Origin of the sequence: Gottfriedia endophytica (assembly GCF_017814275.1) — a bacterium.
Taxonomy (GTDB): Bacteria; Bacillota; Bacilli; order Bacillales; family Bacillaceae_G; genus Gottfriedia; species Gottfriedia endophytica.
The window spans coordinates 346,029-461,371 of the sequence record NZ_JAGIYQ010000002.1 but is presented as its reverse complement, the minus strand read 5'-3'; the positions used below and the strand labels follow the sequence as shown (position 1 = coordinate 461,371).

Sequence of the window (115,343 nt, the reverse complement as noted above, 5' to 3'; positions counted from 1 at the left end):
TAAGTCTGGAGAAATAAGACCAGCAGAAGGAGAAACTTCGGAGGTTTTATTTACTCATATTAATTATGAAAATATCAATCAATTGATAACAAGACCCCATTTTAGAAGTAGAGTACTTGATGCGGTGAGTCCAAATTATTTACCATTCGAAGCGTTTAAGGTTAGACCTTATGAATTGATTAGAAGATATGAAGTGAAAAAAGAATTTAGTTAATATATTTCAATCATCTATGGGAAAACGATAAAAGTGTTTGATTCAATGATTCCTGCATAATGTGATTGTAGAATATACTTTTTCTGTTTTATAATTTGGCACTTTTCTAAAAGATTGTTAGATAAAAAAACAACAATGTAAATGAAAACAGCCTATTATTTTTTATTAAATGATTTAAGAAGGTAGTGTGAAGAATATGAAATTTGCCAATCTTGGAATTCGTTTTCTTTTAGAATTGTGTATTTTGTTTTCTGTTGGATACTGGGGATATCTTTTTCCAAAAAAAATAATTTTTAAACTTGGACTATGCATAGGTGCACCTTTGTTCATTGCAATTATATGGGGGACATTTTTAGCACCGAAAGCCAGTGTTCGATTACCTGGACCAATCTATTTACTTTTAGAAATTATCGTTTTTGGCATTGCAACATTAGCGATATATGTAACTGGACATCCAGTTTTAGCGGCATTATTTGCAATTATTTCAGTCATTAACCGCATCTTGTTATTCGTATTTGATTAGATAGTACAGTTTTTTTAGTTCTTAATGATGGGGGAGTTTCGTGAAAATACAAAACAAAATGCCTGAGTATAGTGAAAGTATGCATTTAGAGTTGATTAAAAATGGTTGGGTTCCAATGAAAGAACCAAAAACGGTGTTAAGTGCTATTTTATTGTCTATACCTTTTATGATAATCAATGGTCTTATTTCTATTTTGGTCATAAATATTTTTTCCAATCTATCGTTAAAGGAATTTGGTTTTACATCGAATACTATATCAATAAATTTAAATCTAGTAGATATTTTGTTAGTTGTATTACTTTTAATCGTTCATGAATTACTTCATTTGATTTTTATACCCAATTTCATAAAATCAGAAAAAACAATTCTTGGACTTACTTGGTTTGGTGGATTTGTAGTAACGGAAGAAAAGATCGAAAAATCAAGATTTATATGGATAACAATAGCACCATTCATCATCATTTCGGTTATTTTACCACTAGTATTAAGTTATTGTGGGCTACTAACTACAACATTGAAATTTTTGATACTACTAAACTCAATGGCTTCATGTGTAGATATGCTAAATCTACTTCTAATCATTAAACAAGTTCCTCAAGATGGGACGTTAAAAAGTAATGGACAAAAGACTTATTGGAATTATAAACAATCGGATTTCAATTTTTAAGCTATTTTTTTGGGATCTGCTGTCCGGATATTACTCTATTTCGAAGGGGGAAATTTGTGGAACTGTTCTATAAGCTATCATATCATCGTATGATTGATCATTATCTTCCAAAACTAATTCAAACAGTAGATATGCTAACGATACAAAATTTATGGCAAGAAGAAAAAGGGATAAATTCAATTGGTGGTATCATATTGCATATTTGTGAGCATATAAAAAGAAATACAGAGAGGTACGCTAATCCAAACATAAAGTATAACGAAGGAATTGAAGGATATTTCCCTAGTCTAGATATTGAACCAAATATACTAAGTTTAAAGGTACAAGAAGTTTTTAATAATTGGAAAAAAGAGTTTGAAAAAGTTATAACTGAAAATAATAATATTGAAATTGATGCATATAATCTCTTTCACTTAGTTGAGCATACTGGATATCATTTGGGACAAATTGTCGATCGAACAAAAAGAATTACAAAAAAACCATTTAATTTTTGCCAAAACGGTTTGAATGAAAAAAATCTAAGGACAATGATTGAAAACAGCTTATAATTCCTTGATAGAAAAAATCTATTGAACGAAAGAAGACCGACTAAAAAGATAGTCGGCCATTTTTTTTTATTTCTATTAAGTTAACTTTTGGAATATAGCATTCATTTGATGTGCGGTTTGAATGCTAGTAACACTTGCAATTCTATTTAAAAGTTGGCCCCTTTGAAAATCATCATATATATTGATATTTTGTCCTCTTAAAAGTGCTGTAATTTTAGTTGCTTGGTCTAAGGAAAGTGTAACTTGATACTGGTGACTAAAATTTAAAAGTTCTTGCGGTGTAATATTGTTTACTTTTTTATTCACCATCATTTGAATAAGATTCATACCCAACCTCCTAAAAGTCTTCTCGCTTACTACACTTTATGAATGGCTACTAGTCCCTATGTTAATAAAGTGAAACTTCCATAAGTGGCATCTTAAAAAAGGGACAAAGCAATAACTGCTTTGTCCCTTTAATTTCTTAAAATTAATGAATGGCTTTTTTCTTAAATTTTCCACCTTTTACGTCTGCAATATTCCCGATTGCAACAAATGCGTGGTCATCTATATCTTCTACGATTGCCTTTAATTTTGCTTCTTCTAATCGAGAAATAACCGTAAAGACAACATTTTTAGGATCGCCATTAAAACCACCTTCACCATGAAGGTATGTAACACCGCGACCTAGACGATCATTAAGAGCATCTCCAATCTCTTTGTCATGATCACTAATAATCCATACAGATTTTGTATCTTGGAATCCTTCAATTGTTAAATCGATTGTTTTAAATGCAATGTAGTAAGCAATTAGAGAATACATTGCTTTATCCCAGCCGAATACAAATCCTGCACTACCTAAAATAAACACGTTAAAAGTCATAACCACTTCACCAACAGAAAATGGTGTTTTCTTGTTCAGTAAGATCGCAATGATTTCCGTTCCATCTAATGAACCGCCGTATCGTATGACAAGTCCAACTCCAATTCCTACTCCCATACCTCCGAATATTGCAGCTAATAATGGGTCAGTTGTAACAGGTTTAATATTTGAGAATAAAGAAGTAAAGACTGACATTAGAGAAATTCCCAATAAAGTTGAAAAAGCAAATGTTTTCCCAATTTGTTTATAACCAACAAGTACAAAGGGTAAATTTAAAACAAAAAGAAAAATTCCAAGCTCAACCGAAGTAAGGTGCGAGAGGATTAATGATATGCCCACAATACCACCATCAATGATATCAGTAGGAATGAAGAATGCTTTTAAGCAGATAGCCATGAGAGCAGATCCAGCAGTGATAAATAGCCCTCGTTTAATGAGTTTAAAAGTAGTAAGTTTTCTGTGTTTTGTTTTGTTCAAAGAACCACCTCTTTAATTAATATTATATAATAAGCATAACATGAAAATAGTCTCAACTCTAACGAAATACTTCGATTATTTGTGTTTCAATATTAATTCAGAGATTTAAAAGTAGCGTGATTTTGAAACAAATGATATTACTTTACCCGGAATATTTACAAATAAAACATTTTCTTTTATACTAATTTTTTAAGTTAAATCGTAATTATTCCTATATAAATCTAGGATGTAAAGGGAGAATAGTGAGTTCATCATGGTAGGCGATATTCCTTAACATTTTTCAAAAGGTAATTCTCAATTATACTATTGTTATTAGCTTTATTATGGAAAAAGTGAAAACAACATAAAGGTTGTGGGGACATGAAACTAAATGAAGCAATGGAATTGTTAAAAGAAAAAGGATTTAAAAATACACCTAAGCGTTATGAAATGCTTGAATACATCTTTAAACAAAATAAATATGTGACAGCTAGAGATATCCAACAAGCTTTAACTGAAAAATATAAAGGCTTAAGTTTCGATACCATCTATCGAAATTTAACTACGTTCCTTGATGTTGAAGTAATTGAAATGACGGAATTAGATGGTGAAAAACGATTTCGTTCAAAATGCTCTTCGACTGAGCACCATCATCATCATTTCATCTGTTTGGATTGTGGAAATACGAAAAGTATTAAAGCTTGTCCAATGGAAAATATTCCTGAAGATTTACAAGGATATAAAGTACAAAATCATAAGTTTGAAATTTATGGACTTTGTCCAAATTGTATCAATGAAGATAGTAAAATCTAAAAATATCTTTTTTCTAAATAAAATAGATTATATGATAAAAGTGGGTACTTGTTGCTCACTTTTTTATTTTTTTCTAGTTCCTTAAGTTTTCCGAGTTATTAATTTGTTGGGGAGGGTGTTCGATTGGATGTTTTACATTATTTAAAACACATTGAATTAAATGTGGGGGAAATAGGTCCTTCAGTAGAACTATTAAAAGAAATACATAAAAAGCATTTGCTCAAAGTTCCATTTGAAAATTTAGATATCATTACTGGTCGTAAGCTAAGTATGAATCCAGAAGATATTTATAAGAAGATTATTTTGGAAAAAAGAGGCGGTATTTGTTACGAGACAAACACACTTATGTATTCTATTTTGCAAATGATTGGATTTAATGTAAAAAGAGTTTCTGCTTGTTTTTGGAATGCCGAACAATCAAAATGGAATCCGGATTTTTCTCATTTAGCACTAATTATATCGATTGATGAAAATGATTACTTATTTGATGTTGGAATTGGTGGAGGATTTATAGAGCCTTTACTATTGAAAGATGGTTTTGCCTATTCTGATGTAAATGGATCGTATCAAGTTGTAAATTCTGAAGAAAATGAATTTCTTCTTCGTCATCTTGTAGAAAGTGAATGGACAGACTTCTTAAAAATAAATACCTATGAAAGAGACCAAAATGAATTTTCTGAGCAATGTGCTTATTTTCAAACGAGTAAAGAAACGATCTTCACCCAGAAAAGAATAGTAAGTAAAACGACTCTAAATGGAAAAGTAACGTTAACAGATAAATCGTTAAAATTGACGGAAAATTCGAATGTTTCAATAACCGAAATAATAGACGAGGAAGAATGGACAGAAGTTTTACAAAAAACATTTGGTATAAGCATAGATAATATGGCTATTTTCAAATAAGTGTAGTCTATAAAAAAATGAGTTGCCTCAATCCTGAGAGACAACTCATTTTTTTATTATTTACTTGCATTCATTTCTGCAAGTTTTTCTTCTGCAATTTTATCAATTTCTTTCTTTAATTCTTCTACCATAGTTTCCTCAGGTACTTTACGAACAATTTCACCGTGACGGAATAATAAACCTTCACCGCGAGCACCCGCAATTCCGATATCAGCTTCACGAGCTTCACCAGGACCATTTACAGCACAACCTAGTACAGCGACTTTAATTGGTACTTTAAGTGTTGAGATGTATTCCTCAATATCGTTTGCGATGCTAATTAAATCAATTTCAATACGGCCACATGTAGGGCATGAAATTAATGTTGCAGCGTTAGAAGAAAGTCCAAATGATTTTAAAAGTTCTCTTGCTACTTTAACTTCTTCAACTGGATCTGCACTTAATGAAATACGCATTGTATTTCCAATACCTTTACTGATTATTGCTCCAAGACCTGCAGCGCTTTTAACAGTTCCTGCAAATAATGTACCAGACTCAGTAATACCTAAATGTAATGGATATTTAAATGCTTTTGAAGCTTTTTCATATGCTTCAATTGCAAGGTTAACATCTGATGCTTTCATTGAAACAATGATGTCATGGAAATCTAAGTCTTCTAGAATTTTAATATGGTGTAAGGCGCTTTCTACCATTCCATCGGCAGTAGGATAACCGTATTTTTCTAAAATTCTTTTTTCAAGTGATCCTGCATTTACTCCAATGCGAATAGGAATACCTTTTGCTTTAGCTGCATTAACTACAGCTTCGACTTTTTCTTTTCGACCAATATTTCCAGGGTTAATACGTATTTTATCGACTCCGCCTTCAATAGCTTTTAATGCAAGTTTATAATCAAAGTGAATATCAGCTACAAGTGGAATGTTAATTTGTCTTTTAATATCAGCGATTGCATTAGCTGCTCTTTCGTCAGGAACCGCTACACGCACGATTTGGCATCCAGCTTCTTCTAAACGTTTTATTTCTGCAACTGTAGCTTCAACGTCATGCGTTTTAGTTGTTGTCATACTTTGGATTGAAATTTCATTTGCTCCACCAATAGTAACATTACCAACTTTAACAGGACGTGTTTGACTTCTATGTGTTATCTCATTCACGAGAAATTCGCTCCTTCAATTGAGTCTTAATACTCATTGGTTTTCTATACTATTACAATATCATATTTTCCATATGCTTACACATTTTATCAATCGAAAGTTTATTTTGACAAGAATAAATACTCATAAATCTAAGGTTACTGTTCATAAATCGGAAATTTATAACTTTTTCCGATACGGATGGATGAGGCAGCTTGTCCATTATTTAAAAGGCTAAAGTCTTTTGTAATTTCAGAAATTGGTTTTTGAATATGTGGATTTAATTGTTCTACAATACCAAGTACTGTATCACCGCTTTTAACTTGAATTTCTTCACTGGCAGGTAGATTTTTAGAAGTAGTAGTAATTGTTTGTTTTGATTGAAGTAAACTGTGGTTAGGAATTGTTCCGACTCTTAAGTCAAAAAAAATACTATAACAAAACAATAATATCAGCAGTAAATAAACAATTTTTTTCATTCATCTACCTCCTTTGTAAAAATGTATGCTTGTCCTCATGAAATATACTCTTTGAAATAAATAATTTTTTATGGTGTTAGCAGTTAGTTGGAGTGATCAATTCTTTTTAGAAAGGGATTTTTTCATAAAATTTGTTTCTATTTAAAGAAGGCGATAAGTTGATTTCCGCTCCAGGATACTCGCTTTCCTTGGGGCGGGCGGTGAGCCTCCTCGTCGCTATCGCTCCTGCGGGGTCTCACCTGTCCCGCTTATCCCACAGGAGTCTCGCACCTTCCGCTCCAATCAACTTTATAACCAGTTTCTAAAACAAAATCTTTATTTAAGAACCTTTAGAAAAAATGAAGAGGAAAAGAAGAAAAATTATAAGAAAAAAGGTGTATAAAAAATTACACCTTTTTAGACTTTGAAATAGATTGAATGCTTAAATAATAGTAAACAATTGATATGAGAAGAAACAAAAGTGTTGAATAAGGAATTGTGATATTTAAAAGCCCAATTAAAAGAAACAGTAGAGTAGGTAATGTCATACTGTATGTAAAAATGGTAAATCGGTGCTTGAATGATAAATTCAGTTGTTTCGAGAATTGAAACATACTAGAAAATGAAGCAAATATTGTAGTTAATATAAATAGAAACGTACTTGAACCTAAATAGTACATGATAATTAATAAAGAGAATAAATAAGGTAATCCATTATTCGTTTTATCTGTAATACCTAATGTTTCTTTAAAGCTTTGGACTTGTGAAGTAATTCCATTTATCAAATGAAGAAAACTTGGTATGGAAAATAATAAAGCTAAAATAAACAAATAGAAAATTGTTTTACCAATCTTTTGAAACCTAAAACGAGCAATTTTATTTGGATCATATAAGCTATATCCTAATTGTTTGATAAAATTCATTTTTACAATCCTTTCAAAACCATTCAATGTATAAATGTTGAGTATGTTACGAATATTATAACATCTAAATAGAGAACCCCACTAGAGACTATATTTTAAAAGGAGTCAAAGCACTAATAAATTTTTTGAAAAAAATTGCCGAAACGTGTTGACACTTATTTAAATTGATGATAAATTTAATATTGTCTTAAGGGACACAAGCTATCGAAGTTAAAGGTTATCGAGTAGCCAACATGATATATTCCGCAGTAAAGCGTAAACATCCTGAATCACTTCGATGTAGCTTTGCGAGGAGACAGAATAATCTCCTTAGAATATCCAACTGCGACGAGCAGCGCAGCAAACGCATTTAATATGTAATCAACATATTAAATCACATTATTATAAGTATTCCGCAGTAGCTCAGTGGTAGAGCACTCGGCTGTTAACCGAGTGGTCGTAGGTTCGAATCCTACCTGCGGAGCCATTTAAATTAATATTTTGGCGGTGTAGCTCAGCTGGCTAGAGCGTACGGTTCATACCCGTGAGGTCGTGGGTTCGACTCCCTCCGCCGCTACCAAAATTTTATATGGAGTAATACCCAAGTCTGGCTGAAGGGATCGGTCTTGAAAACCGACAGGGGTGTAACAGCCCGCGGGGGTTCGAATCCCTCTTACTCCTCCATACATAAATTACAACTCTCATCATTAGGTGAGAGTTTTTTGTATTTTTGATTTTTTTGTCAAAAAAATATTTGAAGTTTTGAGCTAAATAATTTGAAAAATATGGCTAGAAATGATAGTTTATTGATGAAAGTAAATTTATTTTTTGGGAGGATTTCTAACATGGCTAAATTTGAATTACCGCAATTACCATACGCATATGATGCATTAGAACCACATTTTGACAAAGAAACGATGAATATTCACCATACTCGTCACCACAATACATATGTAACGAACTTAAATGCTGCTTTAGAAGGTAAAGAAGTAGCTGCAACAACAATCGAAGAGTTAATTTCAAACTTAGACGCACTACCAGAAGGAATTCGTACAGCTGTACGTAACAATGGTGGAGGTCATGCAAACCACAGCTTATTCTGGACTTTATTAACTCCAGAAGGAACTGGTACTCCAACAGGTGAAGTTGCTAAAGCAATTGATGCTAAGTTTGGTAGCTTTGATGCATTTAAAGAAGCGTTTACTCAAGCTGCTTTAACTCGTTTTGGTTCAGGTTGGGCTTGGTTAGTTGTAAATAACGGCGAAGTAGAAGTAACAAGCACACCAAACCAAGATTCTCCATTAATGGAAGGTAAAACTCCTATCTTAGGTTTAGATGTTTGGGAACATGCTTACTACTTAAACTTCCAAAACAAACGTCCTGACTACGTTGGTGCATTCTGGAACGTAGTAAACTGGGAAAAAGTAGAAGAATTATACAAAGCTGCAAAATAATTCTTATTCATAAAAAAGAAGCATTGCTAAGAATTTCTTAGTAATGCTTCTTTTTTTATTAGGTTGTGATCATATGCATTGTCTATCTTTGCAACTAGTCAGCCGAACTAGACAGATAGAAAAGCATAATCAAACTGCCTATCCTCAACAGTTAGAAATTTCAGCTGGGATTTTATTTTCACTTTCCAATAATTCATTTACCTTTATCCTTACTTAATTAAAGTCTTTCTTTTAGTTTGTTACTAAAATGTTTTATAACTTTAAAGACAGAAATTGATTGGAACGGAAGAATGAAGGGCTCTTATGGGAAATGCGGGATGGCTGAGACCCCGCAGGAGCGTATGCGACGAGGAGGCTCAGCTCACGCCCCGCGGAAAGCGAGCATTCCTACGTTCCAATCAATTTAACACATACTAAAATTAGCTCTAACGTCTTTCTGAGTTAATTAGGTTAATTCCGCTTTTGTTAGTATAATCAGTAGTATTTTAGAGAAACTACTCCTTAGGAAAAAGGAGAGTTTTGCTTATGAAGTGGAAGTACATAATTGGTGAAATTGATCTAAATCGTGACTTGTTATTATTACTGAGTATCGGAACGTTGTATTCATTAGCAACTGCTTTAGCTAATACATTTGTGAATGTTTATTTATGGAAACAATCTCATGATTATATTCCAATTGCTTTATATCAAATATCGATTTCGGTTTTACAAGCAATTACTTTTATTTTCGTGGGGAAGTTGGCTAAACGAATCGATCGAGTAATTATTTTAAGAGCTGGAGTTACTTTGCTTGCTCTTTTTTATATCAGTGTATTATTTTTCAAAACAGAAACACTTTTATTAACAATATTAATTGGTATGATCTTAGGAATGGGAAACGGGTGTTATTGGCTTTCCTTTAATTTGTTAAATTTCGAAGTAACTGAACCTGAAACAAGACAATTTTTTAATGGCTTTATGGGATTACTAAGCTCGTTTTCAGGGATGATTGGGCCAATTATTGCTGGCTATATTATTTCAAAAATGATTGATAACAAAGGTTATCATGTTATCTTTTTTGTAGCGATGTTACTTTTTATTTGTTCGGTCGTATTAAGTTTTTTTCTTTCTAAGCGTGAATTGGATAGTGAATATAATCTTATTAGAGTATTTAAAGAGCGACTAAATAACAATAACTGGAAACGGATTACATATGCTAACTTTTTCCAAGGCACTCGTGATGGGATCTTTTTATTTGTTATTTCCATTTATATTTATTTGTCAACGGGGAGCGAGCTAGCTTTAGGGAAATATGGATTGATTACCTCTTTAATTAGTTTTGTGACATATTATATTGTTACAAGACTAATCAAGCCTTCATTTCGTAAACATGCTATTTTTTTAGGGGGGTTACTACTTTATTTAGCTGTATTTTTTATCGTTTTTAAGGTGAATTTTTATTTACTAGTACTTTATGGAATCACCATTTCAATTGCCTATCCGATTATTCTAGTTCCTTATCTTTCTCTTACATTTGACATAATTGGTAAGTCATATAAGGCTAGAGAATATAGGGTGGAGTACATTGTTGTTCGTGAAGTATTTCTAAATTCTGGACGTATTTTCTCCGTATTAACTTTTTTAATTTGTATTCAGTTTATTACTCCGAAAATATTGATCCCAATATTAATGAGTATTTTTGGAGCTGGACATTTTTTAGTCTTTTTTATGCTTAAGAATATGAAAATTGAATAAGAACTAAGTTTAATTTTTTTGTTTTAGCATGTTTTTTGTAGCAAACAAACCGTCTTTTTATTACAATAGAGTTTGGTTGTAAATGTAAATAAAAGAGAAGGAGACACAATGAAAAAAAGTAAAAAAAATAAGATAGCACTTCCGGGCAGACTAAATGCACTTTTCTTTATTGTGTTCGTATTGTTTTCCTTATTAATTTTAAAACAAGGTGTAGTTCAAATCGTAAAAGGTGAAGACTATCAAAATGAATTACAGCATTCTGAAAACACGATTGTTGATACACCGGTTCCTCGCGGGAGAATACTTGACCGTTATGGAAATGTTATCGTTGATAATACGCCTGTAAGGACAATTACTTACACAAGAAGAAAAGGGATTTCGACAGATGAAATGTTGCAAATGGCTACGAAGCTTACTGCTTACATAACAATGCCTGTTGATAAATTAACTGAGAGAGATCGAAAAGATTTCTGGCTTCTAAAAAACAAAGATGCAGCTAAGAAATTAGTTTCTAAAAATGAGAATGATAAACTCTTAAAAGATTATAAAAATGATAGCAATGGATATAACACAGCGTATTATAATCTTCAATTAGAAAGAGTAACACCAGAAAACTTGAAAACATTAACACCACGAGATTTACAAGTATTGGCAATTTATAAGCAAATGAGTTCCGGATATTCTATGATGCCTCAAACAATTAAAGGTGATGGAGTAACGGAAGCTGAGTTTGCAAGAGTAAGTGAGCATTTAGATGTGTTACCGGGTGTAGATGTTACGACAAATTGGGAACGTCATTATCCGTACGGTGACACATTAAGAACAATCTTAGGGAATATTACATCTGAAAAAGAAGGTCTCCCAGCAGATAAACTAAGTTATTATTTAGCAAGAGGTTACGGCCGAAATGATCGAGTTGGAAAAAGTAATTTAGAGTATCAATATGAAGATGTATTAAGAGGTACGAAAGGTAAAGTACAAAATATTGTTGATAAAAATGGAAATGTCATTGATCAGAAAGTTATTTCGCAAGGACAACCAGGTAGCGATTTAGTTCTTTCAATTGACATTCAATTACAACAAAAAGTTGAACAAATTGTAACAGATGAATTGTTAAAAGCAAAACAATCACCAACAGGAACTTTTCTTGATCGAGCATTTGCTGTAATGGTAGATCCTAACACTGGCGAAGTTCTTGCGATGACTGGTAAGCAATTGGTCAAAGACCCAAAAACTGGAAAAACGGTAGTTAGAGACTATGCGAATGGGACGTTTACGTCATCTTATGAAGTAGGTTCAGCTGTAAAAGGTGCAACTCTTTTAACAGCATTTCAAAACGGGGCAATTCAGCCAGGACAACAATTTTATGATACGCCACTTAAAATTAAAGATACACCCCAAAAAAAATCTTGGAAAAATTTAGGATGGGTAAATGATTCAGACGCATTAAAGTTTTCTTCTAACGTATACATGTGGCGTACTGCGATTGCTCTTGGACATGGAAATTATGTACCAAATCAGCCTTTAAATATTGATAAACAAGCATTTACAACTTTCCGTAATAGCTATAGTCAATTTGGTTTAGGAGTACCTACCGGAATTGATTTACCAAACGAAGCAACAGGATATAGAGGTACGACTACTCAACCTGGTAACTTACTTGACTTAGCTATTGGTCAGTTTGATACGTATACACCGCTTCAATTAACCCAATATATATCAACAATTGCTAACGGTGGTTATAGAATGCAACCTCGAATTGTAAAAGAAATTCGTGAGCCAAGTGATGATATGAATCAAGGGAATGTTCAAAATGATATACAACCTAAAGTATTAAATCGAATTGATATGAAAGACAGTTACATTAACAGGGTAAAACAAGGGTTCATCAGGGTTTATAATGAACCAGGTGGTACTGCATATTCATATTTTACAGGTGAAAAAAATTATAAACTAGCTGGTAAAACTGGTACTGCACAGACATTTTATGATGGACCTGATGCCAAAAAATATAATATTAATAGTCGAAGTGCATATAATCTGACTCTTGTTGGTTATGCACCTTATGATGCCCCACAAGTATCCTTTTCTGTAGTTGTACCGTGGTTAAAAAGTGATAAAGCTCACGTAAATAGTTTTATTGGTAAACAAATGATAGATGCATATTTTGAATTACAAAAAGAGCGAATGGCAAAAGGCGAAATACAAAAATAATTAATTAAAAATGGTAATTACAAGTCTTTAATGGCCTGTAATTACCATTTTTTTATTTGGCTATGTTTGATAGTTTTTTTCTAAATAATTTGTTTTATTTGGGGATCTTTTCTAAAATACTGTTGCATTTGAGATTTGGAACTTTAAAGACAGAAGTTGATTACAGCGGAAGGTGCGAGACTCCTGTGGGAATAGCGGGACAGAGAACAGGAAACAGGGGCAGGGAATAGGGAACAAGGAAAAGGCAGTAACCGTAACACCCACGGTAAGGGAGCAACCTGGAGTTGTAATCAACTAACGCATTCTAAAATAGCAACATTGTATGTGAAAAACAGTCTTTTTTTAAGAAATTGTTTAAAGTTTTTTGTGAATATCAACAATGTTTATTTAAGAGTGCTAATTATTAAAAAATTCATTCGATATTTACATTAACTTTACATATAGTTAAAACGCTTTTAATAGTAAGCGAGTAGTATTAAAAATGTAAAAAGAAACTTCAAAAAATTAATAGTATAACAATTAACAGTTTGACAAAGAATTTCAATAAGGATCGTTGTGTGACCTTTTGGATGAAAGGGGATATTAAGATGACCACAGTTTCAGTAAAAGAAAGACCAAGTACAAAAGAAAATAGAGAAGAAGAAATGAATAAAAAATCAATTGTCTATGATACGCAAAATTTAAATTTATGGTACGGGCAAGATAAAGCTTTAAAGGATATTAATTTAAGTATTTATGAAAATGAAGTGACTGCAATTATTGGTCCAAGTGGATGCGGAAAATCTACTTACTTAAAAACATTGAATCGTATGGTTGAATTAGTTCCAATCGTTCGTACTGAAGGTAAGATTTTATATCGAGAACAAAATATTTTTGATAAAGGGTATGCAGTAGAGGAATTAAGAACTCGAGTAGGGATGGTATTCCAAAAAGCAAATGTATTTCCAAAATCTATTTGGGAAAATGTTGCTTATGGCCCTAAAATCCATGGGATTAAAGATAAAAAAGTACTTAATGAAATTGTTGAAAAAAGCTTGCGCGGAGCAGCTATTTGGGATGAGGTAAAGGATCGTCTTCATGAAAATGCATTTGGACTTTCTGGTGGACAGCAGCAACGACTATGTATTGCACGTTGTTTAGCAATCGAACCAGATGTCATCTTAATGGATGAGCCAACATCAGCATTGGATCCTATTTCAACATTAAAGGTAGAAGAGTTAATTCATGAAATGAAAAAAGATTTTAGTATTATTATTGTTACTCACAACATGCAGCAGGCTGCTCGTGTTTCAGATAGAACGGCATTTTTCTTAAGTGGTGAAGTTGTTGAATATACTGAAACAACGAAACTATTTTCTACACCAAAAGATAAGCGTACAGAAGATTATATTACTGGTCGATTTGGTTGATCGGATAAAGCGGGGTAGGATGAATAATGAGACCACAATTTGAAGCAGATTTGCAAACATTACAGAAAATGATTTTAGAATTAGGAGAAAAAACGAAAAGTGCTGTTCTAAAAAGCATGGAAGCATTCAATACCGAAAATATTGAGTTAGCTCTAGAAGTTATTGAAGAAGACCAACGCATTAATAAGCTTGAAGAAGAAATAGATGAACTAATTGTAGTAATCATAACTCGTCAGCAACCAGTTGCTGTTGATTTAAGACGTAATTTAACTGCACTTAAAATTGCGCATGATTTAGAACGTGTTGCAGATTACGCAGTAAATATTGCAAAATCATTTATTCGAATTCGTACAAGAGAAATTGAAGTACCAATTGAGAATATTAATATGATGCATACTTTAGGAATTGAAATGCTTTCAAGAGCACTAGAAGCATATCAAAATGAAGATTTAAAGGCTGCAAGAGAAATTGCGGAACTAGACGATAAAGTAGATGAATTATATGGTGAAACTGTACAAACATTAATGTCTAGATTAGTTGATTCTCAAGAAAAAGTTTCATCTGTAACACAGTTAGCATTTATTTGTAGATATTTAGAACGTATTGCTGATTATGCAACAAATATCTCGGAAAATATTTATTACTTAGTTAAAGGGAAACACATGTTTTTAAATCAATAGACTAAAACTTCCATAAGTTTATGGGGCTCCATCCCCTTACTAATGTTAGTTATAACAATTGAGTATTAACGGGCAGTTCTCCCCCAACTACTTCGCTTCTTTCTCATTGATGATGTGAAGGTCTTGCTGTCCGTTAATGCAGGTTGAATAGTATGAAGCCCGTTTATTATACGGGCTTTTTTAGCATAACAAAAGAAAAGCTTGCATATGAGTGTAGAAGTATAAGTACATAGGGGGATTGAAATGAAAGTCGTTATATTAGCAGGCGGTACTGGGGAGAGGTTACTTCCGTTGACTGCTACTTGTCCAAAACCGATTCTTCCAATTATTAATAAGCCTGCTCTTGTACATACCATTCTTCATTTAAAAAGGCTGGGATTTACAGAATTTATTTTACAGATCCATTATTTAAACGATATGATTCAAGAAATTCTAAAAGATGGAGAAGAGTTAGGGGTTTCTATTCAGTATATCGTTGAAAAAGATCGTTTAGGTACAGCTGGGTGTTTGAGTTTATCTAAACCATTATTAAAAGAAACGTTTTTAATCGTCAGTGGAGATTTAATTTTTGATTGTAATTTAAACGATGCAATCGAAAAACACATACAATTAGAAAGTTTGTTAACAATTTGTACTGTTGACCAAAATGATTGTGAATCGTTTGGGAATGTTTTCTGTAAAAATGAAAAAGTTATTAAATTTATAGAAAAGCCTTCAAAAAAGGAAAAATTGAGTTCCAAAATTAATACAGGGATTTATATAGTAGATCCATCACTAATAGAGATGATTCCAGATGGAGTAGAAATTGATTTTAGTAAACAGTTAATTCCTTTGCTTTTATCTTTAGAGATACCGATACAAAATTTCAACTTAACAGGTTATTGGATCGATTTTGGAACTCCAGAAAGATATGTTGAATTATTAGTTGATTGGATTAGTGGTAGAATTCGTTTACCGTTACATGTAACTGAAGTGTTGCCAAATATTTATATTGGTGTGGAAGTCAAGATAAGTAATAGTGTGAAACTTATTCCACCTATAATCATTGGAGATCATGTTACTATTGAAGAAAATTGTGTAATTGGTCCTTATGCATTTATTTCATCTGATATGAAGGTAAAGAAAGATACTCATATTTCCAATCATATTATTATTAATCATTTCACTTTAAAGATAGAGGATCATCTGAATCGTATCAATGGAAAAAAATTAGTTAAAGATTTGATATGATTTGATAAAAACTGTGGAATTTCTACTGAAAGAATGTTATTATATATAGGTCTGATTATGTCATTATGTCAGGAGGGAAAACAAATGCGTGTAAACATTACTTTAGCATGTACAGAATGCGGAGATCGTAACTACATCTCAACTAAAAATAAACGTAATAACCCAGACCGTCTTGAGCTTAAAAAATACTGCCCAAGACTTAAAAAAGTTACGCTTCATCGCGAAACAAAGTAAACAGTAGGAACTTTCCTACTGTTTTTTTATACCGTAAGATAAAGTGAAACTTCCATCAGTGGAGGGGCTTCATCCACCACTAATGGTGTTAGCCCACCCGATCGGGCATTTACGGGCAGTTATCCCCATATATCTTCCTCGCCTCTCTCTCAATATTGTGGTATGACTCTTACTGCCCGTTAATGAGGGGTAAAATTAAGTTAATTTCAGTAGATTATTTATTAATGATATAGAAGATAAAGTGGAAATTTTCAAAAGTGGGGAGGCTTTAACGCTCACTTAAGTTAAGTTGAACAAACCGAGCAGACCTATCTTAAAGGGGGAGTGTTCTTATGGATAAAAAAGAAATTAGATCTATTATGATTGAAAAACTAAAAATGATTCCTACTGAAGAAAGAAATACAAAATCAAAAATCATAACTGAAAAGTTAATTCAGACAAAAGTGTGGAATAAAGCGAGGATCATCGCAACAACAATGTCAATGGAACATGAAGTAAACACTGCATTTTTAATTCAGGCTGCATGGAATGAAGATAAAACCATTGTTGTACCTAAATGTATACATAAGACAAAAGAAATGAAATTTTATAAAATAACGAGTTTTTCAGATTTAGAAAAAGGTTATTTTGATATATTAGAACCAAAAGTAGATCAATGTGTAGAAATAGTAAAAGAAGACATTGACTTGATTATTGTACCGGGAGTTGCTTATACAAAAGAAGGGAATCGAATTGGTTACGGTGGGGGATATTTTGACCGTTATTTAGAGAATTATCATAAAGACATTCTTTCACTAGCTTTTCAATGTCAAATGACTTCCGAATTACCTTATGAACAACATGATATTCATATTCCACTAATGATTAATGATTAAATTCTTTTTGGTATAAAGAAAAACAAAACACTGGTATAATGAAAAGAAAAAGTTAGATAAGGAGAGGAGCTTTTTGGGCTCTATTATAGAAAAAGCATATAACGCATTAATATTTGTAATGCTTCAGCAAAAAGATTACATTAGTAAAATTCGTTCACATGACTATTCTTGGTATCAATTTATAAGTAAAAATGGTTTGGAACTAACCCACTATCGCGTTCTATTTCTAGATACATTATGGAATAGTCTTGCATTAGAAAAAGATATTGAGTATTTCATAGAAACATCACATAAATATGCTGACGTTGGAGATTTTAATGAAGAAATCTTTCATTTAGTTTATATTACAAATGATGGTATTGCTGGAAATGTAGACGAGGTATTTAATGAAATAAAAAAAGATAAAATGATTAACAACCAACACTTAAAACTTCATATCTTAAAAAAAGACGATATTCAAAATGGGGAAACACTTCAAAAGATATTTGGATGGGCTAATCATGAAAGATCACTTTTTGAACAGAAACTTCTTGAAAATGATTTTCAATTTTCTAGACCGATCCCAGTTGAAGAGGAACAAGAACGTTTTCAACAGTATATGATGTTAAAAAATCTTCAGGATAGAAAGCCAATTATTACCTATATATTGATAGGAATTCAGGTGTTAGTATTTTTATTAATGGAATTGCAAGGTGGCAGTCAAGATACATATAACCTAATTCGTTTTGGTGCTAAATATAACCCATCAATTATGCAAGGTGAGTGGTGGCGTTTCTTCACTCCTATTTTTATTCATATAGGTTTACTTCATTTAGCAATGAACACTTATGCATTACATTATATAGGGAAGTATGCAGAAAAACTTTTTGGTCATGGAAGATTTTTAATCATCTATTTATTCTCAGGATTCTTAGGGAGTGTAGTAAGTTTCTTGGTTTCGAATAGCTTATCAGCTGGTGCTTCAGGAGCTATTTTTGGATGCATGGGAGCACTTTTGTTTTTAGGAATAAAAAAGAATAATATTTTTTCAAAACAGTTGTTAAAAAGTATGTTACCAATAATTTTATTAAATTTAGTTCTAGGATTTTCGATTTCTAGTATTGATAATGGTGGGCACTTAGGCGGATTACTTGGTGGTTTTTTAGCCGCAAGTATTGTTCAGCTTCCATTTAATCGTCAAAAGAATTATCGAAAACAGTTTGGAATGTTAGTTCTGACAATTGGTATTACCATTGGATTACTTTATTTTGGTTATTCAATAAATGCTGATCGTTTACTATTTAATTAACATCATGATTTATACGTAAGTAAGGAGAAATAACAATGAGTCAATTTCGTAGAAAACAGAAACAAAGTAAATTACTGGCATTTTCAATTATTTGCCTCTTTGCGCTTTGTATTCTAGGTGCAATGCTTTTTGTGGACAAGTCATCAAACCATTCAAATCAAGATTCAAAAAAAGGGTCACTTAAAAGTAAACTAGAAACCATTTTTAACAGTTCAGAAGCAAAAGCAAAGACAGGAGAAAAAATCCATCAAAATCAAAATAATGATATTGTTTTTCCTAGTGACAAGGATACAGCGAAAAAGGTTGGAAATGACTTATATGAAGTAACTAATCCGGATTCGATTCTAGTACATGTGGATAAAACTCGAAAATTACCAGATGGATATACACCTAATGACTTAGTTTATCCTAATGTACCTTTAAATGGTGGAGTAAAAGATAAAACTAAAATGAGAAAAGAAGCAGCTTTAGCTCTTGAAGATTTATTTTCATCGGCATCAAAAGATGGAATTCAACTGACTGCTGTTTCAGCTTTTCGTTCATTCGATCGACAAGTTCAATTACACAATTCATATATTAAATCATTAGGAAGTGATTGGACAAATAAATTCAGTGCGATTCCTGGTACAAGTGAGCATCAAACTGGTCTAGCAATTGACGTTTCATCAGTTGCGTATGGAAATCAACTAGAACAAGGTTTTGGTGACACTAAAGAAGGTAAGTGGCTTGCGGAAAATGCCCATCGATTTGGCTATATTATTCGTTATCCAAAAGATAAAGTTAATATAACGGGTTATGATTATGAACCATGGCATATTCGATATGTTGGAGAGAAAAATGCAACTTACTTATATACGCATAATTTAGCATTAGAGGAAGTAATGGAAAAGTAATAAGTTTTCGATAAAGAAATAGAATGTTGTCAAACAGTTAAAGCTGAATGTCATTGACTGAAGAATTAAGCAACCTTATACTTATAGTAATATTAGGTAAATGAATAAGTAGGGATGAAATGAAAACAGTTTATGACGTTCAGCAATTATTAAAGCAGTTTGGTACGATTATTTACACTGGTGATCGTAAAGCAGATTTGATGTTAATGCATGATGAATTAAGAGAGCTATTTCAAGCTAATGTAATTGCACCAATTGAATTTCAATCTGCAGCACTAGTCATTAAAAGAGAAATTGGTGAAATTGAAAAGAATGAACGATTTTAAATCGTTTTTTTCTTAAATAATAGTGCAACCGTTTTCACTAAATGGTAAGAGGGGGAACCATATGAATAAAAAAATGATTGTTGGGGTTGATTTAGGAGGTACAACAATTAAACTGGCATTATTGACAGTGGATGGCCAATTTATTGAAAAATGGGAAGTAGTTACCGACACATCAAATAGTGGAGAAAAAATTCCTCTTTGTATAGCATATGCAATAACTGAAAAAATAAATAGTATGAATGGATCGAAAGAAAATATTGTGGGAATCGGTATAGGTGCTCCTGGACCAGTTCGATTAGAAGATGGACTAATTTTTGAAGCGGTAAACTTAGGATGGAAAAATTACCCTTTAAAAGAAATCTTGGAAAAAGAAGCAGGGATACCTGTAGTGGTTGATAATGACGCTAATGTTGCTGCACTTGGTGAAATGTGGAAAGGTGCTGGTAATGGTGCGAAAGATCTTGTCATGATTACATTAGGCACTGGAGTTGGTGGAGGAGTCATCGTAAATGGACTGGTTGCACATGGAAAAGGTGGAGCTGGCGGGGAAATTGGCCATATTACAGTAAAACCAGAAGAGGGTTCCCCTTGTAATTGTGGAAAAGAAGGTTGCTTGGAGACAATAGCATCTGCTACAGGAATAGCTCGAATTGCACGTGATAAAGTAAAAAATTCGAAACTTGAAACAAAATTAAAATACTACTATGAAAATAATAACCTAACAGCAAAAGAAGTTTTTGAATGTTACTCAAATGGCGATCAAGTTGCTCTTGAAGTTATTGAAGAAGTAACAAAATATCTTGCATTAGGTATTTCTGCAGTAGCAAATACATTAAATCCTGAAAAAATTGTAATTGGTGGAGGAGTATCGAAATCTGGTTCGGTGTTATTAAATCCTTTACGAGAGAAATTTAATCAATACGCTTTCACACCTGTTAGAAATAGTACAGATATATCTATTGCAACATTAGGTAATGATGCAGGAGTATTGGGTGCAGCTTATTTAGTCAAAAAATTTGTTTTAAAAGATGTAAACTAGACCATTTTTTGTTTTTTTAACCTCAATATTTTAGTTGTTTTTCAGTGATAATTTAATAAACTGTTCAAGTTATGTGAATTCATAAATTTGGACAGTTTTTTCTTTTTCCTAGGCTCTGTTTTAACAACATTTCTCTAGAATTTTGGGGATGAACGCTTAGCCTCATAGTTACTTCATACTTTGGGTCTTGGTGCTTGTTTATCTCAGGATTCTTGTAGCCAATCTATCAAAAAAGGCTCTTTTTTAGAAGGTTGTTGCTTTTGAGGTTTTTAATTTTAAGATAGAAGTTGATTCGGGCGGAAGGTGCGAGACTCCTGTGGGAATAGCGGGAAGGCTGAGACCCCGCAGGAGCTTATGCGACGAGGAGGCTAGCTTACGCCACGCGGAAGGCGAGCAACCTGGAGTTGTAATCAACTAACGCATTTCAGCAACAAGGTTTATGAAACATCCTTAAAAAGAACAGAGCCTTTTCATATGATGTAATATAACGGTAAGTTATTTGACGATAATAATAATGTATGTTAGATTTGTTATCATTGATGTAGTGTGGATTAATAAGCAATAAATTAAAAATTACTAATTATTATGTTATGCTTATTTCCTTGAAAATAATTTTATGTTTGATTAATATATTTTTATTGTGTACCGAAAAGAGATTGATAGATTGGTAGGCAATAATTGGAGGTAAATTTTATGTGGAAGAAGTTTTTTAAGAACTTTGGATTTCCATTAATTGCAGTAACGTTTTTATGGATAAAAGCATTAATTTTAAACTTTTTTTTATTTCATTTAGGAATACAAGGTTCGTTTCAAGAAATTATTATGATCATTAGTCCGATTGCCTCATTACTTTTATTTATTGGACTTGGTTTATTTGCAAAAGGACCAAAAAGGAATAGAGCAATCATCTGGATTAGTTTTATACTGTCTCTAATTTTAGTTGGAGATGCAATGTATTATTCCTTCTTTGATGATTTTGTAACGATTCCAGTTCTATTTATGACAAAGAACTTCGGAGATTTAGGAACAAGTGTAAAAGCAATGTTGAGTTTTAAAACTATTTTTGCTTTTTCCGATGTGATTCTTTTGATTTTAATAAACAAATTTTGGGGTAAGAAATTTTTTACTACAGAAAATGTAAAAGGTTCAGCAAGATCGGCTTACTTTTTAATAATGATTGCAATTTTTGTTCTTAACTTAGGGATGGCTGAGGCAGACCGTCCACAGCTATTATCTCGTTCATTTGACCGTGAATACTTAGTGAAATATTTAGGGATATTCAACTATCATTTATATGATATCGGCTTACAAGCGAAAACTAGTACACAAAAAGCATTAGCAAATGATAGTGAGTTAGCAGGAATTCAAAACTTTATTCGTTCTAATGATACGGGTGTAAATGCGGAGTTACATGGTAAGTATAAAGGTAAAAATGTTGTTGTTATCTCTTTAGAATCATTACAGGATTTTGTCCTAGGGATGAAAGTAAATGGAAAAGAAGTTACACCATTTTTAAATCAATATACTAAACAAAGTTATTTCTTTGATAATTTTTACCATCAAACTGGTCAAGGTAAAACATCAGATGCTGAGTTTTTAATTGATAATTCATTATATCCAACTGATCGTGGGGCAGTTTTCTTTACAAATCCGACTAACACTTATACAGCTACACCAAGTATTTTAAGAAAAGACGGTTACTATACATCTGTTATGCATGCTAATAATGCATCGTTCTGGAATCGAAATATGATGTATCCGCATTTAGGGTATGATCGTTTTTATAATGAAAAAGACTATAAAATCACACCTGATACATCTGTAGGTTGGGGTTTAAAAGATGAGAACTTCTTTGAGCAATCAGTTAACATTATGAAAACAATGCCGCAACCTTTTTATAATAGAATGATCACACTGACAAATCATTATCCTTTTGAATTAGATCCAAAAGATCAAACGATTGATAAGTTAAATACTGGAGATGCTACAGTAGATAACTATGTAACAACTGTTCATTATCTAGATCAATCGTTAAAACAATTTATTGATGAGATGAAGGCATCTGGTTTATATGATAAAACAATTATTGTAATGTATGGTGACCACTATGGTATTTCTGAAAACCATAATGCAGCAATGAGTAAGGTTTTAGGGAAAGAAATTACACCTTACGAACACATCCAATTACAACGAACACCGTTTTTAATCCATTTCCCTGATCAAAAAACTGGTGAAACAATTCATAAGGTTACGGGTGATATTAACGTAAAACCAACAATCTTAAATTTACTTGGAGAAGATCCGGCTAAAACATCTCTTAACTTTGGTAATGATATGTTTGCTCCAAATTATAAACAGTTTGTTGTATTACGTGATGGCACGATTGTAACAGATAAGTATATTTATACTGGTGAAAAAATGTACGACAGATTGACTGGCAAAGAACTTGTCGGTCAGAAACCACCAAAAGAGGATTTAGATAAAGCTCAAAAATCATTAAAATACTCTGATGATATCATTAGTAAAGATTTACTTCGTTTCTACAAAATTAAATATGATGTGGTAGATACTAAATCATAATTTTTACAATATGAGAGGTTGATTCAACATTAGTTGGACAACCTCTTTTTCTATTTTTAATAAAAGGAGCATATAGTGAAGAAAGAATGAATCAGAAAGCGGAAATTGGGGTGGTATGATGATTTCATTTCTAGCAAATGAGGAAACTTCAATTCAAGATATTGCAAATATGTTTCGAATTAATCCGAATTTTATACTTATGAACGAAAGGCGAGAAATTTTTATACCTGGTTTTTATAAGAAGCTGATCTCAAGTAATGAATTATATTTAGCCAAAAAGGACTTGTTTGACGATTTGCTAAATGTAGAAATTTTAAATTTAGTAAATGAAGTAAAAAGTGAAAAGGAGTTAAAAGAGCGTCAGTCATTTTTTTCAGTAGTTAGAGCTACTCCTAATTCAATTGTCGTACCACAACCATATAGTTTTTCTAAAATGGAAAATGATCTGGCTCAAATTCAGCAGCTTTACCCATTTTTAAATGTAAATGAAATTGGAAAAACCACACTTGGAAAACCGATTTATGAACTTGTATTAGGAAGTGGATCTAGAAAAATTCATTGGAATGCTTCATTTCATGCAAATGAATGGATTACTTCTTGTGTGATCATGAAAATAGTAGAATGGCTTTGTTACTTTTGCACGTTTACTCTCCCTTCTGAAACGATTAATGGCTATGATTTATTTACTCAAATTACACTTTCAATTGTTCCGATGGTTAATCCAGATGGGGTTGATTTAGTCGTAAATGGAAAAGTAGATGATCCTATATTTCAAGAGCAGGCAATTCTCATAAATGGGGGTAGTAATGATTTTACTGCATGGAAGGCAAATATAAGAGGGGTTGACCTAAATAATCAATTTCCTGCTAATTGGGAAATTGAGAAAGCTAGAAAAATACCTAAGTCATATTCTCCACGAGATTATCCAGGAGATTACCCACTTTCTGAAGCTGAATCAATAACAATGGCAAAGCTTGTAGTAGAACGCCAATTTGATATGGTACTTGCACTTCATACACAAGGAAAGGAATTCTATTGGGGGTACGAAGGCTTAGAACCCGAAGAGTCCATAAGATATGCAGAATACTTTGCTAAGGTAAGTCCTTATAGATCTGTAAGAACAATTGATAGTCATGCTGGCTTCAAGGACTGGTTTATTCAAAAATATCAAAAACCAGGTTTTACATTAGAGCTCGGTAAAGGGATTAATCCATTACCACTTTCGAAATTTCATGAGATCTATGCAGAGACAATGCCAATTTTATTTGGTTCATTACTATTAATCTAACGGAAAGGGAGCAACCTGGAGTTGTAATCACCTAACACATTCTAAAATAGTAGTATAGTTTACCAAGACAGCTAAAATAAAACACCCTTTCCAACGAAATGGAAAGGGTGTTTTTTATGTAGAAATTAAAGTGCTGGCGGATAACCATTGTGTAAGATGGTCATAATTGAAAACCAACTAAAAATGCCAACAGCACCAGCTGCGAAGATAATACCTAAAAAGTTTTTTTCTTTTAAAGATTTAAGTAGGCCACCAAAACTTAATATAGCAACGATTATAAAAATAATAACTGTTCCCATCTGAATCCCCCTTTAAAAAATTGGTAATAGCAACCCCAATATGCTATCATTCAATATTATTGTAAAACTTTTGTACACAATTGTCTATTTCAATTTCAGAGCATATTGAAAATTGTGATATAGTAGAAAAGTTGAATAGAATTAGAAAGTAGGGAACAAAAATGAATATCATCCAATTACCATTAGGACCTCTTGAAACAAATTGTTATGTATTAGCGAATGATTTAAAGGAAGTATTAATTTTTGATCCAGGTGAGGAAGCATTTGAGATTTTTGATGTTATTGAAGAAAATCAATATAAACCTTTAGCTATCTTATTAACACATGCTCATTTTGATCATATTGGGGCATTGGACGAGGTTAGAGATCGATACAATATACCAGTCTATTTACATGAAAATGAAAAAGACTTTTTAGCAGATAGTACGAAAAATGGTTCAGCATTGTTCCTTCGAAGAGAAGTTTTTGCTAGAGAAGCAGACCATTTAATTAGCAAAGAAGGAAAAATGGAAATTGGCAATTTTACTCTTTCTGTTTTTGAGACTCCAGGGCATTCTCCTGGAAGTGTGTCTTATTATGTAAAGGATGCAAAGTCTGTTTTTTCTGGTGATGCTTTATTCTGTCAAGGAATTGGTCGTACAGATTTACCAGGTGGAGACCATGATACGTTAATTAAAAGTATTAAATCAAAACTATTTTCATTACCAGAGAATACAAGAGTTTATAGTGGACATGGTCCTGAAACTTCTATTCAATACGAGAAAAAACATAATCCGTTTTTATAATTTGAGGTTAATATGAAAGACATTTTACGAGAAAAAATAAAAGAAAGTGCTTTGGAAGCAATTCCTTTTGATGAGTATATGTCTCTTTGTTTGTATCATAAAGAAAAAGGGTACTATTCTCGAATGAAAGAGAAGATTGGGCGCAAAGGGGATTTTTATACGTCAAGTACTGTGAGTCATATTTTTTCAGAAGTGATTGCATCTTTTTTCTGTCATCTAGTAAAAAATAAAATTGTTGAACCAATTTTTTTTGAGTTTGGTTCAGGAAATGGACGATTTGCTTACGGGTTATTAAATTATTGTCAAAATAAAGAACCGTTTGTTTATCGTTCTATGAAATATATTGCAATTGAGGGTAGTGCGTACCATAGAACCCTAATTCAGAAAAATACAGAAGATTTTACTTGTGTTGAAATCGTTTCATCTATAAATTCAGTACAAAGCCCATTAAACGGATTAATCTTTTCAAATGAATTATTTGATGCCATGCCAGTTAAAGTTGTTGAATTTCAAATCAATAATTGGTATGAGGTAATTATTGGTCTGAATGAAGAGAATGAGCTTTGTGAAAAATTATTATTATTAGAAGATGAAGAATGTATCCAATTTTTAAGGAATCATCAATTTACTGGTAGTGAAGGCCTCAGAGTTGAAATTCCGATTAAAATGAATGAATTTCATCATCAATTAATCGATAAATGTGGAAACTCTATTATTGTTTCAATTGATTATGGTAACACTCGAGAAGAGTGGGATGAAATGCATCGCTTTAAAGGGAGTTTGCGAGGTTTTTATGAACATCAATTAATTGAAAATGTCCTACAATACCCTGGAGAAATGGATTTGACGACACATATTCACTGGGATGAACTAAAGAAAGTGTGTGAATCAAATAATGGGGATAATTTATATTTTGGTTCCCAAAGAGAATTTTTAATAAGTCTTGGAATTTTTGACTGGTTAGTACCCCATGCTTCAACGAATCCATTTTCGCAAGAGTATAAACAAAATCGTGCAGTTCAAACATTTGTTATGCCAGGAGGAATGAGTGACTCCTTTCAAGTATTAATTCAAAGTATTGGACTTGCTGAAGATAAAATTTCTTTGATAAAGGCAGTTTTCTAAAAGATTGTTCGACATAGACCAGGGAACAAGGGATAAGGAATTAGGAATTTGTAACAATCTTCCCCTGCTCCACGGAAAAAGAGCAACCTGGAGTTGTAATCAACTATCGCACTCTAAAATAGCAACATTGTTTACGAATACTGCCGTAATGAAAGAATTAATAGTTGCTATGAAGAAATAAAAAAGCTAACACTTACTGTATTAAATACAATAAAGTGTTAGCTTTTTTATCATTACTTTGGAATTAGTCACCAAAACTTGGTACTAATATGAACGTACTATAGTATGTAAACCCAACAAAGAACACTGTTAAGTATGCACCAAAAATATAGATATACATACGTTCAGTTAATTTAAGATAACTTAATACGACGAAGAAGATAGTTTGCGCTAAGAATAGTAATGAAGCTCCATTCATTCCGCCAACATATAACATTACAGTAAAAATAGCAGTCCAAAAACCTAGAACGCGAAACATACGATCCATATCATTTTCCCCCCTAAAGACAAATTTCTACCCAATAATATTATAGAATAAGAAACTTATAATTGTAAATATTGTATTCAAATAATTGTTACATCATTGTCTCTTCTAAAAATTTTAAATTATTAATCATAAATCATAATTCTATAAGAACATTGATTATCTTTTATTAACATATTTTCAGTTTGTTGAAATTCATTTTTGGGAAATAATGTTGTAAACATTCCTTCAATAAATGAAAAGTGCATAGTACATACTGAATGATTTTGTTTTGCGATTTCTTTAAATGGGCAGTTGCAAATTGAAAAGTCAATAAATTGTTCTTCTTCTGAACATACAATAGTTGGATAAAAACCTAGCATGACGCTTGCTTCTTGGATTATTGCAAGTTTATTTTCTATTGTTATCTGCTCAAATATCTGTGGATTCGAAAGAAGAAGTTTTTTTATGAGCTGTGAACCATAGGATGCACCTGTATCAAATAGAAGTTTTTTTCCATCTTCACCTAAACTTTGAATAGATTGTAGTGCAATTTTAGCTAATAATTCATAATCTCGAAATGGAAATGATAGCTGTGATACTTTATCTGACAATTGGTAGCACTTAGAAGGTCTACCGCCTTTCCCTGTTTTTATTAAATCAGATTTTACTAATTTAAGTTCTTCTAGTTTCGATAAATGATGTCTTGCAACATTTGTATGTAATGAAAATTGGTTGGCTATTTCTTGTACAGTTACTGGTTCATTTCGTTTAATAATTGTTTGATAGATTTCATAACGAGTAGGATCTGCTAACCCATTTGTAATCTTAAGAAAATTCTCCATCCTAAACACCTCATTTTCTATTATAAGAGTTTCTCTTTAGAAAATGGAAAAAACATGAAAATAAATTTTGGAGGCTATTTTTATTGTAGTGACTTTTCATTTTAAGAAAATGATAGCTCAAATTTCATTTTTATCACTTTTTGTCGATTTTTAGAAAATTGTAACTTTTGAAGTGACTGAGTAAACTAGAATCAAATTGAAAGGAGGGGAAAGAGTGCAAATAGAAGATTATGGAGAATTATTAGTCACTAAAGCAAAAAACTTTGGTGCATCTGACATTCATCTTTTACCAAAAAAAGATCAATTTGATATTTATTTTCGGATAGATGGTAAACTCCATCTTATACAAAAAGAGAAAAGTGAGATAATTCATCGCTTAATCTCACATTTTAAATTTTTAGGATCAATGGATATTGGAGAAAAAAGAAGACCTCAATCTGGTACATTAACGTTAAAGATTAATGATGAGACTATTTTTTTAAGACTTTCAACTTTACCCATTTTGAATGATGAATCACTTGTTATTCGAATTCATCCGCAAGAAAAAGTTATTCCTCTTGAACGCTTGTCCCTTTTTCCAACTGAAAGAATTAAGTTACTCTCACTTTTAAAACACTCACATGGATTGTTATTATTTACAGGGCCAACAGGTTGTGGTAAAACGACAACTCTTTATGCTTTACTTCAAGCAGCAAAAGAAAATTTTTCAAGAAGTATTATTACTTTAGAAGACCCAATTGAAAAAAGAACGGAAGATCTATTTCAAGTACAAGTTAATGAAAAAGCAGGGGTTACGTATTCATCAGGACTGAGAGCGATCCTTAGACATGATCCGGACGTGATTATGGTAGGAGAAATTCGGGATGAAGAAACTGCTCATATTGCTATTCGTGCTGCTTTATCTGGCCATTTAGTTTTAACAACACTTCATGCGAAAGATACGAAGGGATCTCTTTATCGTTTGCTCGAATTAGGTATACAAAAAGAAGAACTTTTTCAATCATTAGTCGGTGTTGTTTCACAAAGGCTTGTCCCGATTAAATGCCCATTTTGCAAAGGAGAATGTACGCCACAATGTAGAAGCCTTCGAAAAATTAAAAGGTTAAGTGTGTATGAATTGCTCTATGGAAAAACGTTAAGAAAGGTAATGAATGAAATAAATGGAAAAGATGAATTTTATGAAATAAAGACACTTAACAAACAATTTATTAAAGGATTTGCATTAGGCTATATTGATGAATCTGTCCTTGAAAGAAGTTTAAGCTATGACTAATAAAAAGTGGTCATTGTCAGAACAAGCCACATTTTTACAATCTCTTGGACAACTACTCGAAAAAGGATATCCGTTAATACAAGGGTTGGAGTTTGCTAGTATCCACTTATCCAAACATTCACGAACTCTATTAAATAACAAAATTAGCTTGCTTAAAGAAGGTAAGCCATTTATTGAAATGATCAAATCATTAAAGTTTCATCAAGATGTTACTCTTTATATGTATTATGCAGAAAAGCATGGTGATTTATCCTTTGCACTTAAAGAGGGAAGTATCATTTTAAAGAAAAAGCTAGAACATAGACAACATGTACAAAAAATTTTAGCTTATCCGATTTGTTTATTGCTTTTTTTAGGTTGTATATTGTATTTTTTTAAGCAATTTATTATTCCTCAATATGAAATATTATTTACTTCATTCCAAACAAGTCAGAATGCATTTGCTCTAAAGTATATTAAGGTAATCAGTAATGCACCACAGTATATTGCATTTAGTTTGATTGCTCTTTCAGTTTTTATTGGGGTTGTATATTTATTAAATCGACACCGGTCCCCTGTACAACGCATGGAAGTATTAATTAAGATCCCATTATTTAGTAAATTTTTAAGGATTCTAAATACGTATGAATTTTCAATGCAGCTTAGTAGTTTACTTGAGGCTGGTCTTCCACTTCTAGAAGCTTTAAAAATCTTACAACAAAATGACATTCGCACCTTTTTAAAAGAAAAGTCAAAAATTATTTATCAACATTTATTAAACGGGGATAGTATCCAAGAAGTTTTACAAAATGACAATTGTTTTGAAAAAGAATTAACTTTAGTTATTACACATGGAATGCAAAATAGTTCATTAGATAATGAATTAAAAGAATACAGCAAACTGCTAGTAAATTATATTGAAGAATACTTGAAAAAGTCTTTAAGTATTTTGCAGCCAGTATTACTATGTGTTATTGCTTTGTTGATTATTTCATTGTATTTATCACTATTGCTTCCAATGTTTCAAATAATGAACAATATTTAGGAGGAAAAAGATGAATGAAAAGGGATTTACTTTGATCGAAATGTTAATTGTTTTGTTAATAATTAGTATTTTATTACTCATTACAATTCCAAATATAGGCAAGCATGAATCAACCATTCAAGATAAGGGGTGCCAAGCTCTTCAAAAGATGGTCCAATCACAGGTTGAGTCATATAAGCTTGATAAAGATACTACTCCATCTACTCTAGAGGATTTAAAAAAGGATGGCTATATCACAACCTACACATGTCAAAATAAAAAAGAGCTTGGTTATGACAAGACTACAGGTACTGTTACTTTACCTTAAGAAGCAGAATCAAAATGGATTTACCCTAATTGAGATGCTAATTGTTTTAAGTATTACAATGCTATTTTTACTATTCCCTTTTATGCAAATTAGAAATATGGAGGATAATCAAAAACTTAAATTATTTTTGCAACAATTCCAAAGTGATTTATTTCTAGCACAACAAAATGCAATGATTAATCAAGAAAGAACACGAGTATATCTTTTGAATGACCGGTATGAATTGAGAGAACCAATCTCATCAAACTCTATTGTCATACGACAGTTTGATCCAAAAATTCATTTTTATTATTTTTCAATGTCGACCATTGAATTTGGGACAGATGGTAATATTACGAAGTCAGGAAAAATTCAAGTTGAATATAAAAACATTATTTATATTATTACATTTTATTTAGGCATAGGTAGGTTTTCTTATGAAAAGCTTTGAACAAGGATTTAGCCTTCTTGAAGCACTTATTTCGCTTAGTTTACTCATCCTATTTTGTTCAACGATTGTCCCTTCTATCGGAAAAATACTCCATCAAAAAAACTATTTAAATGAAAAAAGTATTGCAATAGATATTTTAACTGAAACACTACACTCTTATTATCTAGGTGGAAGACCAATTCAGGAAGTTGATGTAATTAGAGAACAGAAGGTTTTTCAAATAGCTCGTTCAATAAACGCGTTGAACGAGGAGGAAGTTTGCATTCTATGGGAGAATAATCATGAGAAAAATAAAATTTGCTCAACTATCAAGAAATGATAGCGGCTTTACATTATTAGAGACAATCATAACGTTTAGCCTTCTAGTAATTATCGTGTCAATTTCATCATCTAGTTTACATCCATTTATTCAAAATAATATTAAAAATGATTCATTAAATGCCTTAGAATGGGAAAATTTTATTTTTAAATTACAAAACGATATAAATACTGGGATTAGAGTAACCGTGTCTTTGCACCGTTTAGAAGTTGAGGCGGCGGATCATTCTATTTCTTCATATGAACAGTATCAACAAATCATTAGAAGGCAAAAAAATGGGACAGGTCATGATATTGCATTACAAAATATAAAAGATTTACAAATTTATCCTCTTTCATTTGCATTATTAACCATTAAAGTGACAGATTTAAAAGGAGTAACATATGAGAGGAACCTCAATGTGTATTCAACAATTAAAACTTCGTAAAAATAATGAGGGCTTTTTTCTTCCATTTACTCTTTTACTTAGTAGTATGTTAGTGCTCTTCTTTTTAATTCAGATATCAATTTTCCAATCCTACAATTTATTCGAACATAAAAAAGAAGGAATGGCAGAAATTGAAAGAGGTTATTCGTATGCAATATATAAATTTAGACAATTCGGTATACCTGAAAATCAAAATGACGTTATACTTTATGGGAATACAAAAATTATGAGTACATTTAATATGATCAATCAAAATCAATACCTTATCACACTAAATGCAAATAATTATTTAGTAAACAAGCATATGGTGCAATTTGAGTTGAATGTTCTAACAGGAGATATTTCTTCTTGGAAAGAAAAGTAAATTGATGGAATGGAGGATTTATGGAGACAATTTTTTTAGTTGGATTTATGGGAACAGGAAAAACCACTATAGGTGAAAAGTTAGCACATATTATAAAAGTGCCATTTTATGATTTAGATTTGCAAATTGAAAAAAGTCAAAAAAAATCTATTCCTACCATTTTCAAGGAAGATGGAGAAAATATGTTTAGGAAATATGAAACAGAAGAACTAAAAAAGATGCCTATAAAGAATGCAGTTGTATCAACTGGTGGAGGCATTGTATCAAAAGATGAGAATATCCATTATTTACTTAAGAATGGGGTTGTAGTTTATTTAGATACACCGATTGAAGTGATATATAACCGTGTAAGTAAAGATTCGAATCGTCCAAATGCACATCAAAAAACGAAAAATGAATTAGAACTTCTTTTTGAAAGACGTTTACCATTTTATGAAAAAGCACATTTTACAATTCATACAAATGGGAAAATGCCAGATGAAATCACAATGGAAATAATTAATTGTTTAACGAATAGAAAAGGGGGAGATAGTAGTAATAAAAAGATAGAAAGTTAGGTGAAACGTTTGAAAACAAATGATTATGTAAAATACATGACTGAACAATTTATGAACTATATTGATCAGCCAAAAGAAGTGCGTGAACAACATAAGCATGAAAAAGAGGAATCTAAAGAATATTTACCTTCAAGAATGTTTGGATTATTACCTTTAAGCTTGGCACTTTATAAAAGAAAATTGAATGAACGTAGAAATAAGAAGAGTATATAAACTTTTTCATTAATTGAAGTCAGATCAAAAAAGAGTGATTATCACTCTTTTTTGATTTAATTATTTTGTTTTTCATTACTTGATAAAAATGAATGCATCGTTGGAAGAGAAAGGTAAAACAATCCTCCATTTATGACATTTACATGAATAACTGGATCGTATAACTCTTTTAATGCATTCTTTTCAACCTTATAGCTTTCTGGGGAATCCTCTGTTCCTTCATAAAATTGATTTAATAATTGTAAATCATGTTCCCAACGATTTCTTGCTTCTTCCGCCCACATTTCATCTTCTTTCTCAATTATTTTTGTTAAAAGCTGTTCCAATCTATTTAAACCAGATACAGGTTTAATAATTGGTGAGATACAATAACAAAAATCTGGGATTTTTCCTGAGAAAGAAAGATTTGATAAGATCGGATGGAAATTTTCGATAATTTGTCCGCTAATTAAATGTATTCCAAATGAGTACAATATATCTCTTTTGCGATCACATGTAAATGATACTTGATAATTTACAGCTAACCATGGATGTAGTGGAAGCTGTTGTCCATTTGGTGGTTGCACATTTTCATATAAGCTAATTGATTGTCCTAAATCTTTTACAATAGAAAAGATTTGATGCAGTCTTGGGGACCCAAAATGTATTTGTTCACCTTTAACACTTTCATCCACTTCATCTTGATCAGTAATAAAAGTGACTTTCATTGGATTAGGAATCCCGCCCGTTTTTTCAAGATAATGCCAATAAAATGGCCGATTCATTAACAATTTATCCATTTCAATTGTCAATTGAATTTCTAATAAACCAGATGAGCGGTTAACAATTTTGCAATCATTTGTTTCAAGGAAGTGCTCTAAATATTGATGAATTTCATTTTGCTGCATATTGATCTCCCGATTGTTTTAATTGTTGAAGTTGAATAATTGATGTTAAATTTTCCATTTTTATTTTCATTTCGCCTTCTGATTGTGAATGTAAAAAGATTTCATTTAGATGAGCCTCAAATTCTTGATATGGAATTCGTGTTAAAATATCATCTAATTCACCGATTACTTTTTCAAACAGATGAATTTTTTCATATAATAGGCGCAAAATATGTTCTTCGATTGAACCTACCGTTGCGAAATTGAAAATTTTTACATCTTCGGTTTGGCCAAGACGATGAATACGTCCAATCCGTTGTTCTAATCTCATTGGATTCCAAGGTAAATCAAAGTTAATCATATTTGAACAAAACTGAAGGTTAATCCCTTCTCCTCCAGCTTCAGTTGCTATTAAGACTTGTACTCGATTTCGAAATAATTCCTTCATCCAATCTTTTTTTCCTCGTTTAAATCCACCTCGGAATGGGACAGATGTAATGCCATGTTGTTTTAATAACCATTGTAAATAAAGCTGGGTTGCTCGATATTCTGTAAAAATAATGACCTTATCATTTATTTCTTTGATTAGTTCGACCACTTTATTAGCTTTGGAATTATATGTTATAGAATTGATTTGTTGGAAAATTTTCTCCACAAATAGATCGTTTACTTCAATTCCTTCTTTTTCAAAACGTTGAATCATTTTTTTCATAGATACATAAACTGCTTCACGACTACTGCATGCTTCTCTTTTAAAGGTAAGAAATGAAAATGCAGAAGACATCCCAGTATAATTAGTCTTTTGCCATTCTTCGATTAGATTGTAAAGCTTTCGTTCTTCTTCATTAAATTCAATCAGGACAGTCTCAACATGGCGTTTCGTCCATTCAATCCCAGTATCTTGACGCCTGTTTCGTACCATGACTTTTCCAATTAATTCCTTTAGTAAATCTTCATGTTCAAATGAACGGTTTTTCGCTGAAAAATATTCTTCAAAACTTGATTTATTTCCTAAATGCCCTGGCTTTAATAACGAAACTAGATGAAAGATTTCTTCAATTTTATTTTGAACAGGAGTAGCAGTTAATAATAAACAAAATTTCTTTTTTAAGAGCTGAACAAATTCATAGTTTTTTGTTTTATTGTTTTTTAATTTATGTGCCTCATCGATAATAATTAAATCATATTGAATGTCTAATATTGCCTCACGATGAGGAGCTCTCTTTGCAGTATCAATCGACGATACAACGACATCACACTTATCCCATACATAACTCTTTTTTTGCTGAGCAATTGCAGGAATATGAAATTTAGTGTTCATTTCAAAGGCCCATTGTGAAACTAGCGATGCAGGAACTAGAATTAGTACTTTTTTTACAAGACCTCTAATCATATATTCTTTTAGAATTAATCCTGCTTCTATCGTTTTCCCAAGACCTACTTCGTCCGCAAGAATTGCTTTTCCATTCATTTTTTCAATTACAGTATTCGCTACTTCAAGTTGGTGAGGAAGGGGAGTTAACCCAGGTAAATAAGAAGGTGCGATCATGCCATCGAATGTTGGAACAGCAAGATGGTGAACTGTATCAAAAGCTAATTTGTAATTTTCCCAGTTTGACCACGGTCCATCATGTTCAAGCTTTTTTAAAAAAGATTCTTGCCAGTCAGAATGGAATTTGATGGGTATGCTCATTATTTTCACCTATTTTCTTAAAAACTTTTAATATTACTGAACAATAATTAGATAATGGTTATTAATGTTCGTAAAAAATATTTAGAAAATTGCATTTCTTGATTGAAGAAATATGTCATTTAATGTTAGGATAAATAATATAGAAAAGATAAAATTTTCGTATTTACCAAATAAAACAATCTAATGTTATTTTTAAGAATTTTTTGTTAGTTTTGTTTTAATCTGGTAAAGTAATTTTTATTTTTTCTAGTATCATTTCCTAAATAAGGAAAAATTATGTCATACCATTCCAATGAAAAGGCTAGTGAAGACCAAAAATACGCTAGCTGTTGCATGCATGTAGAAAGAGGGGGAGAAGACTACATGACTACTTTACTTAGAACGCCTTTGTTTGAAGAATACAAAGTGCTAGGTGCAAAAACAATTGATTTTGGTGGTTGGGAATTACCTGTTCAGTTCACGAGTATCAAAGATGAGCATGAAGCAGTAAGAACAACAGCAGGTTTGTTTGATGTTTCTCATATGGGAGAAATTGAGGTAACTGGCAAGGGTAGCTTAGCTTATTTACAAAAAACAATGACAAATGATGTATCCTTATTAACGGATGGTTCTGCACAGTATAGTACAATGTGCTATGAAAATGGTGGAACAGTCGATGACCTATTAATTTATAAATTAAATGATGAACATTACTTATTAGTAGTAAATGCTTCTAATATTGAAAAAGATTTTGAATGGCTTCTGTCACATGTAGCTGGTGATGTTCATGTTGTAAATAAAAGTAAAGATTTTGCCCAATTGGCTCTACAAGGACCACTGGCGCCTACAATACTTCAACGTTTAACTGATGAGAATGTAGTAGATATTAAGTACTTTACATTCAAAAATAATGTGAAAATTGGAGATTACTCAGTACTAGTTTCTAGAACTGGCTATACAGGTGAAGATGGATATGAACTTTACTGTGAAAGCTCTGATGGACCAGCACTATGGAAATTACTTTTAGAAGCTGGAAAAGAAGATGGCTTAAAGCCTTGTGGTTTAGGAGCTCGTGATACACTTCGTTTCGAGGCAAAGCTAGCTTTATACGGCCAAGAATTAACAAAAGACATTACACCTCTTGAAGCTGGAATTGGGTTCGCAGTTAAAACAAATAAAGAGTCTGATTTTATTGGGAAATCAGTATTAGCTTCTCAAAAAGAAAATGGTGTTCCTCGAAAGATTGTTGGAATTGAGATGATTGATAAAGGAATTCCTCGTACGCATTATGAGGTGTTTATTGGAGATGAAAGAATTGGTGAAGTAACAAGCGGCACACAATCACCGACTCTTAAAAGAAACATTGGCTTAGCATTATTGAAAAAAGAATACACAGCATTAGGAACTGAAGTTGAGGTAGAGATTCGAAACAAACGCTTAAAAGCTGTTGTCGTTTCAACACCTTTTTATAAACGTGAGAAAAAATAAGTAGGGGAGAAAGGGGAATTTCCTTCATGCATAGATATTTACCAATGACAGAGCAAGATCGTCAAGAGATGCTTAAGACAGTTGGTGTAAGCTCGGTTGATGAATTGTTTAGTGATATTCCAGAAAAAGTTCGCTTTAACGGTTTATTAAATATTAAAAAAGCAAAATCAGAATCTGACTTATTAAAAGAATTAACAGACCTTGCAAATAAAAATGCGAATTTAAGGGAGTATGTTTCATTTTTAGGAGCTGGGGTATATGATCATTACTTACCAACAGTTGTAGACCATGTTATTTCTCGTTCGGAATTTTATACAGCTTATACACCTTATCAACCTGAAATTTCACAAGGTGAACTTCAAGCAATTTTTGAATTTCAAACAATGATTTGTGAATTGACAGGAATGGATGTTGCTAACTCATCAATGTATGATGGAGGAACGTCTCTAGCTGAGGCAGCAACATTAGCAGCTGGTCATACAGGTAAGAAAAAAATCTTAGTGTCAAAAGGGGTTCATCCTCATTCACGAGAAGTTGTTCTTTCTTATGCAAAAGGACAACATTTAGAAGTAGTTGAAATTGGCTTAAAAGATGGAAGAACTGATTTAGACCAACTTCAAGCTGAAATGTCTGAAGATGTTGCGTGTGTTTTAGTGCAATATCCAAACTTCTATGGACAAATTGAAGAATTAGATAAAATTGAGCCAATCGCACATAGCTTTAAAGGGTTATTTGTTGTATCAAGTAATCCATTAGCTTTAGCTGTTTTGACACCACCTGGTCAATTTGGTGCGGATATTGTTGCTGGAGATGCACAACCATTCGGTATTCCAACACAATTTGGTGGACCACATTGTGGTTACTTTGCAACAACTTCAAAATTAATGAGAAAAATGCCTGGACGTTTAGTAGGTCAAACAGTTGATGGAGAAGGACGCCGTGGTTTTGTATTAACACTTCAAGCACGTGAACAACATATTCGTCGTGATAAAGCGACTTCTAATATTTGTTCAAATCAAGCACTAAATGCATTAGCTGCTTCTGTAGCAATGACTGCACTTGGTAAAAAAGGTGCTGTTGAAATGGCAACTCAAAACATTCAACGTACCGAGTACATGAAAAAACAACTTGAAGCGAAAGGCTTACAAGTTGTATTCCAAGGACCAGCATTTAATGAGCTTGTAATAAATGTAAAAACAAATGTTACTGAATTAAATAAACAGTTATTTATTAGTAAAATCATCGGTGGATATGATTTAGCAAAGGTTGAACCAACACTTGAAAACCACATGCTGATTGCTGTGACTGAATTACGTTCTAAAGAACAAATGGATACATTTATCGAAGAATTAGTTTCATTAGTGAACGGAAAGGGGATGCACCATGCTGAAGAAGGATCAACCATTAGTTTTTGAGATTAGTAGAGAAGGAAGAATTGCTTATAGCTTACCAATTCTTGATGTAGAAGACATTAATGTAGAAGAAGTAATTCCTTCAGCATATATACGTCAAGAAAAAGCTGAATTACCAGAAGTTTCTGAGCTTGATTTAATGCGTCATTATACAGCACTTTCTAATCGTAACCATGGTGTTGACTCAGGATTTTATCCATTAGGTTCATGTACAATGAAGTATAATCCAAAAATCAATGAGGCAGTTGCGCGCTTTAATGGCTTTGCACATATTCATCCTTTACAAGATGAATATCAAGTTCAAGGTGCACTTGAGTTAATGCATGAGCTTCAACAAGAATTAAAAGAAATCACAGGTATGGACGAAGTGACATTACAGCCTGCAGCAGGAGCTCACGGTGAGTGGACTGGCTTAATGATTATCCGTGCATATCATGAAAGTCGTGGAGATTTTAACCGTACGAAAGTAATCGTACCAGACTCAGCTCATGGTACAAATCCGGCATCAGCAACAGTAGCAGGATTTGAAACGATTACAGTTAAATCAAACGAAAATGGTCTTGTAGACTTAGAAGACTTGCGTCGTGTAGTAGATGGAAACGTTGCAGCATTAATGCTTACAAATCCAAATACACTTGGATTATTTGAAGAAGATATTTATGAAATCTCTGAGATTATCCATGAAGCGGGCGGAAAAGTATACTATGATGGAGCAAATTTAAACGCTGTTTTAAGTAAAGCACGTCCTGGTGATATGGGCTTTGACGTTGTTCACTTAAATCTTCATAAAACGTTCACAGGTCCTCATGGTGGAGGTGGCCCTGGTTCTGGTCCAGTTGGTGTGAAAGCAGACTTAATCCCATTCCTTCCAGCACCAATTGTTGAGCAACAAGGCGAAGAGTATGTTTTAAATGCTGATTGTCCACATTCAATCGGCCGAGTAAAACCATATTATGGTAACTTTGGAATCAATGTACGTGCATATACGTATATTCGTTCAATGGGTCCAGAGGGCTTAAAACAAGTTACTGAAGATGCTGTATTAAACGCTAACTATATGATGCGTCGTTTAGCACCACATTTTGATCTACCATTTGATCGTCATTGTAAGCATGAATTTGTATTAAGTGGAAAACGTCAAAAGAAACTAGGTGTTCGTACACTTGATATCGCAAAACGATTATTAGATTTTGGTTACCATCCACCAACAATCTACTTCCCATTAAACGTGGAAGAATGTATCATGATCGAACCAACTGAAACAGAATCGAAAGAAACACTTGATGCTTTCTGTGATACAATGATCGCAATTGCAAAAGAAGCTGAAGAGAATCCAGAAATCGTTCAAGAAGCTCCTTACTCAACAGTTGTAAGTAGACTTGATGAAACATTAGCAGCACGTAAACCAGTGTTACGTTACCAAAAAGCGTAAGTAAATAACCGTCGTTCAACAGTAAAATTGTTGAAATGACGGTTTTTTATTGTTTTCTAAAAGGTCATACTAAGTCTTAATTAAAGCTAGATTCAATTAATTCAATCAATTTATTAGTCTTTTCTTCTAAAACCGTATAAATGGTGCTCGTATCATCCGTTTTCATAAATGTACTTCTTTGTCCTTTTTTACCTATCCATAAATACAAATTTTGGTGCTTTTCTTTGTCATAAATGACTTCTAAATAAAATTCTGGGCCTGCCATATCAACTACGCCAGGTTCTTTTACTGCACTTGAAAATATGTTTTGAAAGGCATGGATAGATTCTTTATCATAAATTGTAATTTCATCAACACCTTTTGTTTTTGAAACGCTGACGCTTTTAAAATTATTGTCGATTAATAATTCATTATTGGTTTCCGATTTAGTAGATTGATTAACGGTGGTTTCAGTAGAAATCTTTTCTTTCGATTGACAACCATAAAGTAGCGAAGATATAAAAGTTAAGGATAGTGCCATAAGAATAACTTTTCTCAAATCATCTTACCTCCCAAGTTTATTATTATTAATATTCTTATTAGACGAGTCAAACCCTCTAAATTTTTCTATGGAGAAATTTTAAACAGAAAATCTAAATGCCAACATTATAAAATGAGAAATATTTCTTGGCATAGTTATTCTAATTAATTGAAAAAGTAAAAATGGAGGTGAGAAGAATGGGTAAAATTAAAAAAGATCGCTCTAAAGCTGGTTTAGGATCACCAAACGTTGAAGGCCAAGGAACAACTACATCTGAGACTGGAATTCAAGTGTCGTCTTCACGTAAAAAACAAAAAAAACATTAATCATTTGTTGATGTGAAGTTTAATTAAAAAATGTAAGAATGAAAAAAATAAAAAGTGTGTACAAATACCAAGTATTTAGTACACACTTTGTCTTTTAGAAAATTGTCTTAAAAGGATTCTAATAAAGGAATCAGCTCTTTTAGATTGGAAATTTCGAATGTAGGTACAACTTCTTTATAAGTCTTGTCATGACGATTAATCCAAACAGATTTAATTCCAACTTGATTGGCTCCAAGAATATCAGTCATTAAATTATCACCAACCATTAGAACTTCATCTTTGTTAATTGATAATTGACTTAAAGCATGCTCGAAAATGGATGGATGTGGTTTGCCTTTTCCATATGTACCAGAAATGATAATATGATCAAAATAAGGAATCAATTCTGGAGTAATGTCTAGTTTTGTTTTTTGTAAATCTGGAGATCCGTTTGTTAAAAGTAAAAGTTTATAATGATTATTTAAGGCGTCTAAAACTTCAAATGTATCATCATAGATGAAAGGTTTATTACGACGTTCAACTGGAAAAAGTTCACCTAATTCCTGTCCAAATAAGGGATCATTTATACCTACTCTTTTTAATCCTCTTGTCCAAGCTTCACTCCGATAAGCAGGAACTATTTCCCTTAATTTTTTAAAATTCTCTTCATCATCAATAAAATTTCCCCATAGTCCTTCAAAAGGGTTAATACCAATCAGTTGAGTAAATCCAAATGTATCATATGACGAGTATAATTTTTTTGCTTCTTCACGTACCGCTTTTTCTAGTACTGAAGGATCAATATCATACTTTTGGCTAGCAACTAGACACGTAGCTACAAAAGCTTCCTTTACACTTTTTTGATCCCATAGAATGGTATCGTCCAAATCAAAAATAATCGCTTTAATCATAATTGTTGCTCCCTATTATTTGTTAAATAAACCGTCTAATCGCTTGTATATTTGCAATATGTATACCTTCATGAAAGATTGTACGCACTAATACTTGTGCAATAGTGTGCATTCCAGACTCAGTTGGAGAAAACTCTTCTTCTAATCGGTTTCCGTATGTTTCACGAATAAATAATTGTTGCTTAGTAAGTAATTGCTTTAATTCTTCTAAAGTAGGTGGTGTTGTTTTCCAATCAGATGGACTTGTACCAAATCCAAACCAGTCATTAAAGTCAGACGGTAGGTTGATTGGCTCTTTAGTCAAATGTTGAATCCACAAATATTGGTCTAAAAAGATATGTCCCACGTTCCAACGAATGTTATTGTTAAACGCATTAGGGATAAGATCAGCTTCTTCTTCCGTAATGGTGTCAATTCCCATCAATAATGCATTTCGATACTCATTTAATTGATTAAAAAGAACTTCGTGTCTTTTTTCCATGGATCGTACTCCTATAATTTTTATAATTTATTATTTCTTTAATTAGAGTAATTTTCCTTTAATAACTGGAATTTTTTATAATCATTTATTTGTAAAAATTAGTGATTATGGAATTTATTTTAAAATTAGGTGGAATATAATTAAAAGGTTGTTTTCGTATACATTGTTGGTTCAGAATGTGTAAGTCGATTTCCACTCCAGGATGCCCGCTTTCCTAGGGGCGTGAGCTGAGTCTCCTCGTCGCATACGCTCCTGTGGGGTCTCAGCCTTCTCGCATCTCCCACAGAAGCCTTGGCACCCTTCCATTCCAATCAACTTCTGTCATAAAATTCACAAAAACTAAGGCAACAATCTAAAAAAAAGAGCCAATTAAAAAGTTTAAATTTAAAATAATATTTTAGAAAATTCAATAATATTATTGTGTAAATTACCAAAAATCCATTACAATACAAGAAAATAATGACAAAATGCGAGGATTTCTATGAAAAAATTAATGCTGTTAATAATGGGAATTGGTTTAGTTTTTGGAGGATGTAGCCATGGGAATCAAAAAGTGGTCAGCAAGCCTAAAGAAAAGGAAGTGAGTCAAAAACCTAAGGAGGAGAAGACTGTTCAAGCTTATGCACCATTAAATGGTGAACCAGTCAATGCAGTTAGTAATCAAAGGCCTGTAGCTGTTATGGTAAACAATCATCATTTGGCAAGGCCACAAAGTGGTCTATCAAAAGCAGATGTAGTTTATGAGCTTTTAGCAGAAGGAGATATAACACGATTATTAGCTATTTTTCAAAATAACTTGCCTGAAAGAATCGGTCCAGTTAGAAGTGCTAGGGAATATTACATAAAACTAGCCAATGGATACCATGCTTTGTATATTTGTCACGGTAATAGTCCACAAGCAAAGGCAATGATGGATGCCGGTGAAATAGATGCTTTGAATGGTCTATTTTATGATGGTACATTATTTAAACGTGATCATCACAGACGTGCACCTCACAATTCATATATTTATAAAGAGGGAATCGAAAAAGGCGTCGCTAAAAAACATTATTCATTTTCTGAAAATGTTATACCACTGTTTTTTCTCCATCAAGCCATAAATTATGATTCGACTTGGGAAAAAGTAGCGCAAGTTTTTATTAAATATTCATATGATCCTTATAATAATGTAACTTACAAATATAATGAATCTCAAAAACAGTTTCAGCGAATTCAAAAAGGTGTAATTGCGTCAGATGCTGAAACGAAAAAGGAATTAGAAATAAAAAATATCTTAATTGTTGAGGCAAAACATAAAATAATCGATTCACATGGACGTCGCTCGATTGACTTACAAAGTGGTGGGAATGGCTATTTTGTAACTGAAGGAATGATGAAAAAAATTCATTGGAAAAATGTGAATGGCCGAATTCTTCCTTTTGACATGGAAGGAAAAGAGGTAGACTTTTTACCAGGGCAAACTTGGATTAATGTTGTCCCTGCTTTAAAAGATGTGACAGTTAAATAAAAGTGAAAAATTGTTTTTGTAGCAAATTGAAAGATCAAATCATATGGTTTGATCTTTTTATTTTGAAAGTAAATTACTATAGAACAAAGTTAGAGGAATGATAGGGTGTTTATTCTATCAGCTAACGCTGTTTTTTCTTCTATTTCAATTGGAACGATTAAAATGTCTTTTCATATATTGATTTGGAGCACCTAAAAAATGGTAAAAGGTGTATTTATATTATTTTGATAGTGAAAGAGGAGTTATTAGTGAAACGTGTTTTTGATTTTTTTTCTGCCTTATGTCTTCTATTTGTTATATCTCCAATTTTATTGATTATTGCAGTAGCAATTCGATTCAAAATGGGTTCTCCAATTCTATTTAAACAATTGCGTGCTGGTATGAATGGTAAGCCCTTTTATATTTATAAGTTTCGTACAATGACAAATAGTAGAGATAGTAATCAGGAGCTTTTATCCGATGAAAAGAGGTTAACATTCTTTGGTAAGTTTATTAGACGTCATAGCTTAGATGAATTGCCGCAATTATTTAATGTTATTAAAGGGGATATGAGTTTTGTAGGGCCAAGACCGCTTTTAATGGAATATATGCCATTATATAATCAGGAGCAGCTAAGACGGTTTGAAGTAAGACCAGGTATCACCGGGTGGTCACAAATAAATGGAAGAAATGCAATCAGCTGGAGTGAGAAGTTCAAACTGGATATATGGTATATCGATCATCGTACTTTTTTACTTGATATAAAAATTATTTTGATCACTATTCTAAGAGTGTTCTTACCGAAAGATATCAATCAACATGGGAAAGCAACATATGAAAAATTTAAAGGAAATAAACAAGAATAACCAGTGTGTTTCAGTATTCTGAAGCACACTGGTTTTTTATATTAAAAAAAGAGTCGTTATGAAAAAGGAATTTGTTCAGATAAAAATAGTGATAGTAAACTATTAAAATACAAATAATACTTTGGACATGCAACCAAGAATTCATTACTTCATACGATAATCAAGAGTTTAGTCTTAATTTAGGAAAGGAAGAAAAAAATGAGCGAAGAAATTCTTAATATTAGTAGTTTCTTTCAAATAATTTTTAAGCGGTTTTGGATGGTGCTTGTAATAACAGTAGTTGCAGTATTGACAAGTGCGGGCATAACGTATTTTATGATTACACCTATTTATCAGGCAAAGGTGAATTTGCTAATAAGTGGTCAACAACAGACAAGGGATACTACACCTCTTTCAATTGATGATTCAGTGAAATTAGTTACGACATATCAAGATATTCTATTAAGTCCTAACATTATTAGTGATGCGCAAACATCATTAAATGATGATGGCTATGACATTAAAATTAACGAGAATAATCTTTCTGTTAATCATATTGAAAATTCACAGGTATTTGAGCTTATTGTAAAGGATTCGGATACTACGAAGGCCTCACTAATTGCGAATGCCATTGCAGATTCTTTTGACGGAAATATTAGAAGTCTTATGAATCTTAAAGTAAGCAATGTAAAAGTAATGAATAAAGCTTCTGTTGATTCAAGCCCTGTTAGCCCTAAACCTATGTTAATAATGGGTATCACATTTGTCATTTCATTTATCGTTTCAATTTGGATTACTCTGTTAACTAATAACATTAAGAAAAATCGTGAAAAATTAAAATCTAATGATTTGGAAAAGTCATTATAAAATAGAAGGAGTTTTGAAATCGTTACTTTGTTAATTTATCAAAACTGTTAAGGAGACTTAAGGCTAATGCGTCTTATTAAAGATGCTTACATTCTTTTTTTTGTAACAGCATTATCAGCAATCGTTTCATTTGTAACAGGTATATGGATGAGAAATATCCTTGGCCCAAGAGATTATGGAGTATGGCTTATATTTTCATTGATTTTAACTTATGGGTATTATTTGCAACTCGGTATTTTAGATGGTTTTAGCCGAGAAATTCCTCAATTATTAGGTCAAAAAAAATATAACCAGGTTAAAAATGTTCGAAGTATTGTCTTTACTTGGATGATCTTTTCATCGTGTATCGCTATTGTTGGAGTCTTTATAATTCTTTTATCACCATTGTCTAGTTTTGATAAAGTGATAAGTATTATTGCTATACTGCTTGTCCCACTTCAAAATTTAGCTTTATACCATAATCATTTATTTTTAACTACACAGCAATTTAACATTGTGGCAATTTTTCAATTGATTATTGGGTCTTTACAATATGTACTAATGGCAATTTTTGCAATGACTTTTGGAATATATGGTTTATTTTTAGGGGTATTAGTTGGGAACAGTGTTGCGATATTATACAGTCGTTTGAAGTTATCGTATAAGATCAAGATAAAGTGGGACTGGAAGATTTTTAAAGGCATGTTGTTATATGGAATCCCCATTACTTTAATTGGGATATTATTAAATGTATTTACAACGGTTGATCGGATATTAATTTTTCATTTCTATGGTTCTGTTTCGGTTGGCCACTATGGCATCGTGGCTTTTATTTATCAGGGAATTATGGTTTTACCTGGTGTATTTCACCAAATTATGTATCCGAAGATTAGTTATAAGTATGGAGAAAGTGGAAATAAGACTGCATTAAAATCGATTATTGTAATTCCGACTATTTATCTATCTTTTTTTAGTCCCATTATATTAGGAACAATCTATTTTATGTTTCCTTCTTTTATAAAGGTATTTATGCCGGACTATGTTGGCGGCATTGCAGCAGCTAAACTGATTATTATTGGAATGTTTTTTTTAATTTGGGCAACCTTGTTTGCGCACTATCACACTGTTGTTAAAAAAGTTTGGACGTACTTTTATGTTCTATTAGCTTCTGTCTTTCTCAATGTCGTTTTAAACCTTATTTTTATAAAATTAGGATTTAATATATGGGGAGTTGCCCTAGGAACAGCAATTTCATACTCAGTTTATCCAATGGTGATGATGTGGTTTTGTTTTAGGGATATGGGAGAAACAGTTTTAGCATATTTTTCTCAAGCTGCTTTAGTTATGTATCCATTTCTAACCATGGTTTGTTTACTATTTTTTATTAGTGAGTTTCATCTAAATTATCTGGCCAATCTCTTCATCTATTTAGTGAGTTATTTGATTTTTATATTCATTGCTTCTTATCATATTTCCCTCCTTATCACATTACGTAAAAAGGTAATCTATTATATAAAAAACAAAGTGGGAAAGTTAGGTGAATAAATGCCACTTACAAATTCTGTAATTCAAAAGATACTTTGGTTTTTGTTTTTGAGTCTCAGTGCAGTTTTAATTGGGGCTTTTGTAGCCTTGAATAATTTAACAATCAACTATTATTTGCTCATTGTTTTAATCACTTTTTTATTAGCGGTTTTACTATCGATGTTATTTAAACATCCTAAAAGTGTTATAAAAATTATTTTATTTGGATTGTCTTTTAGAATTTTAATATTAATTGTATTAAAGATCTATTCATATCACCTTGGTCTGGACGGTTTTTTTCCAGGAGATGTAGATGCGTATGCTTATAATGGGGATGCGGTAAAAGCAATTCATTCACATTCATGGCTACAAGCTCTTGAAGGGAATCTATCTTATACTGTTTTTGTAGCGTATCTATATAATCTTTTTGGACCTGATATGAATATTCCTCAACTAATTAATTTGGGAGCTTCAGTTCTAATTATTCCGCTAATATATGAACTAGCCAACCGTGTTGGTGGTCGGAAGGTTGGAGTAAATGCAGCTTTATTATGGTGTTTGTTTCCGAGTGCAGCGTTTTGGTCCGTCTCATTATTAAAAGACTCACTTGTAACACTTGGCATGGTCTTATCTGGATTTTTAATTTTAGGCATCAGTGAAAAGAAAATAGATCTAAAAGATTCACTTCTTGGTGTTTGCGGTATTCTCATTGTCAGCTCTTTACGTCCTCAATTTTTATTGGCTATTGCTTTACCGATCATGATTAATATAGGTTTCCAATTTTATAAAGGTAAAAGTAACTTTTTAAGAAATATCATTATCATCGTAATGGGCATTATTATTTTTAGTACCACCTCAGCAGGCAACATCATTGTAAACGCGTTTGGTCATGCTACATCACAAGAAGGTGTTAATCAAATAAATGAAATTGCTTTGCAGGGAAGTGGAGGAATAAAACTGGTTACAATGTTTCCTCCTCAAATAAGATGGTTAGTCGAACTACCTTTTTCAATTCTTGCACCATTTCCAGGTCAATTAATAAGTGCTGGTCAGAAAATCTATTTATTATCTACATTTGAGATGATCTTCTGGTATTTTCTGTATTTCATTATATGGAAAAATCGTAAACTCATTTTAATTGAAAAGACCGGAAAACTAATATTTTTGTATGCATTCTCGATTTTTATAGCTGTATCATTTAGTTTGCCAAATATTGGTTCAATTTATCGATATCGTTTAGCTGCCCTTACTTTATTACTACCTCTAATTACTTATAAATTTATAGGTAAAAAAGAGAGGAGCGGGTGAGGGTATGAAAAAAAAGTTTTATTTGTAACAACAATTATTAGGACAGTTGAGGCATTTTTAATGCCTCACATCCGTTATTTTTTGAATAAAGGTTATGATGTAGGGGTTGCAGCTAATACTGAAAATAGTGATGTAAGTCGAATAGAGGAATTTGGTGTAACGATTCATCATGTCCCGTTTAGTAGAAAGCTATTCGATAAAGGAAATCTAAAATCATATAAGATAATGAAAAATATTATGAAAGATTATCATATTCTCCACTTGCATACTCCAATCTCTTCATTTATAACGAGATTGGCTTCTTCAAAATCTCATAAAGTTATCTATAATGTACATGGTTTTCATTTTAATGAAAATGGGAAATGGACTACGAACCAATTATATTTAGCAACTGAAAAAATAGCCGCACTCAAATCAGATAAAATAATTATTACAAATCTTGATGATTTAAAAATTGCTTATAAGATAGCCTCAGAGAAGAAAATCTGTTATGTAAATGGAGTTGGCCTTGATACAAATCTTTACAATATCGAAAAGTTTTTATCGCAGGATAAACAAACGATAAAATTGGAACTTGGTTTAGATCAGAATAAAAAGATTCTTACACATATTGCAGAATTCAATGATAATAAAAGACAAATTGATATTGTAAACGCTTGTGAACTTCTTAAAGAAAAAACGCAAGATTTTATCATTTTACTTGTTGGAACTGGTGAAAATTTTGAAGGAATTCAACGGTATATTCAAGAAAAGCATTTAGATAAATTTATAAAATGTTTAGGATTCAGAAAGGATATACCGAGAATTCTCAGTGTAACAGATATTGGATTATTAGTATCGATCAGGGAAGGACTTCCACGTTCAATTATGGAAATGATGGCGATGAAGGTGCCTGTTGTCGCAACAAATATTAGAGGAAATAGAGATCTTGTTACAAATGGCGAAAATGGTTTTTTAATACCTATTAAGAATCGAGAAGAAATTGCTAAAAAGTGTTTCGTTTTGATGAGTAATGAAGATTTATCAAATCAATATGGTGAAGTAGGAAGGCAAATAATTGAAGACTATTTTTCAATCGAAACAGTGTTGCAGCAAATGGAAAAGGTTTATAGGGAATTAGACATAGTTTGAGTACTATTAATCACAAAGTCTAATTTTTTTAGTTTTAAAAAAATGTTGGAAAAGAAAAATAAGTAGGAAGGATTCTAGTATCACCAATATCATCAAACGGACATCATAAGGAAGTGCTTATTTTGAAGAAAATTGTCATTTTTGGATCAGGAGGTCATGCGAAAGTTGTTATTGATATGGTTGAAAAGTTAAATGAATTCAGCATTATGGCTGTAATTGATAGTTTTCAGCCTGTTTCTAAAACAATATGTGGATATAGAGTACTAGGAGATGAAACGAGCCTCCTAAGTTTAAATAATGAGATTTTTGGAGGGGTTGTAGCAATAGGAGACAATTGGATTCGAAAACAAGTAGTTGAGAAAATTAAAACAATCATTCCTAATTTTAAATTCGTTTCGATTCTCGATCCATCTTCAGTTATCAGTAATAGCGTTAAAATTGGAGATGGCACAGTTGTATTGCCCGGAAGTGTTGTTAATTGTGAAACGATTATAGGTGAACATTGTATAATTAATACAAATTCCTCAGTTGATCATGATTGTATACTTGGAAGTTTCGTAAGTTGTGCTCCAGGTTCAACAATTGGTGGAAATGTTAAAGTTGGAGATTACACAGCTATTGCATTGGGAGCAAAAGTCATTCAATCGATAAAAATTGGAGAACACACAGTGATCGGCGCTGGATCAACTGTTGTTAGAGATATTGAATCATATGTAGTTGCCTATGGTACACCAGCAAAAAAAATTAGATCTAGAAAAATTGGAGATAAATATATGTTTTAAGAAAAAAAATTTACAGTTTAATCATATTTTAGGAGTAATGCAATGAAAAAAATTTTATTAGAAAGAACAAGTAAGTCATACTTGCCACAAATAGATGCCACTATTAAGTATTTTAACGGAAAAAATCTTGGTTTTCGTTTATTTGACTCCTACGAAATAAAAGATATCAAGCTAAATGAATTTGATTGTTTATGGAAATTTATGGGGATTGATACTTCTAGAAATATTGATATTCCTATAATCCATGAATATCCATCTCTTTCAACCGGAATTTTTCCAAAGCTAAAAAATAAACTGAAGAAATCAATTACATCAAAACCACATTTAAGGATTTTTTTAAATGAATATGTTAAGGAAGAAATGGGATTCAACGATCAGATAGAGTACGTCTATAGAGATGTTGGGGTTGATGATCAGTTTTTTCAATATAAAGAATCTGTAAAAAAATATGACTGTGTTTATGTTGGTTCAATTTCGAAAGCAAGAGGTATACCCCAATTACTTGACCAATTCAAATATAAATATAAAAATCTAAGCCTTCTCCTTGTTGGGACAGTCCCGGACGAAATATATAATCATTATTCTAACTGTGACAACATTACATTTACAGGAAATCTCCCTTATGAAGATGTACCGAAATATGCTTCTCAAGCTGTTTATGGCATTAATTATATGCCAAATAAATACCCCTATAATCTTCAAACCTCTACTAAATTACTTGAATATTTAGCGATGGACTTACAAGTAATTACGACAGATTATTTTTGGATCAATCATTTCATGAAAGAAAATCAATTGAATTTTATTAAAATTAATGAAAATCTAGATAACTTAGAAACTCTAATGAAAAGCCATGAAATCATTCCCAATCAATTTACTAAAATGGAAAAGTTTAAGTGGACAAATATTATTGAACAATCAGGACTAGAGGAGAAACTCTTAAAGCTGATCTAAACAAATTTAATATAGTTTAAAAGTCTCTTAGATGAATAAATTTAAACAAAAAAAAATCATCAGTAGGAAGAGATGTGAAAAATAAATGAATCGATCTTCAAAACGTATTTATCTTTCTCCACCTCATATGGGGGAAAAAGAACAACAATTTATTAAAGAAGCATTTGATCATAACTGGATTGCCCCAGTAGGACCGAATATTAATCTTTTTGAAAGAGAGCTAGCAGAATATGTTGGTTCCAAAGGGGCAGTTGCATTAAGTTCTGGAACTGCAGCCATACACTTAGCATTAAGATGTTTAGGTATAGGAAATGGGGATACTGTTTTTTGTTCTACCTTTACATTTGTTGCAAGTGCAAATCCAATAGTATATGAAGGGGCAGAACCTATCTTTATCGATTCAGACTTAGAGACCTGGAATATGTGTCCTCTTGCATTAGAGAGAGCTTTTATAGATGCGAAAAATTCAGGAAAATTTCCTAAAGCAGTTATTGTTGTTAATTTATATGGTCAGAGCGCTAATATGGATCCAATTGTTAAAATTTGTGAACATTACAATGTTCCGATAATAGAAGATGCAGCGGAATCTTTAGGAGCAACCTATAAGGGAAAGCCGAGCGGGACTATTGGTAAATTTGGAATTTATTCTTTTAATGGAAATAAAATTATTACTACTTCAAACGGGGGGATGTTAGTTTCAGACGATATTGAAGCACTAAACAAGGCCCGTCACTGGTCAACTCAAGCTAAGGATGCATTTAATTATTATCACCACACGGAAATTGGTTATAATTACCGCTTAAGTAATATATTAGCTGGAATCGGAAGAGGACAATTAATGGTATTGGATGATCGGATTAAAGTTCGTCGTAAAATTTTTAATAAATATTTTGATGAACTTTCAAATTTAGACGGTATTGAATTTTTGTTAGAAGCTCCATATGGAAACTCAAATCACTGGCTAACTGTCTTAACAATTGACCCAATTATAACTGGTACGTCTGCTGAGAAAGTGATCGATCTGTTAGAAGAACAAAATATCGAGGCCCGTCGAGTCTGGAAACCAATGCATTTACAACCTTTATACTCACATTGCAAATATTATCCGCATGAAAATAGTAGAAGTATATCTGATGTTTTATTTGCAAATGGTATTTGTCTTCCATCAGGATCTAACCTAACAATGGAAGAACAAGATCGAATTATACATTTTGTTAAGAAAGAAATATTATCAAAAGCTTAGAAAAAAATCAGCTAGAATTTATAGATTTAGTTATATTGATAGTAAAGCACCGGTTGAAATATCGCCTAACACCAATTAATATTTCGAAAATTTGTACACCAAAGTAGGGTGATTAGATGGATATAAAAGAAAAGGTTGTAAAGGAAATTGAAAGTTTTAATTGCGAATTTAATTATCGAATTGCAACGCTTGGAACAACAGCAAGGGAAGCTCAAGCATTTGCAGTTTTGCCTCGAAGAAAGGCGCTAGGTTATGAAGCGATAAACTTTTTGGTCATAAATCTTGAAAGTGCTGAAGAGTGTTTAAGGTTATTAGATGAAAAAGTAAGGTTTATATTAGTAGATATAGAATCAAAAAAAGATATTGATCTCATGGAAATTGCTAAAAGAGTTGTAAAAAAATCAGTGATTATTTCATATAAACCAAATGACACAACATTAGAAGCTGCTGATATGTTTTTAAGGCATTATTTTGATGAAGAGTTAAAGGATAAAAATTTCCTTGTATACGGAGCAGGAAACCTGGGGTCTAAGCTATCATTACGAATAGCAGAAAGAGGAGGCCAAGTTTTTTTGGATTCTCGAAATAAGCAAAAAACAATGGAAATCGTAAATGCATTAAATTATTTAATTCCTAAATATTCCAAGAATCGAATTAAAGTTATAGAAGATTATAGCCAATTACTAAATAAAATGGATGTAATCATTGCATTTACTTCCGCTACAAATGTGATTTCATCCACATTTTTACAATATATAAAGAAGAATGGATTAGCCTTAGATGGTGGTATAAATAATTTTACAACAGATTTTATTAAAGGTGCCATCGAACAAGAGATTAACTGTTATAGACTAGATGTAAGAGCTGCCTTTCCACATTCAGTATTATTTTTAAACGATTATATTCGTAATTTTTATCAAAATGTTCAAGGAGAAAAGATTATAAACAATGTTAGATTAGTAGCAGGTGGGATAATTGGCAATGAAGGTGATATTGTAGTGGATAGTATAAAGGAACCGAAACAAATCGTTGGAATTGCGAATGGTATAGGTGGATTAAAATTAGAAACGGAATATACCGAAAAAGAAAAATCTAATTATGAGCAGATAAAAAATATGATCAGTCATAAATAAAGATTATATTAAACAAAGAATGAATTTTTGGAAATATAGAATAAAAGGCTTCCCATTTATTAGTTGATAGTATGAATTGATTATCAACAAAATATAGGGGAAGTCTTTTATGTTTTTGCTTTTCTAAAAGATTGTTGTTTTTTTAAGCAAACAGTTGATAAAAAGTTGATTGGAGAGGAAGGTGCGAGACTCCTGTGGGAATAGCGGGACAGGTGAGACCCCGCAGGAGCGATAGAGACGAGGAGGCTCACCGCACACCCCACACCCCACGGAAAGCGAGCAACCTGGAGCGGAAATCAACTTAACACATTCTTAATTAGCAACAAAGTATTTGAAGACAGCTTAGTTTTTTATAAGGATTACAAGCGATATCAAAAAAAGAAAGTACCTAATTCATCGATAATAGGCACTTGATCATTTATTCTTTCGATTGTTGAACATCTACTTGATAAGTCGGTACGATTTGTTTAAGCAAATACTTAATTTCATGGATGGCTGCTTGTTTCTCTTTTTGATGAATTAATTGATCTAATTGATTTAGAAAAGATGATAGAGGAAGGTTTGACAGGTCAGCGGGTTTAGCTACAAAGATAAGTTGATGTTTTGAAGCCATGCTTCCTTCTTCAGAGGTGAGAAGTTCTTCATAAAGTTTTTCTCCTGGACGTATTCCTGTGTATTCAATCATAATATCTTTATCAGGTGTCAATCCGGAAAGGATAATTAAATTTCTTGCTAAGTCGGCAATTTTAACTGGTTTTCCCATATCTAAAATAAATATTTCTCCACCTTTAGCAAAGGCACCAGCTTGGATAACTAATTGTACTGCTTCTGGAATCGTCATAAAATATCGTGTCATTTCAGGATGTGTTACTGTAACGGGCCCACCTTCCTTGATCTGTTGTTTAAATAAAGGGATCACACTACCTCTACTTCCTAACACATTTCCAAATCTAACGGCCACAAAATTTGTGTTGCTTTTTAAGTTTAAGGATTGAATTATAAGCTCAGCAACTCGCTTTGTGACACCCATTACACTTGTTGGATTTACTGCTTTGTCTGTTGAAATAAAGACAAATTGTTCCGCTTGATATTTATGAGCACATTCAGCAACATTTTTCGTTCCAAATATATTATTTTTAATCGCTTCGGTTGGATTAAATTCCATCAAAGGAACATGCTTGTGAGCCGCGGCATGAAAAATAATATTTGGAGAATAGATCTCAAAAATGTTTTCGATTCTTTGACGATCTTGAATATCAGCAATTATTGCTTCAAATATTAAATGAGGAAATCTTTTTTTGAGTTCATTTTCAATCAAATATAAGCTATTTTCTCCATGACCTATTAATAATAATTTTTTTGGTTGAAAACTTGAAATCTGTCTACATATTTCAGAACCTATTGAACCTCCTGCGCCAGTCACGAGTACAGTTTTGTTTGTTACATATTCAGCGATACCATGTAAATCAAGTTCGATTGCAGGGCGATCAAGTAAATCTTCAATTTTGACTTCTCGGAGCATGTTAAGTGTAATTCTTCCATTAATAATGTCGTTTATGCGTGGAAGAATTCTTACTTCAACATTATTTTCATTACAAATATTTACGATTTTCGTTATTTCTGTTTTTTGAGCAGAAGGCATTGCGATAATAATCATTTCAATTGAATATTGTTTAACGATTGTATGGATATTATCTTTCGTACCGACAACTGGAATCCCTAGTATCATCATATTTAATTTATCAAGATCATCATCGATAAAAGCAATAGGGTTTAAAGGTGAATCGTTTGATTTTCTAATTTCATGTAATACTAATATTCCTGCGTTACCTGCACCTACAATTATCGTTCTTTTACCTTTATTATTTATTTTTTCTTTATTCTCTTGGAAAATAGGGACTAAAAGTCTTGAACAGAATACGCCAAAAACAATAATGATCCAAGAAAGAAGGGATGTCTGGTATGAGAAGTGAAACTCATATACTTTATTTAGAATGAAAGTAATAAAAAATAAGAAAATAAATGATAAGATTGAAACCTTTGTAAGTAGTTTATATGCTTCAATGCCACCGTATTTTATTTCGTGGTGATAAACCTTGAAATAAAAGAAGCAACCAATAATGCTAATTAAATAAATAACAAGAATAATTATGGCTTCCATCATATTCTGCCTTTGGTTAGTGAAAAGAAAGTAGGAGCCAATTACCGATAGAAAGATAATGATTGTATCTATCAGCATAAACAGGGTATACTTTCTATTTTTATGCATAATAATTCCCCCAATTTGTCTAACTATTACACTAAAATAAGTGTGAAATTAACTACATAAAAAAAGACACATCACTTTTCTTAGAAGAGATGTTTTTCTAATAAACATTTTTATTTAGTTTTTTATTAGTTAAAATCCTTAATATTAATGCTTTTACTCGCTCTTTTATCTTAGAATACTATATATATTTGTATATGAGACAGGGTGATATTTGGTGATGAATTCTATGTAAAATGGGATATTGGTGAGAGGGAATTTAGTGGAGCTTAAGTTAAAAAAATCGGAACTAAGTACAATTTTGTCTAGCTTAAATTCTTCATATTAATACATAAACTTTTAGCAAAATGTAAATAGTAATTATGTCCCTATAACAAAACAAAATGAGGTGGATAATATGTCAGTTTTAGATAATTGGGAACAATGGAAAGATTTTTTAGGTGAACGTTTAGAAGGTGCAGATGGAAAAGGATTAACAGGTAATGCTGTTAATGAAATGGCTTATCGTATTGGTGATTATTTAGCTAATGAAGTTGAGCCTAAAACACCAGAAGGAAAAATCCTAGCTGACCTTTGGAAAGTAGCAGATGAACAAGAACAACACACGATTGCTAATTTAATGTTAAAACATGTAAGAGGCATGCAATAATATTAAAGTTGGCAAACTAAAGTCAATTAAACAAAGCCCTTAGATTCTCGTAAATGAGATCCTAAGGGCTTTTGTATAATCTATTAGCGAATGTTTTTGATAATGATTTCAGGAATCATTAGATTTTTACGTGCTTTTGTATTTTCAAAAATAATATCAGCGATGTCTTCTGGATCCATCATTTTCGCTGTGCGTTCTTCTGGTAGAATACCATTCCAAAAATCAGTATTCATACCACCCATATATGCTGCAAATAGTTTGACCCCAGTGTCTTTCAATTCAACAACTAAGCTTTCCGTAAAGCCCCTTACACCGTACTTACTCGCACAATAAACAGACTCATTTGCCTTACCCACTAAACCTGCAGTAGAGATAACGTTTATGATTGTACCATTATTTTTTTTCTTCATATGTCCTAAAATTTCTTGTGTACAAAAAATGGTACCTTTAAGATTTATATCAATCATTTGATGAACTAGATCTTCTTCCAAATTTTCAACAAGATCAAACGCACCTGTTCCAGCATTGTTAATTAATATATCAATTGCACTTAATTCTGAAAGGATTGTTTGAAAAACAGTTGCGACGTGATTCTTTTTCGTGACATCTAATTCATAAATTGAGTAACTACTTATTAATTGAATAGCTACTTTTTCAAGCTTTTCTTTTGTTCTTCCTACTAAACAAACATGGTATCCCTGTTTAGAATATTTCTTTGCAAGAGATGCACCAAGTCCGCTTCCAGCTCCAGTAATGACAACAACTTTTTGATTCAAAATAGCATACAACCCTTCAAGTATTTTAAATTGAAATTTCCATAATTTACGTAGCTATTTTCTCGAAGAAGGGATGATAAGTCAAGTTTAGTGACTACTGACAGTTTTTTAAAACCATGAAAAGATGTGAAATCCAATGCGTTATTTCTCATCTTTTCATTATTGTGATAAAGAGGATTTATTTAAAATGAACACTTCTTTTTAATGGAACCATCATATGTTCTTTATTTGATAATAGTCTTGATGTGATGAAGAGAACAATAGTAGAAAGTAATAATATGCTGCTTAAAATTATAAATCCAAAAGATACATGATTTGAAGAAGAAAAATAAGTGAATAGGGTTAATAAAATGATCCGAATGCCTAAGCCTAAACCTCTAAAAATACTATCAACTCTTCCGATAATATTGTTTGGAATTTGATTCATCATAAAGGTATTTCTTGCGACTCTTGTTCCAGCATTTCCAAATGCTAATAAGAGTGTAAAAATAAGAAAAATAGGTAAAAGTTTAATCCAGATAATTAGTGAAATAAATAATGTATAGCAGGAAACTGTTATTAAAAGTGTCTTTTTATTTCCAAGTTTATTTGTTAGTAATGGGATAATAAAACCAGCAACTATAGCACCAATCCCATACACCATACTTTGTAAGCTATAAGATGATGAGTCAGTTTTTAATACTTGTGTCATATAAACTGGAAATAAATAATTGGATAACATTACCCCAATAAAAGGCATAAATGATGCAATTAAAAATAAAAATAGTGCTGGTTTCTTTTTTATATAAGTGTATCCTTGTGACATATTAAGAAAGAAACCACTGTTACCTTTTTCACGATTACTTTTTTGATATGAAATTTTGGTTAATAAAATAAAAGCAGCTAAATAAGTTAGTGCATCAACTAATAATATCCATTGAAATGCCCATTTACTTAAAATGATACTGGCAAGTGCACCAGCAATCATACTAGAAAGCTGGCCTTGAATTTCCATTGCACCATTTAAGGTTTTAAAATCATCTTGATCAAATAGTTCTTGATTGAAAGCAAAAATAGCTGGATAGAAGAATGAATAATAAAGACCAGCAATAAAAAATAATGTGATGTAGTGCCAAGTTGAATAACCATTTCCTAAAAATCCTATTATTGCAAAAAATCCTACTACTATAAAACTAACCAATTCACCAAGCATTAACACCTTTTTTCGAGAAACTTTGTCAATGATGGTGCCGATAAAAGGAGTAAGTAAAAAGCTAATAACTGTACTCAGTAAAGTTACAACACCAAATAGTGTATTACCTTTTGGTGTTGTAACTAGTAACCAAGGAATAGCAATCATTGTAATTCCTGAGCCAATTGAAGATAAAATATTCGCAGATAGAATCATGCGAAATCGGGAGTCTTTATAAATTGTTTTCATTACTCCCACGCTTCTTCTGCTAAAAGTTGTTTGCTTATTTTTGAATGAATTTTAAGTTCTCGAATCATTTCACTAATTGATAATGCCGAAGAATCAACAATTGATTTGTTTTTTGAATCAAAATTGGAAGGGTCTAATACTAATTGTTTTGGAAGAACATTTGCGTAAAGAGCTCTTGCAACAATCCTCATTTGATTTAATGGATTAACTCCACCTTTTCCTCCACCACAAACAGCAAGTAAGGAAACTGGTTTGTTTTTAAAGTATGAGCTATCTAAAAAATCAAGTGCATTTTTTAATGCGCCACTCATTCCCCCATGATAATCAGGACTAGTTAAAATTATTGCATCAGCATGTAATACAGATTGTTTTAAAGTAATAACTGATTGTAAATCATCTTGGGCATCTTCTCCATTAAAAACTGGAAGGTTTAATTCACTTAAGTCAATTAGATCAGTATCATAAGTTTTTGAAATATATTTCGCTAACTCCTTTGTACGACCATTTTTTCTTGGACTTCCATTAATCACTAATAATTTGTTCATCTTTGAACTCTCCTTAATTGTTTATATTTATATTATAAGTAGATTTAAAATGCTCAACCTCGGCCAAGTGGTAGAGAAGATCTACTCGATTAGTTGTAGGAAAAAATTAGAAAAACCTACAACTAAAGTAGTAGGTTTTTGAATTCGAGAATAATATCAACTTTTCCTTCCTAAATGAAGGTAATAGGAGAGAAAAACAAAACCAAAACCTATTATAGGTTTTGGTCACATACAAGTCCATGTTTAACAGCATAGAGAGCAGCTTGAGTTCGATCTTGTAATTGTAGCTTCATTAAAATATTTGAAACATGAGTTTTAACTGTCTTTTCAGTAATTTCTAAAGAGAAGGCTATTTCCTTATTACTTTTACCACATGCTATTTCTTTTAATACTTCTTTTTCCCGTTTTGTTAGTTCATCTAATAAATGCTTCGTTTTATCTTTTTTACCTGTTAAATGAGAAAGTAGTTGGGAAGTCACTTTTTCAGGAAATTGATGTTCACCATTCATTAGCTTTCGGACAGCAATAATTAAATCATCTGGATTACTGTCTTTTAATTGATATCCAGCTGCACCTACTTCTAAAGCTGGGATTACGTGATCTTGATCAGAAAAGCTTGTAAGTATCATGATTTTCATTTCAGGATTATTTTCTTTAATTCGCTTTGTTGCCTGTAAACCATCCAGGATAGGCATTGATAAATCCATTAAGATAATATCGGGCTGCAATTTGTTTGTGATTTCTACTGCCTCTTGACCATTTTTTGCTTCCCCGATAACTTCCATATCTTCTTGTGTATTGATAAACAACGTTAGTCCTTTTCTGACAATATGATGGTCATCTGCAATTACAATTTTTATTGTCATTTTTTCCTCCCTATAATGGTATCTTGACTTCTATTTTTGTTCCTTTTCCTATTTTACTTTTAATGGAAAAAGTGCCAGATACCTTTTCTGTTCGTTCTTTCATATTTTTTAAGCCAAGTGATGGTAGTTCCTTTTTTACTGAACTATTAAATCCTGTTCCATAGTCAATAATCACCATTTTTACATTGTTATCTTTAATGGTGAGTTGTAAAATGACATTTTGCTGATTTGAATGTTTTTTACAATTATTAAATGCTTCCTGACCAATTCTCCATAATGCTTCTTCAATTGTAGAAGGAAGGGAAGAAATGCCATTGCATTCAATTTGAACAGTCAGTCCAATCATTTCACCGTAGTTTTTTAATGCACTTAGAATTCCATTTTCAAGCCCTTTTGGATGAAGTTGCCAAATTAGGGCTTTCATTTCGGCTTGAGCATTTTGAGCAATCTCATGTATTTGAGAGAAGGTGTCCTTAATCGCAACTTCTTTTGACATCGTCATACCAGCTTTTGCAGAAAGACTAACAGAAAATAGTAACTGACTAACAGAATCATGAAGGTCTTTCGCAAGTCGATTTCGTTCTTCAATTAATTTAATTTCTTGTTCCTTTTGAGTTAGAAGAATTCTTTTAATGGCAGTACCGATTTGAAGAGCTACTGAACTTAGTAAATCCAATTCTTCTTGTTCGAAATGGGTTTTATGAGGTGAAGCTACATTTAGTAATCCAAATTGTTCTTCTCCGGCAAACAATGGGACAGTCGCATGATGAGTAAGATCCCATGTTTCTCCCCAATTTTGAAGGATCGAATCCTCTAGTCTTTTACATTCCATTATATTAGATGCTTTTTGTAACCTTCCACCTATAAACTTGTCAACACACCAACAATCACCTGTACACATTGGCTTAAATTCTTCATTTAATAATGCAGGTGGTAGATGGTTTGAAGCAAGTAATTCATAATTACCATTTTTATCTATGAAAAAAATCCACCCAGTCCCTAGTCCTGTTACTTGAAGTAATTTAGCTAATGCATCATTTAACATCATTTTTAAATCAGTTCCATGATTTAATATCTCAGCAATTTCTTTTAAAATTTTCAACTCAGAAAGAAACGTTTGTTTATCCATAAGTTTCTCCTTTAATTTTTAATTCTGTATTTATAATATACTAAATTATTTTAATTTAAGGAAAAAAGATTTTGTTAAAGCGGTTATCGTAAACGTTGTAGCTATTTTAGAATGCGATAAGTTAATTGGAACGTAAGGTTGCCCGCTTTCCGTGGGGCTGGCGGTGAGCCTCCTCGTCGCTATCGCTCCTGCGGGGTCTCACCTGTCACACTTCTCCCACAGGAGTCTCGCACCTTCTGTTCCAATTAACTTCATTATCAATTGTTCAGACTAACTTAAAATCATTATTTAGAATAAAACGTGAAATATAGTGACTACATAAATCTCTACACCCTACACATACTAAAAAAAACATCATATGGTTATTAGCTTAAAAGAGGGTGTAAATAAAGTGAATGATTGGATAAAAAATGAATGGGTCCATCTATTTAAAGATACAAAATTGCTTATTAGTATAATTGTTATATTATTTGTACCTACTTTATATAGCGGAACGTATTTATGGGCAAATTGGGATCCTTATGGGAAATTAGAGAGATTGCCGGTAGCTGTAGTGAATGAAGATAAACCTGTTACATATAAAGGAACAAATTACGCAATAGGAAATGACTTAGTGAGTGAATTAAAAAAAGATAAAAGTTTTAAATGGCAATTTGTAAATAAAAAGAAAGCGGATAAGGGAATCGAAAATAATAAATATTACTTTGGAATCTATATTCCGTCTGATTTTTCAAAGAATGCTACGACCTTGTCGAGTGCGAATCCAAAACCACTTGAGCTTGATTATAAAGTAAATGTTGGAAGTAACTTTATTGCCTCTCAAATAGGTAGATCTGGTGTTGATAAAATTCGAACAAAACTTTCTCAAAACTTAAGTAAAAATTATGCACAAGTATTTATGGGAAATCTTTTGACAATTGGTAAGGATCTTAAAAGTGCCAGCCAAGGTTCTAATGAAATTACAACAGGGTTATCAAAGCTTTCAACTGGGACGCAAGACATGATTAGTGGAATGCAAAAACAAAGTGCTCCAATTAGTCAATTAGCTGATGGAACAAAAAAATTAAGTGATGCTGCTTCACAGTTATCGAAAGGGGCAGATCAACTATCTACAGGGATGACGCAAGTTGATAGTGGATTAAATACACTAAGCAACACTCTTTATTCTTTAAATTATAGTTCGAATCAATTAATTTCTGGGGTGAATCCACTTTCTTATGGATCGAAACAATTAGATCAATCGATTATGGGGTTAGAAAAAAATCATCCCGAGTTAATGAAAGATCCATCAATTCAACAAATAAATACGATTAGTAAAAATTTGATTGGAGGACTAAGTGAAGTAAACTCGAATTTAACAAAGTTTAATGAGGGACTAACGAAAACTGCACAAAGCTCTAAGACATTAAATCAAGGAACACATACTGTTACGACAAAATTAAAAGATATTTCGAACGGAGCAAAAGTGATAGCCTCATCACAAAACCAAATTACGAAAGGTACCGGCGATATAAGCAAAGGATGGACTAGCGTTATTAGTAATTTAACAAATTTAAAAAAAGGGGAAGACAAGTTACAAGCTGGAAGTAAGCAATTAACAGATAAATTGGCGAGTGGTGCGAAGGAAATAGATGCGATCAAAGCAGGGCAACCCACTTATGAAATGATTTCTAACCCTGTACGGTTGAAGGAAAAAATGGTAAATAAAGTTCCAAATTATGGAACAGGGTTAGCGCCATATTTTCTTTCATTAAGCTTTTTTGTGGGGGCATTATTACTTTCTACAGTTTTTCCATTACGGACTACTTACGAAAGTCCTCCATCTGGGATAGCATGGTTCCTTTCAAAATTTCTTATCTTAATGATGATTTCTCTAGGTCACAGCATCATAACGAATTTATTTTTAATCTATCTTGTAGGATTAGATCCGATTAGCAAAGGCTATTTGTACATTTTTTCTTTTTTTACAAGTTTAATCTTTATGTCAATCATTCAATTTCTCATAACAATTGGGGATAATGCAGGAAGGTTTATAGCGGTTATTCTACTTGTAATACAATTAACAGCAAGTTCAGGTACATTTCCATATGAGCTGTCTCCAAATTTTTTACAAAAACTACATGCCTTGTTACCAATGACTTATTCAGTACAAGGTTTTCGAACCATCATCTCAACTGGAAATTACAATATACTTTTACACGATATTTTAATCTTGACCATCTATTTAGTTTTATCAATTATGTTAACAATTCTTGTTATAAATGTAGGTGTTAAAAAACGAACAAGTTTAGAAAAAGCTTAATAATTCAATCAAATATTTGACATGGTAAATAACGAGTTTTAGACTAAAGTATGTATATTTACTTTTTATGGTAAAGTCATTCAAGTTAAATTTTAAAATTAGACTAGCCTATGCTAGTCCTTTTTCTATGTCTAATAAAAGGGGAATGTAAGATATGAAAGATCAAATAGAAATGCTGTTTCATCAATGCTTAGAAAACGCTTCTAATGAAGAACAAATTGTTTTGTATCAATTACTAAATGGGGTATTAAGAAAAAAACAAAATAGTCATCGAACGTATATATCAGAATTATTGCAAATGGATATAGAAGTAAATGAGGATGAATGTACTGTTAAGATTCCAATCAATAAGCTAACAGAAAATATATTACATATTGTTCATGGCGGTATTACGGCGACTACTATTGATACTGCAATGGGACTTTTAGCAAATGAGGTAGTTCCAGAAGGCTATGGTGCGGTTACTTCAAATTTAAACATTCACTATATAGGTCCTGGAGTAGGAGAATCATTAAAAGCATCTGCTAAAATTATTCATAAAGGAAGTAAAACCTTAGTGGTCGAGGGAGAAGTGCATCGAGATGATGGGAAAAAGATTGCCCACTGTACTGGATCCTTTTTTGTTGTGAAAAAATAAAATAGACTAGACTATTTTAACAAAAAAGACTAGGTGAAATGGAAATAAGTTAATAGTTGTTTTAAAACTTATTTGATTTGTGTAAAAAAGCCTCTATTTCGTAAATAGTTTTGTTTACGAAATAGAGGCTTTTTGAATTGTAACTTTAATAAACTACTTTATATGACAGATTTGCAAATTTATCTATTGGAATTATTTTTGCAAATACTAAATAAATTCTAATTGTAGCTTAGCAATCTTAACTTGTTAAAAATTAACAATCAAAACTAATTTCAGGTAATTTAGGAACTTGTTGTGTTGCACCAGTATTAAGTTTAATTTGTTGTGTTTGTAATACTTTAACAGTAAGGTCAAGAACAATTTTTTCTCTTAATGTGCTAAATGTCCCTTCAGGACTTGCCATAACTGGTGAAAAGTCAAGTTCAAAGAAGTTAGCAGCTACTAACTCACCAAATGGTTGTTCGTTGTATTTAACTAGATTTTGGAAGAAGAATTTATCTAAGCGAGGGACAATTTGATTTTTTTCATTAAGAAAATTAGCTGTATTAGTTTGACCAAACGCAAGTTTAGGACGAGTTAAAAATGTTGTTAGATCAGCAAATCCGTTAAATGCAACATCAGCGATTCGATCTTGAAGAGGAGCATTACAACTATTTGATGCATATTCAATATTTTTGCGAATAAATCCAGATACAAATAATTTAGCTCTATTAACCTCAAAGAAATCTGTTCCATCAATACGTGTAAATGAAACAGGTACAAGCTTTACTTGTTCTAAAAATACATTCTTTACGACCCTTTTAATTTCAGTTGCTGGAGGACTTAGCGTAATATCGGATTCAACTACAATTTGAAGCGTAGGTTCCGCCAATACCACTGGAACTTTTATTGTTGGTGTAACTGGTACAGAAACTATTGCTGTTTCTGATACATTTAAAGGAATTTGTTCAGTTGATGTTACTGGACAAGCAGGTGTAACAGGTGTAGCTGAACAAGAAGGTGTAACTGGTTGGTTTTGATCACTCATTAATCAAACATCTCCTTAATATTACTTGAGTTTTTTTAAACTCTACTTTACTACGATATGCGATTTTTAATGAATGGCTTAGACATATATAATAGTTATTTTCCCCTAACTTTATAGCACACGGAGTAGGAGAATCATTAAAAGCAACAGCACATAACATTCACAAAGGAAGTAAAACATTAGTGGTTGAGGGAGAAGTACATCGAGATGATGGGAAAAAATTGCCCATTGTACAGGATCATTTTTTGTTGTGAAAAAATTAGACTAGACTATTTTAACAAGAAAGACTAGATGAAATGGAAATAAGTTAATAGTTGTTTTAAAACTTAATTGATTTGTGTAAAAAATTACCTCTATCTCGTAAAAAGTTTTGTTTACGAAATAGAGGCTTTGTGAAATGCTAAGTTACAATTCAAAAGTTATTTGAATTGTAACTTTAATAAACTACTTTATAAGAATTATTTACAAATTTATCTAATTCAATTATTTTGCAAATACTGAATACATCCTAATTAGTAGTTTAGCATTATTAACTTGTTATAAATTATCAGTCTCCGATAATTATTTCAGGTAATATAGGAACTTGTTGTGTTGCACCAGTATTAATTTTAATTTGTTGAGTTTGTAATACTTTAACAGTAAGATCAAGAACGATTTTTTCTCTTAATGTGCTAAATGGCCCTTCAGGACTTGCCATAACTGGTGAAAAATCAAGTTCAAAGAAGTTAGCAGCAACTAACTCACCAAATGGTTGTTCGTTGTATTTAACTAGATTTTGGAAGAAGAATTTATCTAAGCGAGGGACAATTTGATTTTTTTCATTAAGAAAATTAGCTGAATTAGTTTGACCAAACGCAAGTTTAGGACGAGTTAAAAAGGTTGTAAGATCAGCAAATCCGTTAAATGGAACATCAGCGATTCGATCTTGAAGTGGAGCATTACAACTATTTGATGCATATTCAATATTTTTGCGAATAAATCCAGATACAAATAATTTAGCTCTATTCACTTCAAAGAAATCTGTTCCATCAATACGTGTAAATGAAACAGGTACAAGCTTTACTTGTTCTAAAAATACATTCTTTACGACCCTTTTAATTTCAGTTGCTGGAGGATTTAGCGTAATATCGGATTCAACTACAATTTGAAGCGTTGGCTCTGCCAATACAACTGGAACTTTAATTGTTGGTGTAACTGGTACAGAAAATATTGCTGTTTGTGATACATTTAAAGGAATTTGTTCAGTTGATGTTACTGGACAAGCAGGTGAAACTGGTTGATTTTGATTACTCATTAATCAAACATCTCCTTAATATTATTTGAGTTTTAATAAACTCTACTTTACTACGATATGCTAGGTTTACTGAATGGCATAGACATGTATAGTAGTTAATTTCCTCATTTTTATATTAAAGAGATTTTATTTTGAAATATTATTATTGACTTTCATTATTCTCTATTTTTATAACCAATTCGAATTGGTTGGATTTGAAGAAGTTGTACAACTAATTCAACGACAATATTTTGACATAGAGTTTTTACAGAATTTTTTTGATTATTTATGTTGTTACCATTAACGCATTCAATAGTTTGTTGTACGAATCCTTCAATAAATAGGTTTCCTTTTACTACTTTACTGATACCACTAATTTTCGGTTCTGAAAATTTTGTAGGCACGAGTTTACCATCCGTTAGAAATAGTTCTTTCGATATTTCTTTTATTCTTACAATCTCTTCATCAAATTGTAATTCTTCTTCAGTACATATTTCTATTTTATATTCTCCTACAACAACAGGAATTTTAACATACAAAGAATCATTAATTGTATTTTCATTATTAATTTGTTCATTTTTTCTCAAAGAATGTGATTCATGCAAAGTAGTTACATTTACTAAATGAGAATTGTTTTGAGTATTTTTACTTGGAAACTGAATCTTTTCCGTAAAAAGTGTACTTTCGCTAATTGTAGAACTAATTAGACTACAATATGGATGCTCAAAATAATGAGATGTAGTAATAAATAATTGAGGAGATTGGTTATTACTACTAGAAAATTCAAAGTTATTTTGGGTTTTACCCCCAAATAGAGGGGAATGAAGAAAATCATTGATTTTAACATTGACTGAAAATGGAATTTTTACTTCTTTTAAAAAGATATTTCCATATTTCGAAAAATCGTTTTGATTCTTAGTAGGATTCGTTTCAATAATATTATTTTTTTTTGACTCTATTTTTGGTATTCCATTATTAAAAGGTTTCATTTCCACCGAAAAAGGATCGGTATGATGAAATGGCTTCATTTTTACCAAAAATCGATCACTATTATTATACGTTGCTATTTCTTCAACGATATTAGTTTGATTTGGATTGGTGTTAGTCTGATAGATATTCATATTGTCAGTTTGTGTGGTTTTTTGATCCTCATTTTTATGATTGGATTTCACATAATTAACTGAATCAAAGGAAATAAAAACTGGGTTTTTAACTTTTTCATTTTCAGATTGAAATTCTAGTTTATGACTAGGGGGCACTTCTGAATTAGATAGAATGGTTTCATTATTTAATTTCTCATCTTGATTTCCAGAATGAGATTCCGCAGAATTATTGGGAATATCTAGATCATTAACTTTTTCATCATTATTGATGGTATTGAGATCATGAGAAGAAGTAACATCAATTTGAATATTTTTATGTTCTTTATTATATTCATCATTTTGTGACCTAAGGGTAGAATCCTCAGTGTTAGATGGAATATTTATTTCAGTACTGTTTTCTTTAGTTTTGACAGTTGTGAATTCGTGAGAGTTAGAAGTAGTATCAGTATGATTACGTTTAGACTTTTTATCATAATTATCCAATAGCGACCTAACCTGAGTATCTTCAGAAATGGCTGGAATATTTTGCTCACTAACCTTTTCATCAAAATTGACGCTTTTAAGTTCATCTGACTTAGAATTAGGATCAGTATGAATATGTCTAGATTCATTAATATATTTTTCATATAGTGACCTAACCTGAGTGTCATTAGGAATGGCTGGAATATTTTGCTCACTAATTTTATCTTCAGGTTGGAATGTTTTGAGTTCATGAAAGTGAGAAGTAGTTTCTGTATAAGTATAGTAAGGGTTTTTATGGTAATCATTAATTTGTGGCCTATCTTGAGTTGCCTTAGAAAAGTCTTGAATAGCTAGCCCGTTAAATGGTTTTCCGGCTCTTATCAATTGAATCTCATCAGTAAAGTTAGAAGCAGGATCTGAATCATTAATATTGGTTTTCTCTTTTACTTTATTAATTTGTGATTTGATTGAAGTCTTCTCAGGGTTGAACTGGTTATCTTGATTGGTTTCGATTTCAACGTCATTGATAGTTTGTATCTCATCAGAAATGTTAGAAGAATGTTCTGACTTGTTAAAATTGATTTCATCATTTAATTTATCAGTTTGAGGGATTGTATGAGTCTTCTCAGGGTTGAATTGGTTATCTTGATCGGTTTCGATTTCAACGTCATTGACAGTTTGAATCTCCTCAGTAATGTTAGAAGAATATTCTGACTTGTTAAAATTGATTTCATCATTTAATTTATCAGTATGAGGAATTGTGTGAATCTTCTCTGGGTCGAACTTGATATCTTGATCAGTTTCGATTTCAACGTCATTGACAGTTTGAATCTCCTCATTAATGTTAGAAGGATGTTCTGACTTGTTAAAATTGATTTCATCATTTAATTTATCAGTTTGAGGGATTGTGAGAGTCTTCTCTGGGTCGAACTTGATATCTTGATCAGTTTCGATTTCAACGTCATTGACAGTTTGAATCTCCTCAGTAATGTTAGAAGAATATTCTAGCTTGTTAAAATTGATTTCATCATTTAATTTATTAGTTTGAAGAATTGTGGGAGTCTTATCTGGATTGAACTGATTATCTTGATCAGTATTTATTCCAGCAGCTCTAACTGTTTTCAGCTCATGCGAAAAGTTAGAAATAGGTTCTACATTTATACTTTTAGCCTCGTTATTGTTTGTATCAATTTGTAAGACAAGTGGAGACTGTAAACTTTCTGAGTAAGGTTCCACTTTATCCTCAATGAGATTTGATTCAGTTAATTTATTGTTTGCAGCTTTTTCATCGTCGATGGTCATTTCGGTAGAATTTTTAGCTTTAAAATCACTTTTATTTTTTTCTGAATTATTTTTTATTAAATCTTCGTCATCTCCTAGATTCTCTTTATCTTTTAAAAAAAACTGGGACTTAATTGTTTCAAAATCATTCTGATTACTTTCAGAATCAAAAACAGAATGATTATGATGATAATCCACTTCATTATAGGATTTTCCCCCTCCATTTGCTACGTCTTTTTTATGGCCAGTATCTTCAGGAGAACTTCCAGTAGGATTCATTTCATTTTTAAATAGATTCATCAAATAACACATTTTAATGATTAAGTCTTTTTCATATGAATTAATTGGATTTCCTTTATTCGCACGAATAGAATCATTATTCGATAGATCATTAGTGTTTTGAATTTTATCCGTTTCATTCATTTGTTGTAAACTTGAATTATTCGATTTTTTCTTCACTCCTGAAGATTTAAATGTGTTCATTTGTTTAGAAATGACATGCTGCATTTTCTGGTTATTAATCCAGGGAGTATTCATATATTTCACTCCTAAATCATACTAATCTCATTGTATTTATTTATGCTAAAATTCCATTTTTGTCTCTGTCTTATATTGGATTATTTTTTTGAATTAGCCATTTTTAGAACATCAATTTAATAGGGATTTTTTATTGTAAAAATTGGAACATATTCAACCTTTTCCATCATAGGATAAAACGATTGAGTTTTTGAGAAGAGTGGAAAGGGAGGAGAGAAATGATAAAAAGAGTTTTTGTTATGTTTGTATGTTTATTTTTACTATTTTTTGGACTAGGAACAACACATAGTTATGCAGCTACGAACCAATTAATTGTAATTAACAAAACAACTAACAATCTTGCTTTTTATGAAAATGGAAAACTGGTAAAAGTGTTTAAGGTAGCAACCGGAAGAAAAGGGTCGTATACCCCTGAAGGGAATTTCAAAATTGTAAACAAAATTGTAAATAGGCCGTTTTACAAAGAACATATTCCTGGTGGGGATCCACGTAATCCACTTGGTAAGCGTTGGCTTGGACTAAATGCTAGGGGAACTTGGGGAGACACATATGGGATACATGGTAATAGTAATGCAAGTTCAATTGGAAAACATATAAGTCATGGGTGTATTCGGATGTATAATAATCAAATAGAATGGCTATTTCCTCAAGTGAAAATCAATACACCAGTCATTATCACTTCATCTAAAAAGTCATTTGATACGATTGCTTTAGCAAGTGGTTATAAAGTAACGAAACAAACGAATGGTCCAGTAACCCCAGAAGAACCTAATAGTAATATTTTGAAAAAAGGAAGTCATGGTAGTGCAGTTACATTATTACAATCTAAACTTATCGCTCAGGGTTATGTTATAAAAGATGAAAAGGGAATCTTTGGGACTTCCACTGAAAATGCAGTACGAAATTTTCAAAAAGACCGTCGCTTATCAGTTGATGGGATTGTTGGGCCTGCTACTAAAAAAGCACTTGGAATAAATTGAATATTGTTCAATAGCTTGGAAAGATATTTACTCGTCCATGGAAAGTGAGCGGATTTTCGAGACTTAAATTCAGAAAAAAGGGATCTCAAATTAAAGAGATCCCTTCATTTAGTCCACGCCCACCCAACCAGAAAGGGAGCATCATGGAGTTGTAATTAACTAACGCATTCTAAAATAGCAATAATTTATAGGAAACAGCCTTTTTTAAAGCTGTATTAAGCATTATCCAATTCATTTTTTACATAAGTAGGGAGCATGAAGCAGCCAATATGTAAATCTGTATTGTAATATTTTGTTTTGATTCCAAGCTGATGCCACTCATCCGCTTTAATATCTTTGATTGGATCATATTTTTTGGAAGCAAATCCAAACAACCAATGACCTGAAGGGTAAGTTGGCATATGGAATTGATATACTTTAGCGATAGGGAAAGTTTCTTTAATTTTAGAATGAGCCCGTTTCATTTCATGGGCATAGCTTGCATAATACGGACTTTCATGTTGATTGATGAGAATGCCATCATCGCTTAAAACTCTTTTGCAGTTGTTATAAAATTCTACTGTAAATAATCCTTCACCAGGACCAATTGGATCAGTTGAATCAACAAGGATTAAATCATACGAACCATCAGCGGATTCTTGGACAAATTTTAACCCATCTTCAAAATGCAATTTCAACCGATCATCTTGATCTAATTTAGAAGCCGTTAAAGGTAAATATTGTTGGCATAGTCTTACAACACGCTCATCAATTTCGACCATATCTACTTTCTCGATATGAGGATAGCGAAGAACTTCTCTAGCTGTTCCGCCATCTCCACCACCAATAATTAATACCTTCTTAATAGAAGGATTTACTGCCATCGGAATGTGGGTAATCATGTCATGATAAATAAACTCATCTTTTTCTGTTACCATCATATATCCATCTAATGTGAAGAATGTACCAAATGTTTTGCTTCTGAAAAAGTCAATTTGTTGGAATTCACTCTTTTCTGAATGAATGTGCTCCTGTACTTTTATTGAAAATTTAGTGTCATCTTGGTGGTTTTCTGTGTACCATAAATCCATTAAATTTTCCTCCTGATCTCGATCGATTACTTTTATTAAATTAGGATCATCATCATCGCTAATTGTAATGGTGCCTTCACCTTTTAGATATAAATAATGTTCTATTAATTCATCTGAAATTAATTCTCCAGGAATACATAAAGGGATTCCTGGAGGATAGATCATTATTGACTCAGCGCTAATTAAACCACTTGCTTCTTGAATCGGAATGATTTTTTTAGAATGATAGTAAGCATCACGTGGCGTCATTACCATTTTTGGATTTTTTAAGGTTGCACTAAAATCAATTTCTTTTTTCGGTAGTTTTCCAAAAAAACGTTTACTGATATCATCTAATGCGTTAACCAAAGTTGTGATCGTTTCTTCATTATCTCCGAGTGATACAATGGCTAAAATTACATTTGGCTCAGCTAATTCAACTTGAATCTTGTATTCTTCAGCTAACATATCATACACTTTGAAACCAGATAATCCTAAATCCGTTACTCTCACAACAATTTTCAATTCATCATAATCAAAAACACCTTGGTCATTTCGATAGGTGTCACGACAAATACATTGAAGACCTTTTATTTTGTTTATCTGTTTCTTTGCTTTTTTAGTTAAATTCAATAACGTTTCAAATCGATCATTACCTTCTAAATATAGCTTCTTCCGTGCAAGGTCGATAGAGCACATTAGTAAATAAGAGGCTGATGTTGTTTGAAACAGATTGATCGTTGAACGAACTTTATTTTTCGTGATGAAACGATCGTTATGTAAAAGAACAGAAGCTTGAGTTAAAGCTCCTCCAGTTTTATGTAAGCTTAATGTAACTAAGTCTGCTCCAAGAATAGAAGCACTAGGAGGTAAGCCGGGATGAAATGAAAAATGAGCACCGTGAGCTTGATCAACTAATACAGGGATATTTCGTTTATGTGATTGATATATGATTTCTTTTAAATTAGAAGTCGCACCAAAATAGGTAGGATTAATAATCAAAACAGCTTTCACATCAGAATGAAGATCAAGTGCATGTAAGACGGATTTTACTGTTACACCGTTTACAATCCCATAGTATTCATCAATTTCGGGTTCAATAAAAACTGGCTTTGCTCCTGCTAAAATTAATGCATTGATAGCTGACTTATGTACATTTCTTGGCAAGAGGATTTTATCCCCATGTTCAATCGCACTCATAACCATATATTGAACACCTGAAGTTGAGCCATTTACAAGCATATATGCATGATCAGCTTGAAATGCATCAGCCAGCAAAATTTCAGCTTCATGGATGATTCCTGTTGGATGAGATAAATTGTCCACTCGCTTTGATGAATTTACGTCCATCTTTAATGCTAACTCACTCCAAATTTCTTTTAATTCTTCAAGTGAGTTTCCTCGTTTATGTCCAGGTACATCAAAACTTGTAATGTTCTCCTGAGCATATTCAATGACACCTGTTAAGAGAGGTGTTTTGTTATGATCCATTATTCTCCTCCATATTTATATGAGAAATTGACATGTTTTTCCCATAAAATATTTCTTCCATTTCTGTTTTAACTTGTTTTGTAATCACATCAATTTCATCTTTAGATAATTTTTCCTTTGTATATCCAAATAAATAATTATCTAAATCAAATTCTCTTAGTTTACATTTTGTATGAAAGATGTTCTCTTGATAAACATTTACATCAATCATATCATACATATTTTGAAATTTTTCAGGGATATAGTTTTGTATTGAATTAATTTCATGATCAATAAATAATTTATGCCCAGTGATATCTCGTGTAAATCCACGAACACGGTAATCAATTGTCATAATATCAGCATCAAATGAATGGATTAAATAATTCAAAGCTTTAAGAGGAGAAATTTCCCCACAAGTAGAAACATCAATATCTGCACGAAATGTACTAATCCCATCATCAGGATGATATTCAGGATATGTATGAACAGTGATGTGACTTTTATCAAGCTGAGCTAAAACAGTTTCTGGAACGGGTCCAGGAGTCTCCATTAAAGATTCTAGGGAAGCATCATCAACTGGGCCTTCTGAGATTAATATTGTGACACTTGCACCCTGCGGATCATAGTCTTGCTTTGCAATATTTAATATGTGTGCTCCGATAATATCAGTTACTGTTGATAAGATTTTAGTTAATCGATCAGCATTATATTGTTCATCAATATAATCAATATAAGCTTCACGTTCTGCACGCGTTTTTGTAAAACAAATATCATACATATTAAAACTCAGTGATTTTGTCAGGTTATTAAATCCGTGTAATTCAATTCTTTGATTATGTGATAAGTCCATATATAAATACTCCCTTATGTAAGAAATTCCTTTAATAAATCTAATATTTGTTTTTTAAAAGGAATTATTCAAAAAAGACCATGCGTGACTGTAACAGTGTATATTTTTTCTAAGGATAAACTTCTTGGTAAAACAATTCTTGGAAAAAATGGTACGTTTAAAACAACCATTCCTTTACAAAAAAAGGGAACAAAGGTATCAGTCTATCTAGTAGATGCAAGTGAAAAAAAGTCCTGTTAAAGTAGTAATCGTTCAATAAAAATATCATTATTGGTTTTGTATCTAGGTTGATTTCTCCTAGAATGCACAAAGGTGAACTATTTAAATTAAATATATCTATAAAATAGGGTGAAAAGATAGTTTTGCTTTCTAAAGTAAAACTATCTTTTTTATGTTTGCATAAATACATAATTTGATAGCCCTTATTCTATTCAAGGACAAGAAATAGGTTATTATACCTTTCAAGATAAAACTTCATTTCATAAATTATCAAGAAATATTCGAAATGAGGTGAAATGAATATGACTTTTCCAAACATCCCTAATGTTAACCCATCTATTAGTCTTACTAGAGAAGAAGTAGTGAATTTACTTCTTGCATCTATTGCATTCGAGGAACTTGGGTTAGCGCACGTTATTAACGCTGAGGCAGAGAAAATTCAAGCCGTGTTGGGGACGTTACCTACTTCAGAAGTGGTTGCAACATCTATTTCTGATTTGCTTTCAATAAACCAAAGTGTAAATCAGACATTGCAAAACGTTATAAAAACAGAAATGCTTCTTCAATTTAAATTAGAAGAAGTTCTTGCGCTTATTACAGAAACAACAACATCAACAAGTACAACAACGTCAACAAGTACAACAACATCAACAAGTACAACAACGTCAACAAGTACGACAACGTCAACAAGTACAACAACGTCAACAAGTACGACAACGTCAACAAGTACGACAACATCAACAAGTACAACAACATCAACAAGTACAACAACGTCAACAAGTACGACAACGTCAACAAGTACGACAACTTCAACAAGTACAACAACGTCAACAAGTACGACAACGTCAACAAGTACAACAACATCAACAAGTACAACAACGTCAACAAGTACGACAACGTCAACAAGTACAACAACATCAACAAGTACAACAACGTCAACAAGTACGACAACGTCAACAAGTACGACAACATCAACAAGTACGACAACGTCAACAAGTACGACAACGTCAACAAGTACGACAACATCAACAAGTACAACAACGTCAACAAGTACGACAACGTCAACAAGTACGACAACGTCAACAAGTACGACAACATCAACAAGTACAACAACGTCAACTACGTCAACAAGTTCAACTACCACTAAATGGTGCGGTTGACGCTCAATTTTTTATGAGAATTTAGAGTCGTGAAGATGGGTTAACAATTCATTTTATTCAGAATCATTGTGATACCAGTCCAGTTGTTTTAGATATATTGTTATTAACAATAAAGTGTATCTTTGACAAATCGACTAGTAATTTTGTCGGTTCGATTGGTACCAAACCAAGCTTTTATCTTAGTGGAAATTTTAGGCTTTTGGATAAAAGGTAGAGTTGTGTTTGGTATTCAAGAGTTAAAGTAAGATAAAGATTTATAAATGATTCCAGAATTATTCATATTCCCCTTTAAAATAGACAGTAACAAGGGATTATACTGTTTATTTTAAAGGCTTTTTAATTTTAAAAAATTAAAAAGCCTCAGTCCAATTGAATGTTGACTAAGGCGGCTTTCTTTACATTTTTTAGTAAATTCCTTTTTGTTATATTGATGATTAAATAGATCTTACTAATAATAGCTTTTAATACCCTTTTAACAATGGTTCTAATTGGTTGTTCCATACCCATTCGGGACTAAAACGTTGTCTTGTCATCGTTTTTGCATAAAGGATCGGATTTTCCCTCATTAAACTCAATATATTTCTTGCATTTTCTTCATAATAAGCTTCCTCTGATGGCTTATAGCTTTCTCTTGTGTCAAAACCAAAGTTTCGTGCATCCCATCTCATAAAATAGGCATTTAATTTTTTTCCTAATTCTTCAAGAGCAGGTACAGCCTGGTTTAAAATAAGAAAATTTCCTTTGCTTGCAGCTTCTAGAACTGTCAATCCAAATGATTCAGAAAAAGAGGGACAGATAAACAAGTTTGAAAGTGAAAAGAGTTCAAGCACTCCACTCCTTGGGAAACCATGTTGGAATCCAATATCAGATGTAAAAACAATATCTTGATAATCAAGTCCGTGTTTACAGCCCTCAAATAGAATAAGCGTTTTATACTTTTCTGATTCAATATCCTTTGATGGAAAATCACAGAAAAGAACCTTTACTTTACCCTCACTTACTTTTTTAATCGCTCCACAAAGAGCTGCAACCTTTTCGAATTTTTTGCCTGTTGTTAAACGACCGGGATAGACAACAAAAATATCTGCTGAAAGAAAGTCAAATTTATTAATAACAGTTTGAACCTCGTTACTAAAAAACTCTGAAAGGTTAAGGCTATTACTCACTACCCGACATCTTCCCTCTGGAACATTATATTGTTTAGCAAGGGCAGGAATTCCAGATTGAGTTGGATATACATAGATTGTATTAGGCATTGGACTATAACGGGCAGAAAATGGCCATTCTGTTTTGGTTGGACGGCTTGCGGGTGCAGAGTGAGTAAAAGCGATAAACTTTAGGTTTGGGAGTTGCTCTTGAGCTTTTCGTATAGCAACATTATGGACTAAATGCCAGCCTTGATAATGAATATCATGCATGATACATGCATCAACGTCGGTTAAATGTTGAACAAAACTTTCGGAAATAAAGTCAACCTCATCAAAAAAAGTATCATGGACTTTGCCAGTTGGTTGTGAATAGTCCCTCCAATGAATTATTTCATCATCAATTTTATTAACCACCTTGACCCATTCGATTCGATCATCTAAAAATACACCATGTTTTTCATGATCAGGACAGTGCTCACTGACAAGAATTTTTGTCTCAATATTCGCATCAAGTAGCATTCGAAGCTGTTCCGCTACAATGTTGACTAAAGAATACGTGCTTGTTAGCCCATTGAACATTGTTAAGATAGCTACTTTCATTCAAATTCCTCCATTTCATAGTTTAACTCTCTTGTATACTATTCAGAATTCCGATGAATGTCGGCCTAATTTTTACATCCTGCCCATGGCTTCTTAACTATTTATGATTTTGCATAGAAATATGGCGTTTATTTAACGGAGAAATTAGGAGCGAGTCCAAACCATATCGCAATTTACGAATATGTTGTATATGGATTAAAAAGGAGAGAAGATTGCATTTGTGGCAAATGTTGTTGATAGTAAGGCAAAAATTCTAGGACTACAATCTATATTCTACTTATACCTAGAGATTTCTTATAAGGAGGCATGTAAATGTTTGAAGATAAAATTATACTCGTCACAGGAGCAACTGGCTCATGGGGACATGAATTAGTAAGACAACTTTTACTATTTAAACCAAAAGAAATTCGCTTGTTTTCAAGAAATGAATTCGCTCAAGTAAATATGAAAAGATTATTTCAAAACCATTCAAAGCTTAAGTTTATTATAGGGGATGTCAGGGATTATAGCGCTATATTAGATGCATGTGAAAATGTAGACTACGTTTTTCATCTTGCAGCCTTAAAACATGTACCTATTTGTGAAGAACAACCTCTTGAAGCACTAAAGACAAATGTAGTAGGAACTGAAAATTTAATTCGAGCAAGTATCATACAGGGTGTCAAAAAAGTAATCGATGTATCAAGTGATAAGGCTGTTGATCCCATTAACTTTTATGGAATGACGAAAGCAATGGGGGAGAAACTCATCATCCATGCAAATAGCTCATCGAATAATACAAGATTTGTATGTATACGTGGTGGCAATGTTTTAGGGACGAATGGGAGTATTGTGCCTTATTTTAAAACATTAATAAAAGAAGGAAAAGATATCCCAATTACCTCAATAGAAATGACTCGTTTCTTTTTAACAATAAATGATGCAATAAAACTTCTCTTAACTGCAGCAATTCATTCCATTGGTGGTGAAATATTTGTGATGAAAATGAGAACTTGTAAAATTATTGATTTAGCACAGGTTTTAGTTGAAGAACTTGCAAATCAATCTATTTCATTCGTAGATATAGGAATTAGACCAGGTGAAAAATTACATGAAATACTTATTTCTGAAAATGAATCAAGAAATAGCTATGAATACAATGATGACTACTATGTCATCCTTCCAGAACAAGCTCCTCAAACCCTTCAAAAACAGTATGATACCCTTTCGAAAATACCCTTAAAAAAATATGAATCAAACGTAGATTTTATGAACAATGATGAAATAAAAAAAATGCTTGTTAAGGGAGGGTTCTTAAATTGAGAATTTTAGTTCTAGGTGGTAATGGAATGGCCGGTCATATTATTTCGAATTATCTTCATAGCAACTTAACAAATGATCTGTATTATTCACTTAGGAGTTCATCTAAAGATGTAAGAGCAGTAACGTTAGACTTAACAGATGATAAATCAACCTATAACTGTTTAAAAACGATAAAACCAGATATTGTCATTAATGCTGCTGGAATCTTAAATAATGATGCAGCTGAGAGATTAAAAGAGTCTATTTATATTAATAGCTTGCTTCCCCACAAACTAGCAAACTATGGTGATGAATTAGGCTTTCAACTAATTCACATAAGTACGGATTGTGTTTTTTCGGGATTAAAAGGTAGCTATGTTGAAGCAGATCGTAAAGATGGTACTTCTATTTACGCCATTACGAAAAATCTAGGTGAAGTAAATGATCCTAAACATGTAACAATAAGAACTTCGATTATTGGACCTGAATTGCGAAAACAAGGAATAGGACTGTTTCATTGGTTTATGAAACAATCGGGTACTATTCAAGGGTATCAGGGGGTTTTGTGGAACGGCGTAACGACAATTGAATTGGCGAAAGCAATTATTTGGGTTATACAAAATAAATTAAGTGGGCTAGTTCATTTAACTGGAAGGAATCGCATTTCCAAATATGATTTACTTCTTTTGTTTAAAGAAGTTTTTAAAATGGACGATATCGAGATTTCTCCAACTCGTACTGAAAAATCTGATAAAACTCTTGTGAATACAAGAAATGATTTTTCATACATTGCTCAAGACTATAAATCAATGATAATCGAATTAAAAGAGTGGATAGAGTCGAATCATCACCAGTACTCTAATTACACACTTAAATGAGAGGAATGTGGATATGAATGCTTTGTTCATTATATCTTCAGCAATCTATATAACTACGAATCCGCTATGTTATACTCCAAACCGTTCAGCTTTTTCAGCGGATGAGAGGGCTATTCAGACACTAAAAACGATTCAATCCATTAGGGCAGCTGTACCAAATTCACAAATTCTTTTAATCGAAACAGGTTTGAAAAAAAATCTTCCCTATAACATAGAAGGATTAGTTGATCAGTATCTTTTTCTAGGTAATAGGAAAATGGTACGAGAAGCAGCAGATGGACCATTTAAAGGGTTAGGAGAAGCGATAGGCCTTTATCTAGGGAATAGTAAGATAACTAAATTTAATGCAGATTATTACTTTAAATTAAGTGGGCGTTATTATTTAGATGAGCAATTCCAAGTGAATGATTGGCAAGTAGATAGCTATACAGGGAAAGATTATTATGGAGGGCTTTTTACTGTATTATATGGTTTTCCTGCGCGGTTATATCAAAATTGGCGAAATTCATTAAAAGAGAGTATACCTGTTTTATTACAAGGACAATCAATTGAACTCATTCAACCTCATTATATAGAAAAACCTGTAAATTATCTCAGTAGAATTGGTGCAAGTGGTTGGGAATCTCATTCTGGTAACTTTGTATCTTTATAATTTATAAAAATAATGATTAGTGATGGTGAAAAAATGAAGAGAGCTATTGCAGTTTATTTGGATTATACACGAGGATTACTTCAACAATTTGCTTGTTTATATACATCTTATAAATCTATTAATTGTAGTCAAGATACGGATCTAGTTGTGTTTGGTCCAAAATCATCATTAGACCTTGTTCCAGATGATTGCATTAAAGTAGAATTAAATCCTCTCGATGGAATATGGAAAACGTATCGATTTATGAATTCTATTTCTTTTGTTGGAACGAAACAGGCTGAATTTTTAAATGGATATGATTATTTATTAAGAACCGATGTTGATACGTTTTTAACACCTGCTTGGAATACTTATATTCCTAATTACTATACAGTTGGTAGAGGGGCATACGCAGGAGAAGAAGTAAATGAAAATATCATGCGTGTAGCTCGAAAACTTAACGTAAGGCATCAAGGAATACACAATATTGGATCAACACATTACGGATCTTCGTCTCTAGTCCGGGATGTTTGTAATTTAAGTGTAGAAATTGCTTATTATTTATTGACCAAGGAATTTGCTGAAAATGAAGGAGCATGGCCAGGGTGGTATAGAGGCGTTACATCTATGTACAGTACTGAAATGGCGGTAAATCATTTAGTTGATGTAATTGAAATTAGACCTGATCAACTTGATTTTGATAGTACTTCAACAAACTCTATTTATCATCACTCCCACATTCATTGTTGGCATACTGATAATTTATTTTCTAAGTTTAAATATGGAGACGGACTATATGATCACTTGGAACCAAATCTTGAATCAGACGAAATAAGACAGTATTGCTTAAGTATTGGATTAGAAGCTAAGAAAAAACTTCCTTGGCTTTATATATAAAATTAGTTACAGACATTATCTTTTTATCATGGTTTGAAATGAAACAAATAACAGAATATACTTAGAATGTACTTGAAAAGAGGTGAGATTTTTTGATTTTTATTATAGGAGGAGCAAGGAGTGGGAAAAGCTCTTTTGCAGAGAAAAAAGCATTAGAAATTCAGGAAACAATTCAAGGGAATGTAGTGTATCTCGCTACATCAATTGTTTTTGATGAAGATACAAAAAATCGTGTAGAAATGCACCAATCTTCAAGGCCATCAACTTGGAAAACAATCGAGCAGTATAAATCCTTTCAAGCGTTACAGGAACATGAGGATTTTATGGGAAATAAAATCATTTTATTGGATTGTTTAACACTAATGATTACAAACCTTCTATTAGAGGAGGAAGATGACTTTGATACTGTTTCAAATGAGAGAATAAGAGACATTGAACAAAAGATTAAAGAAGAAATCGAATCGTTAATTATGGTATGTCGAAGTCATAATAAAATATTATTGGTAGTTTCGAATGAGGTTGGATTTGGAATTGTACCTGCTTATCGTTTAGGTTCAATTTTTAGAGATATAGCTGGACGAATGAATCAATACATAGCTTCATTAGCAGATGATGTTTATTTAATAACTGCTGGAATTCCCTTAAAGATTAAATAGGAGCCATTATATGAATAGTTTTAAACTTATGATTACATTTTTTACAAGAATTCCAGTAAAGAAAGTTCATTTTTCAGAAGAGCAATGGACAAAGGGAATAAAATATACTCCCTTTGTTGGTGTAATAATCGGCGGAATATTATGCTTAGTTGGCTTTTTATTACATCATCTAATCCATCAGGATGTTTTATCATTGTTAATGTTACTTCTATATATTGGAATAACCGGTGGATTACATTTAGACGGTCTTTCAGACACAAGTGATGGGATCTTTAGTAATCGGTCAAAAGAAAGAATTCTTGAAATCATGAAGGATAGTCGTATTGGAGCTTTTGGAGTAATTTCTCTTATTCTATTAATCATTGGCTACTTTGTCATGTTTACTCATGGAACAATACTTATATTATTTCTATTTCCAATTATTGGTCGTACAGTTGCGATTATCACTTGTAGAGTTAGTGGCTATGCAAGGGAAGAGGGAATGGGGAAAGTGTTTATTGAACATGCGAAAAAAAATGATGCCTTCAATCTGGTTCTTTTTACTAGTTTATTAGTAATTGTATCCCTACTTTATTTTAAACAGTGGGAAATTGTTATTAGTATACTTTTGACTTATTTCATTAGTATTTGGATCACAAAACGAATTAGCAAGAAAATAGATGGTATTACAGGAGATGTCATAGGGTTTATGATTGAGATCTCTCAAATTATTTTTCTATTTTTAACCTATGTCGGAGGTCAATTTCATTGAAGATTTTTATCATTCGCCATCCGCATAGTATCGCAAATGAAGAGAAAATTTATAATAGCTTCACCGATGTACCTTTATCGGGTAAAGGTGCTAAGCAAATGGAAGAAGTTATTCAATATTTAAAGAACATTAAAAACGTTGAATTCGGACAAGTTCAATCAATTTACTCAAGTCCTTTAACGAGATGTACTAATATAGCGGACACACTTGCGAAAGAATGGAATTGTCCTATTATTAAAGATGATAAGTTAGTAGAAATGAATTTTGGTATTTTTGAAGGGAAAACCTATCAAGAAATTGATCTTACTTTTCCAAATGAATTGCTTCAGTGGAGTAATGATTATATTCATTATCAAATTCCAGAGGGAGAAAGCTTACAACAATGTATGTTTAGGATTGAACCGTTTGTAAATCGTTTGAAAAATCAGGATCAAGATGTTGCCATTGTAACGCATGGTGGAATAGTAAAATTGTTAATGTTGTCGTTTCTAGATTTACCAATTGAGACTTTTTGGAAATTTGCAACAGATAATTGTTGTATTGTTGAAATCAATTATGTAAATAACTATGGGTATCTTTCTAACTTACTAAATTTTAGCAGTTAGAGATTTTACGTTTATTTCATTCAAAACTAGAGTGTCTAGAAATCTATTAATACAAAAGAGGCCAAATTCGGCCTCTCAGAGTGTAGAGAAACCCCGAAAGTTTCTCTACATTCTTTTTTTATCTAAATATCCTCTTAATATTTGAACTTATATCAAAGTTGAAAGTGTTAATTTAATCAAACTTTATTTCAATGTTACATGATCGTATGAATATAACATTATGTTAGCTTGATAACGATACTTGGTTTCTAGAGTTGGAAAATTTTAGTCTTATGATGATCAATATAAACGAAAGCAGTGTAAATGTGAATCCGCTCCAGATAAGCTGGTGAATGCCTAATTGAGAAATGAACCAGCCGCCAATAGAGGTTCCTAAAGTAATTCCAAGGTTGGAAAACGAGACGAATAAGCTATTGCCAAATTCCGGAGCTTCTTTTGCTTCACTTATTAACAATGTTTGACCAACAATTAAACCACCGGAATGTACGATTCCCCAAATGAATACCATAATAATCATTGGAACAAGATAAGACCCTAGATAATAAACCAATAAATAAACGACTGAATATAAAATTGGAAAAAATATCACGGTATTTACTATACTTTTTTGAAGAAAAACTCCAAATAGCTGATTACCTAAAATCATAGTGACACCAAATATGAATAGCATGATACTGATGAGAGAGCTATTCATGGCTGTTACTTTTGCAAGGTACTCGGCAAAGTAACTGTATACCGAAAACATGGCTGCAAAAAGAAAGGTAACAATTGCGATATTTAACCATAATGCTGATTTACGCAATATACGAATTTGCTTGCCAAAAGACATTTTTTTTTCAACGGGCATAGAAGGAAGCAAAATCATTAGTCCGATAAATGCGAGAGCATTTACAAATGCTCCAAATAGGAACGCAATTTCTAATGAAAACTGTTCTGCAAGGTAAGAAGTTAATGGAACACCTAAAGCAAATCCAACAGTAATTCCCGTAAATACTTTTGTAACTGCTTGACCGCTTTTTTCTGAAGGTACAAGTTTAGCAGCAGTTACAAGAGCGATTGAAAAGAAGAGTGGGTGAAGTGCTGCTGGTAGAATACGAAAAATGAGCATAACTTCAAATTGTGTTGTATAAGCGTAAATCATATTAGAGATAGCAAAAATAGATATTGCTGTTAATAAAAGTGTTTTACGATTAATCCCAGATACGAGCAGTAATAAAAATGGTCCAGAGATCGCAACAACTAGAGCAAATATACTGACTAATAATCCGGCTTGTGCAGTTGAAACTCCAAATTTTTGAGTGATTTGTGGTAATACGCCTACAATACTCATCTCTGTTGTTATAATTCCAAATACACCTACTGCTAGCATAATAATAATTAGATGGTTTACTTTTTTCATTTATAAAAATCTCCATTCTTATATTGATTTTAAAAGTCTGTATACTTTATAGGGTTCCAATTCATTAACGTAAAAAATAGTTAGGTATTGTTTCAAGGGGATTTCGCTAAAAATGTCATCGTTCTTTTGTTTATGTACGGAATTTTTAAACACACAATAACAGATATCTATATAACTAGATACATAATCTTAAAAAAAATCTTCCTTTCTATTTGTCTTGCATGAACGGGCAGTAAGGTTCCTTTCGCAAAATGGTGTGATGGAGAACCGGCTACCTGTAAAAGCAGAATTCGAGTAGACTAAGAATCAGTGGGGATGAAGAAAATTCCCACTGATTCAAGGTTCACTTTATAATTCGTTTTGGACGTAATCGGAAAATTCTTGTATTGTTTTTTCATTTCGACGATAATACGTCCATTTCCCTATTCGTTCGGAATCTAATAATCCTGCTATTTTCATCGTTAATAAATAACTAGAAACAACAGATTGGGCTAAGCCAGTTCTGAGCTGGATATCTCCTACACATACTCCAACTTGAAAACTAATTCCTTGTTCTAAATAAGGTTTTTCGTCAAAAAACTTTTCTGGATTCTTTAGCCATAATAAGATTTGACGTCTAGTATCATTTGATAATGCTTTATAAATTAATGAAGGTTCCATAACAACAATTATATCTACTTTTATAGATTTGTAAATAGGAGATGTTGAAAATGAAATTTCTATTCTCACATATTCGTACTAAACAAATCGATTATTTCTTCGTATCCAAGTCGTTTGGCAGCCTCAATAGAGGGTTCGAATTGCTTTTCATTCTTTGGTCTACTGTAAAGGGTGGTGAGCTTAACTATTGGCTCTTTTCAAAAAGATTGTTGCTTTTGAGATTTGAAACATTAAAGACAGAAGTTGATTCGGGCGGAAGGTGCGAGACTCCTGTGGGAATAGCGGGATGGCTGAGACCCCGCAGGCTTGCCGAGGAGGAGCATCCTGGAGTTGTAATCAACTAACGCATTCTAAAATAGCAACAATGTAAACGAAAACAGCCTATCTATTAAAGAAGTAAAAAAGAAGAAAGGCTGTCGACTTATCGACAGCCTAAGAAGCAAATTCGGTCTCTTTTGTTAATTTATCCCGCATTAACGGGCAGTAATACCCCCACCTCAAGATATGATAGAGAGATGAAGAAGATAGGTGGGGGATAACTACCCGTAAAAGCCCGATTGGTTCAACTAATCATCATTGGGGGATGAGGAAAACCCCCAATGATGAAAGTTTCACTTTATGAAGAATGATCATTTTACTACCTAATTAGTTGAAAAAAATCGAAACAATAATAGGAGCAATAATTGTTCCTATTATGGCACTTAATGTCATAGCAGCAGAACTGAAAGAAACAGCATGTCCACCAAATTCATTTGCTTTTGAAGTTCCAACTCCATGAGAAGCTGTTCCTAATGCTATTCCTCTACCCATGTCACTATCAATTTTAAATAATTTAAGGATAGATGGGCCCAAAATAACTCCAGTGAATCCAGAAATCATAGTAAACACAATCGTAGTGGAAGCATCTCCCCCAAGTCCTGTGGTGATTTGCATAGCAACAGGTGTTGTGACTGATTTTGGTATGACTGCTAAAAGTAAATCCTTCGAAAATCCAAATATTTCTCCAAATACCAGACCGCTCACCATGCCTATGATTACACCAGATAGGATTCCTAAAATGACAGGAAGAAAGTTTTTTCTAACTACTTCTCTTTGTTTATACAAAGGATAAGCTAAAGCCACTACTGCTGGACCAAGAAGATCATTGATCCATTTTCCTCCAGTCATATATGTATGATAGGAGATATGTTTATAGCTAAGGAGTATTATGATAACGATTGTTGAAGTTAACGTAGGAATTAAAAATGGTAAAGGGAAACGCAAATATAATCGACGAAAACCTATAAATATTATAATGGTTAAAAGTAGTGCAGTTATTGAGAAAATTGTTCCGGACATGACGTTTTTTCACCTGATTTCTGTTTATCTTTTTTTATTAATTTGTGTGTTACATAACCGCCAACAGCTATCGTTAGTAGTGTCGATAGTAAAGCAAGAAGACATAGAATAATGTCATTGCCTTTAAATAAGTTCAAATGATTCATTACACCTACAGTTGCTGGAACAAACAAGAAAGGTAAAGAAGCTACTAAAAATTCTGAACCATGATCGATCCATTTTGTAGGAATAATTTTTAACATTAAGGCACAAAGGAAGAGTAACAAGCCAACAATACTTCCTGATATAGGTAATTTAAAATAAGTGGAGATCATACTCCCAATAAAATAAAAAACAGATAATAGCAACACTTGTAATATTAAAATAATAAACTTCATAACTATTTAACTCTCTTCCTTTATCAGACAATTTTTAAAACAAATTAAATATATTATTAATTGTATCTAGTTTTAGATTTAAGTCAGTAAAACTGACCTTTTAAAACTATCACAACATAATTTTTAAGTCAATACACCTGATCTATTAGATTTTTGCTATACTAATCCTAAAAGGAGTGAAGCCATATTGACTTTTCATAAAGAAGACAGCTATAAGAAGATAGCCCTTTTTTATTTTGCTTATAGAAGTCTTACAGAAAAACCTGATCAAGTAGCTGAAAAATACGGTATTCAAAGAGTCCATCATAGAATTTTGTTTTTTATTGCACAAATCCCTGGAGTTAGTGTCAATCAATTGCTAACAGTTCTTGAAGTAACAAAACAGTCATTAAATTTACCTCTTCGTCAATTAAAAGATAAAGGGTATATCGTGACAATATCTCCAGAAGAAGATAAAAGAATTAAACAACATTATTTGACTGATAGTGGTAAGGATTTACTGAAAGAATTATCAAAGGTACAAATTGATCAAATGGAAGAAATTTTTTCAATTTTAGGAAAAGATTATGAAGAAAAATGGACAACTGTTATGGAGGAATATGCAAAAATTCGTCCAGGAGTTAAGTTGTTGAATTTTAATTTAGAATGAAACTTGTAGAGTTTTAGAAAATTTAAATGAGAATCGACGGGAGACCTAAATGGAGAGAGAAAAGTTACATAAGAAAACAACAGGAAAAATAAACACTAAGACAATTGTTTTCCTTGCTTTATTAATTGGAATGAGTGCGATCCTATCAAATATTAAGATTTTTGAGACGATTTCATTTGATTCATTTCCTGCTTTTTTTGCAGCGATGTTTATATCACCATTAGGAGGAGCAATTGTAGCAAGCCTTGGCCATTTATTTACAGCCTACACTTCGGGTTTTCCTCTTACAGTACCGATTCACATTTTTATCATGTTTGAGATGTTTATTGTCGTTTATCTATTCGGTATGATTTTTAAGAAGTCAAATGCGATAATGGCAACTCTAATATCTGTATTATTAAACGGCCCAGTTAGTGCAATTGTATCTGGATGGGTCGTTCAAAAGGTAGTCGGAGGTATTACTGCTTCAAATTTTTTCCTAATGATGGTAATCCCATTAACTTTGGCAACTTTCGTAAATGTTTTTTTAGCTTATTTAGTATACAGGGTGATGAAAAATGTTAATTACTAAAAATAGAGATCTTACATTGATTCAACAAAGTAATGATAAAATAGTAACGATTGCATGTGATAGTTGTGGAGGTATTGGGAGTAGTGAACTAGATGTTGTCAAAGTGGATGAAGAAATTGTGGGATATTTTACCGCAAGAGTTTGTCTATTTGAAACATTAGCATTTCGTTCAAAGCCTTTAGTTTTAGTCAATACACTTTCCGTTGAAATGAATGGAAGAGGTGAAAAACTATTAAAAGGTATACATAGAGCAATTAATGAATACAACGAAGCTAAATTTCATGAAGAGTTTTTATCAGAAAGTGTAACAGGAAGTACAGAAGAAAATATTCCAACTCTTCAAACTGCAATGGGAATAACGTTAATTGGTGAAAAGGAAAATAGTAAAGAAAAGAAAAAAGTTGAAAGTGGAGATATTCTAGTTTTAATCGGAATCCCCAAAGTCGGGTATGAGGTAATAGAAGATGAAAGTCTAGCACAGTCTGAGGTTATTTCGTTCAGTTCTTTAAAAATTTTATCAAACGATCTTAAATCAATGGATCTATTACCCGTTGGTTCAAAAGGAATAAAATATGAAGTTGGGGTATTAGAAAGGGAGCATAGTCTAATACTAGAAATGTCCGATGTAAAAGAGATCGATTTAGTTAAATCTGGTGGTCCTTCTACATGTGTACTTGCAATCATGAAAGAAGAAGAATACCACCTTTGTCAAAAGGTAATAAAGGAACCTGCTACAAAATTAGGTGTTTTTTTATAGAAATATTTGGTGTACCATAAATAAATGGTCTTTTTTGTTGTGGGACACTTTTTTAGTAAGGAGCAAGAATATGAATTTAAAGTTAAAGCTTATAAGTATTTTTTTAATCAGTCTAGTATGTGCTATTGGATTTGGTTGGATTGCGATATTAGTTGGAGAGCATCACTTGGTACAATTTGACTCTAGTATTATTTCATTTGTACAAGGATTTGAATCACCAACATTAACTTCGCTATTTAAATTTTTTACCTTTATAGGATCTACACCTGTTGTAGTTGTTTTATGTGTGCTAATTATCATTTATTTATATAAAGTATTGCACCATAGATCAGAAATTATTTTATTTATAGTCGTTATGGGTGGTTCAACTGTATTAAATTTCGTGTTAAAACATTTATTTCATCGAGCTAGACCGACTATCCATCGATTAATTCAAGAAACAGGATATAGTTTTCCAAGTGGTCATTCGATGGAGGCATTTGCACTTTATGGAGTACTTGCTTATTTACTATGGCGCCATACTTCAAGTAGTTTAGGGAAAACTTTATTAATTATATTTAGTGTTTTCATGACATTGATGATTGGAATCAGTCGTATATACTTAGGTGTCCATTACCCTAGTGATGTAATTGGTGCATACTTAGTAAGTGGATTTTGGCTTGCGGGGTCTATTGGGGTTTATGAACAATATCTTGATAGAAGAATGAAAAGATCTTATATTTAGTTAGAAAAATAAGCTCGGACAAAGAATTTTTGAAATTTTTTGTTCGGCTTTTTATTTTGGCTGTTTTCATCCTTCCGTTCCAATCAACTTCTCTCTTTAATTACAAAACCTAAAAGCAACAATCTTAAAAAGAGCCTTTATTTTATGGAGTGGACTTCACCTTATGTAATTTTTATCGACAAACTGTCTAAAATAATTTATTATAAAAAATTGCAGTGTTGTTTAAATCATACTTACATTAATAGCTTCTTTAGATTAACTTTTAAGGGGAAAAGTTAATTAAATCAATAGTTTAGATTTTTATAGAGAAAGTGAAAAAGATATCTCTGAAAAGATTAAGATCAGTTTTATCAAACAATGAAAGAAGTTGTCATCAGTAATTTTTTTAGAGGAGAAATGAAATGAATATTGGTATTTTTATTTTAACGATTGTAACATTTGTTTCTGGTACTGTGGAATTTATGATCGCTGGCATGCTTGATATCATTGCGAAGGATTTAGGTATTTCTAACGGAGCAGTTGGGCAATTAGTTTCTATTTTTTCGATCGTTTTTGCAATTGGGACACCAATATTAGTTGCATTAACATCAAAAATGGAGAGAAGAAAATTATTACTTATTGCAATGAGTGTTTTCATTTTAGGAAATATACTTTCTTTCTTCAGTCCAAATTTTACAACATTATTACTGGCTAGGATCATTTTAGCTGCTAGTTGTTCGATTGTCATTGTTGTTTCTATAACTACGGCTGCAAATATAGTTACTCCTGAAATGAGAGGACGAGCTATTGGCGTTATTTTTATGGGAATCAGTTCTTCTTTAGTATTGGGTGTTCCTTTAGGCAGATTAGTTGGTCAACATTTTGGTTGGAGAATGACATTTCTACTACTTGCGCTACTAAGCTTAATTTCTATGGCAGGAATTATGAAATTTCTACCAAAAGTTCCACCGCAACCAACGGTACCTGTAAAGGAGCAACTTGCTACCTTAAAAAGTAAAACTGTTTTATCAATCCAATTAATATCATTTTTAGAATTAACTGGTCATTTTACAATCTACACATACTTAACACCGCTTCTTCAGCAAACGACTGGGCTATCAACTAATATGATTAGTATTGTTTTAGTTGTTATGGGTATATCTGGAATAATTGGTGGAGGAATCGGTGGCTGGGCTTCCGATAAATTTGGAGGAGATCGAACGATCATCGTCATACTTGGTTTACTTGCAGTTTCCTTATTTTCATTGCCATATACAGCAAAATCAACCGTAAGTATATTAATTGTTGTTATCCTATGGGGTGCTCTTACTTGGGCAATTAGCCCATCTATACAAGATAAACTAGCAAAGGCAGCACCAGATACAGCGGATATTCAAATTGGGTTAAATAACTCATTTTCGCAATTTGGAATTGCTTTAGGATCTAGCTTAGGTGGGATTCTAATTAACAATTTTTCTGTTATTACGAATACTTGGGTTTCGGGAATAATTGTGACGCTGGCATTATGTTCAGCAATTTATTCTGTTCAGAAGAAACATAAAGTAGTTTTGACGAATTAATATTATCGTCATGTTAGGAAGAAAATAAGAGGAGCTAATCATCAGGTTTGGTGGTTGGCTCCTTTTTTATTTATATAGTACATAACATTTTTTTTAACATAGCAGGAACTATTACTTTGTGAATTTTCCTTTATTATTTTTTATTTTAAAAGATTTTATATTTGATTTTGAATATAATTATTTTTGTGCACTATTGTAAAAAACTGAGCCAGAAATTCAAAATAGTGAGAGAAATAATAAAGGTTTGGTATGATAATAGTAGGTATTTTTTTAAGGGGTGGATTTATGAGGAGTAATGTAAGTGAAACAAGTTTATGGAAAAAAGTTGGAGGCGGAATATATCAATTTCGTTTTTTGATTATTATGTGTTTAGTGATATGTTCAGTCTTGTTAGCTATTCAAGCGAAAAGTTTACCAAATATTTTAGGTGGGGATGGTTTCCGAACTCCTGGAGAATATGAAAAGGCAAAAGGCATACTAGAAAATGAGTTTAAACAATCACCAAATTCAGTGATTGTCCTTTTAGAAAAAAAAGATGGGGCAACAGATCAACAATTTCAATCAGAAATTAATCGAGTTGCAAGTGAATTAAATAAAGAAAAAAATAAGAAAGTTTTCTTGAGTCCTATTAATGATCCAAGTATGAAAAAAGGAAATATTGCGTACATGTCCTTTTTATACGATGTAAAAAATTATGACAAAATAAATGAACTAAATAATAAATTAGCAAAACGAATAGATACAATGTCTAGTGATACCGTAAAGGTTAGCTCGTCAGGATTTACGATCATTAATGATGTAATTAATAAAACGAGTCAAAATGATTTGAAAAAAGCAGAGATAATTGGTATTCCAATTGCATTTATTGTCCTATTTTTTGCATTTGGAAGTGTTATTGCATCAATCATTCCAATTGTGATAGGTATGTTGAGTATTTTAACAACGTTTGGGATTTTAACTTATATTGGTAAAACGGTTGATTTATCAATTTTTGTATTAAATGTAGCGCCGATGGTTGGCTTAGCACTGTCGATCGATTTTGCTTTATTATTTGTAAGTCGATACAAGGAAGAGTTAACCCACTCTTCTGTAAAAGAAGCGATAGCAACAACCTATGCGACAGCGGGCAGAGCGATTATTTTTTCTGGTCTTTGTGTATTTATTGGTTTATCAGCTCTTTATTTTATCAATATTGATTTATTCAGAAGTGTTGCAATAAGTGGAGCAATTGTTGTACTTGTAAGCTTATTCTTTTCTTTATCTTTACTACCAGCAATTTTATCTGTTATTGGTTTAAATATAAATAAGGGGAGATTTAAAAGATTTGATAAGGATAATGATGAACAGCATGAAAGTGTTTGGAGAAAATTTGCTGGTTTTGTTATGAAGCGCCCAGTAAAAATGATCTGTTTATCATTAATACTTTTATTATTATTTGTAATTCCTTTGAAAAATATAGTATTGAATATCCCAACAACTGATGCATTGCCTAAAAATGCCCAGGCAAGAATTACATATGAAAAATATCAAAATACTTTTATACCAGACATGAAGAATCATGCCAGTGTACTTTTTGTTCTTCAGTCCAATGGAGATATGCTTCAAAAAAACAATTTAACAAATTTAGAACAAATTATTTCGTCGATTAAAAAAGATCCAAAAGTATATAAAGTAAATAGTGTATTTGACACTGTAAATATGAGTGCACCGGAGTTATCAAAAGCTTTGTCTTCACCAATGGCCGGTAAAATTCAACCAGCAGTTGCTCCTCTTGTTCAAAATGATAAAACATTTTTGCAAATTTATTTAAAGTCAAAACCAAAATCGGAACAAGGAAAACAATGGGTTCGAGACTACGATAATAAATACAAAGGACACTTGAATGGATTTAAACTGACAATGGGTGGTCAAGTGAAATTCGAACAAGAGTTATTTGATGAAATTACAAATCATTTAAAATATGGTCTCATTCTCATCGTTTGTAGTACGTTTATCATCTTAATGATCGCTTTTCGTTCACTTTTAATTCCAATTAAAGCAATTTTAATGAACATCTTATCATTAAGTGCGACATTTGGAATTATCACATGGTTATTTCAAGGTGGACATTTTGGGCTACCAAAATCTGATATGATGCTAATCTTACCTGTATTTATTTTTGGTCTCGTCTTTGGATTGAGTATGGACTATGAAGTGTTTTTAATGTCTCGTATGCAGGAACTGTATGAGGAAACAGGTGATAATGAATATTCAACACGGGAAGGTCTTGTATCAACTAGTAGAATCATTACGTCTGCTGCTTCCATAATGATTGTCATAACTGGGGCATTTGCATTTACAGATTTAGTACCAGTTAAACAAATGGGAATTGGTATTGCCGTTGCTATTTTTCTAGACGCGACAATTATTCGCTTAATTCTCGTTCCAAGTCTAATGCAGTTATTTGGAAAATGGAACTGGTGGCTTCCGTTTGTCAAAAGAAAAACGATGGAATCGCAAGAAAAAGTTAGTTAGTTTGTTTACCTAAATTTCGTGAATGAACTAATAATAAAATGACAAAAAGCGTAAAAAAACAGTTTGATTTTTCAATTTATTTTAGATATAATTTCTCTAACATTTTAATTAAATATAGGCATTGAAGAGGAAAAGTAAAATGCTGTTATTTATTACAGAGAGCTTCGGTAGCTGAAAAGAAGCATAAATACTCATTTGAACAATGGCCTCTGAGCTTCGTACTGAACGTATGATTCATACAAGTAGGCTACGACAAGTGTTGACACTTGTTATCAAAGTCACAGTATAAGAGTTTTTTATTGCTCCGTACTTGTTAAGGCAATTGTACGTAAGTGCATTGTGAATTAAGGTGGTACCACGAGAGTTTATATACCTCGTCCTTATCTATTTGAGATAAGGGCGAGGTTTTTTGTTTTATATCAAAAAATCAGGAGGATGAGAAGGATGAGTATTTTTATTGGTGGAGCTTGGCCATATGCAAATGGCTCGTTACATTTAGGGCATATTGCATCTCTTTTACCAGGAGATATTTTAGCTAGATATTACCGCTTAAAAAAGGAAAAAGTTTTATACGTTTCAGGCAGTGATTGCAATGGAACGCCAATTTCAATCAAAGCGAAACAAGAAAATGTTTCAGTAAAAGAAATTGCGGATCGATATCATCAAGAATTCGAAGAAAACTTTAAAAGGTTAGGGTTTTCATTTGATTACTATACTCGAACAGATACACTAGAGCATCACCAAACGGTGCAAGGAATATTTTTAAAATTAATTGAAAATGGACTGATTTATAAAAAAGAAATTGAACAAACATATTGTGATGAGTGTAGCCAATTCTTACCTGATCGATATGTCGAAGGGACTTGTCCGAATTGCGGTCAACATGCACGTGGAGATCAATGTGATAACTGTTCGACTATACTAGATCCTCTTGATTTAATTAATAGAAAATGTAGTTTATGTGGAAACTCTCCTATGATCAGGAGGACAGAACATTTTTATTTTGAATTAAGTAAATTGCAGCCAGAACTTGAAAGATATGTTGAATTCTCTAAAGTAAATGGAAACTGGCGTTCGAACGCGATTCAATTGACAGAAAGATATTTAAGAGAAGGTCTTCATGATCGAGCTGTATCAAGGGATCTACCAAACGGTGTAAGTGTACCTGTTAAAGGATATGAAGAAAAAAAGATATATGTATGGATTGAAGCTGTTTCAGGATATTATTCCGCAAGTAAACAATGGGCGAATGAATCAGATTTTGAAAATGAGATTTTTTGGTTGAAAAATACCAAATCATATTATGTACATGGAAAAGACAATATTCCTTTTCATACAATTATTTGGCCGTCTATTTTGACAGGAATCAGAAATGCTGCACTTCCTACTCACATCGTTTCGAATGAATATTTAACACTTGAGAAAAAGAAGCTTTCGACGAGTAAAAATTGGGCTGTTTGGGTTCCAGATTTCCTAGAAAGATATCACCCAGATTCAATTCGCTATTTCCTAACAATTAATGCGCCAGAAAATCGTGATACTGATTTTTCATGGTGGGAATTTATATACAGTCATAACAGTGAATTATTGGGTGCGTATGGTAATTTTGTCAATCGAACATTAAAGTTTCTCGAAAAATACTATGATGGAAACATTCCAGTGGGGGATGTGAATGCCCCTATTAATAAAATAGTAAATGAGCTTTATGATAAAGTTGGTCAGTTGATTGAACAAACTCAATTTAAAAATGCATTAGAAGAAGTATTCGAATTTATTCGATTAGCCAATAAATATTTTGATAAAGAGCAGCCTTGGAAACAAATCAATGATCATCCGGAAGATTGTAAGAATACAATGGCTAGTTGTCTTTTTGTAATAGCAAATTTATCACAACTATTAGCTCCGTTCCTACCTTTTTCAAGTAGTGAAGTAAGAGCAATGTTAGGTATTACTGAAATGAAATGGGAGGCAATTAATCTTTCATCAATCAAATTTTGTAATGTGAAGCCACTATTTGAGAGAATTGATGTGAAAAAGATAGATGAGGAATTACAAAGATTAAATAATCAAGTGACACATTAATCAATCTAGTATAAAAGTAAGGATGTTTGCTACAATTCTTCAACGAAAAGATAGTAGAATTTAGTGTTCTCTGGGAAATTGTAGTTTAAAAAAGGCTTTTTTCTAAAATTATTGCTTTTGAGATTTTTATTTTTAAAGACAGAAGTTGATTACAATGGAAGGTGCGAGACTCCTGTGGGAATAGCGGGAAGGCTGAGACCCCGCAGGCTTGCCGAGGAGGCTCAGCTCACGCCCCACGGAAAGCGAGCAACCTGGAGTTGTAATCAACTAACGCATTCTTAAATTGAAACAATATATACGAAAACAGCCTTAAAAAATATTATTACTATATTGATAATTTCTTGTTTTGAAAGAATATGGAAAATTATGTGTAAGTGAAAAAGCTCTTAGATAAAAAGAGGATATTTTATCTATAGTTGATTGGATGAACATAACATTTTGTATGATTAAAAAAGGTTAATTTAACAAATTTTATAGACGTCTCCCCAATTTTCCTGATAAAGATAATCTATCATGTAATGATATTAATCTTGTATGGATAAGAAACTATAATGGCGATTTGTCATTAAGTATTAAAAACCTATTCATTAAATTTTTGTTATTTTTAAATAATAAAAAATGGTTACTAGTTTAGGGCAAGAATGAATAAGGACTCATATATTGGTAGTACAAAAGATAGATTTGATATTTAATAGGTAAATTCCTAAAAATATCGATCAAAAATAATAAAAGGATGATATGAGTCATGAATGCACAAATTTTTTTGACAGTTTTAGCATTTCTATTGACAATGATTATGATTTTTTGGCGACCCAGAGGGATGAATGAAGCGATTCCAGCTTCTATCGGCGCAATCATTGTTATACTAAGTGGTAGTGTATCGTTAGCTGATTTAGGAAAAATCGGTACAACCGTTACAGGTGCAGCGATCACCATTATGGCTACAATAGTTATGGCAATTGTTCTTGAAAGCTTTGGATTTTTCAATTGGGTTGCTATTCAGTTGTATAATCGATCAAAAGGATCAGGAATGAGATTGTTTTGGAACACGAATCTACTCTGTTTTTTGATGACATTGTTTTTTAATAACGACGGAAGTATTTTAATAACAACTCCTATCTTAATTCTTCTTTTAAATAAATTAAGACTAAAACCTCATCAAAAAGTTCCCTACCTATTAAGTGGTGCTCTAATCGCTACAGCATCAAGTGCTCCTATTGGTGTAAGTAATATTGTTAACTTGATCGCATTAAAAATTGTTCACATGACACTTTATATGCATACAGCCATGATGTTCGTACCAGGAACAATAGGATTATTATTTATGGCAACTTTACTATTTCTCGTACTTAAAAAAGATATTCCAGAAAAACTTCCGGTTGTTTATATTAAATTAGATGAAAACTATGTGATTACATCTGCTCATCCATTGAAAAGCGAAATGGATAAGGACATTGAAAAAGCACAATCAACATTTATGAAAAAAATATTACTATTTGTTTTTATAGTCCGATGTAGTTTATTTGTCGCATCATATTTTGGAATACCGGTGGAAATTGTAGCTGTTATGGGGTCATTTGTATTGCTTGGTTGGAGATGGTACAAGCTGAAATTAAAACCTTTCGATATTTTAGTGAAAACACCTTGGCACATTTTAATCTTCGCATTTTCAATGTATGTAATTGTTTACGGACTTCATAACCTTGGGTTTACGAAGTATATCATCGATGTTTTAGGTCCTATTGTTTCAAGTAGTATTTTTAATGCTAGCTTAGTGATGGGATTTGTTCTTTCCGTTCTTTCTAACATTTTTAACAATCACCCGGCCTTAATGATTGGAACACTTACATTAACTGAAATGGGACTAGACCCTATAACAGTAAAGACAGTATATTTAGCAAATATTATTGGAAGTGACATTGGTTCATTATTATTACCAATGGGTACTTTGGCTAGCTTAATATGGATGCATATATTAAAAAAATCAAAAATAAAAATGAGCTGGAGTAAATATATGAAAGTAACATTTATTGTTATACCTCCGACGGTTCTATTTACTCTTACAGTTCTATACTTTTGGGTACGATTCGTCTTTGCAAATCACGTATAATCAGTCTTAGTATGTATTTTAAAGTCATTTTGACTTGCAATCTTAAAATGTGGTTCAATAGAAAAAAACTTGAGATTTCTCTCAAGCTTTTTTCTAAAGACCTTTTTTTATTTTACCGTTCCATCCTTTGAATCCACCTTTTAATTGGTAGATTTCATTAACACCTTGTTTTTTCAAAATACGTGCAGCTTGACCTGGGCGAACACCCATTTGATCATAAAGAAAAACTGGTTGATCTTTTCTAACTTCTTTACCACGAAGCTTCATTTGTGCAAAAGGAATGTTACGTGCTCCTAAAATATGTCCAGCTTTAAAGTCGTCTTGGTCACGTATATCAATTAATTGACCTTTTCTAAAGCCAGCTCGGAATTCCTCTTCCGAAAGAGTTTTAATTAAGCGTTTTTGGTAGAAATACATAACAGTTGAGTATACAATGATACCTAGGAGAACTGCTAAGATTGATAAGAAAGTTTGCAAAACATTTCAACACCTTTCAAATAACTTCTTTTTTAATTATAAGTCCTTCGACAAAATGTGCAATAACCATTCTAATAATTTGTGAAAAATATCTTATATTGATAGGGGAAAACAACATGTCAAAACCAAAATGGAATTTTATAAATAGTGGAGTTAAACCAGGAAGCTATAACATGGCTTTAGATGAGTGCATTATTAAATGGCAGAGTGAAGGGGATTTTGCTCCAACATTAAGATTTTACGAGTGGGAACGCCCAACTGTAACTGTTGGCTATTTCCAAAAATCAGCTGAGATTAATTTTGAAGCTGTGAAAAAAAATGACGCAGACTTTGTTAGACGACAAACTGGTGGACGTAGTGTGTTTCATGATGATGAATTAACTTATAGTGTTATTGTTCCTGAAAATTATCCGAATATGCCTGAAACTGTAACTGAAGCATATAGAGTAATTTCAATGGGGATTCTTAAAGGATTTGAACATTTAAATTTACCAGCAGCTTTTTCTATTCCAAAATCAGAAGTGGAAAAAAATGAACTGAAAAAGCCAGGATCTGCAGTATGTTTCGATGCTCCATCATGGTATGAAGTAGTAGTGAATGATAAAAAAATTGCTGGGAGTGCTCAAACTCGTCAAAAAGGATCTATTTTACAGCATGGATCAATTCCGCTAAATATTGATGCAGACTTATTATATGATTTATTTGTATTTTCATCAGAAGAAGTTAAAGAAAAAATGAAAAAGCGCTTTTTGAAACGTGCTACTTGGATTAATGCTGAGAGTGAAAAACCATTCCAAATGGAAGATTTATACATCGCGTTTGAAAAAGGATTTGAAGAAGGTTTAGAAGTTGAGCTTGTTCCATATGAATTAACAAAAGAGCAGGAAGAGGAAGTTCTACAATTAGCAGCTGAGAAATATTCAAGTGATAGCTGGAACTTAAGAAAATAAAGTTATAAGTTGTTTCATTTACATTTCATGAAACTTTCACCAAATTGAGAAATACTGTATTTTACTTAGTTTTGTGTTGAGAAAATGATTAGTTAATATATTTTTTTTAAGAAAAGTAGACTCATCTACTTTTCTTTTTTTGAGAAGCTTATGCCTTTTGCCTGTGCTAAACTAAAATATGTAGGATATTACTTGCACAATAGGAGGCGAAAAAATGAAAATAACTATACCGAACCAATTGCAACATGCGAAAGAAATCATTGAAAAAAGTGTCCGTCCCTTGATTCGTGTAACAGCTAAAAAAAGTAAAACAGCTCTTTTTCAAAGTAAATTCGGAGGGGATCCTTATTTACCAATTGGATTCGACCATCCATGTGATGCCGAAAATATACCGATGATGCTGCTTGCTCAACTTAATTTTGAAGAATTTCCTGCATTAGAACATTTTCCAGCAAAAGGAATTCTTCAGTTTTACATAAGTCAGAAAGATGATGTATATGGATTAGATTTCGATGATCCAACTTCACAAAAAAACTTTCGAGTAATATATCATTCAGATATTACAAATGATTTAAATTTATTGAGAACTGATTTTTCGTATATGGAAATAGGTGAGGACTACTTACCGTTTGAAGGGGAATATGCTCTTGAGTTCCAGCTCGATTCTGAATACATTTCAATGACAGATTATCGTTTTGAAATGTTAACAGATGGAGTGATCGACCTTGACGAAGAAGTAGAAGTAAATGGTGAAATTACAGACATGTGGGAGCTTTGTAGTGATATTTTTGATGGTAGTGGTCACAAAATTGGTGGCTATCCATATTTCACTCAAACAGATCCGCGTGAATACCAAGATGACACTACTCATGAAATACTTCTTCTTCAAATTGATACGGATGATGAGAATGACATCATGTGGGGAGATTGTGGTGTAGCAAACTTTTTCATCTCAAAAGAAGACTTGGAAAAACTAGATTTTTCTCATGTACTATATAATTGGGATTGTAGTTAAAAAACTATGAGACTAATTTAACTTCTTTTTCAAAATTTAATTTAAAAAAGGTAATTCACTAGTTTATTTCTAATGAATTACCTTTTTTATGTCACTAACTAATTGAGGTAAAGGGCGCATTTAGTTTGTTAATTGCTCCAATGTCTGTCAAAGGTAAGCAAGCCGCTTCCGCTTTTCGTCTGTCTAGTTCCTGAGCCTATCTCCTCGGCCGTTTCACAATAAGTAAGTGAAGGGAAAAATCACCCTTCTCTTACTTATTGCTCCAACGTCTGTCGGAGATAATCAAGGCTCCTACGCTTTTCTATCTGTCTAGCTACAGCGGCTACCTTCTCGGCCATTTCACAAATAGCAAGTGAAGGGAAAAACCACCCTTCTCTTGCTATTTGCTCCAATGTCTGTCGAAGGTAAACAAGCCACCTCCGCTTTTCTTGTGTCTAGTTCCAGCAACCATCTCCTCGGCCGTTTCATAATAACCAATTGAAGTGAAAAGCGCACTTCATTTGGTTATTACTCCAACGTCTTTCGGAGATAAGCGGGTTGCTTCCACTTTTCGTCTGTCTAGCTCCTGAGCCTATCTCCTCGGCCGTTTCACAATAAGTAAGTGAAGGGGAAAAGCACCCTTCTCTTACTTATTGCTCCAACGTCTGTCGGAGATAATCAAGGCTCCTCCGCTTTTCTACCTTGTAATGCTTCTGTTTGTGGTGTAAAATTTTAATGATACATATTGTAACGGACTGTTATGTGTGAATAACTTTGTTGGGGGAAGACGATGCCTACACCAAGTATGGAAGATTATATTGAACAAATTTATTTATTAATAAAAGACAAGGGTTATGCACGTGTGTCGGATATAGCTGAAGCATTGTCTGTACATCCATCTTCGGTTACTAAAATGGTGCAAAAACTTGATAAAGATGATTATTTAATTTATGAGAAATATCGTGGGCTTATTTTAACTCAAAAAGGTAAAAAAACAGGGAAAAGATTAGTTGAACGTCACTTTTTACTTGAGCAATTTTTACGTATTATTGGCGTTGATGAATCAAAGATTTATGAAGATGTTGAAGGTATGGAGCATCATTTAAGCTGGGAATCAATTGATCGAATTGGAGACCTTGTACAATTTTTTGAGGAAGATAAATTACGTGTTGATCAGTTAAGAATCATACAAAAAACAAATGAAGAAAATGAGAACTAAAAAACCGAGCTCCTATAATGAAGCTCGGTTTTTCTTTTTCCCTTTTTCCCCTTCAATAACAGTTAAATGACTTGTGTCTTTACTTTTTTTCTTTAAGAGTGGGGTAGATACTGGTTTTTTACTCATTGATTTTGCTTTACTATTTTTAATTAATGGTTTTTTTAAGCTATTAGATTTAGTAGTATATTTCTTTACAGTTTTTTTTGCTGCCCGTCTATAAGCATCATGATCTGAACGAGTAGTAGTAGATGTCGTAAACATCCTATAGAACAAATAAAGAACCAGTAGCACAAGGCCAAAAAGTAATCCACGCTGTAAAAATTTCATTGGATTTTCAATTAAACTAGAAAACAAACCGAATAGTGCTAATGCAATGATTATATAAGAAATTGATGAAAACATTCGTCTATTCACACAAGCACCCCCAAACTCTCCATTATTAATTAGAAAATATCAATTTTTAAAATTTATGATTAGTCCAAAAGCAATGACTGTTAAACTGAAAGTGAATTTTATAAAGTGAAACTTCCGTCAGTGGGGGGGTTCATCCCCCACTGATGGTTAGCCCGCCCAATCGGGCTTTTATGGGCAGTTATCCCCCACCTATCATGTTCGTCTCTCTCTCAATCTTGGGGTGGGGGTTATACTGCCCGTTAATACGGGATAAAAGGTTTTTCTTTTATTTTATTACAAATTAAGACTGAAGTTGATTATTTTTTAAAAATTCTAAAATTTTCTCATCATGATTTTTTTCTAGTGATAAAAGGTAATTAAAAGAAGCGATTGATACTTCAACTTGATCGTTACTTGGCTCTTTTGTTGTTAATAGTTGTAACCAAAGACCAAGGTAACCTAACCATTTTAATACCGGTATGTTTCGTAATAAGTTAGTAAACTGTAATACTTCAAACGCAATTCCTAAGACAACAGGGATCAGCAATAATCTGTCAATTATTCTTAGCCAAAGTGGATTAGTTGGAACTAGGAAGTAAATAAACATTCCTACAACAACTGTAAATAATATAAAGCTACTACCACAGCGATAATGTAGTCTTGATTGTGATTGAACATTTTCCACTGTTAATGGGAGATTATTTTCAAATGCATTGATTACTTTATGTTCTGCACCATGGTATTGAAAAACGCGTTTAATAAAAGGTGTTAATGACACTAAGTAAATATAAGTTAATAGCAAAAGTAATTTAATAAGACTTTCAACAATGACTTGCTCGAAATCGGTTGAAAAAAATGATTTAAGTGTAGTAGCTAGTAAAACAGGTACTAAAGTGAATATTACTTTTCCGATGAGAAAAGATAATACAGCTAGTACTGAGATTCCTAGATATGTTGCTATTGTATTTTTTTGATTAGCTTTTTCAATCGCTATTTTTTCATCATCCTCAGGAGAAACTTCATATCTTTCCGATGAGAAATTTAAATGCTTTGATCCGTTTATACTTGCCTGAATGATGGCAACTATTCCACGGACAAATGGGATTTTTTTCAGTTTTTGTAAAGTAGCATTTGTTTGCAAAGGTTCTTTATAATATTCTATTTCTCCATTATTTCTTCGAATTGCTGATACTGCATGTTTTCTTCCGCCAAACATAACTCCTTCAACAATTGCTTGGCCACCATATACGGCTTTCTTCTTTTCTCTCATGTTGCCACCAACCTATTATCGATTTAAACTAGATAAGTTTTTCTTTTTATTGTAAATGTTATTTCAATAGTGGTGCAAGTATAAGCTGAGAGAATTATGAAAAATATTTTTTATTTTTTCCGATTTTTCACATTTTAAACATTATTTATTTGTTTTTTTTATTTTGGACATACTATTTTATGGAAATTGCTATAGAAAAGGGTGAGAGTAATGAAAAAACAATTGAATCAAAATCAGACAGAAGTGACAGAACAATTAACTAATCTAGAGCAAAATGGCAATCAAGGACAGAATAAAAGTGGCTCTCCAAAACATGAGCCGTTTGATTTGAAGAAAATAGCATTTATTGGTTTTTTCGGAGGGGTATTTTGGAATGTTTTTGTTTACATAGCATCTATTTTCGATTTTATGCAAATTAGTCCTAATTTTATTTTAGGAAAAGTTTCTCTTGGAAACTGGATTAACGGTGTTTGGGGACAACTTTTATGCATTGTACTATTTGGAATTGTCTCTATTTTATTTGCGATTATTTATTATTTTATTGGACGAAAATGGATGGGAGTGTGGCCAGGAATCTTTTACGGTTTTTTTATATGGTTATTGCTTTTTGTTCTGTTAGGCCAGGTCTTATTTGATTTAAAACCAATTAAAGATTATTCTTCTGATACAATTGTAACAAGCATATGTTTTTATGTTTTATATGGTACCTTTATTACATATTCCGTTTCTTTTAATTTTCATGAAGAAGCGTCCTATTTGCGTGGCTATTCAAAATAGAAGGTCATATGGTAAAATAAAGTGGTAATTGCATTAGGTAAGGTGGGGAAAAAGAAGTGGGAAAATTCTTGTTACTAAATGGACCTAACTTGAATATGCTTGGGAAACGAGAAGTTTCTATTTACGGCTCTACTACTTTGAAAGACATAGAGGAACAAGTGCAAAAGGTAGCAATAGAAAATGACTCATCAGTTGATTGTTTTCAATCGAATCATGAGGGCGAGCTAATTGACCGAATTCATGAAGCTAATGGTTTATATAATGGGATCATCTTTAATCCAGGTGCGTTTACCCATTATAGTTATGCTATTAGAGATGCGCTTGCTAGTATCTCAGTACCTACTATAGAAGTACATATTTCAAATGTTCATAAGCGAGAAGAATTCAGGCATCAATCAGTTATATCACCAGTCACTGAAGGTCAAATTGTTGGGTTAGGCATTTATGGCTATGAACTTGCATTATTAGCCTTAATGCAAAAAACGAGGGGAGAGAAATAGTATGGTTAAAATTGCAAAACTAAGAGAAGAATTAGCAAAAAAAGGTTTGGATAGTCTGTTAATTACAAGTACATATAATCGTCGTTTTATCTCTAATTTTACAGGTTCTTCAGGTGTCGCTTTAATTACAATGGAAAAAGCGCTATTTATAACAGATTTTAGATACATTGAACAAGCTAATAATGAATGTAAAGGCTTTGAAATCGTTAAGCATGAAGGCTCTATTCCAAATGAAGTTGCAAGACAAGCTGAAGCATTAGGTTTAGCAAAGCTAGGCTTTGAACAAGACCATTTAACTTTCTCAGAATATGCTACTTATCGTTCGGTTGTAAAATCAGAATTTTCACCAGTTTCAGGAATTTTAGAAGAACTACGTTTAATAAAAACAGAAGATGAAATAAAAATTATTAAAGAAGCGGCTAACATTGCAGAAGCGGCTTTTGCACATATTTTAGATTTTATCCGTCCAGGGAAATCTGAACTTGAAGTTTCGAATGAATTAGAATTTTTTATGCGTAAACAAGGAGCAACATCTTCGTCTTTCGATATAATTGTTGCATCTGGTGTACGTTCAGCACTTCCTCATGGTAGAGCATCTGAGAAAGTAATTGAAAAAGGTGATTTTGTAACGTTAGATTTCGGAGCATACTATAAAGGATATGTTTCTGATATGACACGTACAGTGTCAGTTGGAGAACCACATCCAGAATTGAAAAATATTTACGAAATCGTATTAGAAGCGCAAATGCAAGGTGTTCGTGGTATTAAAGCAGGAATTACTGGTAAGGAAGCAGATGCTTTAACACGTGATTATATTACAGAAAAAGGTTTTGGGGAATATTACGGGCATGGAACAGGTCATGGTATTGGCTTAGAAGTTCACGAAGGACCAGGTCTAAATTTCCGCTCTGATATAATTCTACAACCAAATATGATTGTTACTTGCGAACCAGGTATTTATATTCCAGGTTTAGGTGGAGTAAGAATTGAAGACGATTTAATTGTTAAAGATGGTGGCAACGAAAACTTAATGAGTTCTACAAAAGAGTTGATAATTCTTTAATTGATTAGACTCTTTTCCAAGGCTCTTTTCTAAAAAATTGTTGCTTTTGAGATTTTTAATTTTAAAGAAAGAGTTGATTCGGGCGGAAGTGCGAGACTCCTGTGGGAACAGCGGGAAGGCTGAGACCCCGCAGGCTTGCCGAGGAGGCTAGATCACGCCACGCGGAAAGGGAGCAACCTGGAGTTGTAATCAACTAACGTATTCTAAAAAAGCAACAATTATACGAAAATAGCCATTGATTATAAATCCTACTACCCAAACATTGCATTTTATTTTATTATATAGAAATGGTATTGAATTTTTGTAAGGTGAATTAAGAACCATTAACTTATAAAGGTTTGAAGACACACCTGAATTTTTAGGAGGATTTTTAAATGATTTCAGTAAATGATTTTCGTACAGGCGTAACAATTGAAACTGATGGAGGAATTTGGCAAGTAATCGATTTCCAACATGTTAAGCCTGGTAAAGGTGCAGCATTCGTTCGTTCTAAATTACGTAATTTACGTACAGGTGCGGTTCAAGAAAAAACTTTCCGTGCTGGTGAAAAAGTAGCGAAAGCTCACATTCAAAATCGTAAAATGCAATACTTATATGCAAGTGGTGATCAACACGTGTTCATGGATAATGAATCATATGAGCAAATTGAACTTCCAGAAGTAAGTATTGAACGCGAACTTAAATTCTTAAAAGAAAACATGGAAGTATATATTATGTCATTTGATACAGAAGTATTAGGTGTTGAACTTCCAAATACTGTAGAATTAAAAGTAGTTGAAACTGAACCTGGTATTAAAGGTGATACTGCTTCTAACGTTACAAAACCTGCTACATTAGAAACTGGTTTAGTTGTTCAAGTTCCTATCTTCATTAACGAAGGTGAAGTATTAATTATTAATACTACTGAATCTTCTTACGTTTCACGTGCAAAATAATTATGAAAATGGACGCTGCTACTATTAGTGGCGTCTTTTTTTTATCTCTTGTTTTTTTACAACATCTGCAGATACTAATTAAGTTACCTCACAATAGTTAGCCTAAAATAATATTAATAAGTTAAAGCTATTTTCTAAAAGATTGTTGTTTTTGAAAAGGTGATTTGTTGAAAACCAATTAAACACCATAATCATTTTATTGAAAGGAGTACATAAATGTTAATAAGCGTAATTTGCTGGATTCTTCTCCTTACATGTTTTGTTTTTTCTTTTATCGCATTAATAAAACCAATCATTCCAGGTGTGCCTGTTTTATGGATCGGCTTCCTAATCTACTACTTTGGAATTAATAAAAATCCGTTAAGTATTTCATTTTGGTTGATTATGGCGATTTTTACGATTTTTATTTTTGCAGCAGACTTTTTTGCGAATTATTATTTTCTAAAAAAATATGGTAGTTCAAAGACAGGTGAACGGGTAGGGTGTCTATCTGTTATTATAGGCTCTTTTATTTTTCCTCCGTTTGGTTTAATAATTGTCCCATTTATCTCCGTTTATTTAACAGAAAAAGTTCAAGGAAAATCCAATATAGATGCTCTAAAAGCTGCTTGGGCTACTGTATTATCATTCTTGAGCAGCTCTGTTGCAAAAGCTGTGCTCCAATTAATCATGGTGTTAATTTTCTTTGGATATGTTCTGTTTAAATAATGGTTTTTTTTCTAAAAGATCTTTGCTTTTAGGTTTCTAATATAGTAAGACAGAAGTTGATTGGAACGGAAGGATGAAGGGCTTCTGTGGGAAATGCGGGAAGGGTGAGACCCCGCAGGAGCGTATGCGACGAGGAGGCTCAGCTCACGCCCCTAGGAAAGCGAGTATCCTGGAGTGGAAATCAACCTACACATACTGAAATAGCAACATTGTTTAAGAAAACAGCCTATATAATAATTCATTAAAAAGCTAGTTTTGTGTGATCTTACACAAAACTAGCTTTTTTGTTTTCGCTGAAAAAGAAATAAACTACTAAATTTCTCTTCTGAAAACAACAATTTTAGCATAGGTTGTACAAAGACTACGTAAAGGTGTGTAAACAATGAAAGATTGGATTCAATCAATGGACAAAATGGTATTAAGTATGGGGCTTCTTCGAGTCTTTGGGGGAAGTGCGGAGTTATTAGCAGCTTTTACAATTTTATATTTGAATGACATCAAAAAAGCAGTAGCAGTAAATAGTATTTTAGCTACAATTGGTCCAATTATTCTAATTTCTACAATGACAATTGGTGTTGTAGGAGTGGCGAGTCAATTAGAGCCGATGCGATTTGTACTAGTTTTATGTGGCGTATTTTTAATTTTACTAGCTGTTTTTAAGTAAGGGAGAGGTTGTAGATGAAAGAAGTACTACATACTTTTTCAAAAGAATTATGTGGTTGTTTAGAAAGATTCTTCATAAATCTTGAACAAATAGAAGAAATAAGAATAAGAATCGATCGCCCAGTAGAGGTCATTCGAGGGGGACAATCAAGTTTTATCCCTTACATCGTTAGTGAGGAAGAAGGGCAACAAATATTAAGTAAACTTAGCCAGTATTCCATCTATACCATTGAAGAAGAGTTGAAAAAAGGATACATCACAATAAAAGGTGGTCACCGTGTTGGACTTGCGGGAAGAGTAGTAACTGAAGGTGGACATGTCAAAATGATACGTGATGTTGCTTCATATAATTTTCGAATCGCTAGAGAGAAAATAGGCATATCTGAAAAATATTCTTCGTATCTATATGATGGGACATGGAAAAATACAATGATAATAGGTGCTCCTCAAGCTGGTAAAACAACTTTATTGAGAGATTTTGCTCGTTTGATGAGTATGGGGAATCAAAACTTAAATATATATCCCTTAAAAGTGGGAATTGTAGATGAACGCTCTGAAATTGCTGGCTGCGTGAAAGGCGTTCCTCAATACACATTTGGAGAACGAATAGATGTGTTAGATGCCTGTCCGAAAGCTGAAGGTATGATGATGCTAGTTCGTTCGATGAGCCCATCTGTGATTTTAGTAGACGAAATTGGTAAAAAGGAAGATGTAGAAGCAGTAATGGAAGCTATTTTTGCAGGTGTTCAATTAATTGTTACCGTACATGGTTATTCTCTTGAAGAAGTAAAGCGAAGACCATCACTTCAGCCACTATTTTTACAGGGAGCATTTCAGCGTTTTATTGAAATGAGCAACGCTCCACTTCCTGGAACTGTTGTGAATGTTAAAGACTTTAAGGGAGATAGCTTGCTTTTCAAAAGGACGGTGAACCATAAATGAAGTGGATTGGAGCGGTTTTTATACTGTTTGCAACTTCATGGTTTGGTTTTTATTTTGCAAAACAATTAACTGATCGAACAAAGCAAATCCGCGCATGGAAACTGACACTTCAATCACTTGAAGCTGAAATAATGTATAGTCAATTACCATTACAAGATGCATGTAGGCGAATTGCTGACCAGATGAATGGAAGATTAAGAGAGTTTTTACTTCATTTTTCAGATGTTTTAGCAAATGGTGCGGAGTCTACTAAATTGGCATGGATGGAATGTCTTGAACACTATAAAAAAAATGTCTCATTAAAACAAAAAGATCTCGAGATTTTAATGCAGTTTGGTGAAACTCTTGGGATGCATGATAAACACTCACAACAAAAACAAATTGTACTAGCTTTACGGCATTTAGAGCGGGAAGAACAAGAAGCGCTTGAAAACCATCAAAAATATGACAGGATGGCAAAAACATTAGGCGTGTTAACAGGGCTACTACTGATTATTTTACTTATTTAGGGGGAATCATTTATGATTTTAAACTATTCTTTAATTTTTCAAATTGCAGGAATTGGCGTTTTAGCTGCGATCATAAGTACCGTTTTAAAAAAGGCTGGTCAAGATGATTTTGCTACTTGGACAATATTAGCAGCATTCATTGTTGTTTTAGTACAAGTGATTTTAAAAGTAGGTGAATTATTTGATAAGGTCAAGGATGTCTTCCTGTTTCACTAATGGAAAGGTGTGGTTCCCATCGAAATAATCAAAATTGTAGGATTAGGACTATGTGCTACATTTTTAGTTCTACTATTAAATGAATACAAAATAAGTAAATTTAATTTAGCTGTAACCATTTTTGTCAGTTGTGTCCTGTTTCTTATTTTGCTAGATAAAGTTCAATACTTACTCGACGAAATTCAAAAATTAGCACTCCACGCAAATGTGAAAAATGTGTATGTTGAAACGCTGTTGAAAATTATTGGAATAGCTTATATTGCTGAATTTGGGGCGCAAATTACGAAAGATGCTGGCCAAGGATCCATTGCTTCCAAAATAGAACTTGGAGGAAAAGTATTGATTCTTGTCTTAGCTGTACCAATTTTAACTGCTTTGATTGAAACGATATTAAGCTTTTTGCCAAGTGTTTAATAAAGAGAGAGGGGACTCATTAATGAGGCGAAAAAGTATTTACATGATCCTATTTGCTATTCTCCTTTTTTTTATTCCAAAAACGGTACAAGCCTCATCTCCTTCATCTGAAATTGTAAATCAACAAATACAAAAATTAGGAATCGATGAAGTACAGAAGTATTGGGATGATGTTGTCACAAAATACGGTGGTTTTTTACCTGAAAGTCAAAAAGGAAATTTTGTTGATTTTATTAAGGGAGACAAGCAATTTTCAATTCAGGAATGGTTTATTGCTTTTTTTAAGTATTTATTTTACGAACTAGTTAGTAATGGGAAAATACTAGGTACTCTTATTATGCTTGTTATTTTTAGTTCTCTATTAAAATCATTACAAAACGCATTTGAAAAAAGCAATGTAAGTAAAATAGCTGATAGTGTAGTTTTTCTTGTGCTAGTTGTTTTTGCATTAAATAGTTTTTATGTAGCGTCGAGTGCAACGCAAGAAGCGATTTCACTCATGATTAACTTTTTGTATGCGTTGGTGCCAATTCTACTAGCATTAATAGCAACTTCTGGAGGCGTCATTTCTGTTTCGTTTTTTCATCCAATTCTTATTTTTCTAATGCAAACGAGCAGTTTACTCGTAACCTATTTTATTCTTCCTTTGATCCTCGTTTCAACGATTCTAAGCATTGTAAGCATCATAAATGAAGAACTACAAGTTACTAAATTAGCTAATCTTATACGAAATACTGCTGTCGGAGTTCTAGGGATATTTCTAACCGTTTTTCTCGGAGTACTGTCAGTTCAAGGAATGACCACCGCTGTAACGGATGGAGTTGCTGTAAAAACTGCAAAATTTGTATCAAGCAATTTTATTCCGGTAGTAGGTAAGGTATTTGCTGACGTAACTGACACTGTAATTAGTGCTTCATTGTTATTAAAAAATACTGTAGGAATAGTAGGGCTAGTAGTATTACTTGGAATCATTGTTTTCCCAGCTATCAAAATTTTAACTGTTGCGTTAATCTTTAAGTTTTCTGCAGCTGTACTTCAACCTGTTGGTAGTAAACAAATTATTAGTACGATTGATGTGATCGGAAAAAGTGTCATCTACTTATTTGTCTGTTTATCCATCGTCTCTCTTATGTTCTTTTTAAGTATGACATTAATTATTGCGGCTGGAAATATAGTCGTAATGTTTAGGTAGGTGATGAGATGCAATTTTTTGTTCAATGGATTTCGAATATTATTGTCTTTATTTTAGTTGCTTCATTAGTCATGATGCTTATTCCGAACTCGAGTCTGGCAAAATATGTAAAATTCGTTGCTAGTTTACTGTTAATTGTAATGATGCTACAACCAATTTTTCAAATTTTTAAAGTGAATATAAAAGATGTACTAGGAACCTATCAATCTAAAACGTTGCAAGCTGACGGTTCAATAAAAAATGAAATAAATAATAAGAAAAAAGATATAGAAGCAACAGAACGTGCATATATTTTAAATCAGATGGCTGTCCAAATGAAAAAAAGTGTAGAAAAGAGTTTTTCAAAAGAATTTAAACAACAAATCGATACAGTTTCACTAGAAGTTGATGAGAAAAAGTCATCAATAAATAGTCCTTCTGATGTTTCGAAAGTCATCGTAACGATCGGGAAAAATCAATCTCAGTCAAATGATGTACAACCTGTTCAAGAAGTGAGTATTAATTCTAGTGAACCAACTGAAATGGACAGCAACAAACAGCTAAAAAATGATATCAGGCAGTTTTTAGCAATTAAATGGCAACTAGATGAAAAGCAAATAGACATTCAATTGGAAGGAGGGGAGTGAAAAATTAATGAAAAATAAAAAAGGCTATCAAAAATTAACCCAATTTCTAAAAGGAGATAGTGATCCGGAAAACCAACCTAAACAGAATCTACCGATAAAATTATCGAAAAAATATGTACTAGCCTTATTAGTTTTAGGAATTGGATGGATGGTCGCAGGGAATTTATTTTCAAACTCCAACCAAAAAACGAATGATATGCTTCAACCAGTTGCAAAAGAAACAACCGCAAATGTAACTCAGCAAGAACAAAGTGTTGAAGCCTTTAATCAAAATAAAAAATCATCTAATAACATAATCGAATACGAAAAAAAATATGAACAACAATTAAAAGATACGCTCGGTAATATTGCTGGAGTGAAAGATGTAACTGTAGTAGTTAATGTAGATAGTACAGAGAAAAAAGTATACCAAGTGAATGAAACCAATCGTACACAAACAACAGAAGAAATAGACAAGCAAGGTGGTAAAAGAAACATCGAAGATCAATCACAAGAGCAATCTCTTGTGATTGTAAATGATGGAAGTAAGGGGTCTCCTGTCCTAGTGCAAACAGAAATGCCAAAAATCCGTGGTGTTCTTGTAGTTGCAAAAGGTGCAGAGAATTTAGTAATAAAACATATGATTCGAGAAGCTGTTACAAGATTACTAGATGTACCCAGTTATCGAGTATCAGTACAACCCAAAAATTAAACCTTAGGAGGAAATGGAAAAATGAAAAGACAAACAATTTGGTTATTAACAATGTTGAGTTTAGTAGTGGTTCTATCAGTCTATTATGTTACGACACCTAATCAAACAAATACTGCTAATTTTATGAAAATGTCAGGTAAACAAGATCTATCTTCATTAGATTCTACTTCTAATGTTAATTCTGATAAAACGAAGGAAACGTCAAACAAGTCTTCAGAAAAAACAAAACCAACAGCTAAAAAACAAAACGCTATCAATGCTGATGAAGTAATGGAAAAACAAAGAATGGATCAAGAAGATACTCGTAGTCAACAAATTGAGGAATATAAATCAGTAGTCGATTCAGCAACTGCTACTGCACAACAAAAAAGTGAAGCATTATCAAAGGTACAAACTCTTGAAGCATTATCAGCTAAGGAACAGAACGTTGAAGAAATGATTAAAAGTGCAGGGTATAAAGATGCTTTAGTTCAAGCAAACGATAATGAAGTTCGAGTTACTGTTAAATCTAAAACACATAGTAGAAAGGCTGCAAATGATATTATTCAAATGACAAGAAGTGAACTAGGAGAAAAATTAGTTGAAGTGGATTTCCAAACAAAATAAGATTCATTTACAACCTCGTTATAGAGGTTGTTTTTTTTGTGTAAAATAGATAGTCAGGACACTAAAAAAAATACCCTATTGAAAACTTTAGTATTAGGTTATAAGATTAAGTTATAAGCGTTAAGGAGTGAAATTATGAAAATACATGAAATCCGTGAATTAATCAAATTGATTGATCAATCTACAATTAATGAGTTCGAATATGAAGAAAATGGGGCAATCGTAAAAATGAAAAAAGGTGTAGATGCACAAGTTGTTTCTACATTTGTACCAGCACCAGTAGCTAAACAAGAAATTATTGCTCAACCAACAGTTACATCAGTTGCTACAATTGAAAAAATTGTTGAAGAACCAAAAGCAGCTGAAGAAGTTGCAAAAGTTGAAGATGCTAACTTACATAAAATAACTTCTCCAATGGTTGGTACTTTCTATTCTTCTCCATCGCCAGACGCAGCAAATTATGTTAGTGTTGGAGACAAAGTAAATGATAGCTCAATTGTATGTATCGTAGAGGCTATGAAATTATTTAATGAAATTGAAGCAGAAGTACAAGGTGAAATCGTAGAAGTCCTTGTTAAAGATGGACAACTTGTAGAATTTGGACAGCCTTTATTCTTAGTAAAGGCTTAATTAAAGGGAAAAAGGAATAAGGAAAATAGGAAGAACTACTTCTTAGTTATTTACAATAACCAGTTAAAGTTATTTACATGCTTTGACTGGTTATTGCTACAATAGTTAGCATAGCTAAACCTAAGTAAGTTCATTCCGCATTTCGTATTGTCTAGCTGCAGCGACTACCTCCTCGGCCGTTTCACAAATAGGAATTGAAGTGAAAATCACACTTCTATTCCTATTTGCTAAAGCGACTACCGGAGGTGAACAAGTCGCTTCCGCATTTCAGTATTGTCTAGCTGCAGCGTCCATCTCCTCGGTCATTTCACCTTTACTAGTTGAAGCAAAAAACATGCTTCTACTAGTAAAGGCTCCAATGCCTGTCGGAGATAAACGGGACGCTTCCGCATTTCTAAAGAGTAGGTGAATTGAATTTATGAAGAAGGTTTTAATAGCCAATCGTGGCGAGATTGCTGTTCGTATTATTCGAGCGTGCAGAGAGTTAAATATAGAAACAGTGGCAATTTATTCAGAAGGTGACCGTGAGGCTCTACATGTCCAAATGGCAGATGAGGCTTATTGTGTTGGCCCGAAGCTTTCTAAAGATAGTTATTTAAATATGACAAATATAATTAGTATTGCAAAGTTAACTGGTTGTGATGCCCTTCATCCAGGGTATGGTTTCTTATCTGAAAATGCTAGCTTTGCTGAACTATGTACTGAGTGTAATGTGAAATTTATTGGTCCTACAGCTGATTCGATTTCTAAAATGGGTACGAAGGATGTTGCTCGTGAAACGATGAAAGCAGCAGGAGTACCAGTTGTTCCAGGATCTCAGGGGATTGTTTCTGGTATTGAAGAGGCAAAGGAAATTGCTAATCAAATAGGATATCCAGTTATTATTAAGGCTACTGCAGGAGGCGGCGGTAAAGGGATTCGTGTCGCTAAAACTGTAGAAGAACTTGAAAAAGGAATTCAAATTACTCAACAAGAAGCCCAAACTGCATTTGGTAATCCTGGAGTATATTTAGAAAGATATATTACAGATTTCCGCCATGTAGAAATTCAAGTTTTAGCTGATGAACATGGAAATACAATTCATTTAGGTGAACGTGATTGTACAATCCAAAGACGTTTACAGAAGCTTGTTGAAGAAGCACCTTCTCCTGTTTTAGATGAGGCAACTCGTGCAAAAATGGGTGAGGCAGCTGTTAAAGCAGCACAAGCAGTAGATTATTGGGGTGCTGGAACTGTTGAGTTCATTTATGAGCCACAAACGAATAGTTTTTATTTCATGGAAATGAATACTCGTATTCAAGTAGAACATCCAGTAACTGAATTTGTTACAGGTATTGATTTAATAAAAGAGCAACTAAAGGTTGCACAAGGTATGAAGTTAGAATACAAACAAGAAGATGTGTCTCTAAAAGGCTGGTCAATTGAGTGTAGAATTAACGCAGAGAATCCAGATAAGAATTTTATGCCTTCTCCAGGGAAAATTATTACGTATTTACCACCAGGAGGACCAAACGTACGTGTGGATTCAGCGGTTTATTCAGGGTACACAATTCCGCCATATTATGATTCAATGATTGCAAAAGTTATCGTCCATGGCAAGACAAGAGAAGAAGCAATTGCTATAATGAAGAGAGCACTAGAAGAATTTGTAGTGGAAGGCGTTTATACAACAATTCCGTTCCATTTAAAACTGCTACAAAATGAAATATTTGTAAAAGGGCATTATAATACAAAATTCCTCGAGGAACATGAACTTGTAACCAAGAGATAAAAGGGAGGTATTTTTGTGAACGAAAACAGTATGTTAGAAATGGGCTCAGCTTCACTTGGGCGTGTCGAAATCGCACCTGAGGTAATTGAAGTTATCGCAGGGTTAGCCGCTTC

General features: G+C 32.4%; 118 protein-coding genes, 3 tRNA genes and 1 other annotated feature (2 of these 122 cut by a window edge). Of the genes, 88 read left to right on the top strand and 33 right to left on the bottom strand.

Annotated elements, in window-relative coordinates; genetic code table 11:
• The 4 genes from J5Y03_RS04920 to J5Y03_RS04905 form a co-directional block, all read left to right on the top strand.
• On the top strand, positions 1–214 hold the 3' end of the coding sequence (locus J5Y03_RS04920; protein ID WP_245208742.1) for an NUDIX hydrolase. The gene continues 365 nt to the left of window position 1, outside the view; only the last 214 of its 579 coding nucleotides appear in the window; its start codon lies off the left edge, out of view; its stop codon occupies positions 212–214.
• 196 nt (positions 215–410) lie between these two features.
• Positions 411–737 (top strand): YrdB family protein, encoded by a 327-nt coding sequence (locus J5Y03_RS04915; protein WP_245208764.1) that lies wholly within the window; start codon positions 411–413, stop codon positions 735–737.
• Positions 738–777: 40 nt separating this feature from the next.
• A complete protein-coding gene (locus tag J5Y03_RS04910) occupies positions 778–1,404 on the top strand; it encodes a DUF3267 domain-containing protein (RefSeq protein ID WP_322099551.1) in 627 nt (208 codons plus the stop codon).
• A 56-nt stretch (positions 1,405–1,460) separates the two neighbouring features.
• A complete protein-coding gene (locus J5Y03_RS04905) occupies positions 1,461–1,952 on the top strand; it encodes a hypothetical protein (RefSeq protein WP_209403094.1) in 492 nt (163 codons plus the stop codon).
• Between the two features lie 75 nt (positions 1,953–2,027).
• Here the strand turns inward: J5Y03_RS04905 and J5Y03_RS04900 are convergent, their stop codons facing one another.
• Both J5Y03_RS04900 and J5Y03_RS04895 read right to left on the bottom strand, forming a co-directional pair.
• Entirely contained in the window at positions 2,028–2,279 is a 252-nt protein-coding gene (locus J5Y03_RS04900; protein WP_209403092.1) for a DUF2624 domain-containing protein, read from the bottom strand.
• Positions 2,280–2,421: 142 nt separating this feature from the next.
• On the bottom strand, positions 2,422–3,291 hold the full coding sequence (locus J5Y03_RS04895) for a YitT family protein (protein WP_245208741.1): 870 nt from the start codon (positions 3,289–3,291) through the stop codon (positions 2,422–2,424).
• Positions 3,292–3,651: 360 nt separating this feature from the next.
• Here J5Y03_RS04895 and J5Y03_RS04890 point away from each other — a divergent pair, with 360 nt between their 5' ends.
• On the top strand, positions 3,652–4,083 hold the full coding sequence (locus J5Y03_RS04890; protein ID WP_209403090.1) for a Fur family transcriptional regulator: 432 nt from the start codon (positions 3,652–3,654) through the stop codon (positions 4,081–4,083).
• A 123-nt stretch (positions 4,084–4,206) separates the two neighbouring features.
• Positions 4,207–4,986 carry an arylamine N-acetyltransferase family protein gene (locus J5Y03_RS04885; RefSeq protein WP_209403087.1) on the top strand — a complete coding sequence of 260 codons (780 nt, stop codon included), beginning with the start codon at positions 4,207–4,209 and terminating at the stop codon, positions 4,984–4,986.
• Between the two features lie 56 nt (positions 4,987–5,042).
• Here J5Y03_RS04885 and ispG read toward each other — a convergent pair whose 3' ends face one another.
• The 3 genes from ispG to J5Y03_RS04870 form a co-directional block, all read right to left on the bottom strand.
• On the bottom strand, positions 5,043–6,140 hold the full coding sequence (gene ispG, locus J5Y03_RS04880; RefSeq protein WP_209403085.1) for a flavodoxin-dependent (E)-4-hydroxy-3-methylbut-2-enyl-diphosphate synthase: 1,098 nt from the start codon (positions 6,138–6,140) through the stop codon (positions 5,043–5,045).
• Positions 6,141–6,277: 137 nt separating this feature from the next.
• Positions 6,278–6,598 (bottom strand): hypothetical protein, encoded by a 321-nt coding sequence (locus J5Y03_RS04875; RefSeq protein WP_209403083.1) that lies wholly within the window; start codon positions 6,596–6,598, stop codon positions 6,278–6,280.
• A 386-nt stretch (positions 6,599–6,984) separates the two neighbouring features.
• Positions 6,985–7,500 carry a DUF1189 family protein gene (locus J5Y03_RS04870; RefSeq protein WP_209403081.1) on the bottom strand — a complete coding sequence of 172 codons (516 nt, stop codon included), beginning with the start codon at positions 7,498–7,500 and terminating at the stop codon, positions 6,985–6,987.
• A gap of 391 nt (positions 7,501–7,891) precedes the next feature.
• Here J5Y03_RS04870 and J5Y03_RS04865 point away from each other — a divergent pair.
• From J5Y03_RS04865 to J5Y03_RS04785, 17 genes are all read left to right on the top strand, one after another.
• Positions 7,892–7,966 (top strand) — tRNA-Asn (locus J5Y03_RS04865).
• A 16-nt stretch (positions 7,967–7,982) separates the two neighbouring features.
• Positions 7,983–8,059 (top strand) — tRNA-Met (locus tag J5Y03_RS04860).
• A gap of 11 nt (positions 8,060–8,070) precedes the next feature.
• Positions 8,071–8,163 (top strand) — tRNA-Ser (locus tag J5Y03_RS04855).
• A 161-nt stretch (positions 8,164–8,324) separates the two neighbouring features.
• On the top strand, positions 8,325–8,933 hold the full coding sequence (locus tag J5Y03_RS04850; protein WP_209403079.1) for a superoxide dismutase: 609 nt from the start codon (positions 8,325–8,327) through the stop codon (positions 8,931–8,933).
• 525 nt (positions 8,934–9,458) lie between these two features.
• The gene (locus tag J5Y03_RS04845) at positions 9,459–10,667 is read left to right on the top strand and encodes an MFS transporter (RefSeq protein WP_209403077.1); all 1,209 of its coding nucleotides are present in this window, start codon (positions 9,459–9,461) and stop codon (positions 10,665–10,667) included.
• A 108-nt stretch (positions 10,668–10,775) separates the two neighbouring features.
• The gene (locus J5Y03_RS04840; protein ID WP_209403075.1) at positions 10,776–12,881 is read left to right on the top strand and encodes a peptidoglycan D,D-transpeptidase FtsI family protein; all 2,106 of its coding nucleotides are present in this window, start codon (positions 10,776–10,778) and stop codon (positions 12,879–12,881) included.
• A 644-nt stretch (positions 12,882–13,525) separates the two neighbouring features.
• Positions 13,526–14,290, top strand: coding sequence for a phosphate ABC transporter ATP-binding protein PstB (pstB, locus tag J5Y03_RS04835; RefSeq protein ID WP_245208762.1), 765 nt, complete (start codon positions 13,526–13,528; stop codon positions 14,288–14,290).
• 26 nt (positions 14,291–14,316) lie between these two features.
• Positions 14,317–14,970: a phosphate signaling complex protein PhoU gene (gene phoU, locus J5Y03_RS04830; RefSeq protein WP_245208740.1), complete on the top strand. Its 654-nt coding sequence runs from the start codon at positions 14,317–14,319 to the stop codon at positions 14,968–14,970.
• Positions 14,971–15,213: 243 nt separating this feature from the next.
• A complete protein-coding gene (locus J5Y03_RS04825; protein WP_209403071.1) occupies positions 15,214–16,200 on the top strand; it encodes a sugar phosphate nucleotidyltransferase in 987 nt (328 codons plus the stop codon).
• Between the two features lie 84 nt (positions 16,201–16,284).
• Positions 16,285–16,434, top strand: a complete 150-nt coding sequence (gene rpmG / locus J5Y03_RS04820) for a 50S ribosomal protein L33 (RefSeq protein ID WP_209403068.1) — start codon at positions 16,285–16,287, stop codon at positions 16,432–16,434.
• A 332-nt stretch (positions 16,435–16,766) separates the two neighbouring features.
• Positions 16,767–17,309, top strand: coding sequence for a 5-formyltetrahydrofolate cyclo-ligase (locus tag J5Y03_RS04815; RefSeq protein WP_209403066.1), 543 nt, complete (start codon positions 16,767–16,769; stop codon positions 17,307–17,309).
• Positions 17,310–17,382: 73 nt separating this feature from the next.
• Positions 17,383–18,597: a rhomboid family intramembrane serine protease gene (locus J5Y03_RS04810; protein WP_209403064.1), complete on the top strand. Its 1,215-nt coding sequence runs from the start codon at positions 17,383–17,385 to the stop codon at positions 18,595–18,597.
• A 35-nt stretch (positions 18,598–18,632) separates the two neighbouring features.
• Entirely contained in the window at positions 18,633–19,490 is an 858-nt protein-coding gene (locus J5Y03_RS04805) for a M15 family metallopeptidase (RefSeq protein WP_245208739.1), read from the top strand.
• Between the two features lie 119 nt (positions 19,491–19,609).
• Positions 19,610–19,816, top strand: coding sequence for a YqgQ family protein (locus tag J5Y03_RS04800; RefSeq protein WP_209403062.1), 207 nt, complete (start codon positions 19,610–19,612; stop codon positions 19,814–19,816).
• A 61-nt stretch (positions 19,817–19,877) separates the two neighbouring features.
• Positions 19,878–20,855, top strand: a complete 978-nt coding sequence (locus tag J5Y03_RS04795; RefSeq protein ID WP_209403060.1) for an ROK family glucokinase — start codon at positions 19,878–19,880, stop codon at positions 20,853–20,855.
• A 693-nt stretch (positions 20,856–21,548) separates the two neighbouring features.
• Positions 21,549–23,435 (top strand): LTA synthase family protein, encoded by a 1,887-nt coding sequence (locus J5Y03_RS04790; RefSeq protein ID WP_209403058.1) that lies wholly within the window; start codon positions 21,549–21,551, stop codon positions 23,433–23,435.
• 118 nt (positions 23,436–23,553) lie between these two features.
• A complete protein-coding gene (locus J5Y03_RS04785) occupies positions 23,554–24,723 on the top strand; it encodes a M14 family metallopeptidase (protein ID WP_209403056.1) in 1,170 nt (389 codons plus the stop codon).
• Between the two features lie 125 nt (positions 24,724–24,848).
• Here J5Y03_RS04785 and J5Y03_RS04780 read toward each other — a convergent pair whose 3' ends face one another.
• Positions 24,849–25,022 carry a DUF2759 domain-containing protein gene (locus tag J5Y03_RS04780; protein ID WP_209403054.1) on the bottom strand — a complete coding sequence of 58 codons (174 nt, stop codon included), beginning with the start codon at positions 25,020–25,022 and terminating at the stop codon, positions 24,849–24,851.
• Positions 25,023–25,183: 161 nt separating this feature from the next.
• On the opposite strand from J5Y03_RS04780, the gene J5Y03_RS04775 reads away from it, so the two are divergent.
• The gene (locus tag J5Y03_RS04775) at positions 25,184–25,807 is read left to right on the top strand and encodes an MBL fold metallo-hydrolase (RefSeq protein WP_209403052.1); all 624 of its coding nucleotides are present in this window, start codon (positions 25,184–25,186) and stop codon (positions 25,805–25,807) included.
• 12 nt (positions 25,808–25,819) lie between these two features.
• Positions 25,820–26,932, top strand: a complete 1,113-nt coding sequence (locus tag J5Y03_RS04770; protein ID WP_209403050.1) for an SAM-dependent methyltransferase — start codon at positions 25,820–25,822, stop codon at positions 26,930–26,932.
• 244 nt (positions 26,933–27,176) lie between these two features.
• Here the strand turns inward: J5Y03_RS04770 and J5Y03_RS04765 are convergent, their stop codons facing one another.
• Together J5Y03_RS04765 and J5Y03_RS04760 are read right to left on the bottom strand one after the other, a co-directional pair.
• Positions 27,177–27,419, bottom strand: coding sequence for a DUF2626 domain-containing protein (locus J5Y03_RS04765; protein WP_209403048.1), 243 nt, complete (start codon positions 27,417–27,419; stop codon positions 27,177–27,179).
• 122 nt (positions 27,420–27,541) lie between these two features.
• Positions 27,542–28,240 (bottom strand): helix-turn-helix transcriptional regulator, encoded by a 699-nt coding sequence (locus tag J5Y03_RS04760; protein ID WP_209403046.1) that lies wholly within the window; start codon positions 28,238–28,240, stop codon positions 27,542–27,544.
• 214 nt (positions 28,241–28,454) lie between these two features.
• Between J5Y03_RS04760 and comGA the strand changes: the two genes are divergently transcribed.
• Genes comGA through J5Y03_RS04715 form a run of 9 tightly spaced genes read left to right on the top strand, consistent with a single transcriptional unit; the run spans position 28,455 to position 33,154 of the window.
• Positions 28,455–29,513, top strand: a complete 1,059-nt coding sequence (gene comGA, locus J5Y03_RS04755) for a competence type IV pilus ATPase ComGA (protein WP_209403044.1) — start codon at positions 28,455–28,457, stop codon at positions 29,511–29,513.
• Positions 29,506–30,537 (top strand): competence type IV pilus assembly protein ComGB, encoded by a 1,032-nt coding sequence (gene comGB / locus J5Y03_RS04750; protein WP_209403042.1) that lies wholly within the window; start codon positions 29,506–29,508, stop codon positions 30,535–30,537. Before comGA ends, comGB begins: the two co-directional genes overlap by 8 nt.
• A 10-nt stretch (positions 30,538–30,547) precedes the next feature.
• Complete coding sequence (gene comGC, locus J5Y03_RS04745; protein WP_209403040.1) at positions 30,548–30,844, top strand: competence type IV pilus major pilin ComGC; 297 nt, start codon at positions 30,548–30,550, stop codon at positions 30,842–30,844.
• Positions 30,810–31,274: a competence type IV pilus minor pilin ComGD gene (gene comGD, locus J5Y03_RS04740; protein ID WP_209403038.1), complete on the top strand. Its 465-nt coding sequence runs from the start codon at positions 30,810–30,812 to the stop codon at positions 31,272–31,274. Before comGC ends, comGD begins: the two co-directional genes overlap by 35 nt.
• Positions 31,261–31,593 carry a hypothetical protein gene (locus J5Y03_RS04735; RefSeq protein ID WP_209403036.1) on the top strand — a complete coding sequence of 111 codons (333 nt, stop codon included), beginning with the start codon at positions 31,261–31,263 and terminating at the stop codon, positions 31,591–31,593. The genes comGD and J5Y03_RS04735 overlap by 14 nt, the downstream gene beginning before the upstream one ends.
• Positions 31,556–32,020 carry a competence type IV pilus minor pilin ComGF gene (gene comGF / locus J5Y03_RS04730; protein ID WP_209403163.1) on the top strand — a complete coding sequence of 155 codons (465 nt, stop codon included), beginning with the start codon at positions 31,556–31,558 and terminating at the stop codon, positions 32,018–32,020. Before J5Y03_RS04735 ends, comGF begins: the two co-directional genes overlap by 38 nt.
• Positions 31,992–32,384 carry a hypothetical protein gene (locus J5Y03_RS04725; RefSeq protein ID WP_209403034.1) on the top strand — a complete coding sequence of 131 codons (393 nt, stop codon included), beginning with the start codon at positions 31,992–31,994 and terminating at the stop codon, positions 32,382–32,384. Before comGF ends, J5Y03_RS04725 begins: the two co-directional genes overlap by 29 nt.
• Before the next feature lie 20 nt (positions 32,385–32,404).
• Entirely contained in the window at positions 32,405–32,941 is a 537-nt protein-coding gene (locus J5Y03_RS04720; protein WP_209403032.1) for a shikimate kinase, read from the top strand.
• Positions 32,942–33,154, top strand: a complete 213-nt coding sequence (locus J5Y03_RS04715) for a YqzE family protein (RefSeq protein WP_322099549.1) — start codon at positions 32,942–32,944, stop codon at positions 33,152–33,154.
• A 56-nt stretch (positions 33,155–33,210) separates the two neighbouring features.
• Here the strand turns inward: J5Y03_RS04715 and J5Y03_RS04710 are convergent, their stop codons facing one another.
• Positions 33,211–34,041, bottom strand: coding sequence for a YqhG family protein (locus J5Y03_RS04710; protein WP_209403030.1), 831 nt, complete (start codon positions 34,039–34,041; stop codon positions 33,211–33,213).
• On the bottom strand, positions 34,028–35,713 hold the full coding sequence (locus tag J5Y03_RS04705) for a DEAD/DEAH box helicase (protein WP_209403028.1): 1,686 nt from the start codon (positions 35,711–35,713) through the stop codon (positions 34,028–34,030). The genes J5Y03_RS04710 and J5Y03_RS04705 overlap by 14 nt, the downstream gene beginning before the upstream one ends.
• Positions 35,714–36,076: 363 nt before the next feature.
• Here J5Y03_RS04705 and gcvT point away from each other — a divergent pair, with 363 nt between their 5' ends.
• The 3 genes from gcvT to gcvPB are packed head-to-tail and all read left to right on the top strand — an operon-like array spanning position 36,077 to position 40,024.
• Positions 36,077–37,180, top strand: coding sequence for a glycine cleavage system aminomethyltransferase GcvT (gene gcvT, locus J5Y03_RS04700; protein ID WP_209403026.1), 1,104 nt, complete (start codon positions 36,077–36,079; stop codon positions 37,178–37,180).
• 26 nt (positions 37,181–37,206) lie between these two features.
• A complete protein-coding gene (gene gcvPA, locus J5Y03_RS04695; RefSeq protein WP_245208738.1) occupies positions 37,207–38,595 on the top strand; it encodes an aminomethyl-transferring glycine dehydrogenase subunit GcvPA in 1,389 nt (462 codons plus the stop codon).
• The gene (gene gcvPB / locus J5Y03_RS04690; RefSeq protein WP_209403024.1) at positions 38,564–40,024 is read left to right on the top strand and encodes an aminomethyl-transferring glycine dehydrogenase subunit GcvPB; all 1,461 of its coding nucleotides are present in this window, start codon (positions 38,564–38,566) and stop codon (positions 40,022–40,024) included. Before gcvPA ends, gcvPB begins: the two co-directional genes overlap by 32 nt.
• Before the next feature lie 76 nt (positions 40,025–40,100).
• Here gcvPB and J5Y03_RS04685 read toward each other — a convergent pair whose 3' ends face one another.
• A complete protein-coding gene (locus tag J5Y03_RS04685; protein ID WP_209403022.1) occupies positions 40,101–40,562 on the bottom strand; it encodes a hypothetical protein in 462 nt (153 codons plus the stop codon).
• Positions 40,563–40,741: 179 nt separating this feature from the next.
• On the opposite strand from J5Y03_RS04685, the gene J5Y03_RS04680 reads away from it, so the two are divergent.
• The gene (locus J5Y03_RS04680) at positions 40,742–40,870 is read left to right on the top strand and encodes a YuzL family protein (protein WP_209403020.1); all 129 of its coding nucleotides are present in this window, start codon (positions 40,742–40,744) and stop codon (positions 40,868–40,870) included.
• 107 nt (positions 40,871–40,977) lie between these two features.
• Here J5Y03_RS04680 and J5Y03_RS04675 read toward each other — a convergent pair whose 3' ends face one another.
• Together J5Y03_RS04675 and J5Y03_RS04670 are read right to left on the bottom strand one after the other, a co-directional pair.
• Positions 40,978–41,760, bottom strand: a complete 783-nt coding sequence (locus J5Y03_RS04675; RefSeq protein WP_209403018.1) for an HAD family hydrolase — start codon at positions 41,758–41,760, stop codon at positions 40,978–40,980.
• Between the two features lie 22 nt (positions 41,761–41,782).
• A complete protein-coding gene (locus tag J5Y03_RS04670) occupies positions 41,783–42,241 on the bottom strand; it encodes a DinB family protein (protein ID WP_209403016.1) in 459 nt (152 codons plus the stop codon).
• Positions 42,242–42,722: 481 nt separating this feature from the next.
• Here J5Y03_RS04670 and J5Y03_RS04665 point away from each other — a divergent pair, with 481 nt between their 5' ends.
• The 10 genes from J5Y03_RS04665 (at position 42,723) to J5Y03_RS04620 (ending at position 53,493) form a co-directional block, all read left to right on the top strand.
• The gene (locus J5Y03_RS04665; protein WP_209403014.1) at positions 42,723–43,748 is read left to right on the top strand and encodes a DUF3048 domain-containing protein; all 1,026 of its coding nucleotides are present in this window, start codon (positions 42,723–42,725) and stop codon (positions 43,746–43,748) included.
• Positions 43,749–43,996: 248 nt separating this feature from the next.
• Complete coding sequence (locus tag J5Y03_RS04660) at positions 43,997–44,593, top strand: sugar transferase (protein WP_209403012.1); 597 nt, start codon at positions 43,997–43,999, stop codon at positions 44,591–44,593.
• Between the two features lie 198 nt (positions 44,594–44,791).
• Positions 44,792–45,439 carry a YveK family protein gene (locus tag J5Y03_RS04655; RefSeq protein WP_209403010.1) on the top strand — a complete coding sequence of 216 codons (648 nt, stop codon included), beginning with the start codon at positions 44,792–44,794 and terminating at the stop codon, positions 45,437–45,439.
• A 66-nt stretch (positions 45,440–45,505) separates the two neighbouring features.
• On the top strand, positions 45,506–46,963 hold the full coding sequence (locus J5Y03_RS04650) for an oligosaccharide flippase family protein (RefSeq protein WP_209403008.1): 1,458 nt from the start codon (positions 45,506–45,508) through the stop codon (positions 46,961–46,963).
• Positions 46,964–47,050: 87 nt separating this feature from the next.
• Complete coding sequence (locus J5Y03_RS04645; protein ID WP_209403006.1) at positions 47,051–48,250, top strand: hypothetical protein; 1,200 nt, start codon at positions 47,051–47,053, stop codon at positions 48,248–48,250.
• Between the two features lie 33 nt (positions 48,251–48,283).
• A complete protein-coding gene (locus J5Y03_RS04640; RefSeq protein ID WP_407648403.1) occupies positions 48,284–49,381 on the top strand; it encodes a glycosyltransferase family 4 protein in 1,098 nt (365 codons plus the stop codon).
• A gap of 122 nt (positions 49,382–49,503) precedes the next feature.
• Positions 49,504–50,163, top strand: a complete 660-nt coding sequence (locus tag J5Y03_RS04635; RefSeq protein ID WP_209403002.1) for an acetyltransferase — start codon at positions 49,504–49,506, stop codon at positions 50,161–50,163.
• Between the two features lie 42 nt (positions 50,164–50,205).
• Positions 50,206–51,117: a glycosyltransferase gene (locus J5Y03_RS04630; RefSeq protein WP_209402999.1), complete on the top strand. Its 912-nt coding sequence runs from the start codon at positions 50,206–50,208 to the stop codon at positions 51,115–51,117.
• Positions 51,118–51,202: 85 nt separating this feature from the next.
• Positions 51,203–52,360 carry a DegT/DnrJ/EryC1/StrS family aminotransferase gene (locus tag J5Y03_RS04625; protein ID WP_209402997.1) on the top strand — a complete coding sequence of 386 codons (1,158 nt, stop codon included), beginning with the start codon at positions 51,203–51,205 and terminating at the stop codon, positions 52,358–52,360.
• 116 nt (positions 52,361–52,476) lie between these two features.
• On the top strand, positions 52,477–53,493 hold the full coding sequence (locus J5Y03_RS04620; protein ID WP_209402995.1) for an NAD(P)-binding domain-containing protein: 1,017 nt from the start codon (positions 52,477–52,479) through the stop codon (positions 53,491–53,493).
• Between the two features lie 418 nt (positions 53,494–53,911).
• Here the strand turns inward: J5Y03_RS04620 and J5Y03_RS04615 are convergent, their stop codons facing one another.
• Complete coding sequence (locus J5Y03_RS04615) at positions 53,912–55,762, bottom strand: polysaccharide biosynthesis protein (protein WP_209402993.1); 1,851 nt, start codon at positions 55,760–55,762, stop codon at positions 53,912–53,914.
• 394 nt (positions 55,763–56,156) lie between these two features.
• On the opposite strand from J5Y03_RS04615, the gene J5Y03_RS04610 reads away from it, so the two are divergent.
• Positions 56,157–56,408 carry a DUF3243 domain-containing protein gene (locus tag J5Y03_RS04610; RefSeq protein ID WP_209402991.1) on the top strand — a complete coding sequence of 84 codons (252 nt, stop codon included), beginning with the start codon at positions 56,157–56,159 and terminating at the stop codon, positions 56,406–56,408.
• An 83-nt stretch (positions 56,409–56,491) separates the two neighbouring features.
• On the opposite strand, the gene J5Y03_RS04605 is transcribed toward J5Y03_RS04610, so the two are convergent.
• From J5Y03_RS04605 to J5Y03_RS04585, 5 genes are all read right to left on the bottom strand, one after another.
• Positions 56,492–57,184, bottom strand: coding sequence for an SDR family oxidoreductase (locus J5Y03_RS04605; protein ID WP_209402989.1), 693 nt, complete (start codon positions 57,182–57,184; stop codon positions 56,492–56,494).
• 178 nt (positions 57,185–57,362) lie between these two features.
• Entirely contained in the window at positions 57,363–58,604 is a 1,242-nt protein-coding gene (locus J5Y03_RS04600; RefSeq protein ID WP_209402987.1) for an MFS transporter, read from the bottom strand.
• Positions 58,604–59,149, bottom strand: coding sequence for an NADPH-dependent FMN reductase (locus J5Y03_RS04595; protein WP_209402985.1), 546 nt, complete (start codon positions 59,147–59,149; stop codon positions 58,604–58,606). The genes J5Y03_RS04600 and J5Y03_RS04595 overlap by 1 nt, the downstream gene beginning before the upstream one ends.
• Positions 59,150–59,361: 212 nt before the next feature.
• On the bottom strand, positions 59,362–60,015 hold the full coding sequence (locus tag J5Y03_RS04590; protein ID WP_245208736.1) for a response regulator: 654 nt from the start codon (positions 60,013–60,015) through the stop codon (positions 59,362–59,364).
• Positions 60,016–60,025: 10 nt separating this feature from the next.
• On the bottom strand, positions 60,026–61,144 hold the full coding sequence (locus tag J5Y03_RS04585) for a GAF domain-containing sensor histidine kinase (protein ID WP_209402983.1): 1,119 nt from the start codon (positions 61,142–61,144) through the stop codon (positions 60,026–60,028).
• A gap of 391 nt (positions 61,145–61,535) precedes the next feature.
• Here J5Y03_RS04585 and J5Y03_RS04580 point away from each other — a divergent pair, with 391 nt between their 5' ends.
• Together J5Y03_RS04580 and J5Y03_RS04575 are read left to right on the top strand one after the other, a co-directional pair.
• Positions 61,536–63,446, top strand: coding sequence for a YhgE/Pip family protein (locus tag J5Y03_RS04580; RefSeq protein ID WP_209402981.1), 1,911 nt, complete (start codon positions 61,536–61,538; stop codon positions 63,444–63,446).
• A gap of 154 nt (positions 63,447–63,600) precedes the next feature.
• Positions 63,601–64,083, top strand: coding sequence for a PaaI family thioesterase (locus tag J5Y03_RS04575; RefSeq protein ID WP_209402979.1), 483 nt, complete (start codon positions 63,601–63,603; stop codon positions 64,081–64,083).
• A gap of 253 nt (positions 64,084–64,336) precedes the next feature.
• Here J5Y03_RS04575 and J5Y03_RS04570 read toward each other — a convergent pair whose 3' ends face one another.
• From J5Y03_RS04570 to J5Y03_RS04560, 3 genes are all read right to left on the bottom strand, one after another.
• A complete protein-coding gene (locus tag J5Y03_RS04570) occupies positions 64,337–65,110 on the bottom strand; it encodes a CsxC family protein (RefSeq protein ID WP_209402977.1) in 774 nt (257 codons plus the stop codon).
• A gap of 547 nt (positions 65,111–65,657) precedes the next feature.
• Positions 65,658–66,404 carry a CsxC family protein gene (locus J5Y03_RS04565; protein WP_209402975.1) on the bottom strand — a complete coding sequence of 249 codons (747 nt, stop codon included), beginning with the start codon at positions 66,402–66,404 and terminating at the stop codon, positions 65,658–65,660.
• 155 nt (positions 66,405–66,559) lie between these two features.
• Complete coding sequence (locus J5Y03_RS04560) at positions 66,560–69,766, bottom strand: BC_2427 family protein (protein ID WP_209402973.1); 3,207 nt, start codon at positions 69,764–69,766, stop codon at positions 66,560–66,562.
• Between the two features lie 218 nt (positions 69,767–69,984).
• Between J5Y03_RS04560 and J5Y03_RS04555 the strand changes: the two genes are divergently transcribed.
• On the top strand, positions 69,985–70,746 hold the full coding sequence (locus J5Y03_RS04555; protein WP_209402971.1) for a L,D-transpeptidase family protein: 762 nt from the start codon (positions 69,985–69,987) through the stop codon (positions 70,744–70,746).
• A gap of 215 nt (positions 70,747–70,961) precedes the next feature.
• Here the strand turns inward: J5Y03_RS04555 and speE are convergent, their stop codons facing one another.
• Together speE and speD are read right to left on the bottom strand one after the other, a co-directional pair.
• Positions 70,962–73,286: a polyamine aminopropyltransferase gene (gene speE, locus J5Y03_RS04550; RefSeq protein WP_209402969.1), complete on the bottom strand. Its 2,325-nt coding sequence runs from the start codon at positions 73,284–73,286 to the stop codon at positions 70,962–70,964.
• The gene (speD, locus tag J5Y03_RS04545; protein WP_209402966.1) at positions 73,276–74,118 is read right to left on the bottom strand and encodes an adenosylmethionine decarboxylase; all 843 of its coding nucleotides are present in this window, start codon (positions 74,116–74,118) and stop codon (positions 73,276–73,278) included. Before speD ends, speE begins: the two co-directional genes overlap by 11 nt.
• A gap of 84 nt (positions 74,119–74,202) precedes the next feature.
• On the opposite strand from speD, the gene J5Y03_RS20175 reads away from it, so the two are divergent.
• Positions 74,203–74,358, top strand: coding sequence for an Ig-like domain-containing protein (locus J5Y03_RS20175; protein ID WP_407648399.1), 156 nt, complete (start codon positions 74,203–74,205; stop codon positions 74,356–74,358).
• A gap of 541 nt (positions 74,359–74,899) precedes the next feature.
• On the opposite strand, the gene J5Y03_RS04540 is transcribed toward J5Y03_RS20175, so the two are convergent.
• The gene (locus J5Y03_RS04540; RefSeq protein WP_209402964.1) at positions 74,900–75,481 is read right to left on the bottom strand and encodes a hypothetical protein; all 582 of its coding nucleotides are present in this window, start codon (positions 75,479–75,481) and stop codon (positions 74,900–74,902) included.
• Positions 75,482–75,958: 477 nt separating this feature from the next.
• Positions 75,959–77,245 carry a glycosyltransferase gene (locus tag J5Y03_RS04535; protein ID WP_245208734.1) on the bottom strand — a complete coding sequence of 429 codons (1,287 nt, stop codon included), beginning with the start codon at positions 77,243–77,245 and terminating at the stop codon, positions 75,959–75,961.
• Positions 77,246–77,557: 312 nt separating this feature from the next.
• Between J5Y03_RS04535 and J5Y03_RS04530 the strand changes: the two genes are divergently transcribed.
• From J5Y03_RS04530 to cobC, 7 genes are all read left to right on the top strand, one after another.
• On the top strand, positions 77,558–78,547 hold the full coding sequence (locus J5Y03_RS04530; RefSeq protein WP_209402962.1) for a polysaccharide biosynthesis protein: 990 nt from the start codon (positions 77,558–77,560) through the stop codon (positions 78,545–78,547).
• Positions 78,544–79,404 (top strand): dTDP-4-dehydrorhamnose reductase family protein, encoded by an 861-nt coding sequence (locus tag J5Y03_RS04525; RefSeq protein WP_209402961.1) that lies wholly within the window; start codon positions 78,544–78,546, stop codon positions 79,402–79,404. The genes J5Y03_RS04530 and J5Y03_RS04525 overlap by 4 nt, the downstream gene beginning before the upstream one ends.
• Before the next feature lie 13 nt (positions 79,405–79,417).
• Positions 79,418–80,056 carry a hypothetical protein gene (locus J5Y03_RS04520; RefSeq protein WP_209402959.1) on the top strand — a complete coding sequence of 213 codons (639 nt, stop codon included), beginning with the start codon at positions 79,418–79,420 and terminating at the stop codon, positions 80,054–80,056.
• A gap of 33 nt (positions 80,057–80,089) precedes the next feature.
• Complete coding sequence (locus J5Y03_RS04515; RefSeq protein WP_209402957.1) at positions 80,090–80,932, top strand: DUF7164 domain-containing protein; 843 nt, start codon at positions 80,090–80,092, stop codon at positions 80,930–80,932.
• A 92-nt stretch (positions 80,933–81,024) separates the two neighbouring features.
• Positions 81,025–81,588: a bifunctional adenosylcobinamide kinase/adenosylcobinamide-phosphate guanylyltransferase gene (gene cobU / locus J5Y03_RS04510; protein WP_209402955.1), complete on the top strand. Its 564-nt coding sequence runs from the start codon at positions 81,025–81,027 to the stop codon at positions 81,586–81,588.
• Between the two features lie 10 nt (positions 81,589–81,598).
• Positions 81,599–82,339, top strand: coding sequence for an adenosylcobinamide-GDP ribazoletransferase (cobS, locus tag J5Y03_RS04505; RefSeq protein ID WP_209402953.1), 741 nt, complete (start codon positions 81,599–81,601; stop codon positions 82,337–82,339).
• Entirely contained in the window at positions 82,336–82,944 is a 609-nt protein-coding gene (gene cobC, locus J5Y03_RS04500) for an alpha-ribazole phosphatase (protein WP_209402951.1), read from the top strand. Before cobS ends, cobC begins: the two co-directional genes overlap by 4 nt.
• Before the next feature lie 223 nt (positions 82,945–83,167).
• On the opposite strand, the gene J5Y03_RS04495 is transcribed toward cobC, so the two are convergent.
• The 4 genes from J5Y03_RS04495 to J5Y03_RS04480 form a co-directional block, all read right to left on the bottom strand.
• Positions 83,168–84,343, bottom strand: a complete 1,176-nt coding sequence (locus J5Y03_RS04495) for an MFS transporter (protein ID WP_209402949.1) — start codon at positions 84,341–84,343, stop codon at positions 83,168–83,170.
• A 348-nt stretch (positions 84,344–84,691) separates the two neighbouring features.
• Positions 84,692–85,003: an ArsR/SmtB family transcription factor gene (locus J5Y03_RS04490; protein ID WP_209403153.1), complete on the bottom strand. Its 312-nt coding sequence runs from the start codon at positions 85,001–85,003 to the stop codon at positions 84,692–84,694.
• A gap of 645 nt (positions 85,004–85,648) precedes the next feature.
• Entirely contained in the window at positions 85,649–86,341 is a 693-nt protein-coding gene (locus tag J5Y03_RS04485; RefSeq protein ID WP_209402947.1) for an LrgB family protein, read from the bottom strand.
• Entirely contained in the window at positions 86,317–86,718 is a 402-nt protein-coding gene (locus tag J5Y03_RS04480) for a CidA/LrgA family protein (RefSeq protein WP_209402945.1), read from the bottom strand. Before J5Y03_RS04480 ends, J5Y03_RS04485 begins: the two co-directional genes overlap by 25 nt.
• Positions 86,719–86,905: 187 nt before the next feature.
• On the opposite strand from J5Y03_RS04480, the gene J5Y03_RS04475 reads away from it, so the two are divergent.
• From J5Y03_RS04475 to J5Y03_RS04440, 8 genes are all read left to right on the top strand, one after another.
• Positions 86,906–87,367 (top strand): MarR family winged helix-turn-helix transcriptional regulator, encoded by a 462-nt coding sequence (locus J5Y03_RS04475; RefSeq protein WP_209402943.1) that lies wholly within the window; start codon positions 86,906–86,908, stop codon positions 87,365–87,367.
• 49 nt (positions 87,368–87,416) lie between these two features.
• Entirely contained in the window at positions 87,417–87,938 is a 522-nt protein-coding gene (locus J5Y03_RS04470) for an ECF transporter S component (RefSeq protein ID WP_209402941.1), read from the top strand.
• On the top strand, positions 87,925–88,695 hold the full coding sequence (locus tag J5Y03_RS04465) for a hypothetical protein (RefSeq protein WP_209402939.1): 771 nt from the start codon (positions 87,925–87,927) through the stop codon (positions 88,693–88,695). Before J5Y03_RS04470 ends, J5Y03_RS04465 begins: the two co-directional genes overlap by 14 nt.
• A 70-nt stretch (positions 88,696–88,765) precedes the next feature.
• Positions 88,766–89,419: a phosphatase PAP2 family protein gene (locus J5Y03_RS04460; protein WP_209402937.1), complete on the top strand. Its 654-nt coding sequence runs from the start codon at positions 88,766–88,768 to the stop codon at positions 89,417–89,419.
• 401 nt (positions 89,420–89,820) lie between these two features.
• Positions 89,821–90,978: an MFS transporter gene (locus tag J5Y03_RS04455; RefSeq protein WP_209402935.1), complete on the top strand. Its 1,158-nt coding sequence runs from the start codon at positions 89,821–89,823 to the stop codon at positions 90,976–90,978.
• A gap of 285 nt (positions 90,979–91,263) precedes the next feature.
• Positions 91,264–93,492 carry an MMPL family transporter gene (locus J5Y03_RS04450; RefSeq protein ID WP_209402933.1) on the top strand — a complete coding sequence of 743 codons (2,229 nt, stop codon included), beginning with the start codon at positions 91,264–91,266 and terminating at the stop codon, positions 93,490–93,492.
• A gap of 112 nt (positions 93,493–93,604) precedes the next feature.
• Positions 93,605–93,877: a binding site (T-box leader), on the top strand.
• A gap of 59 nt (positions 93,878–93,936) precedes the next feature.
• Positions 93,937–95,574: a methionine--tRNA ligase gene (gene metG, locus J5Y03_RS04445; RefSeq protein ID WP_209402930.1), complete on the top strand. Its 1,638-nt coding sequence runs from the start codon at positions 93,937–93,939 to the stop codon at positions 95,572–95,574.
• Between the two features lie 745 nt (positions 95,575–96,319).
• Complete coding sequence (locus tag J5Y03_RS04440) at positions 96,320–97,684, top strand: arsenic transporter (protein ID WP_209402928.1); 1,365 nt, start codon at positions 96,320–96,322, stop codon at positions 97,682–97,684.
• A 93-nt stretch (positions 97,685–97,777) separates the two neighbouring features.
• Here J5Y03_RS04440 and J5Y03_RS04435 read toward each other — a convergent pair whose 3' ends face one another.
• On the bottom strand, positions 97,778–98,101 hold the full coding sequence (locus tag J5Y03_RS04435; RefSeq protein WP_209403151.1) for a rhodanese-like domain-containing protein: 324 nt from the start codon (positions 98,099–98,101) through the stop codon (positions 97,778–97,780).
• Positions 98,102–98,277: 176 nt separating this feature from the next.
• Here J5Y03_RS04435 and J5Y03_RS04430 point away from each other — a divergent pair, with 176 nt between their 5' ends.
• From J5Y03_RS04430 to mntR, 3 genes are all read left to right on the top strand, one after another.
• Positions 98,278–99,111: a lipoate--protein ligase family protein gene (locus J5Y03_RS04430; RefSeq protein ID WP_209402926.1), complete on the top strand. Its 834-nt coding sequence runs from the start codon at positions 98,278–98,280 to the stop codon at positions 99,109–99,111.
• Between the two features lie 214 nt (positions 99,112–99,325).
• Entirely contained in the window at positions 99,326–100,126 is an 801-nt protein-coding gene (locus J5Y03_RS04425; protein WP_209402924.1) for a YwqG family protein, read from the top strand.
• 769 nt (positions 100,127–100,895) lie between these two features.
• A complete protein-coding gene (gene mntR / locus J5Y03_RS04420) occupies positions 100,896–101,324 on the top strand; it encodes a transcriptional regulator MntR (protein WP_209402922.1) in 429 nt (142 codons plus the stop codon).
• A gap of 12 nt (positions 101,325–101,336) precedes the next feature.
• On the opposite strand, the gene J5Y03_RS04415 is transcribed toward mntR, so the two are convergent.
• Positions 101,337–101,738: an SA1362 family protein gene (locus J5Y03_RS04415; protein WP_209402920.1), complete on the bottom strand. Its 402-nt coding sequence runs from the start codon at positions 101,736–101,738 to the stop codon at positions 101,337–101,339.
• A 280-nt stretch (positions 101,739–102,018) separates the two neighbouring features.
• Positions 102,019–102,987 (bottom strand): DUF1385 domain-containing protein, encoded by a 969-nt coding sequence (locus J5Y03_RS04410; RefSeq protein ID WP_209402918.1) that lies wholly within the window; start codon positions 102,985–102,987, stop codon positions 102,019–102,021.
• A 210-nt stretch (positions 102,988–103,197) separates the two neighbouring features.
• Here J5Y03_RS04410 and J5Y03_RS04405 point away from each other — a divergent pair, with 210 nt between their 5' ends.
• The 17 genes from J5Y03_RS04405 to J5Y03_RS04325 form a co-directional block, all read left to right on the top strand.
• Positions 103,198–103,764 (top strand): YqhR family membrane protein, encoded by a 567-nt coding sequence (locus J5Y03_RS04405; RefSeq protein WP_209402916.1) that lies wholly within the window; start codon positions 103,198–103,200, stop codon positions 103,762–103,764.
• 56 nt (positions 103,765–103,820) lie between these two features.
• A complete protein-coding gene (gene aroQ, locus J5Y03_RS04400) occupies positions 103,821–104,264 on the top strand; it encodes a type II 3-dehydroquinate dehydratase (protein ID WP_209402914.1) in 444 nt (147 codons plus the stop codon).
• Position 104,265: 1 nt separating this feature from the next.
• Positions 104,266–105,327, top strand: a complete 1,062-nt coding sequence (locus J5Y03_RS04395; RefSeq protein WP_209402912.1) for a M24 family metallopeptidase — start codon at positions 104,266–104,268, stop codon at positions 105,325–105,327.
• 374 nt (positions 105,328–105,701) lie between these two features.
• Positions 105,702–106,262, top strand: coding sequence for an elongation factor P (efp, locus tag J5Y03_RS04390; RefSeq protein ID WP_209402910.1), 561 nt, complete (start codon positions 105,702–105,704; stop codon positions 106,260–106,262).
• Positions 106,263–106,484: 222 nt separating this feature from the next.
• Positions 106,485–106,970: a DUF456 domain-containing protein gene (locus tag J5Y03_RS04385; protein WP_209403149.1), complete on the top strand. Its 486-nt coding sequence runs from the start codon at positions 106,485–106,487 to the stop codon at positions 106,968–106,970.
• Positions 106,971–107,352: 382 nt separating this feature from the next.
• The gene (locus J5Y03_RS04380) at positions 107,353–107,634 is read left to right on the top strand and encodes a YqhV family protein (protein WP_209402909.1); all 282 of its coding nucleotides are present in this window, start codon (positions 107,353–107,355) and stop codon (positions 107,632–107,634) included.
• 14 nt (positions 107,635–107,648) lie between these two features.
• Positions 107,649–108,575: a stage III sporulation protein AA gene (gene spoIIIAA / locus J5Y03_RS04375; RefSeq protein ID WP_209402907.1), complete on the top strand. Its 927-nt coding sequence runs from the start codon at positions 107,649–107,651 to the stop codon at positions 108,573–108,575.
• Positions 108,572–109,084, top strand: coding sequence for a stage III sporulation protein SpoIIIAB (gene spoIIIAB / locus J5Y03_RS04370; protein ID WP_209402905.1), 513 nt, complete (start codon positions 108,572–108,574; stop codon positions 109,082–109,084). The genes spoIIIAA and spoIIIAB overlap by 4 nt, the downstream gene beginning before the upstream one ends.
• Before the next feature lie 12 nt (positions 109,085–109,096).
• Complete coding sequence (gene spoIIIAC / locus J5Y03_RS04365) at positions 109,097–109,300, top strand: stage III sporulation protein AC (RefSeq protein WP_209402903.1); 204 nt, start codon at positions 109,097–109,099, stop codon at positions 109,298–109,300.
• Between the two features lie 27 nt (positions 109,301–109,327).
• A complete protein-coding gene (spoIIIAD, locus tag J5Y03_RS04360; RefSeq protein WP_209403147.1) occupies positions 109,328–109,714 on the top strand; it encodes a stage III sporulation protein AD in 387 nt (128 codons plus the stop codon).
• A gap of 22 nt (positions 109,715–109,736) precedes the next feature.
• Positions 109,737–110,906 (top strand): stage III sporulation protein AE, encoded by a 1,170-nt coding sequence (gene spoIIIAE, locus J5Y03_RS04355; protein ID WP_209402901.1) that lies wholly within the window; start codon positions 109,737–109,739, stop codon positions 110,904–110,906.
• Between the two features lie 8 nt (positions 110,907–110,914).
• Positions 110,915–111,532 (top strand): stage III sporulation protein AF, encoded by a 618-nt coding sequence (spoIIIAF, locus tag J5Y03_RS04350; protein ID WP_209402899.1) that lies wholly within the window; start codon positions 110,915–110,917, stop codon positions 111,530–111,532.
• A gap of 7 nt (positions 111,533–111,539) precedes the next feature.
• On the top strand, positions 111,540–112,223 hold the full coding sequence (spoIIIAG, locus tag J5Y03_RS04345; RefSeq protein WP_209402897.1) for a stage III sporulation protein AG: 684 nt from the start codon (positions 111,540–111,542) through the stop codon (positions 112,221–112,223).
• A gap of 21 nt (positions 112,224–112,244) precedes the next feature.
• Positions 112,245–112,829: a SpoIIIAH-like family protein gene (locus J5Y03_RS04340; protein WP_209402895.1), complete on the top strand. Its 585-nt coding sequence runs from the start codon at positions 112,245–112,247 to the stop codon at positions 112,827–112,829.
• 132 nt (positions 112,830–112,961) lie between these two features.
• Entirely contained in the window at positions 112,962–113,459 is a 498-nt protein-coding gene (accB, locus tag J5Y03_RS04335) for an acetyl-CoA carboxylase biotin carboxyl carrier protein (protein WP_209403145.1), read from the top strand.
• A gap of 418 nt (positions 113,460–113,877) precedes the next feature.
• The gene (gene accC, locus J5Y03_RS04330; protein WP_209402893.1) at positions 113,878–115,230 is read left to right on the top strand and encodes an acetyl-CoA carboxylase biotin carboxylase subunit; all 1,353 of its coding nucleotides are present in this window, start codon (positions 113,878–113,880) and stop codon (positions 115,228–115,230) included.
• A gap of 15 nt (positions 115,231–115,245) precedes the next feature.
• A protein-coding gene (locus J5Y03_RS04325; RefSeq protein WP_209402891.1) for an Asp23/Gls24 family envelope stress response protein crosses the window boundary here: on the top strand, positions 115,246–115,343 show its beginning. It continues 301 nt past the right edge of the window; 98 of the gene's 399 nt are visible here — the first part of the coding sequence; its start codon is at positions 115,246–115,248; its stop codon lies beyond the right edge, outside the window.

What these genes read in the sequence shown, in the direction of transcription:
- J5Y03_RS04915 (WP_245208764.1), top strand. Translation starts at nt 411, where the DNA reads ATGAAATTTGCCAATCTTGGAATTCGTTTTCTTTTAGAATTGTGTATT.
- J5Y03_RS04900 (WP_209403092.1), bottom strand. Translation starts at nt 2,279, where the DNA reads ATGAATCTTATTCAAATGATGGTGAATAAAAAAGTAAACAATATTACA.
- J5Y03_RS04890 (WP_209403090.1), top strand. Translation starts at nt 3,652, where the DNA reads ATGAAACTAAATGAAGCAATGGAATTGTTAAAAGAAAAAGGATTTAAA.
- J5Y03_RS04875 (WP_209403083.1), bottom strand. Translation starts at nt 6,598, where the DNA reads ATGAAAAAAATTGTTTATTTACTGCTGATATTATTGTTTTGTTATAGT.
- J5Y03_RS04870 (WP_209403081.1), bottom strand. Translation starts at nt 7,500, where the DNA reads ATGAATTTTATCAAACAATTAGGATATAGCTTATATGATCCAAATAAA.
- J5Y03_RS04850 (WP_209403079.1), top strand. Translation starts at nt 8,325, where the DNA reads ATGGCTAAATTTGAATTACCGCAATTACCATACGCATATGATGCATTA.
- J5Y03_RS04845 (WP_209403077.1), top strand. Translation starts at nt 9,459, where the DNA reads ATGAAGTGGAAGTACATAATTGGTGAAATTGATCTAAATCGTGACTTG.
- J5Y03_RS04840 (WP_209403075.1), top strand. Translation starts at nt 10,776, where the DNA reads ATGAAAAAAAGTAAAAAAAATAAGATAGCACTTCCGGGCAGACTAAAT.
- pstB (WP_245208762.1), top strand. Translation starts at nt 13,526, where the DNA reads ATGAATAAAAAATCAATTGTCTATGATACGCAAAATTTAAATTTATGG.
- phoU (WP_245208740.1), top strand. Translation starts at nt 14,317, where the DNA reads ATGAGACCACAATTTGAAGCAGATTTGCAAACATTACAGAAAATGATT.
- J5Y03_RS04825 (WP_209403071.1), top strand. Translation starts at nt 15,214, where the DNA reads ATGAAAGTCGTTATATTAGCAGGCGGTACTGGGGAGAGGTTACTTCCG.
- rpmG (WP_209403068.1), top strand. Translation starts at nt 16,285, where the DNA reads ATGCGTGTAAACATTACTTTAGCATGTACAGAATGCGGAGATCGTAAC.
- J5Y03_RS04815 (WP_209403066.1), top strand. Translation starts at nt 16,767, where the DNA reads ATGGATAAAAAAGAAATTAGATCTATTATGATTGAAAAACTAAAAATG.
- J5Y03_RS04805 (WP_245208739.1), top strand. Translation starts at nt 18,633, where the DNA reads ATGAGTCAATTTCGTAGAAAACAGAAACAAAGTAAATTACTGGCATTT.
- J5Y03_RS04800 (WP_209403062.1), top strand. Translation starts at nt 19,610, where the DNA reads ATGAAAACAGTTTATGACGTTCAGCAATTATTAAAGCAGTTTGGTACG.
- J5Y03_RS04795 (WP_209403060.1), top strand. Translation starts at nt 19,878, where the DNA reads ATGAATAAAAAAATGATTGTTGGGGTTGATTTAGGAGGTACAACAATT.
- J5Y03_RS04790 (WP_209403058.1), top strand. Translation starts at nt 21,549, where the DNA reads ATGTGGAAGAAGTTTTTTAAGAACTTTGGATTTCCATTAATTGCAGTA.
- J5Y03_RS04785 (WP_209403056.1), top strand. Translation starts at nt 23,554, where the DNA reads ATGATTTCATTTCTAGCAAATGAGGAAACTTCAATTCAAGATATTGCA.
- J5Y03_RS04780 (WP_209403054.1), bottom strand. Translation starts at nt 25,022, where the DNA reads ATGGGAACAGTTATTATTTTTATAATCGTTGCTATATTAAGTTTTGGT.
- J5Y03_RS04775 (WP_209403052.1), top strand. Translation starts at nt 25,184, where the DNA reads ATGAATATCATCCAATTACCATTAGGACCTCTTGAAACAAATTGTTAT.
- J5Y03_RS04770 (WP_209403050.1), top strand. Translation starts at nt 25,820, where the DNA reads ATGAAAGACATTTTACGAGAAAAAATAAAAGAAAGTGCTTTGGAAGCA.
- J5Y03_RS04765 (WP_209403048.1), bottom strand. Translation starts at nt 27,419, where the DNA reads ATGGATCGTATGTTTCGCGTTCTAGGTTTTTGGACTGCTATTTTTACT.
- J5Y03_RS04760 (WP_209403046.1), bottom strand. Translation starts at nt 28,240, where the DNA reads ATGGAGAATTTTCTTAAGATTACAAATGGGTTAGCAGATCCTACTCGT.
- comGB (WP_209403042.1), top strand. Translation starts at nt 29,506, where the DNA reads ATGACTAATAAAAAGTGGTCATTGTCAGAACAAGCCACATTTTTACAA.
- comGC (WP_209403040.1), top strand. Translation starts at nt 30,548, where the DNA reads ATGAATGAAAAGGGATTTACTTTGATCGAAATGTTAATTGTTTTGTTA.
- comGD (WP_209403038.1), top strand. Translation starts at nt 30,810, where the DNA reads ATGACAAGACTACAGGTACTGTTACTTTACCTTAAGAAGCAGAATCAA.
- J5Y03_RS04735 (WP_209403036.1), top strand. Translation starts at nt 31,261, where the DNA reads ATGAAAAGCTTTGAACAAGGATTTAGCCTTCTTGAAGCACTTATTTCG.
- comGF (WP_209403163.1), top strand. Translation starts at nt 31,556, where the DNA reads ATGAGAAAAATAAAATTTGCTCAACTATCAAGAAATGATAGCGGCTTT.
- J5Y03_RS04725 (WP_209403034.1), top strand. Translation starts at nt 31,992, where the DNA reads ATGTGTATTCAACAATTAAAACTTCGTAAAAATAATGAGGGCTTTTTT.
- J5Y03_RS04720 (WP_209403032.1), top strand. Translation starts at nt 32,405, where the DNA reads ATGGAGACAATTTTTTTAGTTGGATTTATGGGAACAGGAAAAACCACT.
- J5Y03_RS04710 (WP_209403030.1), bottom strand. Translation starts at nt 34,041, where the DNA reads ATGCAGCAAAATGAAATTCATCAATATTTAGAGCACTTCCTTGAAACA.
- J5Y03_RS04705 (WP_209403028.1), bottom strand. Translation starts at nt 35,713, where the DNA reads ATGAGCATACCCATCAAATTCCATTCTGACTGGCAAGAATCTTTTTTA.
- gcvT (WP_209403026.1), top strand. Translation starts at nt 36,077, where the DNA reads ATGACTACTTTACTTAGAACGCCTTTGTTTGAAGAATACAAAGTGCTA.
- gcvPA (WP_245208738.1), top strand. Translation starts at nt 37,207, where the DNA reads ATGCATAGATATTTACCAATGACAGAGCAAGATCGTCAAGAGATGCTT.
- gcvPB (WP_209403024.1), top strand. Translation starts at nt 38,564, where the DNA reads ATGCTGAAGAAGGATCAACCATTAGTTTTTGAGATTAGTAGAGAAGGA.
- J5Y03_RS04680 (WP_209403020.1), top strand. Translation starts at nt 40,742, where the DNA reads ATGGGTAAAATTAAAAAAGATCGCTCTAAAGCTGGTTTAGGATCACCA.
- J5Y03_RS04675 (WP_209403018.1), bottom strand. Translation starts at nt 41,760, where the DNA reads ATGATTAAAGCGATTATTTTTGATTTGGACGATACCATTCTATGGGAT.
- J5Y03_RS04670 (WP_209403016.1), bottom strand. Translation starts at nt 42,241, where the DNA reads ATGGAAAAAAGACACGAAGTTCTTTTTAATCAATTAAATGAGTATCGA.
- J5Y03_RS04665 (WP_209403014.1), top strand. Translation starts at nt 42,723, where the DNA reads ATGAAAAAATTAATGCTGTTAATAATGGGAATTGGTTTAGTTTTTGGA.
- J5Y03_RS04655 (WP_209403010.1), top strand. Translation starts at nt 44,792, where the DNA reads ATGAGCGAAGAAATTCTTAATATTAGTAGTTTCTTTCAAATAATTTTT.
- J5Y03_RS04650 (WP_209403008.1), top strand. Translation starts at nt 45,506, where the DNA reads ATGCGTCTTATTAAAGATGCTTACATTCTTTTTTTTGTAACAGCATTA.
- J5Y03_RS04630 (WP_209402999.1), top strand. Translation starts at nt 50,206, where the DNA reads ATGAAAAAAATTTTATTAGAAAGAACAAGTAAGTCATACTTGCCACAA.
- J5Y03_RS04625 (WP_209402997.1), top strand. Translation starts at nt 51,203, where the DNA reads ATGAATCGATCTTCAAAACGTATTTATCTTTCTCCACCTCATATGGGG.
- J5Y03_RS04620 (WP_209402995.1), top strand. Translation starts at nt 52,477, where the DNA reads ATGGATATAAAAGAAAAGGTTGTAAAGGAAATTGAAAGTTTTAATTGC.
- J5Y03_RS04615 (WP_209402993.1), bottom strand. Translation starts at nt 55,762, where the DNA reads ATGCATAAAAATAGAAAGTATACCCTGTTTATGCTGATAGATACAATC.
- J5Y03_RS04610 (WP_209402991.1), top strand. Translation starts at nt 56,157, where the DNA reads ATGTCAGTTTTAGATAATTGGGAACAATGGAAAGATTTTTTAGGTGAA.
- J5Y03_RS04600 (WP_209402987.1), bottom strand. Translation starts at nt 58,604, where the DNA reads ATGAAAACAATTTATAAAGACTCCCGATTTCGCATGATTCTATCTGCG.
- J5Y03_RS04595 (WP_209402985.1), bottom strand. Translation starts at nt 59,149, where the DNA reads ATGAACAAATTATTAGTGATTAATGGAAGTCCAAGAAAAAATGGTCGT.
- J5Y03_RS04590 (WP_245208736.1), bottom strand. Translation starts at nt 60,015, where the DNA reads ATGACAATAAAAATTGTAATTGCAGATGACCATCATATTGTCAGAAAA.
- J5Y03_RS04585 (WP_209402983.1), bottom strand. Translation starts at nt 61,144, where the DNA reads ATGGATAAACAAACGTTTCTTTCTGAGTTGAAAATTTTAAAAGAAATT.
- J5Y03_RS04575 (WP_209402979.1), top strand. Translation starts at nt 63,601, where the DNA reads ATGAAAGATCAAATAGAAATGCTGTTTCATCAATGCTTAGAAAACGCT.
- J5Y03_RS04570 (WP_209402977.1), bottom strand. Translation starts at nt 65,110, where the DNA reads ATGAGTGATCAAAACCAACCAGTTACACCTTCTTGTTCAGCTACACCT.
- J5Y03_RS04565 (WP_209402975.1), bottom strand. Translation starts at nt 66,404, where the DNA reads ATGAGTAATCAAAATCAACCAGTTTCACCTGCTTGTCCAGTAACATCA.
- J5Y03_RS04560 (WP_209402973.1), bottom strand. Translation starts at nt 69,766, where the DNA reads ATGAATACTCCCTGGATTAATAACCAGAAAATGCAGCATGTCATTTCT.
- J5Y03_RS04555 (WP_209402971.1), top strand. Translation starts at nt 69,985, where the DNA reads ATGATAAAAAGAGTTTTTGTTATGTTTGTATGTTTATTTTTACTATTT.
- speE (WP_209402969.1), bottom strand. Translation starts at nt 73,286, where the DNA reads ATGGATCATAACAAAACACCTCTCTTAACAGGTGTCATTGAATATGCT.
- speD (WP_209402966.1), bottom strand. Translation starts at nt 74,118, where the DNA reads ATGGACTTATCACATAATCAAAGAATTGAATTACACGGATTTAATAAC.
- J5Y03_RS04535 (WP_245208734.1), bottom strand. Translation starts at nt 77,245, where the DNA reads ATGAAAGTAGCTATCTTAACAATGTTCAATGGGCTAACAAGCACGTAT.
- J5Y03_RS04530 (WP_209402962.1), top strand. Translation starts at nt 77,558, where the DNA reads ATGTTTGAAGATAAAATTATACTCGTCACAGGAGCAACTGGCTCATGG.
- J5Y03_RS04520 (WP_209402959.1), top strand. Translation starts at nt 79,418, where the DNA reads ATGAATGCTTTGTTCATTATATCTTCAGCAATCTATATAACTACGAAT.
- J5Y03_RS04515 (WP_209402957.1), top strand. Translation starts at nt 80,090, where the DNA reads ATGAAGAGAGCTATTGCAGTTTATTTGGATTATACACGAGGATTACTT.
- cobS (WP_209402953.1), top strand. Translation starts at nt 81,599, where the DNA reads ATGAATAGTTTTAAACTTATGATTACATTTTTTACAAGAATTCCAGTA.
- J5Y03_RS04495 (WP_209402949.1), bottom strand. Translation starts at nt 84,343, where the DNA reads ATGAAAAAAGTAAACCATCTAATTATTATTATGCTAGCAGTAGGTGTA.
- J5Y03_RS04490 (WP_209403153.1), bottom strand. Translation starts at nt 85,003, where the DNA reads ATGGAACCTTCATTAATTTATAAAGCATTATCAAATGATACTAGACGT.
- J5Y03_RS04485 (WP_209402947.1), bottom strand. Translation starts at nt 86,341, where the DNA reads ATGTCCGGAACAATTTTCTCAATAACTGCACTACTTTTAACCATTATA.
- J5Y03_RS04480 (WP_209402945.1), bottom strand. Translation starts at nt 86,718, where the DNA reads ATGAAGTTTATTATTTTAATATTACAAGTGTTGCTATTATCTGTTTTT.
- J5Y03_RS04470 (WP_209402941.1), top strand. Translation starts at nt 87,417, where the DNA reads ATGGAGAGAGAAAAGTTACATAAGAAAACAACAGGAAAAATAAACACT.
- J5Y03_RS04465 (WP_209402939.1), top strand. Translation starts at nt 87,925, where the DNA reads ATGTTAATTACTAAAAATAGAGATCTTACATTGATTCAACAAAGTAAT.
- J5Y03_RS04460 (WP_209402937.1), top strand. Translation starts at nt 88,766, where the DNA reads ATGAATTTAAAGTTAAAGCTTATAAGTATTTTTTTAATCAGTCTAGTA.
- J5Y03_RS04455 (WP_209402935.1), top strand. Translation starts at nt 89,821, where the DNA reads ATGAATATTGGTATTTTTATTTTAACGATTGTAACATTTGTTTCTGGT.
- J5Y03_RS04450 (WP_209402933.1), top strand. Translation starts at nt 91,264, where the DNA reads ATGAGGAGTAATGTAAGTGAAACAAGTTTATGGAAAAAAGTTGGAGGC.
- metG (WP_209402930.1), top strand. Translation starts at nt 93,937, where the DNA reads ATGAGTATTTTTATTGGTGGAGCTTGGCCATATGCAAATGGCTCGTTA.
- J5Y03_RS04440 (WP_209402928.1), top strand. Translation starts at nt 96,320, where the DNA reads ATGAATGCACAAATTTTTTTGACAGTTTTAGCATTTCTATTGACAATG.
- J5Y03_RS04435 (WP_209403151.1), bottom strand. Translation starts at nt 98,101, where the DNA reads ATGTATTTCTACCAAAAACGCTTAATTAAAACTCTTTCGGAAGAGGAA.
- J5Y03_RS04430 (WP_209402926.1), top strand. Translation starts at nt 98,278, where the DNA reads ATGTCAAAACCAAAATGGAATTTTATAAATAGTGGAGTTAAACCAGGA.
- J5Y03_RS04425 (WP_209402924.1), top strand. Translation starts at nt 99,326, where the DNA reads ATGAAAATAACTATACCGAACCAATTGCAACATGCGAAAGAAATCATT.
- mntR (WP_209402922.1), top strand. Translation starts at nt 100,896, where the DNA reads ATGCCTACACCAAGTATGGAAGATTATATTGAACAAATTTATTTATTA.
- J5Y03_RS04410 (WP_209402918.1), bottom strand. Translation starts at nt 102,987, where the DNA reads ATGAGAGAAAAGAAGAAAGCCGTATATGGTGGCCAAGCAATTGTTGAA.
- J5Y03_RS04405 (WP_209402916.1), top strand. Translation starts at nt 103,198, where the DNA reads ATGAAAAAACAATTGAATCAAAATCAGACAGAAGTGACAGAACAATTA.
- J5Y03_RS04395 (WP_209402912.1), top strand. Translation starts at nt 104,266, where the DNA reads ATGGTTAAAATTGCAAAACTAAGAGAAGAATTAGCAAAAAAAGGTTTG.
- efp (WP_209402910.1), top strand. Translation starts at nt 105,702, where the DNA reads ATGATTTCAGTAAATGATTTTCGTACAGGCGTAACAATTGAAACTGAT.
- J5Y03_RS04380 (WP_209402909.1), top strand. Translation starts at nt 107,353, where the DNA reads ATGAAAGATTGGATTCAATCAATGGACAAAATGGTATTAAGTATGGGG.
- spoIIIAA (WP_209402907.1), top strand. Translation starts at nt 107,649, where the DNA reads ATGAAAGAAGTACTACATACTTTTTCAAAAGAATTATGTGGTTGTTTA.
- spoIIIAB (WP_209402905.1), top strand. Translation starts at nt 108,572, where the DNA reads ATGAAGTGGATTGGAGCGGTTTTTATACTGTTTGCAACTTCATGGTTT.
- spoIIIAC (WP_209402903.1), top strand. Translation starts at nt 109,097, where the DNA reads ATGATTTTAAACTATTCTTTAATTTTTCAAATTGCAGGAATTGGCGTT.
- spoIIIAE (WP_209402901.1), top strand. Translation starts at nt 109,737, where the DNA reads ATGAGGCGAAAAAGTATTTACATGATCCTATTTGCTATTCTCCTTTTT.
- spoIIIAF (WP_209402899.1), top strand. Translation starts at nt 110,915, where the DNA reads ATGCAATTTTTTGTTCAATGGATTTCGAATATTATTGTCTTTATTTTA.
- spoIIIAG (WP_209402897.1), top strand. Translation starts at nt 111,540, where the DNA reads ATGAAAAATAAAAAAGGCTATCAAAAATTAACCCAATTTCTAAAAGGA.
- J5Y03_RS04340 (WP_209402895.1), top strand. Translation starts at nt 112,245, where the DNA reads ATGAAAAGACAAACAATTTGGTTATTAACAATGTTGAGTTTAGTAGTG.
- accC (WP_209402893.1), top strand. Translation starts at nt 113,878, where the DNA reads ATGAAGAAGGTTTTAATAGCCAATCGTGGCGAGATTGCTGTTCGTATT.